Origin of the sequence: Saccharicrinis aurantiacus, assembly GCF_947489045.1 — a bacterium.
GTDB lineage: Bacteria > Bacteroidota > Bacteroidia > Bacteroidales > Marinilabiliaceae > Saccharicrinis > Saccharicrinis aurantiacus.
The window spans coordinates 1-115,343 of sequence record NZ_CANLCN010000008.1 but is presented as its reverse complement, the minus strand read 5'-3'; the positions used below and the strand labels follow the sequence as shown (position 1 = coordinate 115,343).

At 35.1% G+C, this 115,343-nt stretch carries 96 protein-coding genes and 2 tRNA genes (1 of these 98 running past the window's edge); 35 read left to right on the top strand and 63 right to left on the bottom strand.

Annotation, left to right across the window (positions count from 1 at the left end; translation table 11 throughout):
- From QMO11_RS11165 to QMO11_RS11155, 3 genes are all read left to right on the top strand, one after another.
- Nucleotides 1-1,410, top strand: the 3' portion of a protein-coding gene (locus QMO11_RS11165; RefSeq protein ID WP_282037371.1) for a hypothetical protein. 195 nt of this gene lie to the left of the window's left edge; 1,410 of the gene's 1,605 nt are visible here — the last part of the coding sequence; the start codon falls outside the window, past its left edge; it ends in the stop codon at nt 1,408-1,410.
- A gap of 7 nt (nt 1,411-1,417) precedes the next feature.
- A complete protein-coding gene (locus tag QMO11_RS11160; RefSeq protein WP_282037370.1) occupies nt 1,418-2,794 on the top strand; it encodes a DUF5723 family protein in 1,377 nt (458 codons plus the stop codon).
- 803 nt (nt 2,795-3,597) lie between these two features.
- On the top strand, nt 3,598-5,082 hold the full coding sequence (locus tag QMO11_RS11155) for an alpha-L-fucosidase (RefSeq protein WP_282037369.1): 1,485 nt from the start codon (nt 3,598-3,600) through the stop codon (nt 5,080-5,082).
- Between the two features lie 107 nt (nt 5,083-5,189).
- Here the strand turns inward: QMO11_RS11155 and QMO11_RS11150 are convergent, their stop codons facing one another.
- The 25 genes from QMO11_RS11150 to map all read right to left on the bottom strand — a co-directional run bounded on the left by QMO11_RS11150 (nt 5,190) and on the right by map (nt 38,734).
- A complete protein-coding gene (locus QMO11_RS11150; protein WP_282037368.1) occupies nt 5,190-5,831 on the bottom strand; it encodes a SanA/YdcF family protein in 642 nt (213 codons plus the stop codon).
- A 66-nt stretch (nt 5,832-5,897) separates the two neighbouring features.
- Nucleotides 5,898-7,133, bottom strand: a complete 1,236-nt coding sequence (locus QMO11_RS11145) for a GNAT family N-acetyltransferase (RefSeq protein WP_282037367.1) — start codon at nt 7,131-7,133, stop codon at nt 5,898-5,900.
- Nucleotides 7,133-7,672 carry a TetR/AcrR family transcriptional regulator gene (locus QMO11_RS11140; protein WP_282037366.1) on the bottom strand — a complete coding sequence of 180 codons (540 nt, stop codon included), beginning with the start codon at nt 7,670-7,672 and terminating at the stop codon, nt 7,133-7,135. Before QMO11_RS11140 ends, QMO11_RS11145 begins: the two co-directional genes overlap by 1 nt.
- Nucleotides 7,673-8,564: 892 nt before the next feature.
- Nucleotides 8,565-9,182: a hypothetical protein gene (locus QMO11_RS11135; protein ID WP_282037365.1), complete on the bottom strand. Its 618-nt coding sequence runs from the start codon at nt 9,180-9,182 to the stop codon at nt 8,565-8,567.
- 262 nt (nt 9,183-9,444) lie between these two features.
- Nucleotides 9,445-9,972 carry a hypothetical protein gene (locus QMO11_RS11130; protein ID WP_282037364.1) on the bottom strand — a complete coding sequence of 176 codons (528 nt, stop codon included), beginning with the start codon at nt 9,970-9,972 and terminating at the stop codon, nt 9,445-9,447.
- 194 nt (nt 9,973-10,166) lie between these two features.
- Nucleotides 10,167-11,048, bottom strand: coding sequence for a hypothetical protein (locus QMO11_RS11125; protein ID WP_282037363.1), 882 nt, complete (start codon nt 11,046-11,048; stop codon nt 10,167-10,169).
- Between the two features lie 494 nt (nt 11,049-11,542).
- On the bottom strand, nt 11,543-14,152 hold the full coding sequence (locus QMO11_RS11120; protein WP_282037362.1) for a glycoside hydrolase family 2 TIM barrel-domain containing protein: 2,610 nt from the start codon (nt 14,150-14,152) through the stop codon (nt 11,543-11,545).
- A 320-nt stretch (nt 14,153-14,472) separates the two neighbouring features.
- The gene (locus QMO11_RS11115; RefSeq protein WP_282037361.1) at nt 14,473-15,819 is read right to left on the bottom strand and encodes a GntP family permease; all 1,347 of its coding nucleotides are present in this window, start codon (nt 15,817-15,819) and stop codon (nt 14,473-14,475) included.
- Nucleotides 15,820-15,823: 4 nt separating this feature from the next.
- On the bottom strand, nt 15,824-16,303 hold the full coding sequence (locus tag QMO11_RS11110) for a gluconokinase (RefSeq protein ID WP_282037360.1): 480 nt from the start codon (nt 16,301-16,303) through the stop codon (nt 15,824-15,826).
- Nucleotides 16,304-16,404: 101 nt separating this feature from the next.
- Nucleotides 16,405-18,648 carry a beta-glucosidase BglX gene (bglX, locus tag QMO11_RS11105; protein ID WP_282037359.1) on the bottom strand — a complete coding sequence of 748 codons (2,244 nt, stop codon included), beginning with the start codon at nt 18,646-18,648 and terminating at the stop codon, nt 16,405-16,407.
- Between the two features lie 386 nt (nt 18,649-19,034).
- The gene (locus QMO11_RS11100; protein WP_282037357.1) at nt 19,035-19,955 is read right to left on the bottom strand and encodes a WG repeat-containing protein; all 921 of its coding nucleotides are present in this window, start codon (nt 19,953-19,955) and stop codon (nt 19,035-19,037) included.
- 290 nt (nt 19,956-20,245) lie between these two features.
- Complete coding sequence (locus QMO11_RS11095) at nt 20,246-22,174, bottom strand: OmpA family protein (protein WP_282037356.1); 1,929 nt, start codon at nt 22,172-22,174, stop codon at nt 20,246-20,248.
- Nucleotides 22,175-22,203: 29 nt separating this feature from the next.
- Nucleotides 22,204-23,142, bottom strand: a complete 939-nt coding sequence (locus tag QMO11_RS11090; protein ID WP_282037355.1) for a PorP/SprF family type IX secretion system membrane protein — start codon at nt 23,140-23,142, stop codon at nt 22,204-22,206.
- Nucleotides 23,143-23,205: 63 nt separating this feature from the next.
- On the bottom strand, nt 23,206-29,022 hold the full coding sequence (locus QMO11_RS11085) for a PKD domain-containing protein (RefSeq protein ID WP_282037353.1): 5,817 nt from the start codon (nt 29,020-29,022) through the stop codon (nt 23,206-23,208).
- 528 nt (nt 29,023-29,550) lie between these two features.
- Nucleotides 29,551-30,048: a flavodoxin gene (locus tag QMO11_RS11080; RefSeq protein ID WP_282037352.1), complete on the bottom strand. Its 498-nt coding sequence runs from the start codon at nt 30,046-30,048 to the stop codon at nt 29,551-29,553.
- Entirely contained in the window at nt 30,041-30,175 is a 135-nt protein-coding gene (locus QMO11_RS11075) for a hypothetical protein (RefSeq protein ID WP_262507012.1), read from the bottom strand. Before QMO11_RS11075 ends, QMO11_RS11080 begins: the two co-directional genes overlap by 8 nt.
- Nucleotides 30,176-30,180: 5 nt before the next feature.
- A complete protein-coding gene (locus QMO11_RS11070) occupies nt 30,181-30,567 on the bottom strand; it encodes a DUF6686 family protein (RefSeq protein WP_282037350.1) in 387 nt (128 codons plus the stop codon).
- A gap of 545 nt (nt 30,568-31,112) precedes the next feature.
- Nucleotides 31,113-31,550, bottom strand: a complete 438-nt coding sequence (locus tag QMO11_RS11065) for a hypothetical protein (RefSeq protein ID WP_139314973.1) — start codon at nt 31,548-31,550, stop codon at nt 31,113-31,115.
- 182 nt (nt 31,551-31,732) lie between these two features.
- Nucleotides 31,733-32,566, bottom strand: a complete 834-nt coding sequence (locus QMO11_RS11060; RefSeq protein ID WP_282037347.1) for a DUF2971 domain-containing protein — start codon at nt 32,564-32,566, stop codon at nt 31,733-31,735.
- A 208-nt stretch (nt 32,567-32,774) separates the two neighbouring features.
- The gene (gene amaB / locus QMO11_RS11055; RefSeq protein WP_282037346.1) at nt 32,775-34,304 is read right to left on the bottom strand and encodes an L-piperidine-6-carboxylate dehydrogenase; all 1,530 of its coding nucleotides are present in this window, start codon (nt 34,302-34,304) and stop codon (nt 32,775-32,777) included.
- Between the two features lie 126 nt (nt 34,305-34,430).
- A complete protein-coding gene (locus tag QMO11_RS11050; protein ID WP_282037344.1) occupies nt 34,431-35,324 on the bottom strand; it encodes a DUF1338 domain-containing protein in 894 nt (297 codons plus the stop codon).
- 2 nt (nt 35,325-35,326) lie between these two features.
- Nucleotides 35,327-36,391 (bottom strand): saccharopine dehydrogenase family protein, encoded by a 1,065-nt coding sequence (locus tag QMO11_RS11045; RefSeq protein ID WP_282037342.1) that lies wholly within the window; start codon nt 36,389-36,391, stop codon nt 35,327-35,329.
- Nucleotides 36,392-36,584: 193 nt separating this feature from the next.
- Complete coding sequence (locus QMO11_RS11040; RefSeq protein WP_282037340.1) at nt 36,585-37,289, bottom strand: hypothetical protein; 705 nt, start codon at nt 37,287-37,289, stop codon at nt 36,585-36,587.
- On the bottom strand, nt 37,213-37,857 hold the full coding sequence (locus QMO11_RS11035) for a patatin-like phospholipase family protein (protein ID WP_282037338.1): 645 nt from the start codon (nt 37,855-37,857) through the stop codon (nt 37,213-37,215). The genes QMO11_RS11040 and QMO11_RS11035 overlap by 77 nt, the downstream gene beginning before the upstream one ends.
- Nucleotides 37,858-37,954: 97 nt before the next feature.
- Nucleotides 37,955-38,734 carry a type I methionyl aminopeptidase gene (map, locus tag QMO11_RS11030; RefSeq protein ID WP_075603972.1) on the bottom strand — a complete coding sequence of 260 codons (780 nt, stop codon included), beginning with the start codon at nt 38,732-38,734 and terminating at the stop codon, nt 37,955-37,957.
- Nucleotides 38,735-38,998: 264 nt separating this feature from the next.
- Between map and QMO11_RS11025 the strand changes: the two genes are divergently transcribed.
- The gene (locus QMO11_RS11025) at nt 38,999-40,423 is read left to right on the top strand and encodes an MATE family efflux transporter (protein WP_075603971.1); all 1,425 of its coding nucleotides are present in this window, start codon (nt 38,999-39,001) and stop codon (nt 40,421-40,423) included.
- 479 nt (nt 40,424-40,902) lie between these two features.
- Here QMO11_RS11025 and QMO11_RS11020 read toward each other — a convergent pair whose 3' ends face one another.
- Genes QMO11_RS11020 through QMO11_RS11010 form a run of 3 tightly spaced genes read right to left on the bottom strand, consistent with a single transcriptional unit; the run spans nt 40,903 to nt 43,459 of the window.
- Nucleotides 40,903-41,529, bottom strand: a complete 627-nt coding sequence (locus QMO11_RS11020; RefSeq protein WP_075603969.1) for a CDP-alcohol phosphatidyltransferase family protein — start codon at nt 41,527-41,529, stop codon at nt 40,903-40,905.
- Nucleotides 41,522-42,661, bottom strand: coding sequence for a pyridoxal phosphate-dependent aminotransferase (locus QMO11_RS11015; protein WP_282037335.1), 1,140 nt, complete (start codon nt 42,659-42,661; stop codon nt 41,522-41,524). Before QMO11_RS11015 ends, QMO11_RS11020 begins: the two co-directional genes overlap by 8 nt.
- Entirely contained in the window at nt 42,662-43,459 is a 798-nt protein-coding gene (locus QMO11_RS11010; RefSeq protein WP_282037333.1) for a phosphocholine cytidylyltransferase family protein, read from the bottom strand.
- A 658-nt stretch (nt 43,460-44,117) separates the two neighbouring features.
- On the opposite strand from QMO11_RS11010, the gene QMO11_RS11005 reads away from it, so the two are divergent.
- From QMO11_RS11005 to QMO11_RS10995, 3 genes are all read left to right on the top strand, one after another.
- Nucleotides 44,118-44,651 carry a hypothetical protein gene (locus QMO11_RS11005; RefSeq protein WP_282037332.1) on the top strand — a complete coding sequence of 178 codons (534 nt, stop codon included), beginning with the start codon at nt 44,118-44,120 and terminating at the stop codon, nt 44,649-44,651.
- Between the two features lie 241 nt (nt 44,652-44,892).
- Nucleotides 44,893-45,321, top strand: coding sequence for a VOC family protein (locus QMO11_RS11000; RefSeq protein WP_282037330.1), 429 nt, complete (start codon nt 44,893-44,895; stop codon nt 45,319-45,321).
- The gene (locus QMO11_RS10995) at nt 45,321-45,653 is read left to right on the top strand and encodes a T9SS type A sorting domain-containing protein (RefSeq protein WP_282037328.1); all 333 of its coding nucleotides are present in this window, start codon (nt 45,321-45,323) and stop codon (nt 45,651-45,653) included. Before QMO11_RS11000 ends, QMO11_RS10995 begins: the two co-directional genes overlap by 1 nt.
- Nucleotides 45,654-45,750: 97 nt before the next feature.
- Here the strand turns inward: QMO11_RS10995 and QMO11_RS10990 are convergent, their stop codons facing one another.
- Nucleotides 45,751-46,905, bottom strand: coding sequence for a helix-turn-helix domain-containing protein (locus tag QMO11_RS10990; RefSeq protein ID WP_282037326.1), 1,155 nt, complete (start codon nt 46,903-46,905; stop codon nt 45,751-45,753).
- A 219-nt stretch (nt 46,906-47,124) separates the two neighbouring features.
- On the opposite strand from QMO11_RS10990, the gene QMO11_RS10985 reads away from it, so the two are divergent.
- From QMO11_RS10985 to QMO11_RS10965, 5 genes are all read left to right on the top strand, one after another.
- Entirely contained in the window at nt 47,125-50,739 is a 3,615-nt protein-coding gene (locus tag QMO11_RS10985) for a glycosyl hydrolase 115 family protein (protein ID WP_282037325.1), read from the top strand.
- 841 nt (nt 50,740-51,580) lie between these two features.
- Nucleotides 51,581-52,180 carry a hypothetical protein gene (locus tag QMO11_RS10980; protein WP_282037323.1) on the top strand — a complete coding sequence of 200 codons (600 nt, stop codon included), beginning with the start codon at nt 51,581-51,583 and terminating at the stop codon, nt 52,178-52,180.
- A 136-nt stretch (nt 52,181-52,316) separates the two neighbouring features.
- Nucleotides 52,317-53,093 (top strand): S1 family serine peptidase, encoded by a 777-nt coding sequence (locus QMO11_RS10975; protein ID WP_282037321.1) that lies wholly within the window; start codon nt 52,317-52,319, stop codon nt 53,091-53,093.
- Between the two features lie 295 nt (nt 53,094-53,388).
- Entirely contained in the window at nt 53,389-53,853 is a 465-nt protein-coding gene (locus QMO11_RS10970) for a hypothetical protein (RefSeq protein ID WP_282037319.1), read from the top strand.
- Between the two features lie 270 nt (nt 53,854-54,123).
- Complete coding sequence (locus QMO11_RS10965; protein WP_282037318.1) at nt 54,124-54,534, top strand: hypothetical protein; 411 nt, start codon at nt 54,124-54,126, stop codon at nt 54,532-54,534.
- A gap of 111 nt (nt 54,535-54,645) precedes the next feature.
- On the opposite strand, the gene QMO11_RS10960 is transcribed toward QMO11_RS10965, so the two are convergent.
- Nucleotides 54,646-55,368, bottom strand: coding sequence for a DUF6261 family protein (locus tag QMO11_RS10960; protein WP_282037316.1), 723 nt, complete (start codon nt 55,366-55,368; stop codon nt 54,646-54,648).
- A gap of 362 nt (nt 55,369-55,730) precedes the next feature.
- A complete protein-coding gene (locus tag QMO11_RS10955; RefSeq protein ID WP_282037315.1) occupies nt 55,731-56,789 on the bottom strand; it encodes a hypothetical protein in 1,059 nt (352 codons plus the stop codon).
- Between the two features lie 791 nt (nt 56,790-57,580).
- Here QMO11_RS10955 and QMO11_RS10950 point away from each other — a divergent pair.
- The 5 genes from QMO11_RS10950 (at nt 57,581) to QMO11_RS10930 (ending at nt 65,212) form a co-directional block, all read left to right on the top strand.
- A complete protein-coding gene (locus QMO11_RS10950; RefSeq protein ID WP_282037313.1) occupies nt 57,581-58,690 on the top strand; it encodes an efflux RND transporter periplasmic adaptor subunit in 1,110 nt (369 codons plus the stop codon).
- 78 nt (nt 58,691-58,768) lie between these two features.
- Nucleotides 58,769-61,933 (top strand): efflux RND transporter permease subunit, encoded by a 3,165-nt coding sequence (locus QMO11_RS10945; protein ID WP_282037311.1) that lies wholly within the window; start codon nt 58,769-58,771, stop codon nt 61,931-61,933.
- Between the two features lie 55 nt (nt 61,934-61,988).
- The gene (locus tag QMO11_RS10940; RefSeq protein WP_282037309.1) at nt 61,989-63,317 is read left to right on the top strand and encodes a TolC family protein; all 1,329 of its coding nucleotides are present in this window, start codon (nt 61,989-61,991) and stop codon (nt 63,315-63,317) included.
- Between the two features lie 88 nt (nt 63,318-63,405).
- Nucleotides 63,406-64,449, top strand: coding sequence for a sensor histidine kinase (locus QMO11_RS10935; protein WP_282037306.1), 1,044 nt, complete (start codon nt 63,406-63,408; stop codon nt 64,447-64,449).
- Nucleotides 64,442-65,212, top strand: a complete 771-nt coding sequence (locus QMO11_RS10930; protein ID WP_282037305.1) for a LytR/AlgR family response regulator transcription factor — start codon at nt 64,442-64,444, stop codon at nt 65,210-65,212. The genes QMO11_RS10935 and QMO11_RS10930 overlap by 8 nt, the downstream gene beginning before the upstream one ends.
- 11 nt (nt 65,213-65,223) lie before the next feature.
- Here QMO11_RS10930 and QMO11_RS10925 read toward each other — a convergent pair whose 3' ends face one another.
- Nucleotides 65,224-68,634, bottom strand: coding sequence for a sensor histidine kinase (locus QMO11_RS10925; protein ID WP_282037303.1), 3,411 nt, complete (start codon nt 68,632-68,634; stop codon nt 65,224-65,226).
- Nucleotides 68,635-69,139: 505 nt separating this feature from the next.
- Here QMO11_RS10925 and QMO11_RS10920 point away from each other — a divergent pair.
- Both QMO11_RS10920 and QMO11_RS10915 read left to right on the top strand, forming a co-directional pair.
- Nucleotides 69,140-69,619, top strand: coding sequence for a glutathione peroxidase (locus QMO11_RS10920; protein WP_075603614.1), 480 nt, complete (start codon nt 69,140-69,142; stop codon nt 69,617-69,619).
- A gap of 1 nt (nt 69,620) precedes the next feature.
- Nucleotides 69,621-70,061 carry a MarR family winged helix-turn-helix transcriptional regulator gene (locus QMO11_RS10915; RefSeq protein ID WP_282037299.1) on the top strand — a complete coding sequence of 147 codons (441 nt, stop codon included), beginning with the start codon at nt 69,621-69,623 and terminating at the stop codon, nt 70,059-70,061.
- A gap of 75 nt (nt 70,062-70,136) precedes the next feature.
- On the opposite strand, the gene QMO11_RS10910 is transcribed toward QMO11_RS10915, so the two are convergent.
- The 6 genes from QMO11_RS10910 to QMO11_RS10885 form a co-directional block, all read right to left on the bottom strand.
- The gene (locus tag QMO11_RS10910) at nt 70,137-70,997 is read right to left on the bottom strand and encodes a protoheme IX farnesyltransferase (RefSeq protein ID WP_282037297.1); all 861 of its coding nucleotides are present in this window, start codon (nt 70,995-70,997) and stop codon (nt 70,137-70,139) included.
- Nucleotides 70,998-71,122: 125 nt separating this feature from the next.
- Complete coding sequence (gene coxB, locus QMO11_RS10905; protein WP_282037295.1) at nt 71,123-72,052, bottom strand: cytochrome c oxidase subunit II; 930 nt, start codon at nt 72,050-72,052, stop codon at nt 71,123-71,125.
- A gap of 2 nt (nt 72,053-72,054) precedes the next feature.
- On the bottom strand, nt 72,055-72,342 hold the full coding sequence (locus QMO11_RS10900; RefSeq protein WP_282037293.1) for a cytochrome C oxidase subunit IV family protein: 288 nt from the start codon (nt 72,340-72,342) through the stop codon (nt 72,055-72,057).
- 6 nt (nt 72,343-72,348) lie between these two features.
- Complete coding sequence (locus tag QMO11_RS10895; RefSeq protein ID WP_282037291.1) at nt 72,349-72,969, bottom strand: cytochrome c oxidase subunit 3 family protein; 621 nt, start codon at nt 72,967-72,969, stop codon at nt 72,349-72,351.
- Nucleotides 72,970-72,979: 10 nt separating this feature from the next.
- On the bottom strand, nt 72,980-74,590 hold the full coding sequence (locus QMO11_RS10890; RefSeq protein ID WP_075603608.1) for a cytochrome c oxidase subunit I: 1,611 nt from the start codon (nt 74,588-74,590) through the stop codon (nt 72,980-72,982).
- 12 nt (nt 74,591-74,602) lie between these two features.
- Nucleotides 74,603-75,364 (bottom strand): SCO family protein, encoded by a 762-nt coding sequence (locus QMO11_RS10885; RefSeq protein ID WP_282037290.1) that lies wholly within the window; start codon nt 75,362-75,364, stop codon nt 74,603-74,605.
- Nucleotides 75,365-76,412: 1,048 nt separating this feature from the next.
- On the opposite strand from QMO11_RS10885, the gene QMO11_RS10880 reads away from it, so the two are divergent.
- The gene (locus QMO11_RS10880) at nt 76,413-77,426 is read left to right on the top strand and encodes a metallophosphoesterase family protein (protein ID WP_282037289.1); all 1,014 of its coding nucleotides are present in this window, start codon (nt 76,413-76,415) and stop codon (nt 77,424-77,426) included.
- A gap of 92 nt (nt 77,427-77,518) precedes the next feature.
- On the opposite strand, the gene QMO11_RS10875 is transcribed toward QMO11_RS10880, so the two are convergent.
- The 7 genes from QMO11_RS10875 to QMO11_RS10845 form a co-directional block, all read right to left on the bottom strand.
- Nucleotides 77,519-78,901: an alanine/glycine:cation symporter family protein gene (locus tag QMO11_RS10875; protein ID WP_282037287.1), complete on the bottom strand. Its 1,383-nt coding sequence runs from the start codon at nt 78,899-78,901 to the stop codon at nt 77,519-77,521.
- A gap of 56 nt (nt 78,902-78,957) precedes the next feature.
- On the bottom strand, nt 78,958-79,758 hold the full coding sequence (locus QMO11_RS10870) for a M48 family metallopeptidase (protein WP_282037285.1): 801 nt from the start codon (nt 79,756-79,758) through the stop codon (nt 78,958-78,960).
- Nucleotides 79,759-79,870: 112 nt separating this feature from the next.
- On the bottom strand, nt 79,871-80,569 hold the full coding sequence (locus QMO11_RS10865) for a rhomboid family intramembrane serine protease (RefSeq protein WP_282037283.1): 699 nt from the start codon (nt 80,567-80,569) through the stop codon (nt 79,871-79,873).
- Nucleotides 80,570-80,596: 27 nt separating this feature from the next.
- Nucleotides 80,597-80,806: a hypothetical protein gene (locus QMO11_RS10860; protein ID WP_282037282.1), complete on the bottom strand. Its 210-nt coding sequence runs from the start codon at nt 80,804-80,806 to the stop codon at nt 80,597-80,599.
- Between the two features lie 73 nt (nt 80,807-80,879).
- Entirely contained in the window at nt 80,880-81,890 is a 1,011-nt protein-coding gene (gene murB, locus QMO11_RS10855; protein WP_282037281.1) for a UDP-N-acetylmuramate dehydrogenase, read from the bottom strand.
- 24 nt (nt 81,891-81,914) lie between these two features.
- A complete protein-coding gene (locus tag QMO11_RS10850; protein WP_282037279.1) occupies nt 81,915-84,293 on the bottom strand; it encodes a GumC family protein in 2,379 nt (792 codons plus the stop codon).
- A 23-nt stretch (nt 84,294-84,316) separates the two neighbouring features.
- Complete coding sequence (locus tag QMO11_RS10845) at nt 84,317-84,841, bottom strand: DUF7935 family protein (RefSeq protein ID WP_282037278.1); 525 nt, start codon at nt 84,839-84,841, stop codon at nt 84,317-84,319.
- Nucleotides 84,842-85,027: 186 nt separating this feature from the next.
- Between QMO11_RS10845 and QMO11_RS10840 the strand changes: the two genes are divergently transcribed.
- On the top strand, nt 85,028-86,218 hold the full coding sequence (locus QMO11_RS10840; RefSeq protein WP_282037276.1) for a pyridoxal phosphate-dependent aminotransferase: 1,191 nt from the start codon (nt 85,028-85,030) through the stop codon (nt 86,216-86,218).
- Between the two features lie 69 nt (nt 86,219-86,287).
- Here QMO11_RS10840 and QMO11_RS10835 read toward each other — a convergent pair whose 3' ends face one another.
- The 5 genes from QMO11_RS10835 to mnmC2 all read right to left on the bottom strand — a co-directional run bounded on the left by QMO11_RS10835 (nt 86,288) and on the right by mnmC2 (nt 89,504).
- Entirely contained in the window at nt 86,288-86,662 is a 375-nt protein-coding gene (locus QMO11_RS10835) for a DUF3127 domain-containing protein (protein ID WP_282037275.1), read from the bottom strand.
- Nucleotides 86,663-86,670: 8 nt separating this feature from the next.
- Nucleotides 86,671-87,129 carry a peptidylprolyl isomerase gene (locus QMO11_RS10830; RefSeq protein ID WP_282037274.1) on the bottom strand — a complete coding sequence of 153 codons (459 nt, stop codon included), beginning with the start codon at nt 87,127-87,129 and terminating at the stop codon, nt 86,671-86,673.
- A gap of 170 nt (nt 87,130-87,299) precedes the next feature.
- Entirely contained in the window at nt 87,300-88,100 is an 801-nt protein-coding gene (bamJ, locus tag QMO11_RS10825; RefSeq protein ID WP_075603597.1) for a BamJ family beta-barrel-assembly machinery protein, read from the bottom strand.
- 28 nt (nt 88,101-88,128) lie between these two features.
- On the bottom strand, nt 88,129-88,713 hold the full coding sequence (gene bamJ, locus QMO11_RS10820; protein WP_075603596.1) for a BamJ family beta-barrel-assembly machinery protein: 585 nt from the start codon (nt 88,711-88,713) through the stop codon (nt 88,129-88,131).
- Nucleotides 88,714-88,844: 131 nt separating this feature from the next.
- Nucleotides 88,845-89,504, bottom strand: a complete 660-nt coding sequence (mnmC2, locus tag QMO11_RS10815) for a tRNA (5-methylaminomethyl-2-thiouridine)(34)-methyltransferase MnmC2 (protein ID WP_282037272.1) — start codon at nt 89,502-89,504, stop codon at nt 88,845-88,847.
- Between the two features lie 107 nt (nt 89,505-89,611).
- On the opposite strand from mnmC2, the gene dinB reads away from it, so the two are divergent.
- A complete protein-coding gene (dinB, locus tag QMO11_RS10810; RefSeq protein WP_282037271.1) occupies nt 89,612-90,688 on the top strand; it encodes a DNA polymerase IV in 1,077 nt (358 codons plus the stop codon).
- A gap of 373 nt (nt 90,689-91,061) precedes the next feature.
- Here the strand turns inward: dinB and rimO are convergent, their stop codons facing one another.
- From rimO to QMO11_RS10760, 10 genes are all read right to left on the bottom strand, one after another.
- Nucleotides 91,062-92,354: a 30S ribosomal protein S12 methylthiotransferase RimO gene (gene rimO, locus QMO11_RS10805; RefSeq protein ID WP_282037269.1), complete on the bottom strand. Its 1,293-nt coding sequence runs from the start codon at nt 92,352-92,354 to the stop codon at nt 91,062-91,064.
- Between the two features lie 116 nt (nt 92,355-92,470).
- A complete protein-coding gene (ftsY, locus tag QMO11_RS10800; RefSeq protein WP_075603592.1) occupies nt 92,471-93,421 on the bottom strand; it encodes a signal recognition particle-docking protein FtsY in 951 nt (316 codons plus the stop codon).
- A 222-nt stretch (nt 93,422-93,643) separates the two neighbouring features.
- Nucleotides 93,644-93,796 (bottom strand): DUF4295 domain-containing protein, encoded by a 153-nt coding sequence (locus QMO11_RS10795; protein ID WP_075603591.1) that lies wholly within the window; start codon nt 93,794-93,796, stop codon nt 93,644-93,646.
- Between the two features lie 10 nt (nt 93,797-93,806).
- A complete protein-coding gene (rpmG, locus tag QMO11_RS10790) occupies nt 93,807-93,995 on the bottom strand; it encodes a 50S ribosomal protein L33 (protein ID WP_075603590.1) in 189 nt (62 codons plus the stop codon).
- Nucleotides 93,996-94,009: 14 nt separating this feature from the next.
- Nucleotides 94,010-94,252, bottom strand: coding sequence for a 50S ribosomal protein L28 (rpmB, locus tag QMO11_RS10785; RefSeq protein WP_075603589.1), 243 nt, complete (start codon nt 94,250-94,252; stop codon nt 94,010-94,012).
- A gap of 159 nt (nt 94,253-94,411) precedes the next feature.
- Nucleotides 94,412-95,647: a CinA family nicotinamide mononucleotide deamidase-related protein gene (locus QMO11_RS10780; protein ID WP_282037265.1), complete on the bottom strand. Its 1,236-nt coding sequence runs from the start codon at nt 95,645-95,647 to the stop codon at nt 94,412-94,414.
- Between the two features lie 77 nt (nt 95,648-95,724).
- Complete coding sequence (locus QMO11_RS10775; protein ID WP_282037264.1) at nt 95,725-96,963, bottom strand: M48 family metallopeptidase; 1,239 nt, start codon at nt 96,961-96,963, stop codon at nt 95,725-95,727.
- Nucleotides 96,964-97,091: 128 nt separating this feature from the next.
- Entirely contained in the window at nt 97,092-97,889 is a 798-nt protein-coding gene (gene lgt / locus QMO11_RS10770) for a prolipoprotein diacylglyceryl transferase (protein ID WP_282037263.1), read from the bottom strand.
- Nucleotides 97,890-97,971: 82 nt separating this feature from the next.
- Nucleotides 97,972-101,274, bottom strand: a complete 3,303-nt coding sequence (secA, locus tag QMO11_RS10765) for a preprotein translocase subunit SecA (protein ID WP_282037262.1) — start codon at nt 101,272-101,274, stop codon at nt 97,972-97,974.
- Nucleotides 101,275-101,382: 108 nt separating this feature from the next.
- Nucleotides 101,383-101,784, bottom strand: a complete 402-nt coding sequence (locus QMO11_RS10760; protein WP_282037260.1) for a hypothetical protein — start codon at nt 101,782-101,784, stop codon at nt 101,383-101,385.
- Between the two features lie 370 nt (nt 101,785-102,154).
- On the opposite strand from QMO11_RS10760, the gene QMO11_RS10755 reads away from it, so the two are divergent.
- The 9 genes from QMO11_RS10755 (at nt 102,155) to QMO11_RS10715 (ending at nt 109,533) form a co-directional block, all read left to right on the top strand.
- Nucleotides 102,155-102,679 carry a flavodoxin domain-containing protein gene (locus tag QMO11_RS10755; protein ID WP_282037259.1) on the top strand — a complete coding sequence of 175 codons (525 nt, stop codon included), beginning with the start codon at nt 102,155-102,157 and terminating at the stop codon, nt 102,677-102,679.
- A 142-nt stretch (nt 102,680-102,821) separates the two neighbouring features.
- Entirely contained in the window at nt 102,822-104,147 is a 1,326-nt protein-coding gene (locus QMO11_RS10750; RefSeq protein ID WP_282037258.1) for a pyridoxal phosphate-dependent aminotransferase, read from the top strand.
- 169 nt (nt 104,148-104,316) lie between these two features.
- Nucleotides 104,317-104,541 carry a 4Fe-4S dicluster domain-containing protein gene (locus tag QMO11_RS10745; RefSeq protein WP_075603582.1) on the top strand — a complete coding sequence of 75 codons (225 nt, stop codon included), beginning with the start codon at nt 104,317-104,319 and terminating at the stop codon, nt 104,539-104,541.
- 88 nt (nt 104,542-104,629) lie between these two features.
- Entirely contained in the window at nt 104,630-105,715 is a 1,086-nt protein-coding gene (locus QMO11_RS10740) for a 3-methyl-2-oxobutanoate dehydrogenase subunit VorB (RefSeq protein ID WP_075603581.1), read from the top strand.
- 5 nt (nt 105,716-105,720) lie between these two features.
- Entirely contained in the window at nt 105,721-106,482 is a 762-nt protein-coding gene (locus QMO11_RS10735; RefSeq protein WP_075603580.1) for a thiamine pyrophosphate-dependent enzyme, read from the top strand.
- Nucleotides 106,483-106,574: 92 nt separating this feature from the next.
- Entirely contained in the window at nt 106,575-107,120 is a 546-nt protein-coding gene (locus tag QMO11_RS10730) for a 2-oxoacid:ferredoxin oxidoreductase subunit gamma family protein (RefSeq protein ID WP_075603579.1), read from the top strand.
- Between the two features lie 128 nt (nt 107,121-107,248).
- Nucleotides 107,249-108,025, top strand: a complete 777-nt coding sequence (locus tag QMO11_RS10725) for an N-acetyltransferase (protein WP_282037251.1) — start codon at nt 107,249-107,251, stop codon at nt 108,023-108,025.
- Between the two features lie 7 nt (nt 108,026-108,032).
- Nucleotides 108,033-108,554: a hypothetical protein gene (locus QMO11_RS10720; RefSeq protein ID WP_282037249.1), complete on the top strand. Its 522-nt coding sequence runs from the start codon at nt 108,033-108,035 to the stop codon at nt 108,552-108,554.
- Nucleotides 108,555-108,894: 340 nt separating this feature from the next.
- Nucleotides 108,895-109,533, top strand: coding sequence for a DsbA family oxidoreductase (locus tag QMO11_RS10715; RefSeq protein ID WP_282037247.1), 639 nt, complete (start codon nt 108,895-108,897; stop codon nt 109,531-109,533).
- 98 nt (nt 109,534-109,631) lie between these two features.
- Here the strand turns inward: QMO11_RS10715 and QMO11_RS10710 are convergent, their stop codons facing one another.
- Entirely contained in the window at nt 109,632-110,639 is a 1,008-nt protein-coding gene (locus tag QMO11_RS10710) for a zinc-binding alcohol dehydrogenase family protein (RefSeq protein WP_282037246.1), read from the bottom strand.
- 303 nt (nt 110,640-110,942) lie between these two features.
- Between QMO11_RS10710 and QMO11_RS10705 the strand changes: the two genes are divergently transcribed.
- The 4 genes from QMO11_RS10705 to QMO11_RS10690 all read left to right on the top strand — a co-directional run bounded on the left by QMO11_RS10705 (nt 110,943) and on the right by QMO11_RS10690 (nt 114,987).
- A complete protein-coding gene (locus QMO11_RS10705) occupies nt 110,943-111,704 on the top strand; it encodes a hypothetical protein (protein WP_282037244.1) in 762 nt (253 codons plus the stop codon).
- 17 nt (nt 111,705-111,721) lie between these two features.
- Nucleotides 111,722-112,795, top strand: coding sequence for a PCMD domain-containing protein (locus tag QMO11_RS10700; protein WP_282037242.1), 1,074 nt, complete (start codon nt 111,722-111,724; stop codon nt 112,793-112,795).
- Nucleotides 112,796-112,848: 53 nt separating this feature from the next.
- The gene (locus QMO11_RS10695; RefSeq protein WP_282037241.1) at nt 112,849-114,012 is read left to right on the top strand and encodes a BamA/TamA family outer membrane protein; all 1,164 of its coding nucleotides are present in this window, start codon (nt 112,849-112,851) and stop codon (nt 114,010-114,012) included.
- A gap of 174 nt (nt 114,013-114,186) precedes the next feature.
- Nucleotides 114,187-114,987, top strand: coding sequence for an RluA family pseudouridine synthase (locus tag QMO11_RS10690; RefSeq protein ID WP_282037239.1), 801 nt, complete (start codon nt 114,187-114,189; stop codon nt 114,985-114,987).
- A gap of 179 nt (nt 114,988-115,166) precedes the next feature.
- Here the strand turns inward: QMO11_RS10690 and QMO11_RS10685 are convergent.
- Both QMO11_RS10685 and QMO11_RS10680 read right to left on the bottom strand, forming a co-directional pair.
- A tRNA-Arg gene (locus QMO11_RS10685) sits at nt 115,167-115,240 on the bottom strand.
- A 27-nt stretch (nt 115,241-115,267) separates the two neighbouring features.
- Nucleotides 115,268-115,341, bottom strand: a tRNA-Arg gene (locus tag QMO11_RS10680).
- Nucleotides 115,342-115,343 lie beyond the last annotated feature (2 nt).

Genomic DNA, 115,343 nt, shown 5'->3' with positions numbered 1-115,343 from the left:
GAAGGCTTGTTCCGAATTTCTTATGTAGATGATAATATCTTTACTTTTCATGCTTTTGAGTTGGTTAGTATTCCTAACATTTTAACTCCAAATGATTTTGAGATAGGAATTAACGACCTAGTAGGAACTTCTCTTCCTGATGGCGGTTCGTATTTAGTAATTAAGGATGCCGATCCTTTTATTGAAGAAAAAGAACATACTGTTGATGTTGGCAACGAAGGAAATGATGAAGATATCTTTTTAACAGAAATGAGAATTGGCTCTTCAGATTTTATTGTTAAGCTTACTACAAGTATTAATTCGCCAATGACGGCCATAATAACACTGGATAATTGTTATAAAAATGGAGTCCCTGTCACGTGTACTTTAACAGATTCTGAACCAACAAAAACTATCAGCCTGGCTGGTTCAACTATAGATTTTACACAAAGCAACAAAGAAAATTTATTGCTTTATTCAACTAGTGTAAAACTTGAGGATAATGACAATGCTTATATCGAATCAACAGATTGGGTAAATATCAACCTTACTTTAACGGATATACACCCTGAATATATAGCAGGAGATTTCGGGCAAAAGATTATTGATATAGATCCTGAAGTTTTGGATTTTACAAGTGAAGTATTTGAATCATTAGGTGGTAATATCATTTTAGAGAATCCTATATTCAAGCTAAATATTTCAAACTCAATTGGAGTACCTAGTGCAGTTGACTTTCAACTTTCGGCAGACACGAAAGATGAAACTTCTGTTTTATTAAACCCCTCAAATATCAATATCGAAATTCCAAGTAAGGTGGGAGAAAATACGACTGTTGAAAATATTATCGATAGAACTAATTCTGATATTATTGAGTTTGTTTCATCTCTTCCTGCTGACTCTATAAAATATTTTGGAGATATAGAAATGAATAAGGAAGGTAGAGTAAATACGAACTTTGTTACCGACGAATCGATGATATCAATAGATCTTGAGATGGATCTTCCTCTAGAAATAACCGTTGAAAGTATGGGTATTCAAGATACTGTACCTATGGATGCGTTAGATATGGAAGTTTCACTCGACAATACCTCGTTATGGATTAATGCAAACAATTCTATTCCACTTGCCATTTCATCTGAAATTATATTTATAGATACCGACAACAACAAAATCCTATCTAGACGAATTAAGTTAACTGATTTTGCAGCTGCCAAAGCAGATAAAAATGGAAATACTATAGAATCCGTTAATTCAGAGATACAAATTGAATTAAGTGCTGACGACATGTTAAACATACTAGAAGCAAATTCTATGGTATTTGACGCTCGTTTTCAAAGCCCTGAGGAAGGAAAAAGTCCTGCAAGGTTAAAAGAAGAGTATCAGCTTGATATTGAAATGAAATTGGAAACCAGAGCAACACTAAACTAGAAAAATCATGAAACTTACATACATTTTAGCACTATTTCTCCTAATTGGAGGATCATATGCAAAATCGCAGTCGTCGGTATTATACCATATGAAAGGAATACCGCAAACCAAAGAGTTAAATCCGGCATTTTTTAATCAAACAGAAGCTGTTTATATTGGTGTACCTATGCTCTCAGGTATTGATATGGCAACTTCCACAAACGGCTGGGGATATAACGACCTTATTAGAAAAGGAACTGGCGTTCAGGCAGATTCTTTAGTAATGGACATTGATAATTTTTATAATAGCTTAGATGACAACAACTTTTTGAGAGAAGCTCTCAACGTAACCATTTTAGAATTTGGATTTCGGGCAGGCAAAAACTTTTTCGGATTATCGGTTGGAGAACGTCAATACATGAACACTAATTGGGATAGAAACCTAATTGCTCCTTTTACCACACATCCTGATGCTCCAAAATTAGGAGAAGATTACACCACCGGTAAGCTTGATGTTAGTGCTATGGGGTATCATGAAGTTACATTAAACTATGGTAGAGAAATTAATGATAAACTTACCATTGGTTTTGCAGCAAAAGGCCTAATTGCATACGCAGATATTCAGGCAGAGAACATTAGTGTAGATATGGTATCAAGCAATAATGGATATTCAATAGATATGGTTGGCAGAGGTAATGTAAACTTTACGGTTCCTGGTACTGTAGATTACGAAAACAATCAGATTAATGGTTTAGACATTACTAATGATGATTTTATAAACGCACTTACAGGCACTGATAACTTTGGTTTAGGCTTTGATTTTGGTGCCGATTATAAAATTAATGATAAGATACGCGTTTCTGCAAGTGTTATCGACTTAGGTAAAATTACTTTCAAAACCAACTCTCACAAACTAACTGAGAACGATGAAGGATACAGCTTCACTGGAATTGATATTACGAAAGATAATGATCAGGATATAGGTGAAGATCTATTAGATGCTATTAATTTTAATGGTGAGGAAGGTAAATATTCTGTCAACTTACCAGCAAAAGTATATTTGGGAGGAGTTTATTCTTTAAATAAAACCTTTGAATTGGGTGCATTAACCCGATTAAGATTTATTAATGGTAATACAAGCGGGACTTACTCTGCTTCCGCTAACGCTTATATTGGTAAATTCTTCTCATTAGCTACAAGTTATTCAATTATTGAAAATACATATAATAACTTAGGTTTAGGATTTGGAATAAGGGCTTCAGGGCTTCAGATTTATGCTGGTGCCGATGATGTTATTTCTTTGGCTAACCCAAGTCAATCAAATAATACTTCTTTCCGTTTTGGCATGAACATCCTATTAAATAGAAAATTTAAAGAGAAAAAAGCGGATTTAGAGCTAGAGTAGATTTAGCTTAATACGAGAAAAAAAAGGTTACCTCCATAAAATAGAGGCAACCTTTTTGTGTATAAAGAAATCGCTTTACAATTCAAACGAAAAGAACTAATGATGCACAAAGGTTAGTTCTGCTAATTTGGGTTTTCCATGAAACTTAGTAATAGAAGTTGTTTAAGGTTGTAGGGGAATTTCGAGAGTGATAATTTGATTATCAGTGGCAAAGCTCAATTTTTTATTGCATAGCCGTAGCTACGGAATAAAAATTAGCTGAAGCCAATGAAATCAAGGTGTTACTCGCAGATTTTCAATATAACTTTAAACAACTTCATAGTTAATCTAAACCTTTGAGCTTCCACTTCATCAAAACTTCTGTTATAATATAAAAGTCATTGGCGCATCACTTTCTGATAGTAAAATCCATTTTCTACTCACACATCAATCTATGATAAATACTGTATAACTAACAAAACCAAATACAAGTACCCTTTAATGATTCTTATTATTTTACCCCCTCCTATTCAATCATTAGCCTCTTAACAAATTGAAGATCCGATTAAAAATAAATGTATCTCTAAATAAATACCTATTGCGAACTTATTCTGATTATAAATAAATGATGCGGAATTGAATGATTAGAAAATTAAAAACGCCCTAATTTGAAGAAAGCAATAGTGGTATAAAAGGCACTAATTAAAGGGGGATTCTGTTATTCCCCTATAAACGAACATAATATTCGAAGCCAATATTAGATAATTCGCTATTTTCAAACTTCGATTAACTATTGAATACATTCAAAATTAAAACAAATAAAAATGAGGCATTTATTATCGCTTGGTTTAGTCTTATTAATGACGTCAGGCTTATTCGCACAAAAAGATGTTTACAAAGCAAACTGGGAATCTCTTTCGGCACATAACGAAGCGCCAGAATGGTTTTCTGATGCGAAGTTCGGTATCTACTTTCACTGGGGAGTATACTCTGTTCCGGCATACTATTCTGAGTGGTATCCGTACTTTATGTATAGAGATAACAAAGTAAAGGAACACCACATTAAAACATACGGAGAATTATCGGAATTTAATTACCACGATTTTGTTCCTATGTTTAAAGGGAAACAATTTGATGCTGAAGAATGGGCGCAGTTATTTAAGGATGCTGGTGCTAAGTTCGCAGGCCCTTGTTCGCAGCATCATGATGGTTTTGCGATGTGGGATAGTAAAGTGAACCCTTGGAACTCTAAAGACAAAGGACCTAAGAAAGATATTACGGGTCTTTTATCTAAGGCGGTTAAAGAGCGCGACATGAAGTTTATTGCAACATTCCATCATGCGCGTAACCTACAGCGTCACGAAGGTAACCCTGATAAATTTGCTACTTACCATAGTCACTTTGCACATGTTCCGGGAACTGCAACTGCTTCAACAGACAAAAAAATTGCCAAAATGTATGGTAACATTCCTGCTGATGAGTTTAACGAGTATTGGTTTGATCAACTGAAAGAAGTTATTGATCAGTATTCTCCTGACATCATTTGGTTTGACGTATGGTTGAGAATGATTCCTTTAGAGTACCGTCAGCAATTTGCTGCTTATTACTTAAATGAGGCCAAAAAGAAAGACCAGGAAGTAATTATTGCTTACAAACAAGCAGCTATACCTAACACAGTTGGTGTACTTGATATTGAACAAGGTGGTAAAAGAGACCAATCAGAATCGGTTTGGCTAACAGATATTACACTTAGTAACAAATCGTGGAGCTACATTGAAGGGCAAACTTACAAAACACCACAAATGGTTGTACGTAACATGATTGACGTGTGGAGTAAGAATGGTGTTGTACTTTTAAATGTATCGCCTACTGCAGATGGTGTTATTAACCAAGAACAAAGAGACATTTTAAAACGCATTGGTGAATGGATGAAGAAATATGACGAGGCTGTTTATGAAACTCGCCCATATAGCATCAATGGTTTTGGTAACGCTAAAGCTGAAGAAGGCGACCACGGTGGACAAACTGCTAAGGTTAAATACACTGCTAAAGATGCACGTTTCCTTAAATCGAAAGATGGAAAATACATCTACCTTTTCATTCTTGGAAAACCGGCACCAGGTACCGTAATTTCTACTAAAGAATTAGGTGTACACAAGTATTATCCTGAAGAAGGAATCAAGAAAATTACTCACATGGGTACTGATACAACTTGTGAGTGGGGCTTTGGAGACATCAACTTTGAGTTAACTGTTCCAGATGCTGAAATGGATGACATTGCCAACGTATTTAGAATGGAGTTGAACTAAGATTCAACCTCACATAAAAAAGAATCCCCAAGAGATATAAAATCTTTTGGGGATTTTTTTATGGCGTATTGTGCAAACAAATACCTATAGTCTGTGCTACGTATTCATCATCTAATTACAATTTGCTCTCCAAGGAATTTTGGCTCTTTACCAAACAGCAAATCAATAAGCATTTTTACTCTTGCAAACCTTTCTCTTAAGCTAGTTTTAAAACCATATTTTACATTAACATCTTCGGCATTAAAGCCAATAGCCTCTATGTCTTTATTCTTTGCAATATATATGGCTCTTTCATTATGGAATTGCTGAGAGATAATTGTAATACTAGTCTGTCCAAATATTTCCTTACAACGCACAACGGAATCTAAAGTACGGAATCCGGCATAATCAAGATAAATTTTGTTTGAAGGAATACCGTTTCTAATTAAGTCTTCTTTTATTGTTGAGGGCTCATCATAATTCTCCGTTGAATTATCTCCACTTACCAAAATACATTCAACCTTTCCTGATTGAAACAACTTTACTGCCGCCTCAATCCTATATTTATAATATAAATTTATACGTCCATTTGATAGTACTTTACCAGTACCTAAAAATAAACCTACTTTATTATACGGTATTTCTTTGGTGCTATTATAAACTCTACTTGAAGCAACATTTTCAACTAGTTTATCGGCAGCAAAAATAGCTACCAAAGATATAACTGCTATGAATAATCCAATGCTAAATATATTCTTAATCCTCTTCATTACTTTTTACGTATTGTTTGTAAATGCCCACTGCCGTAAATTACATAAATAATAGCACTTACCCTGTTAGTTATTATCCTCTTTAAAATTAATATCAAAGATGATATTTGAACAATAGAAACCTGCTTTTTCAATTGCTTTTCGTGAAGCAACATTATCCAATGTTGTTGAACAAATCGGCTTCCTTCCAGCTTTTAAAACTCTGTTTACTTGCATTTTCATTATTTGTGTGGCAAGTCCCTTACCCTGAAAATCACGATTCACTATAATTCCCAGATCTGCAATTTCGGGTTGAGAATCGCTCATTCTACATTCACTTGTTGCTATAATGGTTTCAGCTTCCTTAAGCATAAAAATCTCTTTTCTTGATACAAGGTTCTCTGTATACCCAAAAGTATCGTCTATACCAACTTGTTCTTTAAGAAATAGCTTTATTAAAGGAATATCGTTTGTTGTTACCAATTCGATATTTAGGTTTGTATCAACCTCTACTTCTTTATTCAGATGCTGAAAACAAAAGGTGTTTGTCTTTACTGATTTTGAATGAAACATACAAGCATTAAATGCCACAGGTTCATTTGAACTCAGACTTGCTGTTTGAATCAATCCGCTCTCAATTAACTCTTTAATTACCTTATCCATCAATGATAGATGTTTTTTAGATAGAAATATTTGAGTTAAACAACCTTCCTCGTTTATACAACAATATCCAATGATTTCTTTGTCTTTGTTTTCGATAAGATAATGCTGTGATGAACCTATATAAAGCTGTTCCCACATTGCGTCGATGGGAGCTTTTAATGAAAGGTATAACTGCGATCTTAAGTCATTAATTGTTTCTGTAATATCTGTTTTAATAAAATTCATTGTCTTACTTTTTTTCCATTCCATATGGTATTCTACTTCGTTTGTACTTTCCTCAATAGATTCCGAAAGAATACTGAATCCCTGATGTTTATAAAATTGAATACCCGTGGAATTATTTTTATACACTTTAAGTTGGATGGTTTCTCTTTTGCTTTTAATAAAGTCCAAAAGGTTCTTTCCTATGCCCGATCCCTGCATATTAGTCTGAACAAATATTGCCGCAAGGTAATTGTCAACCATAGCCACAAAGCCAACTATTTTTTCTTCTATAATTGCTAAATAACATTCTGAGCCCGGTAAGTATTGGCTTGCCATAGCTTCTTTATTCTTTTCCCAATAATCATTGGGTATAAAACTATGTGCTTGTATACTCACATTGTACCAAAGCTCAACTACTGCATCTATATCTTTATTTTTTAATTCTCTTATTTCCATTAGTTTCTATACTTTTCAAGTAAATGTTGTTTCATCTCCAACAAAGGAAAATCAATGTCTCCCGCTAAGTAATTTATTGCAATCCCATCTAACTCGGCAATAAACATATAGCTTAGAACATTCGCATTTGCTTTATCAAGTTTACTGAAAATACTTGTCACCGATTTTAAAATAAAAGTTGCCCTCTCACTTATTAAATCTTTGAGCACCTCTCTGGTTCGGGGCTGTAACATTGTATTTAAACTGAATTGAAAGAACATCCTATCAGATTCTAATTGACTAAAAAAAGATTCTAATAATTCTACCAGTTGCTCATTAGGAGTCTTATTCTGTTTGTCAACTGCGTTTATCTCAACAATCATTTCAGTTGTTTTTTGAAAGATCTCTCTTAATAAACCGTCTTTCGATTTAAAATGATGAGAAATAAGCCCTTTAGACACATTTGCTGTTTCACATACCACCGACAGAGGTGTATTTTCGTATCCCCTCTCAGAGAAGAGTTTTGTTGCTATATCTATTAATTGTTCTCTTTTATCCATAAAAATTAATCTATTCTCACTAAACTGACCGCTCGTGCAGTCGGTGCAAATGTAAGAACATATTTTTAATTGACAAGTGAATTGTACTACTTTGGGATTTTGTGAGTTGTTTTTAGTAAGTACAGTATTGAACTATAAGTGGAATAGCTAATTAGGACAGCAATACTCCACCCTATTAAATAGCGAAACAAAAAAAATGAAAGAATTATTTAGCGCAATAAACACCTAAAGTTATACACACGGTTCATGTCCTCATTTTATTGTTGGCAATAGGCTATGTCTAGTTTCTTTATTTCGCTTACCAATAAAATTTGAAGTTTCGGAATTTAAATCCTGCCATTGGGTAAGGGTTGAGACTGAGACGTACCAGCATTGGTACTTCATTGGTTGTTTATTGGTACTTCATTGGGTCTAAGGGCCCAAAGAAACACCGAACAAGATCCGACCATGCCCCGATGCCGTCCCGACCAAGACCCCAAAAAATCTGGAAAATCAGAATCTTAGCCAATTTGTAATTTTCAACGCTTTGGCTTCTTTTTTTCACGTTAGTACACTTTTGGTACCATAACCCTTATTTGCCTTTTCAGTTAAAAATCGACCAATAAACCCCCTGCGAAAATTGGACATAACATGTTTGGTTGATTAAAAGGTGGGATTTCTTCATTTCTGCATGAAAATAAGCCCATTTTAAAGCATTATGTATACTAATATTCTAGTACAGCTTTTAGCAGATTAAAATGGTAAGTTCTCAATTTGTCTAGTTATAACTACAAATAGTTCTTGATGGATCATACATAAAAACTTAAAAACCTATACCTATAGAAAATGAAGTATTACAATTTAAAATATTCCATGATATACCTTCTGGTAAATGCACACTGTCATCTAAAATTTATATGCATCGTAAAATTTGCTTCACTCCATATTCAGGGCTCGAAACAACTTCCTTTGTAAAATTGTGTAAGAAATTCTTAGCCCCTTCCATAGATGCTTGTGCTAAAAATATTACGTCGACTTGTTTCTCAATTGATTTGATTGCATTTGCGATTTGAGCCTCATACTCTGATTGATTTCCTTTAGTAAAATGCACCCAATGCTCAGAACAATCGCAACTGATAATTTCTATTTCTTTGTTCAACTGCTTTGATGTTTGAACTAACAGGTTTGTGCTAATCTCTCTAGTAGAACTAGCGGCATATACCAAGCCTATTCTATCGAATTTACTTACAATATACTGCACAATTGGCCTGTCAATTCTAAATACATTATCATACTTATCACTTTCTTCTCCGAATGTAGAACAAGTGCATATTATTAAGCTTGGATTGTCCTTCTTTATTAAATCAATCTGTTTTTTAAATGCTCCAGAATCCGTTTTACCATTAGTTATAGCTGATTCTAGTATTTCTTCATTTACAAAATGCTTAGTCGGTATATTGTTATCTATCGACTTAAGCAGTTCTTCAAATCGATTGATATGAATTTTAGAAGTATGTAAAAATGCGATCATTTCTATGTGTTTAATAGTGTAAGTGATATACTCTTGAAAAGCAATTACTAAAATCACTAAGCGTTAAATTTAATTTAGCCGATAATGATGAATACATTTCCTAAAGCTAACTGGATGAAAATGTAGGCGATTTAAAAAGCCAGAACAATTAAAACCCAATAGAGCCGAAACAAAAGCTTAGGCAAACTTATTTAAAGAGCAAAACTTCCAAACTCAGCCTGCCAGACCATACCCTTAATTTATTGCTACCACCAGTTATTTCTTACTCATTAATATATTTCGGCATTCCGTTCTTAAAAATGTGTCCTGTTATGGCAACCCATAAAACAATAACCGAAATAAATAACAGATTTCGAGCTCCAGATAAATGTAGTCCTTTAAAAATAACACTTGTCCAGAAAAATATGTACCATGCTATTTTCATTCTTTCAACAAATAAGTCTTTCTTTATAGTTTTCAGTCTGATTAATTGATCAACTAAAATCACAATTAACCCTACTGAAACTAAAGTATATCCTATTATAGTTGGAAGATGCAAAACAAGAATTCCTACTCCAACTAAAATCAATAAGTCTCCAAGTCTTACAAGTTTTCGTTTATGGTTTTCCTTAATTTTTGTAGTCAACATTAGGAATGCGATTCCTAACAATTGAAGAACAATATATAAGCCATTAAATAATTTATGAATAACTACACTGTCTGAACCAACTGTCCTTATGTATATTCCTATTCCAGCGTAAATAACTAAAACAAATAATGATATGTAACCTAATATTCTATTTGAACTCATATTTATTGTGTTATTTAATTGGTGGTAAAGGCTTTAACAAAAGGCGTTGGCTGCTTTGATGAACCAAATCTTTTATTTGTTTTTATCTTTCAATTTCAAAAGCCAAATCAAAGATTTGGCGGTGGTCGATTACCCAACCTAACTACCAAGTGCTCATAAATGCCATGCACTCTATACTGGCATGTTAGCCCCAGTTATTTTAGTCTTTTTATAATAAGGTTAATGATTCGTCTTGTATTCTTGTATATAGATGCATAACTATCAAATTGACCTTTGTAAAGATTTATAATATTTTCTAAATTCATGTAGTATATTTCTGCATTCAAAAGCTGTGTCTTTAAGGTCCTTAAATTAGCTGTAATTTGAATATATCTTTGTTCTTTAAATAATGCAAGCAGAGGAATAACTAATTCATTTTGTACAGTATAAATACTGTTTCTATTTTTAGTCTGCTGCCATTTGAATATTGTTTGATCTAATTTATCTACAAACTCTCTTTCAAGTTCATTTCTAACAGTATTATTAATTCTTACTTGATCAAGAATCTCATCATAGTTCTGGCGAATAAGTTCTAAAGACTTATTCCATTTCGCTTCATAATTACCAAACTTATTATACAAGTTGTTTAAATCTCCAGGATAGCTATCTTCAATTTTTTTGATTCTCTCTATTATTGTATATGATTTTGTAAAAGCATTTAATTTATAACTACTACAAAGGTTTTCAATACCATTAATGAATGAGGATCTTAATAGTTCAAACTCCAATTTCTCAAATGTGCTTAAATAAGTAATAGACACTTGGGATAAAGTAAAATTGCCTGAAAATTTAATGTCTAATTTCTTTGAAAACTTCTCAAAGAAAAGACCTTGCCTATATATTGATTGAGAAGTAACATTCAATAAATAGATAAAAGTATTTCGTTGCCTTTTTCTTAAAATAATATTTTTGATCATCACGAATATTCCTTGAAAGAATAGCCCCATAAGGAAAACAAAAACGGTAATTAATATTGTTGCCGTAGTGTTATTATCAATCGAGAAAATACATTTTATCCATTCAATAAACTCATTCATAGAAAGTCACTATTTTTTATAATTGGGGTTAAGCAACTTATATCCTCACCATATGCGTATATCATTCTAACGTATATTCCATATACTCTCCTTAAAAGTAATATTTACACAAGTGGGAATACTTAATTGGATAGTAAAAATAGATAATTTTATTTTATGTTCAGCTACATATGTTAATTTAGGAATGAAAATGCACTGCCCACAGTAAAATTTGATGTCCTTATAGCATAAACAAGCCTCCTATAGCTGCAAAGCCTGCGCCTAGGGTAAAATAGGTACTGCCCAAAGTGAAAGAGTGACTCTTTGTCAGAAAAAGGCTGTTCCCATAGGCGAAAAGGCAATTCCCAATCGTAAAAAGGCATTTCCCTACGATTAAAAGTGACTCCTTGTCATGAAAAGGCTAGGTATGATCATAAAAAGAGGGTGCCAAACCCAATTGACACCCTCTATTATATGTTTTACATCAGCTTAGTATAAGAAGATGCGTTGTTACTCTAATTTACTTTTAGAGTGAGTGTTTCTGATTGTATATTACCAGCATTAACCCTAATACTTACAGTACCACTTTCTGAACCAGACTGAATAATGCCAAGTGCTTTACCATTGTGAGTAATCAAGTGATTGGCTTTGTGACTTTGCACATTATATTCCCATCCATTATCTACAGCTAACAAGTTTGCGGCTCCGCTTACTTCAAATGCTATTTCAACATCCTTGTTAGGGATAATAATGCCATTTTTATCTAAGAGGTTTACTTCTAAATGAGCCACATCGTAGTGATTTGCTCTCAGCTCGTTCACATCAGAACTAATGGATATACTAGATAATGCTCCTGCTGTTTTTAAGCTATATTCATCGGCCACAACACCATTATTGTAACCCACTATTTTTAACTCTCCCTTGGTAAAAGGCACAAGCCATTTAATTACATGATCCTCATTATCATTTACCCTTTGCTTACCAAAACTCTGGCCATTTAAAAACAATTCAGCTTCTTGACAATTGGTGTATCCCTGAACTACAACAGCCTCATCATTGGCATAATTCCAAGTATCATCAATATCATACCACGTCCATCGGCGTAGCCAATCGGTTCGCATTTCTATCGAAAATCCTTTGTTTTTATCGTAAGTGTATTCTGATTGCGATAATGCTGCCGTACCAATATAAACCTTCGGATCATCTTTCCATAGGCACTCATAAAAGTGACCTCGTGGGGTTTTAAAACAGGCATAATCGAAGAATGATAAGTTTAGGCCTTTACGGGGATATGGGCCTGCTTCGCCCATGTAGGCAATACCTGTCCATGTGAAGATACCAGCCACAAAATCTCTATCGGCCACAGCCTGCCACTCTTCCCAAGTTCCGTTGTTTTCAGAACCAAGAATTTTAAGATCGGGATATTGCTTGTGCGCACCATCATACTCCACAGCACGATAATTAAACCCTAACACATCAACAGATTGCCCTAAGCCACTAGCTAGGCCCACCACGGGCAATACACTTCCGATGGTAACCGGACGTGTTGTATCCATTTCTTTGGTCCATGATACCAGTTGCTTAGCAATAATTACTAAAGAATCTGCTTCAGGACTGTATTTGTCAAATGCTTTTCGGTTGGTGATAGAATCATAATTGGGGATATACTCGTAATATTTCACCTTACCATTTACCCCATTGTAGGTTTGCGAATAGTAGGGGAAAGTCCATTCTATTTCGTTACCAATACTCCACATAATTATAGATGGATGATTGAAATCGCGGCGGATACAATCTTTCAAATCCTTTTCGCCCCACTCATTAAAATACGATGAATAACCATCGGTAAACGACTCTGGAGCATCATTGGCACCTAAACGTGTAGTGTGTTTTTCTTTATCTTGGCTCCATTCATCATAAAACTCTGCATCTACCAATATCCCTAACTCATCACAAAGGTCGAGAAACTCAGGTGCGTAAGGATTGTGTGCAGTACGAATGGCATTACAACCAATGCTTTTTAATTGCAGAATTCTACGGCGCCAAACATCTACGGGTACAGCTGTTCCAACGGCACCTGCATCGTGATGTAAATTCACTCCTTTAATTTTTACTGATTTTCCGTTTAAGAAGAAACCTTTATCCGCTGTAAATTCAGCTGTTCTAATTCCGAACTTCTCAACAAGATCATCCATTAAAACAGAGGCTTTAAACACCTTTACATGTGCCGTGTATAAATGAGGATCTTCAGGTTCCCATAAGCGCGGATTATCAATACTTACTTTACTAATTACTTTGGCTTCTTTATCCAAGCTAATAACACTTTCGGCACCTGTAACAATATTTCCTTCCCCATCCTTAATATCTACAACAAGCTTAATATCTGATGCTACTCCTTCTATATTTTTCAGTTCAGTACTAATCTGTACATCTGCTTTGTTAGCACTTATATTAGGCGTAGTAATTTGAACACCCCAAGTTGGAATATTAATATTTGATTTTTTAACCAAACGTACGTTTCTGTAAATTCCTGATCCGGTATACCAACGAGAATCAACGTAGTTTGTATGATCAACTTTAACGGCAATTACATTATCGCCTCCAAAATTAAGGTAAGGCGTTAAATCGTAATCGAAACTGATATATCCATTGGGTCTATATCCCAATAGATGTCCGTTAATCCAAACTGTTGATCGGGTATAAATACCATCAAATTCAATAGAAATATTTTTATTCTCGTCGCCTTTATTCAGACGAAATGTTTTACGATACCAAGCTATTCCTCCTTGAACAAAACCGGTACTACTTGCCGTTTTGCGATACTCGTTGGCTTGTTCGGCTGTAATGTTTGATGGTAAATTATTGTTATTGGCCGATTTTTTCACTTCGCCCTTTTGGGTAATGGCAAGCGGCTCTTCATACCCCATTTCTATACTCCAATCGTGTGGTAAACGAAGCTCGCGCCAAGCTTGATCATTAAAATCTTTTTCTAAGGCTTTCTCTTCATCTCCGAGAAAAAATTTCCAATGACCATTAAAGTCAATGGTCTCGCGAGACTGATTTTCATTTTGCTTACACGAGAAAATAAGGAATGATAAAATTCCTACAAACAATAACTGTTTCATGTATACTGTATATTTGATTTATTTGTTTGTGGAAAATTATACTATTTAAATTTAATATACCTGTAGAATATATGTGTATTTAGGTGGTCTTTTTCGTTGTGTATGCTTCATTTTACCTCAATATGCCCCTTTTTATGTTTTAACTATAAAAATAGTGCATACGAGGATTTTTTGGTGATAATTATAGAAACAAACATTCAATAGAAGCGATACTCTATAATTCTGCATAAAATCAGCCAACAAACCCTACAGTACTTTGAGCTCCTCATCATCTTTTGTAGGTAAAAAGGACTGAACTATACTTCTAAGAAATCGGTAAATTAATCTATAATAAAAATAGAAAGGATACCTACCATACTTATCCCCATAAAAGCGAGAATGGTTGTCATAACCGTCCAGCTTTTAAAGGCCTGTTTTTCATTCATGCCTAAATATTTGCTCACCAACCAAAAACCACTATCATTTACATGAGACATTATAGATGCACCCGCGGCAATGGCTATAACCAATAAGGCTTTATACATCTCGCCCATGGGTTCTATTAACAAAGAAGAGGTAATACCTGCTGCCGTAATCATGGCAACGGTAGAAGAACCTTGAAGTATACGAACCAATGCTGCGGCCACAAAGGCAAACATGAGTGAACTTAGTCCGATACTGGCGAAGTATTGGGCTAACATTTCACCTGTACCAGTATAAATCAGCATTTGTTTAAACACACCGCCGGCCCCGGTTAATAAAATAATGATACCTGCCGGTCCTAAAGATGCCTGTGTAATTTTAGATAATTCTGACTTGGAGAAACCCCGCCTTAAGCCCAAGAAATACCATGCCAATATATTTGCATTAATCAAGGCTGAAAATGGATGACCAATAAAGCTGATCCATAACTTGGCATTTGCACTTATTCCTAAACCATCCGACAATGAACTATTGAGCATGGTATTAAGTACTATTAATACTATGGGCGATGCAATTATTAAAAGAATTAATCCGATGGGTGGAAAATCTTTGCGTTCTTCTGAAGCGCTTTCACTTGGAGCTTCAATATATATTTTTGAGGCAATGTATTTACCAAAAATAGGGCCACATACCATGGCCGTGGGAATACCAACTATGAAGCCAAACAATATTACCCAACCCAAATCAGCATCTAAAATATCTGCCACAGCAATAGGACCTGGCGTAGGTGGAATAAAGGCATGCGTTATTGCTAAACCGGCTAATAATGGAATAGCATATAGTAGTAGCGACTTTTTTGTTTTGCGCTGAAGCGAATACACTAAAGGAACTAAAATGATAAAAGCTACATCGAAAAATACGGGTATAGCAATAAAGAAACCCGTTAGTACAAGTGCCCAATCGGCTCTCTTTTCGCCAAATTTACTTAAAAGAAAACCCGCCAAGGCTTCTGCCCCGCCTGAGTATTCGAGTATTGCGCCAAACATGCTACCTAAACCTACTACAACAGCCACAAAGCCCAGTGTAGAACCCATCCCTTCTTTTATGGTAGCTATTATTTGCATTGGCGCTACCCCGGCAATAATACCCACTATAATACTTGAAATTAATAAGGCCATAAAGGGCTGTATTTTAAAATACAGAATCATTAATAGCAATGCCCCCACTCCGGTAAGTACAGATATTAGTAAAATATAATCGATCATTAAATTAGGCTTTTAGTTTACTGATAATATATTGCACAATGGACTCAACACTTTGATTTATGGAAACGTGAATGCCATAATCAGGTATTTCAAGGGTATCGAGCTGCGACTGCAATAACTTTGGTTCAAAAAAGTGTCCCTTCCTCTCGTTTAATCGACTGCTCAGTTGCTCATAATCTCCGTTTAAAACAACCCACTTAATATCCTTATTTCCTTTTTCAAGGATAGAACGATAGCTCTCCTTTAAAGCGGAACAGGCTAGAATTGCCTGCCCGTTGTTAGACCAGTGCATAATATGCTCGTTTAATTTTTGTAGCCAAGGCAATCGATCTAAATCATTTAAGGGATTTCCATTCGCCATCTTATCTTTATTTGATTGTGGATGAAAATCATCAGCATCGTAAAATGGACAATTCAATATTTTGGAAAGTTGTTGGGCTATGGTTGTTTTTCCACTTCCACTTACCCCCATTATTATTACCATAAATGCTTGTTTTAAGTTGTATTAAAAAACACGGCTCACCATCATGATTGCAATCTGTATGATGTGGCTAAATTATTACGCACGAAAGTTTAAGTCATTTACTATTCAATAAGTTCAAAACTGGCCTTTATCCCCTCTGCAGAATTAGGGGCAATCCATACATTAAAATCACCATCCTCAACAACATAATTCATCGAAGAATCTACGTATTCTAAATCCTTGGTAGAAATGGTAAACTCTGCACTTACACTTTCCCCTTTGGCAATTCGTATTTTCTTAAAGCCTTTTAGTTCTTTTACAGGCCTTACAATATCTCCAACAACATCTTGTATATACAATTGTACCGTTTCAGTGATAGGGTAATTTCCTTTATTATGGAGGGTACAGCTTACTTGTATGGTTTCATTTCTGCGCAATTTACCGGATGATACAATGGTTTTTTCATATTCTATTTCACCATAGTTTAAGCCATATCCAAAAGGAAACTGAGGTTCAAAACCCAAATCGAGATAATGGGAGTTATTACCCAAAGAACTTTGCCAAGCTCCAACAGGAATATCATTAATGCCCACGAAACTATCCGCACTAGCTGGTCGGCCAGTATTAGGATGGTTGTAATAAATAGGACATTGTGCACCTTGTTTGGGCCAAGTTACAGGCAGTCGGCCTTCGGGCTGAGCCTTTCCGTTTAATATATCATAAAGCGCAGGTCCGGCCATAGTTCCCGGATGCCACGCCATAACAATAGCATCTACCTTATCCATAATATTACCCAAGGCAATAGGTCGCCCTGCCATAATAACTAATACCAAAGGCTTCCCGGTTTTGTGTAATGCATCAATTAATTGCTCCTGTGCTCCCGGCAAGCTAATATCTGCACGCGAATGAGCTTCGCCAGATAAAATGGCTTCCTCTCCTCCGATAAACACAATTACATCAGATTTTTCTGCGGCAGCAATGGCCTTTTTGAAACCTGCTGAACTTTTATCTCTGCTATACTTTAACCCTTCAGCAAAAACGAACTTATATTTGTTTTCTGCAAAGGCCTGCTTGGGTGTAACGGAGTAATTACCATCCCCATCGAAAGTCCAGGTACCCAATTGATCAACAGGTGCATCTGCCAATGGACCTATTAGTGCAATCCGTTGGTTTTTATTTAAAGGCAATGTTTTATTATTTTTAAGGAGAACAGTAGACTTAACAGCGGCTTCTTTAGCAGCCTCTAAATGACTTTGTGCATACCACCTTGATGCATCTACCTTTTCTCGATAGGGATTTTCGAATAATCCCATACGAAACTTTACACGCAGAATATTACGAACAAAATCATTCAATTGCTCCTCGGTTACTTTCCCCTCATCCATCAACGCTAATAGGTAATCTTCATAGGAAGTACTCGTCATCTCCATATCCAAACCCGCTGTAATGGCCCGCTCTGCAGCATGTTTATCATCCTTTGCATAACCATGTGGGATCATCTCGGTTACCGAGTTCCAATCGCTTACCACAAAACCATCAAAGTTATATTCATCGCGCAATATCTTTTTCAGGATAAACTTGTTGCCACTTGCCGGAACTCCATTGATATCGTTAAACGAGCTCATCACGGTTTGTGCACCCGCATCAAAAGCAGCCTTAAATGGAGGGAGGTATACATTACGCAATAACTCCTCATTTACTATGGTTGTATTGTAATCGCGTCCGCCTTCAGCAGCACCATAGGCCAAAAAATGCTTGGCACAGGCAATCATACTATTTTCTGAATTCAAACTATCGCCCTGATACCCTTTTATAAATGCCGTAGCTAAAACCGAAGCCAAATAAGGATCTTCGCCCGGGGACTCGGCAATTCTGCCCCAACGTGCATCGCGGGCTATATCTAACATTGGCGAAAAGGTCCAACGAATGCCACTTTCCGCTGCCTCTATTGCTGAAACCCTTGCGGAAGTTTCTGCTACCTCAGCATTCCAAGATGCCGCCATACCCAGAGGAATTGGGAAAATAGTTTTATAGCCATGTATAATATCACGTGCAAAAATAAGTGGAATTCCATTGGGGCTCTCTTCTACAGCAATTCTTTGCAACTCATCCACATATTTGGGATTCATTACATTTAAAAAGGCGCCAATTTCTCCGTTTCTAACTGCGTTCTTTAAGTCTTCTGATAGGTCTCCTTTTACTCTGGATGAAGTACCCCGCAAACTTGTTTGTCCTACCTTTTCTTGTAAAGACATTTTGGATAGAATCTCTTCTACCCTTTGTTCGATATAATCTGATTTACTGGATTTTTCTTGGCACGAAACAAAAGCCAATGCGATAATTAAAAGCCTGATAAGTTGATTCATTACAGATAAAATTAGTTAACCACAAAAAATGGAAATGTAGATTTGATCTGTAAAATACAAATTATATGTTAGTTATTGCATTGACTAAAAGATTGTTTAGACTTTATGCTGTTTGGCGCAATAGTGACCTGAAGCCATTTTTGTGTGACCTTGAATGATTCCTGAGTGACCGGAAATGATTTCCTCGTGACCTGAAATGATTCCTGAGCGACCGGGAGGCATTCCTATATGACCTGGAATCATTCTAACATGACTTAAAATCATTTCTGAGTGCCCCAGAGCTTTTACTAAATGACCTTGTGTAATTCCCTAAAGACCTTGAGAGATTTGCTGATGACCTTATGCCATTTATTAATGCCTCTGAACGAATTACGGATGACCTTGAATTACCTATAATTTACTGGGACAGTAAAACTTACTCGCATTTTTCTGTTATTGGTTATTCCAGGTGCCCACTGTGGCATTGTTTTTATTACTCGCATTGATTCCTTCAATAATATTGGATGTGATATATCTCCTGGCATCACATCTGTAACATTCCCCTTCTCATCAATTACAAATTTCACAAAACACTTTCCTGAAATTCCATATGCTTTAGCAGAAGGAGGGTAACGAACATTTCTGTTTATAAATGCACCCATGGCAGAATCACCACCATAAAAATGCGGCATAATAGTTTCACCTTTTCCATTAGTATATACTTTCAATTTTTCAAATACAAATTCACCATCTTGAGATAGAACAAAAATAGAATCGTTTACAACACCATTAATCACTCCATGTTCTTTGAAGGTAATCGACTCAAAATATTTGTCAGAAATTAGTGTTCCGCTTGTGTTAATGATTCCTTCTAGCCAACGAACTAAGCCATACTTCTCAAAGTCACTATTCCTATTAACTACACGCGCATATTTACCATTAAAATCACATGCCAAATCAAAGTTTGGATCAATAACGAATTCTCCTTTATAGTTGATATATCCATATTTATCTTCAAGCGAAGCATAAGCCAAACCTCCATTAAATGAACCTGCATCGTAAAACAAACAATCAATAACTTTACTACCTGTTGTATCTATATATCCAAATAATAAACTTTCAGAAACCAAGGCCAAGCCTTCGCTAAAAGAATCGGCGTATGTAAACGGCTCTATTTTTTCGTTTACTTTACCGCTCCTATTTGTTAAGTAATAATATTCGTTTTGATATAAAAAAGAATGTGATGTTAGGCTATTCTGCGCATTCAAAATATGGATTGTAATAAAAAAGAAGAATCCTACGGTAAAAATTAGTTTAGTATTTGACATGTATTTATGTAAAGTTTAGGAAGCCCAAAGATAGTAAATTACAATGTATAAACAGCAAAAAATGGAGTAGCTACCTTTGTGTAACTACTCCATAACTTACGAAATACTTAGAGAGTTAAGCCTTCCTTCAAAGAGCTCTCTGATTGATATAGCATTCTTTAGTGAACCACCTCGGGGCAAGCCTCGGGGAATTAAACCCCTGTCAGATTAAACCTACCCAAATGCTCTATCAACTAATTACATCCTCATCAAAAAACAATTGTATTTATAAATAATAAAAAACACATGATTTAATAACTAGTAATCAATGCCTCTACCCTCCTATTCTCTTTATGGAGCTCTTCAGAACAAGATACTCCATCACTGCAATGATTTAGTAGTTTTTTTTCGCCATAACCATGGGCTGTTAATCGATAAATACTTATACCCTTTTTTAAAACATACTTTAAAACGGCATCGGCACGAGCTTGCGATAAAACCATATTATAATCATCGTTCCCCCTACTATCTGTGTGCGAACTTAACTCAACTGTCATGGTGGTGTTCTTCCTCATCATATTCGCCAGTTTATCAAGTTCAAGCGCTGCTTCATCATTGATCTCCCATGAGTTATAATCGAAATTAATATTGTAGAGTCTTAATTTCACTTCCTTAAACTGAGATTTATTTATTTCACTTCCCGTTCGTTTTGATTCTAAAAGGATATTGGATAAGCTTTCAAGGGTTAAATCCTCTTCAGGAATTGGATTTGTTTGTGCGGCCGTTGCTGAAACAATTGGTAATGGTGCAGCAGCACTATTAACAGCAATAAGCTCCGTATTATCAACTTCTACAGAGTCTTCTGTCAATTTTACTACATCTTCATCTTTAGGCTCTTCGTGATTCTCTTCTATTTGTTTATTTTGCTTTTTAAGCATACTTACCGCATAAATATCATCATCTCCCATTCCTCCTTCTCTATTTGAGGCAAAATACCCAAAAGGTTCTCCTTCCTTAAAAACAATCGAAAAATCGTCTCGAGAGCTATTTACAGGAACTCCTAAATTAATTGCTTCTCCGAATTCATCATCATTAATATCTGAACTAAATATATCTAAACCGCCCAATCCAAGATGCCCATCAGAAGAGAAATACAATTTACCCTCATCAGATACAAATGGATACATTTCGTCGCCTTCGGTATTAACAGAAGCTCCACAATTAATTGGTTCACTTGTACCCTCTAAATATACCTCAACGTAATAAATATCGCTTCCTCCAAAGCCTCCTGGTCGGTTTGATGAAAAATACAATCTATCTTCAGATGCCGAAAAATAAGGATGTGCCGAAGAAAAATTGCCATTTGATATATTCTTTAATGGTTTAGGTTTTTGCCAAGTACCTTTTGTATATTTGGAAGTATAGATACCCAAATTAACTTCATCATTGGCATCTTTTATTGTACTAAAAGCCGATGCATTATTAATTGTAAAAAAAGCCAGTCCTCTATTATACACATATTGAAACGAGCTGATATGATATCGTGAATCGATGGGACTAAATGGTTTTGCGTTTTTTAAACTACCATTATCAGAAACTATTGCCTTATACAAACTCAAATAGGGCTGTCCGTTCCACTCATACTCTTTTTTAGTAGTGTCTCGTGCTGTAGAAAATATGACATCATTCTTATAAAAACAGGGTCTATGATCGGCATAAGCTGTATTAATATTTGTAGTACTTACCTTAAATTTGGGATCGGCGTTCTTAAGCGTATCCACAAAACTACGCTGATAGGAGCTTAGTAATAATTGATAGGTACTGATTATGCTATCAGCCTTGTTATAGTTATTATTATATACTAATAAGCGCGCATACGACTCCATGCTTGCACTATCGTTTTCAATCATAAGAATATTATAAAGCTCTTCGGCCTTAGAGTAGTTGCCACTGTTTTTATAGGATTGGGCCAAGTGCCTTAATACATGAACATCGGAACTATCTTTACTTAAAGCTTTCTCATAACTTTTAATGGCTTTTACGTATGCCATATGATTAAAATAATTATCTCCTAACTTCTTATTTATATTTTGGGCATTTAGTTTTAATCCAGCAAATAAAAGAAGCAACAGTACTATACCATATTTACAGCTGCCTTTATTACTAGTTGTTTCAATGATACTATTACCTTGGATGGGCGAAGTAATTTTAGCATACAAACTACTTAAAACTGCCTTCATATTCTGATATTTTAAAGCTTGCATAATTATTAGAAAAATCTTGGAGAATGAATTTTAGTAGCATCACGATATAAGTTTAAACCCAAAATAATCTCGTGAGAACCGTTTGAAAAATTACTTAGCTGCGATTTTGAGAAATCATAAGCATACCCCACTTTAACATTTTTTCCTGCTGCTATTTGCAGAAAAGCAAAAAACGTATCCGGGTTTCGTATTCCTCCGCCTATCGAAAAGGTATTGTAGAGCATGGTTGCCAAACTTATATCAATAGTAGGATCTACATTCTGTACTTTCTTCAGACACACCGAGGGTTTTAATTTTACATTTTCTCCACTAAATGAAAAAACGTATCCACTTATTAAGTAAAGGTGATTTCGTTCTTTTAAATTAAAAACATCATCATCAACTCCATTGCCACTAAACGAAAAACTATTAGTTACTAGTTTTGGAACCGATACACCTATATACCATTTTGAAGAATATAGAAAAAGACCTGCCCCAACAGTAAAAGATGAATGTTGCACTGTACCTTGCTGCAAAACACCATCGTTACTATCGTTTGTTTGCAACTTATCTAAATTAGCAGAATACAAATTTGCACCTCCTCTTAAGCCCATGGCTAAGCGTAATTTACTACTTACATTTATAGTATACGAATACCCCAAAGTAAGCATAGTATTGCTTAAAGGTCCAACTTTATCCTGCATTGCTGTAATTCCTACAGCTGAAGAAAAATACTTAAACGGATAAGCAACTGTGATGGCATTAGATTTTGGTGCACCCGGAAATCCAAGCCATTGGTTTCTATTAGAAAGCTGCAAATTAGTATAATCAATACTTCCCATGTAGGCCGGATTTATGAGCCCCTGATTAAATGTATATTGAGTAAATTGAGTTTCTTGTTGCCCCCATATTGAAGTTAATGGCTGTAAACAAATGAGCAACAATAGTATTCTTATATATTTCATAGTATTAAATTCAAATTAAAGATTGAACAACATTCAGCTTTACCAAACTATTTTCACTTTTATCTACCTTGATATGTATATAAAACCTTTTATAGGTTCATCCTCATCAAACAAATACAATAGGTAATAATAGGTTCCATCAGGCAGGGCCTTACCATTTGTTGTTCCATCCCAACTGTTATCATAAGCTTTTGCGCTATACACTTCAGTTTCCCATCTGTTATAAACCAACAATCGGTTACTAGGAAATTTATTAATATCCTTAATCACAAAAAGATCGTTTTTACCATCTCCGTTTGGCGTAATTGCCTGCGGAATGAATATGCTTTCTTTATATGGTTTTACTACAATATGCAATGTTCCTTGGGAGCAGTTATTGTGCAAATCGCATACTTCGTAAATCAAAGAATCAGAACCAATAAAAGTAGAATTTGCTGCGTAATCGCACTTAATTTGCCCATCTCCTAAAACAGTTACATCAGGATACGAGGCAGGATGAATGAGTACAGAAAGCGATTCCTTATCAATATCATCTTCTAAGTCTGTATCATTAGCTAAAACATTTATTGTATCGCTTAAGCCCTGAATTAACCATATTGTATCAGCTTTGGTTACAGGTGCATCGTCAAAGGACTCTGCAAGCGTAATATAAATATTGGCTCGAGAGCAAAGCTTTGCTGAATCACATATTTCGTAGCGAAGTACATCAGAACCTATATAATCTTTAGCAGGATAATAACTAAGAATTCCTGTTTCAATATTAAACGAAACGTTATCTGAAACTTCGCTACTTATTAGCTTAAAGCTGGAAGGATCAATGTTATTATCTGGGTCTACATCATTACTTAATATATCTATATCGAGCGGTACATCTTCAAATCCATAAGCATAATCATCGTTTGCTATGGGCGGATCATTCACCTGTTTAACATACACAATAATTTCACCAGTGGCAGTTAAGAAGGTATAATCACTAATGCTATAATACAGGAGTGTCATTCCATAAAAATCTTTTTCAGGAGTAAATACCCATTGATTATTTATACTAGAAATACTACCATTCAATACCGGTTCAAGAATTTGTATAGAGCTAACATCAATATTGTTCTCTCTATCGGTATCATTATCGGCTAAACCTGAAAGGACAACAGGCACTTCCTCATCTGTATAAAATACATCTGTATTAGCTATTGGAGCTTGATCTCTATGTAAAACATTGAATACAATCCATGAAGAATCTGCTTGTGGTGGTACTGCATTATCTATAATAAAGTATTGGATAGAATCTTTACCTACAAAATTATTGTGAGGAGTATAAGTAAAAGTACCATCATTACTTAAAACAACATTACCGTTTATTGAAGCCATTGATGCATTACTAAACTGTACACTTAAGCCCATGCCTTCGTTATCAATATCGTTTAATAAAACACTACTTCCCTTGAAGGTTTCATTTTCGTACACATCAAATCTATCAACCACAGCAACAGGAGGTAAATCCACTACCGACAATACTTCTATAATTACTTTTGCGGATGCACACATTACAGGGTTTCCATTATCACAAACTGTATACTCTAAGCTATCGGCACCATAATAATTGGCGTTAGGTGTATAGATAATCTGACCATTGGCGGCAATGATAACCTCACCATTACTAGGAGCCACACTTGCTTGCGAATTATAAATTAGAGATTGTCCATCAGGCTCGTAATCATTATCTGAAAGATTGGCATAGGCCACATTATCTTCTTGAACAATAATGGTATCATTTAATGCAACAGGAGAATGATTAATAGCGTACACCGTATCTGTTTTAGTTGATGTACAGTTATTAGAATCGCTAACAGTAAGCGATACCTGATATTCTGACCCCACTTGGTTACCGATAAATGTATGTTTTGGGTGCTGCTCAATAGAACTTGTATTATCGCCAAAATTCCAGTCCCAGTTTTGTATTTGACCATCCGATAAGGATTGATCGGTAAACTGAACATTGAGCGGATTAGATCCTGACTTTGGAGCTAAGGTAAAAGCAGCCTCAATATTTTTAATATCAGTTTGCTTAAACGTACTATCAATGCAGCCCTGCTCATCAACAACGGTTAATTTTGCTTGTACTACACCAGCTTCTTTATAAGCATAAGTAACAGGTGAAATTCGAGCAAAATCTTCTTTATTAAAATCCCAATACTCCTCGTTAATCGAATAGTCGGATTTACTATTATTGGTGAATAGTATACTCTCGCCTAAACATGCATTTTGTTTAGATGAGATGATATCTGCCTGAAGCGTTGATTTAAAAACCGTAACAAAATTCTCTTTCTTTAATTTAGCGCTACATCCTATCGAGGTTTTTATATATAGCTCAACATCGTAAGTTCCGGGCGATTGATAAACATGACTTGGTGATTCGGTATTATTACTATAAGCATTGTCGCCAAAATTCCAAACTATTTCATTTACCTGAGATAACTGCGAGGAGTTTAAGTTAATCTCGCCCTGAAATGAAAGTGCTGTTCCTTCACACACCTCTTCACTCTCACTAGTAAATGATAAATCAGGATAATTATCTACCACAATAGGGTCTCCTTCATACTCCATTGTACAACCATCCTTATCAGTAAGAATAATTGAAGGAAAGAAACTGCGCGCTTCATTGTAGGCATGACTAAAGCTATACTGGTTGTTATAATCATTTGTGCCATCTCCAACATCCCACGAAATTTCGTTTTCACTATCAGTAGTTGTAGAGTAATTAACAATAAGGGGCACACAGCCCGAGGAAACATCAGTTATAATAGACCCCACTGGACCGGTTAAATGTATAAAGTCTTCTTTTTTAACTTCGATGGTACATCCTCCTTTACTAGTAGCCATTAAGGTAACATCAAAATACCCCGGCTGATTGTATAAGTATTGAGGATTTTGATATGGCGATGATGCTCCTTCGCCATCGCCAAAATCCCACTCCCACATATAAATATCGTCAGAAGAGCGATCGTAGAACACTGCTGGTAATGCATTACGGGCGCATCCTAATTCTGTTTTATAAGCATCAAAATCAACTTTTGGTGTAATTACTTCTACACTTTGATGCGAGGTGCTTGTACATCCGTTCTCATTGGTAACAGTTAAGCTTACATCATAAATACCATCGGTATTATAAATATGTTGAGGTTCCAAGGCAGTAGACCTACCTCCATCTCCAAAATCCCATGCATAGCTGAGCTTGTTACCCAATGATATGTTTTGAATTTGTAATTCAGAATTGGTACAAGCATAATCATCGAGAATAAATATTGACTCCGAAACTAAAACGGTTAAAGTTAATGTATCAGAGTAACTACATCCTTTTTCATCTGTTACGCTTAATATTACCTCTTGTTCTCCTGGGAAACTAAAGGCATGTTGAACTATCTCTTCTTTTTTAGTTACACCATCAGCAAAAAACCAAGTACGGTCGATTATATTGGAAGTGGAGGTAGAAATATCTCTAAGCTCAAATATTTCATCAACACAAACTTCATCCTTTACAAAGCTTATTTTGGGTTGCGATGTATTTACCTTTACAGCATTTTCCTTTACAATAACTTCTCTACATCCGTAGTATTCCTTTACGGTTAATTTCACATCAAACTCTCCTGCTGAAGTATAAACATGGCTTGTTTCTCCAACATATGTGGTATCAATATGCCCATCTCCATAATTCCAATACCATCTGGATATTGTACCTGTTGTACTTGTTTTATCAATAAAAGAAACTTCAAATGGCAAACAGCCTTCATTAGCTCCTTCCACAGCAAAATCAGGATCAGTTATGGATACATGAATGGCTTGCATCATATAATCGCTGCAGCCTGTGGTGTAATTCTCAACTGTTTGGTAGGCATAATAGTTACCTACATTTTGGTATATGTGGCTTAGAGGCGTGGTTTGAGTTTGTGTACCATCACCAAAATTCCAGTTAATGGCATCATATTGGTTTGCATAATTGCTGATATAACTTTGCGCAGGAGCCTCACACAAAGGATTATCCATAAAGAAAAAGGCTACTGGAGGTTTAATGTAAATATCATCCTCCTTTTTTTGTGAAGCTTTACAACCGTAATTATCTAACTTTAGTTCAACCGATTTATATCCTGATGAAATAAATTGCAAATGATAATCTCCGGCAGAATTTATAATATAAGAATCTCCAATATTCCATTCTTCTAGTTGATAATTTGATGAATTATTTACCAACTCAATAGACGATTGGTTACAGCTATCTGTTTGATTCACCTCAAAATCAACAATGGGTTTTTCGCCTCCAGATATTACAACTTCAGAACTTACAGAGCATCCCTTATCGTTTGTATAGTTTAAAGTGGCCTTGTAAACTCCCTCATCAGTAAATGTATGAATCGGAGATTGTAAAGTAGACACTTGACCATCACCAAAATCCCAAGTTAAATTATCAATATTTTCTTCTTTACTAAACTGAACTTCAAGTGGTACACATCCCTCATTACGGCTTACTTGAATAGGGATAGTTTCGGGCGGGTACAACTTAATATTTTTAAGCACAGTATCCGTTTTTGCACCATCATAAGCAATTAACTTTACAAAGTATTCCCCAGTGCTATTATAAGTATGATTTACTGTAACAGATGATTCGGAGCTAGTTCCATCTCCAAAATCCCAAATAACTTTATCTGTCATTTTAGAAGTGTTTGTAAATTCTACTAAATAAGGAGGATTACAAAAACTCTTTCTCTTATAACTAAAGTTAGCCAATGGAGCAGGAAACACCACTAATTGACTGGTTCGATACAGATTACACCCATTGCCTAAAATTGCATTTATGCTTACCTCGTACCTACCAGTATCGGCATAGCAATAATTGAACTCTTTTTTATTGCTTACATTCCCATCACCTAACTCCCACTCAACATAAGCAACACTTGAATTATTAATCCTAAAATGTATACTATCCTTAACACCTGTACCACTTTTCATAATTGAATAATCTAATGAATCAACACTTAGGTTAATTGCATTTTCCACTCTTATGGAATCGGTACATGCACCCATTTGGGCCGCTAAGGAAATAGTATAGTCACCATTGGTATCAAAAACATAATTCAACTCCTGCTCTTCAGAAACAAGTTCGTCATTTATTTTCCACTTCCAATTGTTTATATAAACAAACGGTTCATCAACTCCATCAATAGTAGTAGTGTTTTTAAATGATGGATGATAGGGAAGCTCACAGGGTTTACTTCCTCTTATATTGAAGTCTACATTTGGTAACTTACCTACTGATATAAATTTTGATTTTGAGGTATTGCCATAACAACCATGCTCATCAATAGCCATTAAGGTAACCTTATAACTACCTGCCCTATTAAATGTAAAAGTTGGGTTTTCTTCTGATAAAGAAGCCCCATCTATAAGCCACACCCAGCTTTCAATTGCTCCATCAGATGTTGTGGATCTATCTGAAAACTGCACCTCTAAAGGAACACATCCTGAACTAATATCTGAGGTAAAATCAGGTGCTGGATTATTATACACCTTTATATAATTATTCTTTTCGGCAGAAACGGTTCCATTAATAGTTAATTTAACGGTGTATTCACCTGGCTGTATATAATTTACCAATGGGTTTTGTAAAGTAGATATGTTTCCATTACCTAAATCCCACCTCCACGAAGTAGCACCTTCTGAATCATCGGTAAATTGAACATTTAAAGAGTTACACCCCTCTGTAATATTAGCATAGAAATTTGCCTTTTGAGAAAATAGTTGACTAAAACTAATAAATGGCAAAAGAATAAAGGCAAGTATACTAAACCGACAACGCGATTGAGTTCCTGCTCCGAAAAATAAGATCATAGGTCCTGAAGAATAGGTATATTTTCAGGTTACGAAGTTAACATTTCAGTTTATTATAAAAAATAAATTATGTTATATGTAATAATTCTATATTATTATTCAATAATACTTATGAAATCTACTTCTGATTAGAATCAGTTAAATTAATAACCTTATGCCATTTATTAATGCCTCTGAACGATTTACGGATGACCTTGTATGATATTACAAGCACCAAATACGTGCTTCTCATAAAAGGATTTCTTACTACTATACCTGTTAAACATTGAATTTACAAGGCAAAAGAAATGGAGTAACTAACTCTGTGTAACTACTCCATAACTTACAAAATACTTAGAGAGTTAAGCCTTCCTTCAAAGCGCTCTCTGATTGATATAGCATTCTTTATTAATAGAATTGAAATGAATAAGTTTCTGTTATCGTTGTAAAATTAAAGGTGGGACTGGATATCTTTTATCTAGTCAATAGTAAATATCGAAGTACATGTCGTATAAACTTTTGTCCCACCTTTTATATAACCAGAGTAAATTATTGTAATTCTGTTTTAAGCTGCTCTGCCCATTGTATTAACCTTTGCGGACTTAAGTCGGACTGATTATCATCATCAAGGGGTAAGCCAATAAACATACCGTCTATTTCAGCTAACGATTCATCGTACTCATAACCATCAGTGCTTACTTTGCCAATAAATTGGCAAGCTTGCTCCTTTAAGGCATTGTGTATTATACCTATGGCATCAACAAAAGTATCGGCATATGATTCTCCATCACCTAAGCCAAATAATGCTACTTTTTTACCCTCTAATTTTAGGCATTGTAGCTTTGGTAAAAAGTCTTCCCAATCGTCTTGTAATTCGCCCACTCCCCATGTTGAAGAGCCTAGAATTATAGTTTCGTAATTGTTTAATTCATCAACAGATGCTTTGTAAACATTATGTACATCGGCATCTAATAACTTTGCCAACTCTTTGGCTGCATCCTGAGTATTACCCCCTGTTGAGCCGTAAAAAATTCCTATATTACTCATTATCTTTACTGTTTTTAGATTTCTTCTTCGTTTTCTCTTTCATCCAATCTTCATCGTGTAACGAAAAGCCTCCTATCATAAAAACACGGGTACTCTGATTGTCGATTTTAGTTTTTAAAGTTGTCATGGTTGTTAGTTTAAATAAGTTGCGACTAATAATTCTTCGCGTATTGTTTTCAATATTTTTAAGCATTCGTTGCAGCCAAAAAGATATTTTAATTCATTAAGTTCTTCTTTATTCAATAAAATTCGAATATAAGAATCACTTGTTGGAATTATTATTTTACGACTAAATGCTGCCTTCGTATTTTGCGTTTCCCACATTGCCCCATCAAGCGTAGCTAAATAATCTGCGTACTGTTGAAATTGCGATTTACTCAGGTTGATATTTATATTTTTATACTCAACATGTATCAAATTACATTTTGAGCATTTAAAAACTTTTCCGTTAAGTGTTTCTTTATATGTGACCATAAAAGCATCATTTGTTTTAAACTGACCATACAAATTAATCGACATTTTTATTCAAATGAAATCCCCAATAGTAGGGTTTTATGAGCCTGATTATACCTAATAGTAGTGATTGAATTAGGCTATTTACAGAATGTTTAAAGGTGAGATTGGATATTGTATTTAAGAGAATAGAAGACAAATTAATATATTCATCGAAGTTAAATTCTGAGATATTACATACATCCTTAGGCCAGGTAAACTTTTTATTGCCGTTTTGATATAAACGAACTAAAATAGCTGGACTATACTCACAGCCTATGACTTTTTTTAGTCGGCATCGTATCTCAATAAAATTGCATTTTTTCATGCCAAATTGGCTAAATCCCCAATCGAATTCAATAAATCCCTGACAATTTGGCTAAATCCCCACTAAAGTTCAATGAATCCCTGACAATTTGGCTAAATCCCCACTAAAGTTCAATGAATCCCCATCAAAATAGACTTTTCCCCATTGGTTTTGAGTAAATCCCCAATAGGATTGTGTAAATGGAGCATGGATGGCTAATTTAAAGAGCTAAACTACCCAAATTTATGCTGACAGACTATGGCCTTTATTTGTTAGGCATTAACATTTCTATCATCAATATGATACTTGCTTTATGAGATATAGCTACTTTTAATTTATCCCCTATTTTGAAATTTTCAAATTCTTCCTTTGAACAATTATATTTAAAGGCTCCAAATTTCAAATAGTGCCTGTTAGAAGACCCTGAGGCAAAATAATTACCAGTCGAATAAGTACCATATTTTTCAGTTCCTTTTGACTCAACAACAAATTCCTCAATTCTTTTAGTTCCAGATTTTAGGTCTACATTTATAGTTCTTACTTTTAATTTATACCATAAATACGCAATAGTCGTAAATACGACAGGAAAAGTCCATTGTATTTGCAACATCCTAAAAAGAAAACTCTCCTCATAAATATCAATAAAGAATACCCCAGCTATTAACAAAGACAATATTCCAATCATTGTAACGCTTATTGTCATAGAATCACGATAAGGTTTTTTAAAGTCATTCAATGTTTGTATGTCTATTTCTGTTAGTTGTTCTATATACATTTTATATAAAAACTATGTTCCTGAATTCTATATGTAGTTAAGTCTGTCTGTTATTGTTTTTAATTACCAGACTTAAGTTCCAAGCGACCACAAACGCCATATGCTTTATACTAGCGTATTAAGAGCTTTTCTTTTGCGCCTAACTTATACTCAGTGTCATTTAATGAAATTTTGAATTGTTGACATTTTATGTTTTTCGAATTTATTTGTTCTACTATAGTTTGCTCTTCTTTTGGATCCATATTATAACCAAAATATAATTCCTCTATTGCATCTAAATTAAAAGAAACAAGGCCTGTATTTGATTTATATTCATTAAAAGGTCCGAATGCAAACCTAATTTCGTCTTCATATTTCCAGTCAATTGATTTTGTTCTAAGCCACTCTACAACCGCCTTGAATGAATCTTCAAAAAAACAATTTGATTTAAGTACTTTAGAATACTTAACAAACAATGGTATTACCTCATTAAATTCATTTTGCGACTTTAGGCTCCTATATAATTTTTCAAAATTAAAGCCGACACATAAACCTTTGTGACTGTCAGCATACATTGACCACATTAATATGTCCAGTTTCTTTTTAGAAAAGCATGTAACCCCTTTAAGGTACCGCTCTCGAAGGGCAAAATCGTTTTTAAATAAATCAATTAATGGCTCTTTGGAATTGCGAATCGCCTCTAATTGTTTTTTTCTTCTTTCTTGTCTACTTAGGTTCGGGAATTGTTTATTAATTAAGTCTTTCAAGTATTGTTCTGGCAGATTATCATAGCAAATTAGTTTTGGATGACAATCATAGGGATCATTAAAATAGGCTGGATTCTTTATTAATAAGGTGCCGTTTGAAATAATCTCTTGCGCACCTTTAAAATCAACGTATTTGTAAATAATAGGGAAATTATCTATTAATTCTTTGTATTCTTGTTTTAACTTGTCTTTATACATAGTTATTATGCATTGGAGTTAAATTGCTGTTAACTATTCTGTATCCCATCTTTTATGTCAATACATCCATATGGTTACTATCTTTTCAGCAATGAAAGTAGAAAAAAATATGGCTTATGATAATTATTAGAGTACCTTTTTGATGTTTCTACAGTTCTTTTTTTTTTGATACTCTGAATTTTTTACCTCTTAAAAATACCGTATTACATTAAACCTCAAACTGAATACCCTGCGAAAGCGGCAAGTCGGCAGAATAGTTTATGGTTACCGTTTGTCTACGCATATAATTTTTCCAGGCATCGCTTCCGCTTTCTCTGCCTCCTCCTGTTTCTTTTTCGCCTCCAAAAGCACCTCCTATCTCAGCACCCGAAGTACCAATATTTACATTAGCAATACCACAATCGCTGCCACAATGCGATAGGAAATATTCCGCTTCACGCATATTAGTTGTCATAATAGTAGACGAAAGACCCTGGGGAACATTATTTTGTATTTCAATAGCTTCCTTTAACTCATTGTATGCAATGATGTATAATAAAGGTGCAAATAACTCATCTTGAACAATTGTCATATCAGAATTAACCAAAGCAATACTAGGTGATACATACGAGCCTTTTTCGAAACCAGGGACTTGAAGTATGCCTCCTTCTACTATAAATTGGCCTCCTTGCTTTTTACAAGCTTCAATACCTTCCATATAATTCTGTACCGCCTCATTATCAATTAGTGGCCCCATATGATTATTTGCATCTAACGGATTTCCGATTTTAACCTGAGCATAAGCACTCTTCAATTTATCGACTACGGAATCTAAAACCGATTGATGCACAATTAAACGTCTGGTTGATGTGCATCGCTGTCCGCTTGTGCCAATTGCGCCAAAATATGTGGCCGGAATAGCAATACCTAAGTCTGCATTTGGAGTAATAATCATGGCATTATTCCCTCCCAATTCTAATAAGGATTTCCCAAACCTTTGTGCCACGTTAAGCTTTACTGCTTTCCCCATTCGGCTAGAACCGGTTGCGGATACTAGGGCTATATCTTTATCTAAACTCTGCCACTCTCCTACTTCTTTTCCGCCTGTAATGAGGCAACTAATCGCCTGAGGCAAACCCCTTTCTTGAAGAATAGAGGCTATTAATTTCTGACAGACTAAGGCTGTTAAAGGTGTTTTTTCTGATCCTTTCCAGATACAAATATTACCACACACCCAAGCAATGGTGCTATTCCAACTCCATACGGCTGTGGGAAAATTGAAAGCTGATATAATGCCAATTACACCCAAGGGGTGCCACTGTTCATACATACGATGCATGGGGCGTTCGCTGTGCATGGTTAGGCCGTATAACTGTCGTGATAAACCTACAGCAAAATCGCAGATGTCAATCATTTCTTGCACTTCTCCATAAGCCTCTTGGATGCTTTTACCCATTTCATAAGATATCAGCTTACCTAAGTGATTCTTCTCCTTCCTCAACTTTTCACCGAAAAGACGAACTATTTCACCTCGCTTAGGGGCTGGAATATTGCGCCACACTTCGCTCGCCTTTTTCGATTCTTCAACAATAGTTTGATAGGCTTTTTTATCGGTAGTCTTTATTGATGCCATTTGAGAACCATCAACCGGAGAATACACCTCAATTAACGAAGCCCTTGATTGCACTGAATCTGAACCAATCCATGACCCTTCGTTTAGTTCTTCTATCTGAAAATGATCTAAAACATCTTGTAACATAACGAGTAGTTTAATGATTAATACTTAAATACATTCACAATATTATAAGCCAAATTTTAATCTAAAACAGTAACTTAAAGCCTTGCCCAAAACCAAGCTAATATATTCCGAGGCACGGTATTTCTTTTACTTCTTGCCTGTTTGGTTTGAGTAGGTACTTTCAAATATTTTATCGGCATTGGCTGTTTCAAAACCTTCTCTTCTTTGTGCTCGCGTAATTTGGTTTATAGGTAAATCCGCGAATTGAGGCAAAACCTTTCGTTCTGCAAACTCAACATAACTTCCGGGTATTTTATGAATGTCCTCTTCGGCAAAAGTGGCTTCAATCAGCTCTGAAACTGATGAGCTTTGCAATAAAAGTCCATCTTTACTTACTTTTATTATTCCACCAGCATCGTTCAACTTAATTCCTATCGAAACCAATAATTGATTAAATTTTTCCAATGTATTATAAGGACTCGCTAAATTATGCACACTAATGGTAAAATGATTTAGATAGTATTTGTTATAGATAGTCCACGATGCATATTCACTTTCGTTAGCTAAAATTTTATAGTTTTCCCAAGTGGGTGTTCTCCATAATTGCGAATGAAGAAAATTATCGACCATCGCGGCATCATCTAAATTTATTGTATCCACAGGATCGGATTTCACTTCATCAGTAAACGATTTTATCAAAGTTTGAATCTCATCAGAGAAATCATTTACTCGTAATTCACTTATAAATATTCGAGGTAAATTAGTTTTTGGAGGCGCATACCAGCGGGCATTTATCTTCTTATTCTCAAAATAATATGCATCGCGAGCTTCATATCCATGATGCAGAAAAATTTTCTCTAAAGATTTAATGCCTAATTGAGGCACTCCAATGGTTCTGAAAGCAATATGATCGTTTTCAATATCAGATAAATCTTTAATTAATCCTTTATCAACAAGCGTTTGAGTAATTCTATTTACATCAGGAACGCGCTGTTGATACCGAGTCATTAAGCCAGACAAAATTTGGTGAAGCGTTTCCATAATTACATTTGATTTTTATAGTATTGACCATATGTGGTGGATAAAAAATCATCCAAACTAATATCCTCTTGTTTTAAGTATCCTTTTGGAGCTGTAATGCCTTTGTGCACCAACTCTATAACACTACAAACGCTTGAGGCTGTAGTCCATGATATCGCTCTGTACTCCTTGCCATCAATCTGCTGAGGCAGATAAGTATGAAAAAACTCTTCGCGAAAAAGCTTATCTCCTTTCCAACCCTCAACGGCTGCATATACATGCACCATATCTTCTTTAACAGGAGGCTTAGCAATGGTTAATATCTCCTCAATGAGCTCTTTTTTATCCTTTAAGATTAACTCCGATAATAAGAATCGCATTAATCTGGCATGACCAGGATAACGTATTGTTTTATAGTTTAAAGTATCAACCTTGCCTTCTAGAGTTTTACATAACGTACCCAAACCGCCACTTGTGTAAAAAGCTTCGTATTCGCGACCTTCGATATTAATGGTTTCTAAACCCAGTAGAGAGCTTACATACTTTCTTTTGCCATTTGCTATTACCTCTGCATCTTCAATATACTCGTTAATAACACCTGCCGGCGACCAGTTAAATGAATAACCCAATAAACCATTAGGATACCTAGGCAAGGCTCCTACACGCAACTCAACATCTCTAAGACGGCTAAACTTATTTATTAAACTGCATCCCACAATGGCAATATAACCGGGAGCTAAACCACATTGCGGTGCCATAACTCCTTTGGATGTTTCGGAAAGTTTCTTTATCTCAACTGAGGTTTTAATATCCTCTGTTAAATCGAAATAATGAATGCCTAAAGTGTGCGCTATTTTAGCAATAATAATATTGTACTTGTAAGGTAAGCACGATACCACAGCATCAACTTCCCCAAGTTGTTTTAATGTTGTTTGTTGATTTGAAATATCAACCACAGAAGTCTTAAAAGGAAAAGATTCTGTAACAGGTTCTGAATCGAAACCATGTACTTTAAATGATTTACTTAATAAAATGGCAACTAGCGATCCAACTTTGCCAAGTCCTACAACTGCAACATTTTTTATCATACTCACCATATTTAGAATTACCACTCTCAACCATAAGTTAAGAAAGTTTTTGATGGTATGTAGTAGTTTGGTAGTAAGATTTATTCTTAAGAAGGAATAAGGTAAACGATCAGAGTTAACCTACAGATTAACCCTAACTTATTTCAATAATTAAAAGAAACTATGATAGAACTGTGCATGCGACAAAGCATTATTATTTTATAATATTAGGACAATACAAGCGCACTTGTAATTCTGTTAAAGATTCGGCAACTGCCATTAAAGCTTCTATTTGCTCATAACTCAAAGCCGTTAAGTTAGTACCTACTCCTAAAGCTACTTTTAGAACATTATTGTTTGGAAACGACTTCTGTAATTCACCGTAATTTATTCGCTGTTCCATATATGCTGTAATTTCCTGTTTAGTCATCTTTGCTATTTCTTCCTCACTTAATCCATGTGCTTCAATAATAGTAGAAGTTAACTGTCCGCCTTTGGCATAGTTCGCAAAATAGGATAAACACGTCTTCGGATCGTAAGCTAAGGACAAATAGGCAATCGATTTTTTACCCAAATACTTATTTAAAATTACATTATTTATAAACTGAATATTCTTAATTCTATTCATAAATAATTCACTAGTCTGTATTAAAAGCATCAAAGTATTATTCATCTGGGTAAGAGGTTTAAACCCTGTACCGGCATCGCTTACAATAATGTTTTCACACTCATAAACGGAACCATGATGCGTTAATTTGTGAATTCCCTGATTATCGTATACTCCCCCATCAATTAATGTAGGATTTATAAGTTTATAGTCCTGAGAATTTTGATAATAAGACTTAGCTATTTTTATAGGTAAAGGCAAAAGGCACACATGATGATGCCATAACAGCCCTACTAATAGGAAAATTATCATTTCTGAATTTTATTGATTTTCTTCCATTTTGTGAATACTCATAAAACGAATCATTCATCTTCTCTTTAGAAAAAGTAAATGGTCTGCCCGATTCAATATTGGTAGAATTAATAGCTAAAACAGGACTATGTGGTAAATCCTTTAGTGTTTTATTCTGATAAAAAACCTGAGAATAACGCTTTTCAATCATCTTACTAAATGGAAGTAAATTAAATTGAAATTTGAGGAATAAAGCAATTACCGGTAAATACAGAAACAGTAAATACCAAGCAAAATATGCTAAAACAAATGGCAATATAAGTACGAAAAGTCCTACAATGGCTAATATCACATACGAGGTTTTAAGCATATTTCTTTGTAGGCCTTCCTTAAATTCTTTTTCAAAACTCTCGAAATTATCTTTATTTAAAGTGTAGGCAGCACCAACTATTGAACCTCCTGAAACGGTTGAAATTACATCTACTTTATCTAATATGCCCATTTGATTTAACTTACGTAAAGTTCCTAAATGGAAAGCTGCTGCTCTAAAACCTCCACCCGATAGGGCTATTCCAATTTTTTGCTTCATAGTTATTATTAATGTTTAGGTTTTCGTTAATATAGTAAAAAGAAACCCTCCATAACAAAAGCAATGGAGGGTTTCTTTATAAGGTTTAATATAGCTCTTATTTGAATATATCGTACTCTCCCACATCCGTTAATATCTCCGATCCGGTTTCTGTAATCAATACTGTATGTTCAAACTGTGCCGATAGTTTACCATCGATGGTACGGGCAGTCCAACCATCATTTTTATCAATATTAGCTTTGGGCTTGCCTAAGTTAATCATTGGTTCAATGGTAAAAATCATACCTGGTTTCATTAAAGCACCCGATCCTCTTGGAGCACTATGCTCTACCTGAGGCTCCTCGTGAAACTCTAATCCAATACCATGACCACAAAACTCATACACTACACTGTATTTATTCTTCTTGGCAAACTGATCAATCGCATAACCAATATTCCCAAACTTATTATTAGGTCTTACCTCATCAATACCCAAATAAAGCGCTTCTTCTGTATCCTCAACCAATTTAGCAGCTTCCTCAGAAATATTTCCAATGGTAAACATGGTGCTTGTATCGCCATAATAACCATCTAAAATTGTGGTAACATCAATGTTTAAGATATCCCCTTCTTTAAGAATAGTTTTATCGTTAGGAATACCATGACAGATTACATCGTTTAAAGAAATACAACACGATTTTGGATAACCATGATACCCAAGAGTAGCAGGTATTGCACCATTATCGCGCATATATTCTTCAATTAATTTATCTAATTTATTGGTATTAACCCCTTCTTTTACAAAGTCACTAATATACTTGAGTGTATTACCAGCCAACTGAGAGCTTTTACGTATCCCCGCAATTTGCTCCGCATTTTTTATTATTATCTCTTCCATTTAAATCTCCTTCTAAATATAATATGCCAAGGATACTGTAATAATATCTTTTAGCTTTATAGAAACGCAAAGATAGTTATATAGTTTTGTGTTGACATATGTTTTAAGTCAGATTGTACTTATTTTGGTATTGGTAAACAGCCTGAAGCTATTAAAACCAATATAATACAAACACATTCTGATGCACAAAGAATAAAATTAGGTAGGCTTTACTCCTGTTTAAACTCATAAATACCAAGCTATTTTTTTGTAATTTTGCGGCTTATGAATAAAGCAATCGATTTAACTAAAGGGCCGATATTTAAGCAACTGTTCAGCCTTGCAATTCCTATTATTGGCACTTCGCTAATGCAAATGGCGTACAACTTAACTGATATGATTTGGTTAGGTCAGCTAGGTAGCGATGCGGTTGCTTCTGTTGGTTCTGCAGGTTTTTACGTTTGGCTTGGTATGTCAATTCTGCTTATTACGCGCATTGGTGCCGAAATAGGCGTATCGCAATCTTTAGGTAAACAGGATAAAGAAAAAGCGGGTAAATTTGCCAGGCATTCCTTGTTTTGGGCACTAGTATTATCAACCGCCATAATGCTGATTGCTTTAATATTTACCCCCGAGCTCATTAGTGTATTTCGCTTATCTGAAGGTGTTGTTGAAAACGGTTCTATCAGTTATTTACGCATTGTTTCGTTGGGATTTATTTTCACCTTTATCAATCCTACATTTCAGGGTATTTATAATGGCGTTGGCAATAGCAGACTTCCATTTTACTATCTATTGGTGGGTTTAGGACTAAATATGATATTAGACCCTTTACTGATTTTTGGCTTTGGCTTTATTCCGGAACTGGGAATAGAAGGTGCAGCCACAGCTACCGTTATTGCTCAATTGGTGGTTTTTATCATTTTTATGATCCGCTTTGTTTGGAAGAAAGAGATTATGGATCCACAACTGAAACACTTTAAGTTGTGCCGAGATATTACCAAATCTATATTTAAGTTAGGATCTCCGATTGCTGCCGAGAGTAGTCTGTTTGCTATTTTTGCATTAATCCTAGCGCGTATGATTACCCAATGGGGCGATACGCCCATTGCAGTGCAGAGTGTAGGTGCTCAAATAGAAGCACTTTCGTGGATGACATCATCGGGCTTTGCTACGGCATTGGGAAGTTTTACGGGACAGAATTACGGAGCTGGTAATTGGGACAGAATAAAGAAAGGATACCTTACCACAATTGGTATTGGCGTGGTTTTAGGTGGGATAATAACGCTTGCTTTCTTATTTTTAGGAGAGCCTATTTTCTCCCTCTTCTTAAAAGAAACCACTGCTTTGGCAATGGGTGTTCATTATCTTAAAATACTTGCTATATCACAAATATTCATGATTCTTGAAATAATAACGCGTGGCGCCTTTAATGGTATTGGAAAAACCGTGCCCCCATCGCTTGTTGGTATCATATTTACAGGCGCCCGAGTACCTGCTGCGCTTATTCTTTCATCGGAAAAACTATTGGGTATGTTTGGTATCTGGTGGGCCATTAGTTTATCAAGCATAATTAAAGGTCTGGTATTAATGACTTGGTATTTAATTGTACTGAAGAAACATAATTCGGGCTCATCGGGCTTAAAAAGTAAACTGATTAGTTGTATTCCGAATAGGTTACGACAACAAATTAGAATTGAACAGGAGTAGTAAATAATGTTAAACCAAACCCTGACTTTAAAGCGTATCGTGATAATGAAGTTACTATGGCTTATTATTACAAAGATATGAACGGTGAATGTGTCAAAAAGATTTCTATCTCAGCTGACCAATATATGGATTAAGAATAAAGAAAAGTTCTAATCAAGTATCTACCAGCGAACTATTATTCTGCTGCCCCCCCTTTCCCACTGGCCAAGGAACCCGCCTGAGCTATGCGCCTCTCTATAGTTTGGGCGCACATACTTTTATTTACTAAGCACAGTATAGAGGACGGTGTTTATTGGTTGGCACTAAACTTCGGCTAGCAATGCCAAACCACCGATTTGGCTTTAGAAATAAAACACTAAAACAAATCAGTGATTTGGCTTCATGAAAGTTTGAAAGGTCTGATTTGTGAAATCGCCATACACTTCATTTGGCTAACCTTTGGCTTTCATACAGAACATACTTCAAATCAATAATTGAAACTATAAAAGCCAAATATATATACAAGTAAGCGCCAAAACATATATGTCCAAAACATAAACCCACTTACCTCCTAATTTTACCGTTGGGATTGAGGATAAATTTAGTGCCGATAGAAACATCATAAGTGCATATATTATTAAAGAAAAGGTGCTTGTTTTAAAGAAGCCCTCAAATAAGAATACAAATGCCAAAATAAGCACATTATTATCAAGAGGGAAACCTTTATAGGTTTTGCTATCGATAAGCCCATATACATTAAAGTAGCTTAGCCGAATAGCACTAGATGCAACAATTATAAATGCACCAGGTATAAACCAAACATTGTAATTTCCGTAACTTAAAAGTAGGATAGCAGGCAAAATACCAAAACTTACAATATCAATCATAGAATCAAGCTGAGCGCCAAATTCACCCTGTACCTTCGTTCGTCCTTTCAGTTTACGTGCAATAATACCATCATACCAATCGAACAGCACAGCCCACAAAACCGCTACTATTGCAGCTGAAAAATTTTCTTGTATGGCAAAATAAATTCCTATTACGGCACTTAATAAACCTAATAGAGAACAAATATTTGGCAAATCGATGATAAAGCTGAATACACTTTTTTGTTTGATACTATTCATACATCACCTCCTTTAGTGCAGCAATTAGTTTATTATTTTCTTCCTGAGTTCTACTGGCAATACGTATATACCGGTGGGCATCGGGTTGGGTTTTTCCAACACTATCTTTGATGTAAATATTGTGCTTAATAAATAAACGCTTTACCACTTCAGGGCCACTTATAGCCGCATCTGGCAAACGGCAATAAATGTAGTTAGCATCGGGGTTAAAAACGTTCATTCCTTCAATGGAACACAACTGGTCGTAAAAAATATCTCTATCTACTTTTACTTTATTGCAACTCGCCTTAAACTCCTGTTTATATTGGGGTAATATCCTTAAAAATTCTTCGGCAAAACCATTGATGTTCCAAATGTGTATGCCACCTCTAACCTTTTTTGCAAAATCGGCATTTGCTGTTAACATGTAACCAATTCTCAATCCACAAATACCATAGGCTTTACTCATACTTTTTAGAATTGCCATATTAGGATATTTGTCAATATCTTTCTCTAGACTTATCTGTTCATTATTATCGGCAAAATCCAGAAAAGATTCATCAATAATAAGCATGCAATTGCTTGGTTCTAGCTTTTTAGCTAATCTAATTAAATCGTTTTTTGGAACTAACATCGATGTAGGATTATTGGGCGTAACCACAACAGCCATATCGGCACCAACTTTTATTGCTTCATCGGCAAATTTATCTACATCAAGTTGTAAGGATGGAAATTCAAGGGGGAATTCAACAGCCTTGCCTTCAGGGGCTGCATTCACATATTCATTAAATGAGGGAACAGGAACTATAATTTTCTTTGCTAAACTTCCTGAAAGTATTTTTATAATTTCGGCAGCGCCATTTCCTACTATAATTCTTTCTGATTGTTGGTTAATAATGCAGCCAATTAGTTCGGCAAGTGCATCTTGCGCCATTGGATAATTCAGAACAAGGTTGTGAATATTATCTTTTAAATGACTAAAAATTTCCTTGGGTGGGAAATATAAGTTATACAAATAAGCATGATCGGTAAAGTGGTGCCTATAATAGCCACCATGCTGCTTTGATATGTATTCGTATTTTTCTTCTTGCGTATTGTATTTATTCTCCATTGTATTTTTATGCTTCATTACTTCTTCTGTTCCTTCTTTCAATTATACTATTGAATTTTCGTGCCTAACAACCTTTTGCTCTGGCACAGGAAATAACAATTCAGCTTTTGCCAAATCTTCAATAGTGTCGATTTCGTACCACGGTTTGTGGTCGAAGGAAACCGAGTTAAGAGAGAGGCTTTTACTATCAACCATTTCAGAAAAAACGGTTTCGTAATAACAGTTCACATCACCTGCTTCTATATATTGGTTTAAACGCTTAACAATAGCCTGCCACGATTGAAGCGAAAAGCTATATATATTAACGGTTTTATACCTAATATCAGAATAGGAATCGCTAGTTCCTTGTTGAAATTGTGTAACCATATTTGTTTGGTCGATAGACACTGTGGTGCCGTTTAACCAAGGTTGCATTAAAGCAACAGCCATCCTATCAGGATAAACCATATCATCAAGTAAGGTAGAACTCAATACCAAATCGCTTTCAAATAAAACAAAGGGCTCATTGATAATATTTTTAGCCATCCAAAGCGAATAAATATTATTGGTTGTTTTATATAAAGGACTGTGAATATATTCAATATTCAAGTCTCCCGATTTATCTCCAAGATAATCAACAATGCATTTTTGTTCGTGGCCTGTTACAATTACCAATCGTTTAAACCCTTGCTTTTTTAGGTTGGTAACCAGTCGGGCGAGAATAGATTTTTCATTAACAAGAGTAAGGCATTTTGGAGAGCTTTTAGTTAGAGGAAAAAGGCGACTTCCAGTACCAGCAGCAAGAAGCAATGCCGTGGTAATACGTTTTGTACCACAACAATTGTTTATATCAGTATTCATGTAAAGATGTATTGATATCATCGAAATAAACTAAACACCCTTAAGGCATTCAGCGCACTAAGTATTAGTACTCCAATGTTGGGACCATTACTGATAATTCAACTATAAGTATGAAGTCTGCTGATGTAGTATTTTCTGCTTCCTAAGCTTATCAACAAAAATGATAGTGAATGATTGATACTAAAAGATTAGTAATCCGTTTGTAAAGGTACTCTATTAAATAGCAGTAACTAATGTTCGAACTTTTTTATTTTATCATGCTGTTATAAAGCAACGTAACATACGTTGCTCCCAACTCGAGCTCATGGCCATGCTCTAATAAGTCTACACCTCTGCCACTACTCATTGAGTGCCGCTTATGGTAGCACCCACCTATACATAATTTAGCATTATTATAAATTAAGGCACCAACTTTAACTAGCAATGATAAACTGCTAGCAATAAGCTTATTTTTTCTATTTTCGACAAGCATAGAAAACAATATCTAAAATCCTAACCATGATTATACTGCACAGTGGCTAAAATAACAAACGAAATTTCATAACATTAGTAGTTAGGTTGCTATAAAGATTTATACCCTTAAATGATGGGATACAGATAAGTTGGACGCAATAATGTAGATTGCCGAATCTACGTGATAATTAGGAGATTATTTAATATGGCATATTCAAGATTTACGAACATAACACTTACACTTTTATTAAGCATCTCTACATTAACTAGCTGTAAAAGAATAGACATAAAGTCAGTCTTGAGTGCCAATCAAGAAACTTTACAGACAATATGCAATGATTTTCTTCGACAAGGAACTATAACATATATCAATATAACTTCACATTATGACAAAGGAACTTGTGACGGAGTCAATTATTGGAGTTTGTGTTTTCAGAAATGGGAGAAATATAACAAACAAACAGAGAAAAGAATATATTTAAATAGTTTGGAAGAGGTGCTTAAATATGAAAAGATTGATATAGGTGATTACATGGCATTAGTAAATACCTTGAAAAAGTATCACCTAAAATCTATAAGTAAAGTATACAATTGTTCATCATGTGTAGACTTGGAATTTGACCTCGAAGGTTTAAGATATTCACAAGACAGCACGTATAGACTGAAAAAAGATTTTGAATATTTACAAGTAGAACAAATTAATACAAATTGGGCTTATTATCAGCGCGATTGGAATTAGAAATTACAGCGTCCAACAAATTGGAATAAACAATGTGGGGTGGCAGTGATTTGGAAGTGAATTATGGCGAAACAAGTTCCGCCAACGCTCTTCATTCCGTTTGGAATGAACGCTACAAACAAAATAACAAGATTTGGCTCAGCAGGATTTCAGAAGGTTGGTTTCGTTCAATCGCCAATCGCTTCATCCAGTCAACATTAGCTTTTATGTCAAACCGAAAATAAACCTTATTTAATTATATATGAAACCCATAATTGACCATATTCAGATCACCGTAAAGGACATAAATGTAGCTGAAAAATTCTACGACCAATTTCTACAAATTTTAGGATTCAATATTAAGAATAAAGTTAAAGCATTTATTGAAGAAAATGACTTTCATGTAATTGAATATACTCATGAATTGTTGGCATTTGCGATAACCTCGCCTCGAGAAGCTTTTAAGAATGATTCTATAAACAGACGAAAACCTGGAGCATTACATCATTTAGCATTTAAAGCAAGTTCACGGACAGAAGTGGATAATGCATACCTTAAATTGCGTGAAATAGGTGCTGAAATAGTTTCTAGACCTCAAATTCATAAGGAATACAGTGAAAATTATTATGCCTTATATTTTAAAGACACTGAAAATATAAAATATGAGATTGTTTGTACAAACAAAGAATAGTGAATAGCGGTACCGCCAAAGTAAACATTGACCTTACCGGGATTACCCCAACATCGGAATTAGAAAATGGAGAGTTCTACTTTCTGTTTCCAAGATTTACATCAAGCAATGGTGAAAGTTACTCTATAATTGGCTTGTCAAAAATAAAGATAGAGGATGGTGATACAGGAATTGAGCCTAATGGTGAAGCTAATATTAAGGTATTTCCGAACCCTGCAGAAACCGAATTACACGTATACTTTGGAAACCATGCAAACTACAACGTTTCAATTTATAATTTACAGGGAGTACTACTAATTAACAAAAACGAATTATACCAAATGCATTATTAAATAATTGATGAATAAATTGAATTATATTGGGTTTTTACGATGAAGTTAAAACTTAACAGAAGTAATTTACATCAATCATTTGATGATGTTTTTGGTATTACTTCTTATCCAGCAATAAAAATTCCATTTCATAAGATTTTCTTTGCCATCCTGAGACCTTAAAAAGAGCTATAAAATCATCATGTTTCTCTAAATCATGTCGTTTGTAGAATGCAGCTACAGAATCGTTTTGAGTAAAATAGTTAAGTGCGCTAATAGCTCCGCAATCTTGGTCAGAAAGGAAAAAACGCATTTCATTTCCTGTAGGCATCGAAATTTTTGCGACTACCGTATAATCAATAATTTTATCATTATAGTTAACAATATCTCCATACGATATGATTGTATTAGTATTTGGGTCTTTACGCTCAACTATTTGACTTCTAAAAGAGTACTGAGGAAAGTTTTCTGATATAATATTCTTGAGCATTCCCATTGATTTTGATTGACCAAAGTATACCAAATTTTCCTTCGCAAGTTGAGCCACGCTCCATTCCGATATCTGTGTAATATCAAATGGATAATTATATTCAACCCAAAATTCCGTAATATTTCTACTGCAATACGGAGCCATCCAGTTAAAATAATGATGTCGGCTTGGGTGCATTTTGCCCTCCAATTCAGGATTGATTTTCAGAAATTCATGTAATTCTTGTTCTGAATTAATCTCATAATCACGTGTTATTCCTTTGCTGCTTGTAGTGGTAGGTCCTTCAATAGTAAAATAATCTCCAAATATTACAGTAGTCGGAAAGTTGTTTTTCATTAAGTTCTCCCAAAAACCATTGACAGGTTTTTTATATAATAATATTCCAATAACAGTAGTAAGAATAGTTACTGCAACAAGAGAAACAATATGGAGTGAAACTTTCTTATAGGTAGATGTTTTTTGAAACTTATCAAACTGAACATTATACTGTCCTTTAGCTATTCGAAAAACAATATCACCCGGCTTGGCATTCTGCGCATAATATTCATCAAGCTTTTTGCGCAAATGATAAATATATACTCTAACATTATTGTCCGATTTTACAGGGTCGTAATGCGAACCAAAGAATTCAGTTCCAATAGTACTTTCCTTTACATCAATATTGTTTAACGTTGACTCAACCAAGAATCGAAGTAAACGAACATTTGTTTTTGACCTTGAAAATTTTTTATCAGATATAATTTTCTGTAGATGTGCTAATATTTTGTCTTTTTCTAATTTCATAATTGTTGTAAATGTACCAAAATTACGGAATATATATTCTGCGTTAAAAGATGTTCAAAATGCTAACAGACTTAATGATATAATTAAAAAGAACTGACAAGCAACATCTTACAAGAAGTTTTTAACAGTTAAAAAACGTGAATTGCTGAATGTTAGCAATCCAAATTATTCGAGGTGCATATTTTTACCGAAAGGTTATTCATAAAAACTCTCATATAAATGAAAAGGCAATATTTATTACTCTTAATTTTAGTATTTATAATTACACTTGTTAGTTGTTCTAAACAAAATCACACCAACAGTTTCACACTTTTTAATAATGGAGAAGTATCTAACATTTACGTATCAGAAACCGAAGAACCGCAAATTCTTAGAGCTGTATCAGATTTACAAAATGATATTGCGATGGTTACAGGAACAAAACCAAATATTGTACACTCATTAAGTGAAGTCGGAAACAATGCAATAATTATCGGTTCTGTTAAAAATTCAACCGTTCAATACCTAAAGTCGATAGACTTAATAAACGAAGCCGACAGTTTAGAAAGCATGCACGAAGCATTTCTGTTAAAGGCTGTTGAAAACCCTTCCAATAATATAAACAAAGCACTTGTTATTACAGGTAGTGATGCCAATGGAACGGTTTACGGTATTTACGAAATATCTGAACGAATTGGAATATCGCCAATGTACTGGTGGTGCGATGTTGTTCCTGAGCGAAAAAGTAAGGTTGTTTTAAAAGATTGTCTGGTCTTACCCTTCGAGCCATCGGTACGCTTCCGAGGGATATTCATTAACGACGAAGAAGCCTTGATTCAATGGAGCGAAAAAACTACGTCTGATGAATATAATACACACATCAGTCCAGGTGCATACAAACGTATATTCGAACTTTTACTTCGTCTAAAGGCAAATTCAATTTGGCCTGGAATGATGCAAGCCGGTAGTTATTTCTTTGAGGCAAAAGATGAAAACGGAGTGCCTGTAAATCCTAAAAATGCTAAGGAGTATGGTATCTACGTTGGCTCGTCGCATTGCGAAAATATGGCGCGTAACAATTTTGCCGAGTGGTACGATTGGGCCAAAGAACACAAAGATATGTACGATGCCAAAGGGGTTCCGGTATGGGATTACACGGTAAATCCTAAAACTATTGAAGCTTACTGGCAACAACGTTTAGATGAGTCAAAGGATTTTAATATGATTTACACCTTAGGTATTCGCGGTGTACACGATTCGCCATTCGAATATGCGAATCTTAAAAATCCAACCTTAGAAAATAAGGTAAAGCTATTGCAAAAAGTTATCGACCGCCAGCGTGAAATGATTAAAGAAACGTTTGGCTCAGAAGATGCCGTAACACAAATATTTGTGCCTTACGAAGAAACCGGAGAAATATACAATGGCGAAAGCAAGGATGGCAAAGAGCAGTGCGAGGGTTTAAAATTACCTGAGGATGTGATTATGGTATGGACCGAAGATAACTTTGGTTATGCGCGTCAGTTACCAAATTCTAATGAACAAGCACGTGCAGGAGGAAATGGTCTTTATTATCACTTAGCATATCAGGGCGGTGCAACTTACGATTGGCTTTATACTACGCCGCTACCTTTAATTCAGGAGGAATTACGAAAAGTATATGACCAAAATGTGCGCAACTTCTGGATTGTGAATGTAGGCGACATTAAACCTGCCGAGTTGGGACTTCAATTCTATATGTCTTTAGCATATAATATCGATTCGTACACCAAGAATAAAACCAAAGACTTTTTGCAAAAAAGTGCGAAACAGCAGTTTAGTGTTAACGAGGCTGATGCGACAGAAATTGCTGATTTAATTAATGATTTCCATAACCTTTGTCGCCCTAAAAAACCGGAGCATCTATTCCCATTTTGGGACTGGAAATATGAAAATAACTTTAGGTATCGTTTCTATAGTATGTTCGATTTTGGTGATGAAACACAACGGCAAATTCAAACGGCAAATGAATTAGAACAAAAAGCAAAAGCTATCTATAACAAACTTGAAGAATCTTATAAAATTCCTTTCTGGCACCTAGCTTATTATCCAATTCGCTCTACAAGGTTAATGCTCGAAAAAACGCAGTATTATCGTAAAAATGTAGCTTATGCAAAGCAAGGACGTTTTGCCAGTGTAAATGCATATAAAACTTTATCGGAAAAAGCAGAAGCGGCCATACAAGCCGATTTAGAGGAATACAGAACCATTAAAGACGGCAAGTGGAATGGCATTATGGATCCATATGCTTTGTATAATTTTAAGGAGCGCATATTCGATGTGGCAAATATTCCGAACAATCAGGTATACGACGAAAAATACAACGAAGAAGCCGTAAAAGGAATAGGTTCGGTTTGCGAAGGTCAGGCCATAGGAAATGAAAATGTCGAATTACGCTTTTCTTCTTTCGAAGATAAAATACGTTTTATCGATGTTTTTAATAAAGATATTGAAGCAAGCGATTGGAATATTGAAGCGGATGCAGAGTGGGTTAAGTTCTCAAAAACAGGTGGAAGTGTAAGCATCGAAGAACGTTTGTTCGTCAATATCGATTGGGGTAAGGCTTCTACAGGCGATAACAAAGCAATTATTACCGTTAAGGATAAGCACGGATTTTCAAAACTGTATCCTGTTAAAGCAACTAAGTTCGATATCGACCTTAAAGAAAAATCGTATGTTGAGGGTAATGGCATTGTAGCAATTGAGGCAGAAAACTATACCCTCAAACAAGATGGAAAAGATGCCAAATGGCATAAGTATGATAACTTTGGTTATTATGGTTCGTCTATGTTTATTAAAGGTGGAAGTAAAGTTAAGGACGATATCAAATCTAATGCAGCCCGATTAGAGTATTCAGTATATTTTGCAAGTACAGGAACTTACTACGGTCAGTTATACCGCATACCAACGCTGAACGAAGGAAAAGGAAACACATGTGAAATAGCTGTTGGTTTAAATAATGATGAACCTCTGGTTTTATCGGGTGTCAGACAAAAAGGACAACGGAAATCGGCGAAATTACCAAGTGGCGCAAAAGAAAACTGGAGCTGGGAAATGAATATCCTAACGCAAATGGAGAAAATGCCTTTCGAAATTACTGTTGAAGAGCCGGGTTATCATACTATTAAAATTTATCAGATAAATACCGAAATTGGAATCGACAGATTGGTATTATGTGCTGATGACCAAGCAAAGGCTACACAAAAGCGAGGACTGATTGGAGCACCCGAAAGCTACAATAACTTTGCAAGTTATTCTCCGTCTAAAATAGCTTTAGCACCTGTATTAACCGAAGAAATGGCAAAAGTAAATGCTTTGCCAAAACCAGCACCTTTAACAGGAGCAAAACTGAATTTTGCTTTATATTCTATGATCGAAGCATTAGGCTTTACGCCGGTTAATCAGCGTCATGTGTTCGATCCAAATAAAAACCAATTTGGATGGAGGGCCCAGGATGTAAACAACATTTGGCACCACCATAACGAAGCTTCGGAGCGTGTAATATTTTGGCAGCGTGACGGACTCACCGGTAAGAAAGAAGCTAAGTTTTTTGTGAAACTTAAAAAGGGTACCTACAAAGTAAAATATTACATGGGCGATGCCCGCACTAAGGCCGAGATGATTTATTTCAAGGGGGCAACTTTCGATATGTCGTTTGCCATTAACGGAAAACAGCTAATGAAAAACGAAAAAGTGTATTCTGGCAAACAAAAGATTGAAACCGTTGAGGTGGAGATCGGTGATGATGAATTACTTGAATTAACTCTTAATGGTACATGGATCATCAATGCATTAGAGATAGAGAAAAATGATTAACATCTAAATATTCCAAAAAAAAATGATGGACTAAGGCTTATTTATGATACCCACTCTCCCACCCTTTTGTAAAACAATTAACATTATAGCTCAACTTATTATTCATTTGCTCACAGAAACTATACACACTTGTATTTAGTATTGATATAAATTAATGCTTAACTCTAAATTTATATTGTTAAACGAATCCTATTCGAGGTATTTTTTCTATTTTCGAAACGAAGAAAACATGTACCAAACCTCAAACTATGAAAATACTCCACAGTGGCTAAAGCCATACACTCCATCAAATTCAATATTGGTATACTGCTCTATTACCTTACAAATACCGAAAACACATAATAAAAATGATATAGATGTATTTTCGTTGTGGGCGAATGCATATTAGTTGCCAACAAAAAAAGTAATATCTAAAAGTTTATACTCAACAATTATGAAGTTAAGAACTTGCCCTTACTGTAATTATAAATATTCAAAATCGGCCTATATAAAGAACCTCCTTTTTAAAGTAATAATGTCAAAATGGGACTGTTTAAATTGCCAACGGAAAATTACATTTGATAATAAAAGAAGGTTTTATATTGGATTACTTATTGGAATATGGGTCGTTGTAACTAATGGAATTATAAGTATAGTACGTTATAAATTAACAATGAACATTTGGATATGGATGGCAATAATTTTTATTGGTATTTTAGGTGCAATTTTCATATCGACACTTGACACCTTTAAGGGATTAGAGGAGAATGATTAATAAAATTAACCAGTTCGCCTATATCATTTATTAGAGCCATTGGGACGCATTTAACATCTCTAAAAAAACAAATATAAAATAACAAGTATGTCACTAGACCTAGAACTAATTAAAAAGAACTACGAAAAATTTGAAGATTATAAATTAGAACATCTTGCAAAAAATGAAGCTGGAAGCCTAGAACCTGAAGTCATTCCAATTCTAATGGCAGAAATTAAAAAGCGCGGACTAGACCCAAACCTTGAAAAAGGAATTGAAGCACAAACCAAAGAAATTACAGAATCTGAAATTATTGAGATACTCGATAAAGTTTCAGGGCTTAAGTGTCCTGAATGTGGGGGAAAAAGCAACCCGCTAAAAGGTTCACTAATCAGAAGTGTAAAGAGCTTTATTATTTTTACAAACTATAAAAAGACTCCAATAATTTCATGTCAAGAATGCGCTAACAAGAAAAGAAAAAGTGCTTTAACATCTACTATCATTCTTGGTTGGTGGGGAATTCCATGGGGAATAATTAGGACTCCTCAGACCATAATCAACTATTTCGTAGATAAAAATAAGCTAAAAGAAATTAGTGAAAGTATTTTGACAGGTTTTGTAATTGAGAATATTGGCGAAATTAGAACCAATTGGGAAAGTGAAGATGAATTGGTAGAATTTATCGACCATCAAAACAAACTAAATTAGAAACAACGAGTCTAAATATTAGCACATAGCACTATTACCATCCCAATAACACAAAATAAAAATGATATAGATGTATTCAATTTAGGATGGGATACATTTTAGTTACTTGCCATATTAAATTAAGAAGATTGCAGTTATGAAATATTACATTTTAATGATGATAATCTCAGTTGGTATAAAGTATTATAAGTTAGAAAATGAGTTAAATCATCTAAAACCAACAAAGTGGACATCAGTAGTACTAAGGAATGAAGCGAAGTTTAAGAATAGAGATGATATAAATTATGGCTCCTCGTTTTTGGTAAAACTAGACACTGGAGTTATTGCATGTACAGCCCGTGATTTTACAGGAACTCACTATACTCATGGTGAAATGCTTTCAGTTAAGGATTTTTCCAATGAACTGTTGTCTTGGAAGATGTATACTGTACCTAATAAATTAAATTTTATATCTGTAAAATCTCTAGCCCTAAAAGAAAGAATAGAAAGTTTTTATAATCCTAGAACATTTCTTGCATTTAATGTTAACCTTCAGGAAGGTTCAATAGATGCTCTAGAACCAGATGTTAGTTTAATTAAAAATAAAGAAAGGGTTTATATAGTAGGTTATGGCTCTGATGATAAATTAAGAATTATTGAAGGGGTTGTTGAAACATCTGATAATGCTAAAGTTGCTCGTTTAGATCTAAGAATCAGAACGAAAGAATTTTTGAGTCATTGGAATTATGTAGGGAGTCCAATAATAAATAAAGAAGGTAAAGTTATTGGGGTTTTTAATCGAGCTTATCGTTTAAAGTATAATAACAAGGGAAGAATAGTATCTGAAAAAAAAGACATTGATGATTCTAGTTATAAATATTTTGTAAACGGGACTCAAATGCGATTAATTCTTGGAAAAAAATACGGCAAGTAATCGAATAGCCTACCCCTAGGCACTTAGCCTAGCGGAGCCCCTCTCACAACAGGTAGCTTCGCTTGTCCTTTTTGTATACAGCGCTATTACCTTACAAATACCAATAACACAAAATAAAAATGATATGGATGTATTCAATTTAGGATGGGATACATTATAGTTGGGGCTAAATTAGGAATATGGTATGAATAGAATAATTATAATATTTACAGTCTTGCTTTTAACAAGCTGTTCCAATATAGGGAAATCGAAACAATCAAATTCTTTTACAAAGAAAGATAGTAGTGCTGTATCTATGACCGAACCACTTATAGAAATTTCAAATGACCAAGAGGAAGTATTTTCAAGATTTATTAATATTCTTATAACTGACAATTATGAAATAAAGGAGGCTAGTGAGATTGATACTCTAAGGTTTGGTAAATATAAAGACCTAAAACAGATTGAAAAGTTAGAAATATATCCTTCACAATATAAGTCATTTATAGCACAGAATAGAATACCAATTATACAATCGGATAAGAAATGGTTTCCTAAATTTTACGTTTTTGAAATAGAATTAGAGAATAATTTAAAGGCAATCAAACTTGAAGATAAATTAAACGGGTTTATTCATCATGACGACATTTTCAACGAAAAAGATTATGATTATATATTGCGTAATCAGGACAGACTAATTTACGTCCTTTGTAGAACAAAAATGTTTGAGGAATATGCATTAAACTATAAAAGTAGGCTTCAAGAAATAATAAGAAACTAGCTACAACACGCTATTATAAAGCATATTCCGTTTGTAAACTTTGGAAGTTGAGTGAGATGTTTGAACACCACCATTTTTTTAATTTGGCTTTATAAATGGAAAGATAAAAACAAACAACGTTCGGCACTTTGGTAGTTTTAACGCTTCAAATCCGCCTCTGTTATTAATATGTCTATAACAGTTCGATAGTTAAAGGGCCGAAATATTGATAGAACAACAAAAAGCAATATTGAATAATCTATTTTGGTTTTTTACCGTAAAAAAATTCCAATGAAAACAAATGAAGAAATAGCTATCAAGTTTGGACAAACTCTTGATAAAGACCAATTCGAGTTGACAAAGAAACTCATCAGTGATGATTGTAAATACTATATTGAAGATGATCTAATAATTGGTCCTGAGAAAATTTGTAACTCTTACAAACAGAATATGATCGAAGGAAGACGAAAGCTTGATGTTCTGGAATGGGGAGAAAGTAAGGTGCAAGTTATTGATGATAAAAAATTTGTTGTACATTTTACAGATTACCTTACTCATAAAAACAAAAATCATGTTCATAAATGTGCACAAATATTGACTTTCAATAATGAAGGATTAATTAATCGTATTGAACACGAAAATAACGAGGTGGAAAAGAAAAAGTTGAATGAATTTTATAAAAAAGTGGGATTGGTTGATTAAAAAAACTGCTCACATTAAATAGGCTCCCAGTACCCAAACCTATAACGCACCCCTTTTACCCCACAAAAAAATCCCGCAGCTACGCTACGGGATTTCTTATTGGGGCATCGCTTAAGCGACTACTTCATCCTTCTTTTTACTTCTGCTCTGCACTGCTGCATTCACCTCGCTAAAACGCTGATGAATAAATTGAGCAATGCCACCATACATGGCGGTATTGGCTTTTTGCTGATACCTTAGGCAATCAATCAAATCGCCATTAATAATGGCAATCAAGTTCTTTTTAAGGCTCGAAGCCGACTCTTCGGTTTTACGGGCATCGTTATACAAAATATTAGAGCGCTGTTTCTCTAAAAAATTGTTTACGGCTATTTCTAAATTATCAAAACTATCTTTACAGCCCGATAAACTAGCAATGCTAGCCTTATATTTCTCCGATTTACCATCGCTTATTAAGGAGCCATATAAAGAATAGGACACATCGTAGCCTTTCGATTTAATTTCTAATCCATATTTATCAACCAATTTAAAAACCTCCTTTGCAGGCTTACTAATCGCTTCATCAGGATGGTTGGCCAGACCCATACTTAAAAAGTACAAACTGGTAAAAGCATTATCGGCCACCTCATCAAAGCTATCTAATTCCGATTGGTTGGTATCGCGCTCAATGGCTAGGGTTAGCGCATCGTTGGTGCTAATTATGGTATCCATAATACCCGTAAAATAGGCCTCACCCGTAAAGTCGTGGGTATTGTACTCACTAATAATTTTTTTTACCACTGAGTTTGCTTCTGTAGTTCGGCAAGAGCTCGATAGTTTAAGGATTTTCTCCATTTCATTAAATTTTGTGTTGCACATTTGCGCAACGGGTTAATATTGATGAATAGTTGTGAAATAATTTCACGACTGGTTTTTAATTTAGTGCCGTGAAATTTCTTCACGACTGGTATTTTTTTTGGTGTCGTGAAATTTTTTCACGACCTACTTTAATTTTCACCTCGTGAAATTTCTTTAAAGCTTCACTAAAGGCTTGGGCAAGCTTTAAAGAAATTTCATTGCGCCAAAAATTGCTTTTTCTTCCAATGAGGAAATTTCATTGCGTGTTTTATGCTTTGGTGAAGCTTTAAAGAAATTTTAAAGCATGAAAAAGCAACAAGGGAAGCTTTAAAGAAATTTCACGCCTCCACTTCTCAATTTTATGAGCTGAGCATTAGTGAGTAATCTACATTGGCCAGCTCTTCTTCGCTCAAAATATCGCGCTCGTTATACTTGTTCAAACATTGGCTTAATGAATTCCAGTTAAACGCCGATTTATTATCACTGCTTTCAAAAGCTAAAGCATTGTTTAAGCGAAACAGATCTAATAAATTACTTTGCTCAAAATAAGTATACATGGGGTTATCGCAGGGCATATCGTTATCAATAAAAGTACGGATGTTGGCAATATTCCAAAAGCTCATGTCGTATTTTGAGAATCCGGTAAGCTCCTGAAACATACTCCCCTCGGGTGCAGAGGCATGCGTAATTAAAATAAAGGTTTTTACAACCACCTTTTCATCAATTATTTCGGCCACCAAGTAACCTATCTTTAAGGTTCTTATGGTAAAATCTAAAAGTAACTTACCGCCAACAAACTGAATATTATTGTCTTGAAGAATAAACGATGAAAGCGCCACCCGCAACTCTATCCAGTTAATGGGATGAATACGTTCTTGCAAGCGTTGTAAGGCATGGCCTTGTATATAAATGGGTAATTGCTCTTTACTTCCGCTATAATGATGGCCCAAGCTTTTGGTATACACTCTGGCCTTGTAATGCGTTTCTCCAAAGAATTGAGGTAAAAACAACTGGTATACTGGCCTACGCTGTCCGTTTATACACACATATTCTTTTATAGGTCGAAATACCCCCATCTTAAAAACGATACTTCCTATATTGTGCCTTCCAAAATTGCCCAATGCATCAGGATCTACAAAATAATTACGCAATGATTTATCTGGCCACGCAGTAAGCATACTAGCAAACCTACAAATGTTAATGATAGATTCTACCCATTCTATATCTTCGCCATAAAATCTATTCAATTGCTGCATCCAAGCTTCAGTAGTGCTGGCAGGTAAATTATGCTCAAAACCAATTATGTATTCCTTCAAGGCTTTTATGTAGCATAGGTCTTCCAAGCTCACCTTTTCTTTAGAGTCCTTTATTATTCTGTACTCCTGTTTAGCCATAAACTTAGGCAGTATCTTATACATGGTGCGGCATTTGGTATTCTCATATTCGCTCTCTATGCGTTTTACAGTACTAACCTTGTAAAAAAAGATATATATATTGGCCCAATCCGACCGTGTATTTAATACCTCTAGCACATTGCAATCAACCATATTGCACAAGTATTGCAATCTATTTTTAAAAGCCCTTATTGTTATATTATGATTATGAATAGGCGCAGCCTTTTTCTTCCTTCTTTGTCGCGATTTTGCCATTAGGTATTCGTTTGATTAATAATTTAGGAGATTTAAAGTAATAATTTTGTATTTATTTCACAATAACACATACAAATTAACACCTTAAAACTGAATTCACTTGCGGTTTTACACTTCCTGAATCTCAATAAAATTGGGCAAAATACAATTCTGAAGCATTGCTAGTTTAGCATAATTATAAATTAGACATCCTCACTATAAAACATAAAAATTACTTATGATCCCTCCTGTTTTTTTCTATTTTATATTGTGATTCAATAGCTTTTTAAACCATTATGGGGTTAATCACGCAGAAACATACTATTTTTATCATTAAAGCCTTATTTTCTTTGTGAACTTTGAGTCTTAGTGGTGAATAAACAACATGTTCTTACCACAAAGGGTATTCATCTCAAAAAGAACTATAAATCACCTATCATTTATAATTAACCATTAATATCTAGTTTTCACTCCCTAATAAACCCTATTCATCTTTTTTTTGTTTCTTATATATAAGAGCTGACTACATTTGCACTCTCACAAAATTGAATTATTAAAACACTTACATAAACTCATTAAAAATGAAGAGAAGAATTATTGCTATTGGTTTATCTATTGCTATAATAATAGCGGCAATATTAATCGTAAAAGCTCTTTCATCGGGCAAGAAAAAAGTCGGTGATAATAACGAAAAAGTAAAAGCTACCTTAATTCAGGTGGTTAAGCCCGCAATTGAAGATGTATCTTATGAACTTGAAGCTACAGGTAAACTAATTGCTTCAGAACGTTTGCAAATTTTTTCGCAGGTAGAAGGACAGTTGTTAAACTCAGCTAACTTATTCCGACCGGGTAAAACCTATCGCAAGGGAGAAACCATGCTTCAGGTTGATGTTGAAGAATTTAGAATGACGCTTTTGGCACAAAAAAGTGATTTCATTACTTCAATAACTTCTATCCTTCCCGATTTAAAATCAGATTATCCAAACAGTTATAATGCTTGGAAAGAGTATGTATTAAATCTTGATTTACAGAAACCCTTGGCTGCTTTACCAAAGTCAGAAACCACACAGGAGAAATTCTTTTTGGCTGGTAAGGGTATCTTAACCAGTTACTATTCAATTCAATCAGCACAAGAGAAGCTAAACAAGTATACAATTACTGCTCCGTATGGTGGTATAGTAACAGAATCAACAGCTGAGGCCGGAAAAGCAGTGCGTTCGGGTACTGAGTTAGGGGTATTCATTAATCCGAATAAATTTGAATTAGAGATTACGCTTCCGCTTAGCTCAATGGACGAAGTAAAAGTGGGCACTGTAGCCACAATACATTCTTCTGAGATTAAAGGAAACTGGCAAGGTAAAGTAATCAGAATTGGTGGTGATATCGATGCGCAATCGCAAAGCGTAATTGTGTACATAGGCGTTTCGGGCGAGCATTTAAAAGAAGGTATGTTTTTAACAGCATCTATTAGTATGTCGCCATTTGAAAATGCCATGAGTGTGCAACGTAAAATGCTGAGCGATGACAATAAGATATTTGTGATGGAAAATGGTGTATTACGCCACAAACAAGTTGAAGTGCTCATGAAACAGGGCGATAAAGCCATTATTAAAGGCCTAAGTGCTGATGCACAGATTATGAAAACAGTAATTAAAAGTGCTTACGAAGGTATGCCAGTTCGTATTAACTAAATTTATTAATAGCACAATTGCTAACTCACCCGCAAACTAGGTTAGTTAGCACTGGTGTTGTAATAATAATTTGAACAGATGAAAAAACTTATAGAATACTTTATAAAATTCCCTCTGGCAGTTAATCTAATAATGGGCTTCATTGTCATATTTGGAATTATTGCCTTATTAGGGATTCAAAAAAACTTTTTCCCTAACGTACCAACCCGAAATATATATGTTGATATTTTATTTCCTGGTGCTTCACCCGAGGAGGTGGAAGAAGGTGCCATACTTAAGATTGAGGAAAATGTAAAAGGCCTTGAAGGAATGGATAGAATTACATCCGTTTCGCGAGAAAACACCGGTACCGTAACCATTGAAATGCTGAAAGGTACGGATATGGATGAAGCCTTGGTTGATGTAAAAAATGCGGTGGATCGTATTGCATCTTTCCCTGCTGCTATTGAGTCGGTGGTTACTTACAAACACGATGATGTAAACAGAGCCATGTCGTTTGTAATTACCCCTAAAGAAGGCCAAGATGTTACCTTACATCAATTGAAGGATGTATCGCGACAAATTGAGCACGATATGCTTAAAATGAAGGGTGTATCTAAAATTGAAATAGGCGGTTACCCCGATGAAGAAGTAGCCATTTTATTAAACGAAGAAAAATTAGAATCGTACCAACTTACTTTCACTGAAATTGCGCGTGCAGTAGCAAGTGCCAACCTTATTATGACTGGAGGAAGTGTAAAAGATGGACAAGAAGAGTTTTTTATACGTGTGCGTAATAAAGAATACCATAGCGATGGCATTGAGAATATTGTAATAAAAAGCTCGCCCAACAATGGTATTATTCGCCTAAAAGATGTGGCTACCATTAAAGATCAATGGGCCGATACCCCTTCGCAGGTACTATTTAACGGCAAAAAAGCCGTTGTATTTGAGATTAGCAATACTTTTGAAGAAGATATTATAATATCAACAGATCAAATAAAAGAGTACCTCGAAGAATTCAATCAATCACAACATCACCTCAAAGGTGTTATCAACAACGATATGAGTGTTACGCTAAATCAGCGTATCGACCTATTAAATAAAAACGGAATCACCGGAATCATATTGGTAGTCATTTTTCTATCACTTTTCTTAAATCCGCGTATTGCATTCTGGGTAGCACTGGGTATACCTATTTCAATATTTGGTATGTTTATTCTGCTTCCCGCCACCACCGCTACCATAAATATGTTATCCCTATTCGGTTTAATATTGGTGCTCGGTATTTTGGTTGATGATGCCATTGTGGTTGCTGAAAATGTTTTCCGACACTGGCAGATGGGTAAAAAGCCTATAAAAGCGGCTATTGATGGTACGCTTGAGGTAACACCTGCTGTGGTTTCTGGTGTTATTACAACAATGATGGCCTTCTCTACTTTTATCTTCTTAGATGGTAGAATGGGTGATATGTTTAAAGAGATATCCATTATTGTAATATTTATTCTATTTGTTTCGCTTATCGAAGGCTTAATTATATTGCCTTCTCACCTTGCCCACTCAAAGGCAATGCAAAATCATTCAGAAACCAAGTGGAATAAATACATGGGTTGGGCCGAACGTGGTATTGTGCATTTTGCCAACCACCAATTTAAAGCCATATTAAAATGGACCATTAAACACCGAACTATTACAATGGCCATATTTACAGCCCTAATGATTTTATCGGTAGGTATGGTAAGTTCAAGAACCGTGGCTACCACTTTCTTCCCTGATGTTGAAGGAGATAATTTCACCGTTACACTGGGCCTACCTGCAGGTACTGAAGATGCCGTTACGCAAGCTGAGCTCGATAGAATATTTAACGCAGTTTGGCAAGTTAACGATGAGTTACAACAAGATGGTACTGAAAATATTTCTATCATTAAACAAGTATTTCAACGCTTCATGGGAGCCGGAAATAGTGCTATTGTGCAAGTTCAATTGCAGGATGCCGAGTTACGTACCTCAACTACTGATGAAGTAATCAACCGAATTAGAAACATTGTAGGTGATATCCCTGGTGCCGAAACTTTACAATACTCAGGCTTTAATCCATTTGGTAAGGCCATTGTAATTTCATTGGTTGGCGATGATAATAAAGAACTTCAACTTGCTAAGGAGAAAATTAAATTGGCCATGAAAAGTCGCCCTGAGGTAACCGATATTTCAGATAATACGCCTATTGGTAACCGCGAAATAGAGATTACTTTAAAAGAGAAAGCCCACCTATTAGGTGTAAGCGTTCAAGATGTAATCGGACAAGTACGTGAGGCTTTCTGGGGTAATGAGGCACAGCGTTTACAACGTGGTAAAGATGAAGTTAAAGTTTGGGTGAAGTACGATATCGAAAACCGTCGTTCTATCGGCCAGCTAGAAAATATGAAAGTTCGCTTAAGCGATGGTAAAGCGTATCCCCTTTCAGAACTAGCTACGCTTAAAACAGTAAATGGTATTTCAAGTATCCGCCACCTCGATTTTGATAAAGAAGTTCAGATTGAAGCAAACATGACCAATGCGAGAGCTTCCTTACCTGATATCATTGCCGGACTACAAAAGGATGTTTTTGAACCTATATTCCTTGAGCATCCAAGTGTAAGTGCAGTTTACGATGGTCAGAAACGTGAAACGGACAAAGTGGCCAACTCTGCAAAAACAACAATACCTGTTGTATTATTACTGATGTTTGGTATCGTATTGCTTACACTACGTTCAGTAAGTCAGAGTATATTGGTTTATGGTATGATTCCGCTAAGTTTTGTGGGTGTAGTATTTGGGCACTGGATACACGGAATGAGCATTAGTTTAATGTCGTTTATGGGTATTATTGCCTTGGTAGGAGTTATGATTAACGATGCTCTGGTACTCATTAATGCCCTCAATATTAACCTTAAGGATGGTATGAAATATCAAGATGCCTTGATTAATGCAGGAGTGTCGCGTTTACGCCCTATTATATTAACCACCTTAACAACAGTAGTGGGTATGATGCCAATGTTGCTTGAAACAAGTATGCAAGCACGTTTCTTAATTCCGGTAGCCATATCGCTTGCTTATGGTATGATGATGGCAACAACTACAACCCTTATTCTTCTTCCGGTTATGCTTACTATAGTGAACAATAGCAAGGTAAGTTACTACTCCTTAATTAAAGGCAGAAAAGTAACAAACGAAGAGATTGAAAGTGCTATTAAGGAATTGGACTTTGAAAAAGAAAACGAATAGTTAGTTTTTAGTATGGAGGAGGCCTATGCTTCCTCCTACATAAATTATATATATCATGATAAAAATTAAATATATAGCAATTATTGCTACCCTGTTTGTTACTTCGCTTAAGGCGCAAGAACCTGCAGATAGCACAGTTACGCTAGACAAGGCAATTAGTATTGCACTAATTAATAATTTCGATCTTAAAATTGCCTCTAACGAGCTAAAGCAAGCACAAAACAGCAATAGCATTGGTAATGCCAATTTATTACCATCAGTTACATTAAATGGAGGTGCTGAGTATTCGAAAAACGATACCGAACTAGAGTTTACAGGTAATCCGAACCGAGAAATAATTGATGATGCTACGTCTTCATCTTATAATGCCAATGTTAGGGTTGATTATACTTTATTTGATGGTTTAGGGAATGTGTACACCTTAAAAAAGTTACGTAGCAGCGATGAGTTGCAACAAACCATTTACAAGCAACAGATGGAACTCACCATGCTTGAGGTTATTGAAAACTATTATGAAGTATGTAGAGCACAGGAAAACCTAAATTTGGCTCATGAAACCATGAAAATTTCACGAGACAGATATAACCGTGTATTGGATCAAAAAAGCTACGGTCAGGCTAGCCAATTAGATGTACTGAATGCTGAGGTCGATTTAAATAACGATAGCACAACCATTCTTAATGTTGAACAGAGCTTCTTAATGTCGTTAAAAAACCTCAATGTAAGTCTGGGTTTACCCGTTCAACAAGAGTACAGTGTTGACGAATCTTTTAATCTGGATTATGATAAAAATGCGGATTATGTAATTTCATCGGCCATGATGAACAACAGCAACCTTATTTCTCAGCAACAACAGGTTAATATTAAAGATTTGGATGTTAAAATCACCAAAGCTCAAAAATACCCTACCCTACAAGCTTATGGGCAATATGCCTATAGCCAACAGAATAATGATGCCGGACTAATGAAATTTAGTCAAACTGATGGTATGACTGGTGGTGTTACGCTTAAATTCAATGTTTTTAATGGTCGCCAACAACATACAAACGAGCAAAATGCCACACTTAATTTGTTAAGCGAGCAAGAAAGAAGCAATCAAATAAGAGCTCAAATAGAACGCGATGCATCTAATGCGTATACCGACTATATTTACAAAGTACGTATAGTTGAACTGCAACAAAGTAGCATGGGACAGGCTAAATTAAACTTTGAGCAAACCAAAGAAATGTTTCAGATAGGGCGTGTTAATTCTATTGAATTTAGAGCAGCACAACAAAACCTACTAAATGTAGCTTATCAGTATAACGATGCTCGCTTTAATGCAAAAGTGGCCGAGTTTTATTTACTTAGAATTACCGGTGATTTAATTAAAGATGAAAACTAGCTAAATATAATTTTACTTTTCCATTAACTAAGAAAGGTTTATGAGTAAATCACCACTCTAAACCTTTCTTTTAAAGATACATTGAAGTATGAAATCAAAAATAAGCTTTAGAATTCTCATGATCCCATTAATGGTGTTATTAATGATATCATCATCATTTGGGTTTATGCTATTCTTTGGGTTTAAAGATTTATCCGACGTACAGCAAGTAATGCCATTACGTAAGATATCCCTTATCATACTTCAGGTAATTGTAACCATTACCGTATATTACTTTTGGATAAAAAAACTCAATAAGATATTACCTTGGAACAAGATATGGATAGCTCGCTTTGCAGTTGATGCCAGTACTGCTGTTTTAATGGCATTTGGTATCATCAGCTTAATTAAAATTCTAGAGCAGGTGGGCTTCTTTCCGCCAAATGTAAAACATTTTGAAAGCGAGAGCATCTTTATTATGCCATTAATGATTCATACCCTGTATATATCGTTAATAGAACTTAGCTTGGCATACGAAGAGAAAAACGACCTAAAACACCAATTAAACCATCTTGAAAAACTCCATATTAGCGCACAATATAAAGCACTTAAAGATCAGCTCGATCACCACTTTTTATTTAATAACTTAAGTGTTTTATCTTCTATAATTTATGAAGATGTGGATAAAGCCGATGTGTTTATTCAGCGCTTATCTTCAGTATATAGATACGTTCTTAGCATCAATAAAAAAGATTTAGTTACTGTTGATGAAGAAATTAAGTTTATAGAAAGCTACCTTCAACTGTATAAATTCCGCTTTGAAGTGGGTTTTAATTACGATATTAATGTACCGGCTGAATACCGTAATATGATGATACCTCCCTTAACTTTACAGGTACTTGCTGAAAACTCGATAAAGCACAATGTTGCCTCTCGTTCACATCCCCTAGAGATAAAAATCTACACAAAATGTAATACCTTAGTAGTTGAAAATAATTTGCAACTGCGCGAAGGAGCGGTGGATTCTACTCATACAGGAATGCAGAACTTAAACGACAAATACCAATTACTTGGGATGAAGAAACCTCAAGTAACCAATAATGATAAAGTGTATCAAGTGGCTATTAATTTAATACAATCCTCAAATGACTAAAGTACTTATTGTTGAAGATGAAATGCCATCAGCACGTAAGCTGAAGAATTTTATATTAGAAATTGAACCAAATTTCGAAATAGTTGATATACTTGATTCTGTAAGTACAACAGTTTCTTTTTTAGAAAACAATACTGTTGACCTAATCTTCTTGGATATTCATTTATCAGATGGCAATAGCTTTGATATTTTTAAAAAGACAGATGTTGAAGTTCCCATTATATTCACTACCGCTTTTAATCAATATGCCATTGATGCATTTAAACAAATTAGTGTAGATTACCTTCTTAAACCTTTGGATAAAGAACTATTAAGAAGTGCCATAAATAAATTCAATAAGATATACCACTCAGCAAATAAAGCGGCCTCTTTTAATTATGAGAAACTAAAAGAATTATTAACTCAATCGAAAGAAAACAAAGAGTATCAGGAGCGTTTCTTAGTGCACTACAGAGATAAAATTAAATCAATTAATACTTCTGAAATTGCCGCCTTTTATGCTGATAACAAATACATTTTCATAAAAACATTTGACAATCAAAACTTTGACACCAATTTTACCTTAGAACAGCTAGAACACAAACTAGATCCTAAACATTTTTTTAGAGCAAATAGAAAATGCCTAATCCATATTAATAGTATTAAGGATGCTGTGGTATATTCGAAAAGTAAATTAAAGCTGAATATTAATCCTGAACTACCATTTGAGATCATTATTTCAACAGAAAAATCGCCGAAGTTTAAACAGTGGTTAAGTCAATAATTTTAAATCTCCTACTCTTCAGTATACTCAAGATAAATTGTAAAAGTAGTACCCTTATTGAGTTCTGATTCCACAATAATATCCCCATTTAATATTGAGAGTAGGTTCTTTACTATACTCAGGCCAAGGCCCATTCCTTGATAAAACTTATAACCATTATAGCCTTTTCTAAAGGGTTCAAATATAATAGCCAATTCTTCTTCTGATATACCAATTCCTGTATCAATTACTTTTAGTAATAAGGCTTTATTATCAACTCCCTCACCCTTATAATCAAATCCTAAAGCGCTAAGTTCATTTGAACTTATAGTTTCAACCTTTAATTTTACATAGCCATTTTTCGTAAACTTAAAACCATTTCTCAGTAGGTTAGACAAAATTTGTTTTATACGATTTGGGTCTGTGTAAATAATTTCTTCTTTCTGTAACAAATCTATCGATTGACGATAAATAATTTCTTCACTCTTCTCTTCAAATATGAGTTCGTTAGATACATCTGTAATAATATCTCTAATTGAGACATAACTTTTAACCAACTGTATATTACCGGTTTCAATTCGTGAAATATCAATAATATCATTAATAAGAGCCAGCAGTGATTCACTACTTTGTTGGATAATATTTAAAAAATTGGTATCATGATTATCCTTATAATCATCAGTTTGTAATAAACTAGAAAACCCAATTATTGCATTCATTGGCGTTCTAATCTCATGAGATAAGTTTGCTAAAAAAGCTGTTTTCAATTTGTCAGACTCCTCTGCTTTTAGTTTAGCCGCTTCTAAATCCTTAGTTCTATCTTTTACTAACTCTTCTAGATAATTCCTATGAATCTCTAACTCTGCCTTTTGAGTAAAAACCTTTTCTCGTGAAGCCTCTAACTCTTCATTAGCATCCGTTAATTCTTTAGTCTTAGCCTTTACTTTCTGTGTTAATAAAATCTCTTGTTTGCGATACCATGCAAACCTGAAGCGTATAATTAATAGTACTAACAATATACACAGAATAACAAATATTGCTTTAAAATACAGCGTTTGCGTAAAAGGTGCTATTACCTTAATATCTAAACGAGCTGTATTTTCACTCTCATATCCATCGGAGTTAATACCTTTTACTTCCAAGGTATATTTACCAGCATCCAAATTATGATATATAATTGTCTCATTGGTATACCCTTGTTTCCAGTAATCATCAAAGCCCTTTAGTCGCCATTTAATAATATTCCTATTAGAATTTGAATAATCGAGAACACAAGCATAAACCCTTAATGCATTATTGGTTTGTTCAAATTCAACCTCATCTTTGGAATTATAACACACTTTTTCATATAAACCTCCACCGAAAGAAGTCACCTGATCATCAACTTGCCAAGAACTAATCTCCACAGGTGCATTGTAAGTATTTCTTTCTATTTCGTTTGGATTAAAACAGATAAATCGCCCACCTCCACCAAACAATATTTCATTATTTTTGAACTTATAAAAAGCATTAGAGTTAAACTCTTCGCAAAAAGTTCCATCATTAGCATAAAAATATTGAGCTTCTAAATTATAAGGATCTATCTTGGCTATTCCCATATTTGCACTAAGCCATAATTGATTTGCATTATCTTTCAAAACAGAATATACATGACTCTCAAGAATATCTACAGCCATATCATCAGTGAGCTCCTTTGTTGCAAAATCATAAAACAAGAGGCCGCTTCCATAGGTAGCAATCCATAGTCTACCGGTTACATCAAATTGAATATCTAAAATTGTATTAAAACCATTAACTCCCTCTTCAAGAGTAATTACATTCGAAAATTGATTCGCTTCAATATCATACTTGAAAATACGCCCTCTTCTTGAGGCAAACCATATGCTTTTTTTATCGTTAGATAGAGTAATTGATGAAAAATAATAAGTTATATTACCAAACAAATCTTCAGTAAAAGGGAAAAAATCATAATCTGAAGTAGCTGAATTATATTTTATCAAGCCCTTGTGACTAACCAACCAACTAATACTATCTTCTGCCACTATAAGATCATTGATATAACTTGACTCTTTTTCGGAGAGCCCAATACATTTGAATGTCTTTAATTCTGTATGATCATTATCCAGATCATGAACCAACAAGCCTTTATCTGTACCAATAAGAAAGTTACCAATGGAATCTTCTGCGAAAGCATAAAACCTCTTATCCCCTTGCTCAGCATATCTTACAAATATTTCGCTAGATTTTTTTTTGTAATAACAATCTCTATTATTCCCTATCCAAAATCCACCTTTAGTATCTTTTGCCAACAAATAGATATTAGCATTGGGCACACCCAACTTATCTATATCATATTGTTTAAACTTAGAAGCTTTATAATTGTATTTTGATAATCCCTTTGATGTCCCTATCCAAGTAATTTCTTGATCATCTAGGTGACATATTGCAGATACATTATTATCTACTAAAGAATTGTGATTATTAGGAATCTCTACGTGATGCACTAATGATTGTTCTAATAAATCGAGATATAAAACTCCATTATTTGAGGTTGTAATCCAAAAATTATTTTTATGATCTGTTAGTATGTCCTCACAAATAATTGAAATAGTTGATTCAAAAACCACCTCTAATTCCTGTTTACTATAATCATAATAATATAAAAAGCCATTTACAAAAAAAGCAAATACATCTTCCTTTACTTTTGTTACACTCTTAATTAGAAACTCGCCCATATTACTATAAAATGTTGGATAAGCATCTTCCGAAAAAACGTCTTGGTTTATAATAGATCCATTTAGCGACAACTGTAACAAGCCAAAAGAGGTTGTGATCCACAGATATTTATCATCATTATACAAATGGTATACACTGTTACCAAGAGGACCTTTAGTTTTATCCTTAAACTCGGCTACACGGATAGGCTTAAACTCATTTTTTGATGGACAAAACAAGTATAACCCTTCTACTTGTGTGGCTACAATAAGTGAGTCAGGCCCTATTTGCTCAAAATCCGATATTGGAACCATTCCTTCCTTATTACTTCCAGAAGGGGCTAAATAGTAATTTTCATACCTATCCTCATCAATATAAAACCTACTAATATGACCAGTTACTGACCCTAACCAAAATGAATAAGAGTACTTATCTTCTTTTATTACAGATATATTATTACTTGCCAGGGTATGTTCTTTTCCCTTTTCTCTCCTGAAAACATCAAAGAAAGCACCATCGTAACGCATCAATCCATCAGTTGAGCCAACCCATAAGAATCCCTTAGAATCTTTGTGCAAAGATTTAATATTAACATGATACATATTATCTGCTAACCCATATGATGAAAAACCACCATAATCAGATTGAGCCATTATATCCATAAATGAAAATAGAATGACGAAGATAATTATTACTCCACGTAAAGTTAGTTTGTTTGAGATACTCAAAGGATTTGTTTTATGTTCTATTATACGATATTATCATTTATAAGTAGATTTTCTTTCAATGAATGCGTTAATATATTCAATATAAATTAGACAAAAAACTTTTTTACTCAAACAAATAATAGGTATCCATATACTTCTTTTTTTTCAAATACAGATTGAAATAACCACCTAATGACTAATTCCGGTATAAAATAGCACATAAATATTTTGCTATTATCTGGTAATAAAAGATATATAAGCGCAACTTAATGTGACCATAGTAAATTTAACCACGAATTAAAAGACTTAATTAACCTATTGCTAAGGAGTCACCATGGTTAACATACACTATTAATATATTGCGAATTACATCCCTAAAATAACATCATAGCTTATCAAATTTTAGCAATACAATTTTTATTACCCTCAGTTTTATAAATTACATCGCTTGCGACTTAAATTATTTACACTATATTTGTATCGCTCACGATAAATAAGTGTGCGATATAATTTAAGCAAAGTAATAATGGATAGCATATTTTATAACTTCTCAGCGACAAGCCTACAGGGCAAAGAAATAAGCATGGATACATTTAAAGGTAAAACCATTCTTATAGTAAATACAGCTAGTAAATGCGGTTTAACTCCACAATTTGAAGGCTTAGAAACATTATTCCAAAAGTATAAGGATAAAGACCTTGTAATTTTAGGTTTCCCTTGTAATCAATTTGCCAACCAAGAACCAGGAGATGAGAAATCTATCTCTGAAGGATGTATGATCAACTATGGCGTTAGCTTCCCAATGTTTGCAAAAATTGATGTAAATGGTGACAATACACATCCAATATACAAGTACTTAAAATCTGAACTGGGTAGTTTATTGGGCAGCAAAATTAAGTGGAACTTTACCAAATTTTTAATAGATGCCAATGGCAAGCCTATTAAGCGTTTTGCACCGATTACTAAACCAGTGAAAATAGACAAATACTTGGCAAAAATATTATAGTATGAGTGAAGACAGACTAAAGTTAAGTAATCAACTTTGTTTCCCTATTTATGCGGTTTCTAGATTGATAATTCGTGAGTACCAGCCACAGCTTGATAGATTAGGCATTACTTATCCGCAATACCTAGTGATGCTTGTATTATGGGAAAAGGATAATTTAAGTGTGAATGATATTGCTAAAAAACTAATATTAAACACCAACACACTTACGCCATTACTTAAAAGAATGCAAACGCAAAAACTGTTAGAACGCAAACGCTCTGAACAAGATGAACGCAAAGTGATAATTAGTCTTACCGAGAAAGGCATTGCTATGAAAGAGGATGCTAAATCGATACCTGCCTCTCTCATCGAAAAGCTTAATGAGGGCAGTCTAAGCCTGGAGCAATTAATTGAAATGCGCAGTAATCTTAATGCTTTAATTGATTTATTAAATGGGTAATACGCTCTATTAATAGAAACTAAAAAGGCTTATCCTTAACGGTAAGCCTTTTTAATGCAATGTATACAGTAAAAATTAAAGTTGATCAATATATAGCAATATCATAACCCATAAGTAAAACGAATTGAAATAGATAAACATTTTACGCAATTGTGGCGAATGCTCTTCTTTACTAGCCAATATAGTAGCTCTAAGACTCCATCCCATCATAAAAATACTTGAGAAGGCTAATGACCAAACAATCCATTGCTGATCAATTACATTAAATACAGGTAAAAATAAAGCTGAAATAAAAGTGGCAATAAACCATATTAGGTTGATGCGAATCACTTGCTTCTTAGTAAGTACATCTGTAATAATTGGAAAGCCAGCTTTTTTATATTGGTCTTTATATTTTAGGACCAAAAGCCAAAAGTGTGGCATCTGACCTAAAAAGAAAAAGAAGGCTAAAAAATGAATACGAACATCTAGTAAAGAACCTCCTGCAGCAACCCAACCAGCCACAGGTGGTATAGCGCCAACAATAGCTCCCGGAAAAACAGAAAAAGCACTGCGGGTTTTCATGGGGGTATAAATAAGGTTGTACCACGCCAAGCCAATCCAGCCCCATAATACAGCATGCCAACCGAAGGGATATAAACACAAAGTGCCTGCTACTAAAAAAACACTAATAATAGACCAACCCATTGCCTGACTCATATTACCCGAGGGTAAAGGGCGATCAACTGTTCGAGGCATTAGGGCATCTAATTTAATTTCTTGCATTTGATTAATGGCCGATGCCCCTGCCGATAAAAAGAAGATTCCTATGGCGGCTAATAAACCAAACCACGAAAGCTGTTCGGCAAATAAAACATAACCTGCATAGGCCGTTAAGGCTATGGGCACTGAAATAGAAAATTTCCCAAATGTTTTTATTGCTTTATACGAAATCATAGTCTTAGTCATTAAGTGTTTAGTGCATTACCACACGTGAGGAAACGTGCGGTAGTAAAGTCATCAAGCTTAAAATAAAGGCGCCTTGTAAATCATCATCAAAAATTGATATTTAAACCAACCCATTATTCCAAGGTTTTAAAATACTCTATTAGCTGATCTACTTCTTCATCTTTAATCATTGCTTTATACGATACCATCATACCTGGCACAAAATCTTTAACCACATCAGCATTGGGCTCATAAATAGATCGCTTAATATATTCGGCATCGGCAACTAGCTCAATCTCTTCGCCATCTTTAATAACCATTCGCTTATTATTAAAAATCCCTTTTAAGGATGGCCCTACCAGTTTACTTCCATCAATTGAATGACAAGCAAAACAACCAAACTTTTGAAACAAGGCCTTACCCTCTGCCCCAGCTCCTTCTGCAGTTTGTGATGATCCCTTATACCAAGCATCATAATCTTCTTGCGAAAGGACTTTAACGGCAGTTTTCATAAGCGAATGTCGCAGGCCACAGTACTCGGCACAAAATATCTCGTACTCTCCTATTTTTCCTGATTCAAACCAAATAAAATCAGGCTTACCAGGCACCATATCTTGCTTTATTCTGAAAGCAGGAATGTAAATACTATGTAGTACATCAACAGCCACCAAATCTAAGTTGATGGGTTGGTGAATGGGAACATATAAAGTATCTGTAGTTACCCCATTTTCGTACTCAAAACCAAAACTCCACATACGTGCTATCGATTTTATAGTCATGGCATCCTCGGGTACCTCGCGTTGCGATTTCCATCCGGCCCAGCCGTAATAAAACATTATAACAACCAATATTGTGGGTATTACTGTCCAAATAATTTCGAGCTTATGATTGCCTTCAATGTGTGTTGCTTTGGGGTTTTTACTTTTTCTGTAGCGAAATACGTAATACACCATTACAATAGTAATTGCGAACAGAAAAAATAGAGATATCCCAAATATAAAAACAAAGGCACTATCTACTTCTGATACGAAATTTGAGGCATTATTTGTAGTTTCTTCTATCATATCTATCTGTAATTGTAATCGAGAAAAACAATAATTATAACAAGGGCAACAAGTATGAATATGGCCGGCACCATTATTTGCAATATTTTATTATCAAACTTGAGGTGCATAAAGTAAATGAGAACCAAAGTTGCCTTTACCGACGCCAATACAAGCGCCACAAGAACTGAAAACTCTCCGAATTCGATTTCGGTAACAGCCACCGAAATAAGTGTTAGCATTATTAAGCCGCCCAAAATGTATAAATACATTTTATAGGGTACGATATGTGCATCTGTATGATTTTCCATAATTATTTAGGCTATTAAGTAAAATAAAGGAAACAGGAATATCCAAATTAAATCGACTAAGTGCCAGTATAAACCCGCATTATCGAGTAGCACCGGATTTTCATCCGACAAGGTATTTTTATTAACTCTTATCACCACAATGGTAATAAGTATAACCCCTACAATAATATGTAAGGCATGTAAACCCGTCATAAAAAAGTATAGGCCATAAAACAATACCTTACCCTGTTCCATATTCATTAAGGTATCTGTTCCGGGCAAATATCCGTGTTCAATCTTCCCTGTCCACTCAAAATATTTATTTACCATAAAAATAAGAGCCATCAACAAGGTAACTACCAATAAACGTAAGGTTAGTTTCTTGTTTTTAAATCGAATGGCAGAACTAGCCATGGCAATGGTGGCACTACTAATTAATAATATAACCGTATTAATAGTTCCAATGGGCACACTCAGCTCTTTACCTGCCGAGTGAAACGCTTCTTGGTTTTCATATCTATAAACTCCGTATACTATAAATAAACCAGCAAAAAGGAGTAACTCGGTAAATATAAACAGCCACATGCCCAACTTCGACGCTTCATCGTCTCTGTGTTCATCGTGTGTTATTGTTGTACTTGTATCCATATCTTTCAATTTATCTATAATCGTAAGGTCCTTTTGTTACTTCTGGTATATCCTCAAAATTCTCTAGTGTAGGCGGCGAATCTACAGTCCACTCAAGGGTTTTACCACCCCAAGGGTTTTTAACTGCGGGCTCACCTTTTTTAGCCGAACGCACCAAATTGTAAATAATAACCACCAGTCCTATTAATAATACCCACGAGCCAATGGTTGAAACAATGTTTGGTCCATGAAAACGTTCTACATAATCATAATAACGGCGCGGCATACCCGAAATACCTAAAAAGAACATAGGTAAGTAAAGCGTATTAAAACCTATAAAAAATAATACCCAACCGGTAATTGCTCGTTTCTTATTATACATACGCCCCCACATTTTCGGAAACCAATAATGTATGGCTCCTAAAAAGGCAAAACCTACACCACCAAATACAATGTAATGAAAGTGTGCTACCACAAAAGCCGTATCGTGCAAGTGCACATTGGTTGCCAAAGCACCTAACGCCAAGCCCGATAAACCACCGATCATAAATACAAACACAAACGAAACAGCCCAAAAGAAGGGTGCTTCTAATTGAATAGATGCTTTATGAAGCGTACTAACCCAGTTAAATACTTTAATAGCACTTGGTATGGCAACTAAAAAGGTTAAAAGCGAAAAGGTATACAAGGCCGTACCACTCATACCCGAAGTAAACATGTGATGTCCCCATACAAAATAGCCCACAAAAGCAATGGCCAAGGTAGAAATAACAATAGCCTTGTAGCCAAAAATGGTTTTATTGGCGAAGGTTGGAATAATCTCGGAAATGGCGCCCATGGCAGGCAGTATCATAATATAAACGGCAGGATGCGAGTAAATCCAAAACAGATGTTGGTATAAAATGGGATCGCCCCCTAAGGCAGGATCAAAAAAGCCAATGCTAAAAAGCCTTTCGCCAACAATCATCAGTAAAGTAATACCAACAATTGGAGTTGCTAAAATCTGAATCCAACCCGTGCCGTATAGCGTCCACGGAAATAATGGCATTTTAAACCAGCCCATACCTGGCGCACGTAAACGGTGTATGGTAACAATAAAGTTGATGCCGGTAAGTATCGATGAAAATCCTAAAATAAAGGCCCCTATTACGGCAGGCAACACATTGGTGTTGGTTTTAAAACTATAAGGTGCGTAGAATGTCCATCCCGTATCCGGTGGCCCATCTGCCATAAATAACGACGATAATGCTACCAATGCACCTAGCACATATAACCACCACGACATTAAGTTTAGTTTCGGAAAAGCCACATCCTTTGCCCCTATCATAATAGGCAGAAAAAAGTTTCCGAAAATAGCGGGTAAGCCGGGTACCACAACTAAAAATATCATTATAACACCATGCAAAGTAAATATGGCGTTATACGTTTCGGGGTCCATAACATCGCGCCCCGGTGCCATTAATTCTAATTTCATGGCAATACCTAGGGCAACTCCTGTTAAGAAAAACGTTACAATGGAGTACAAATAAAGTAATCCAATTCTTTTGTGATCTGTTGAAAATACCCATGCAAACAATCCTTTAAAACGCGTTTCAACGTCTCTAAAGCTTACATGGGTCTGATTCGATTCGTTTTGTGTCATAAATTAGAAGATTTAAACGTGCTGTTTTTTAGGTTTAACGGTTAATACTAAAAGTACTAAACCGGCTATTACAAGAATTAAAATACCTGCTATTTTGGTAACATTAAGAACATAAGCTTGCCCTACCGGATCGTAACTATAGCAGAATTGAAGTATGCGATTAACTGTTGGCCCGGGTATTCCCTTCGATGACTCTACAACGGCCAATTTAAACTCAAAAGGTAAAAAGTAAGTACCATTTAAATAGCGCGTTATTTTTCCCTCAGGACTTACCAATATTAAGCCCGCGGTATGTATAAAATCGTTGCCCGTTCGTTTGTATGAAAATCCGGCAGCCTTGGTTAACTTACTAATATTGGCACTATCCGAAGTAAAAAACAACCACCCCTCTTCAAAGCCCTCCTTTTCAACAATCATTGAGTAGTTATTGCGTTTTTTCTTGGCCAAGGTATAATCCTCATTAAAATCAAAACTCACCGTTACAACCTGGTAATCTTTACCTAAAGCTAGCTCTGAGGCATTTACCACCTCAGTAATTCCATCCATTAAAGGCGTACAAACACCAGGACAGCGGAAATACACAAAATTCAATATCGTTGGCTTATCCCTCACTATTGAACTAAACAAAACAGTATCACCCTCAATATTCACCACCTCAATGTCCGTAGGTAAATACTCGTCGAGATGCTCGGTTACACCAATTTTCTCAACTTCATCTGCATAGCTGAGCGTTGCAGCCAACAGAAAAACACATAATGCAAGTAGGTTCTTCATACAATTTTTTTACAAGGTTTAACAGTTTATTTACAAATCTCAAACACACTTAAAAACACTATACTTATGATAATAAGCTCGGTAAGAGAAAAAGACCAATTTATCTGAATCACTAATAAAAACAATGAAGTTGAAATAATGTTTAGCCTTGTTAATTATTGTGTAAAAATAGCCTGTGCTTTTTTTGGGCAGTTTAACGGGCTATCCACTATAGCAAGCTCTTTAAATTGCTCCTTTTTATATGGTTGGTACGTGGGCTCCTAAGGTCGCCTACACCCTCCCAATAAAAGGGCAATTCAAAAAGCTTACTGCCGCTACTATCCCTACTGTGTTTAATATAAGCAGCCATTTTTATAAGTATTTATTAAACCCTAAATATGCAAACCATTAGCATGCACTTAGAAACGCCCATTCATCCTACCCCGAGCGTTTCTATTTAGATACGAGGCCTTTGGTGCCAAAATGACGCATTTCTAAATAGAAATTGCACCATCTGAATCCAAAACGTAAAATATCTAAATACATACGAGCCATTCTTTGCCAGTTTGGCACATTTCTATTTAGAAAAAGCACAAACTGAACTCCGGACTAGCTTTATGCAAATAGAAACACGCCATTTTGAATAAAGCGGTGCTTATACCAAAAACATCATCAAATGATTGACATAAATTGTTTCTATAAAGCTTCTACTACTTCATAAAATATCAATGTAACTATGGCTATATCTCTATTTTATTCATTATAGAATCTTTAAATAATTCAATTTCTTATCAATCATTCAATAATGCATTTGGTATTATTCATTTACATACACAGTGATATTTTAAAAATTCATAACTTATCGCTTAACAATTACAGCTTCAATGCGTTTTTATTAAAGTTGTATTGAAAATCTGCGAGTAACACCTTGATTTCATTGGCTTCAGCTAATTTTTATTCCGTAGCTACAGCTATGCAATAAAAAATCGAGCTTTGCCACTGATAATCAAATTGTCACTCTCGAAATTCCCCTACAACCTTAAACAACTTCTATTTAAAACCCATAACAATGAAATCTAATTTTAAAAGCCGTAAAAAAGCCTTCGTCGTAATTTCAACACTAATTGTTGTATTTACATTTTTATCGTGCCAACACACTGTGTTTACTAATGATATTAGCACAAGTAAAAAACCATGGACGCATTTAAATTTTAATAGCCACGATAGTAAATTCAGCTTTGCCATTTTTGCCGACCTCACAGGTGGCGAGCGACCTGAAATATTTAAAGTAGCGGTGGCACAACTAAACCTACTACAGCCCGATTTAATTGTAAATGTTGGCGACCTAATTGAAGGTGCTAACAGCGATACGTCTGTTTGGCACCAGCAATGGGATAATTTTGATAAGAGGGCCAACAGAGCCATTGCTCCCATTTTTTATGCGGGCGGCAACCATGATTTAACCGGGCAGATTGCCAGAGATGTGTGGAGTAATCGTTATGGGCCTCACTATTATCATTTCAGATACAAAGACGTATTGTTTCTGATTTTTAATACCGAAGATTATAGTTCGCAACGAATGCACGAAATTAATGAGATACGAAAGGAAGGGGCTGAGATATTTGAAAAAGAAGGCGTAGAAGCTTTTAAAAAGAGTGCTTACGCTCATTTACCCGAAAGAGTAACGGGCAACATTGGAGCTGAACAAGTGCGCTATTTTAAAAAGGTAATTGCAAATAATACTGATGCCCGGCACACTTTTATAATGATACATAAACCGGTTTGGCAAAAAGAAAACGAACAGCAATTTAGCCAAATTGAAAGTGCTCTGCACCAAATGCCCTATACCGTTTTTTATGGGCACACGCACATGTATAACTACGAGGAACGCAATGGCCGAGATTACATTAATTTGTCCACAACAGGCGGGTTTCAATTTTCAGAACCAGGTAAATCTTTTGATCATATTATGTGGGTTACCGTGAATAAAAGCGAAGCGAGTTTGGCCAATATAAAGCTTGAAGGCATACTTGATAAAACTGGCCGTATTCCCCTGGGTGGTGATACCTTAAAATTTGAATAATACCAAAAACATCAACAAATAATTGATATAACAAAAAAGAGTTAAGCACTACACTTAACTCTTTTAATTAATATATTAAAGCTACTTAAAGCTTATTTCCAACATTCTGACTCATCTTCGATACCAACTGATTTTGCTTTAAAAACAGGATCTTTGCCTTCTTTTTTCTGCTTCATATAATCTTTTAAAATCAGCTTTAGCTTGGGCGTTAATCTAAATATTGCATACAAGTTTAGTAGCGCCATCAAAATCATAAAAATATCGGCCAAGCCCCATACAACATGCGATTTAGCTAATGCCCCAAATAATACCATGGCCAATACGGCACCACGGTACATATTTAAATATTTATGCTTTGTTGAGATAAACTTGATGTTTGATTCGCCATAATAATAGTTACCAATAATGGAACTAAAGGCAAATAAAAAGATACATACCGAAAGATATATTCCTCCCCATGGGCCAACCATGGCAACCATTGAGTTTTGGGTTAAACGAATACCATCCACTCCTGTTACTGTATATTCACCCGATAATAGAAGTAATAGCGCCGTTGAGGTACAAATTATTAGGGTATCGGTAAATACACCCAAGGCTTGTATAAATCCCTGCTTTACAGGATGTGTAACATCGGCTGCAGCCGCTGCATTAGGCGCTGAACCCATACCTGCTTCATTCGAAAATAATCCTCGCTTAATACCCTGTACTAAAGCTGCTCCCATTGCTCCTGCTGCTGCTTCGCGCATTCCGAAAGCACTCTCAAGAATAAGTTTTATAGTTTCTGGTATTAAACTAAAATGACTAAACAGTACATATAGTACAACCAAAATATAAGAAATAGCCATTACCGGAACCACCGCATTGGTGAAATGGGCAATACGTCTAACGCCTCCAAAAATAATTAGGCCCGTAAGCACCACAAGAATTCCGCCCATTATGGCAGGATCAAAATCGAAGGATTGTGCAAATGCTGCTGAAATGGTGTCGCTCTGTACTGAGTTAAACGCAAAACCATAACAAAGCGTAATCAAAATTGCGAAAGCAATACCTAAATTTCTGCTTTTAAGTGCGTATTGCATATAGTAAGCAGGTCCTCCTTTAAAGGTTCCCCCCTCATCATCTACCTTATAAGCTTGGGCTAAGGTACTCTCAACAAAGGCAGATGCGGCGCCTAAAAGGGCAATTAACCACATCCAGAAAACAGCTCCGGGTCCTCCCGCTACAATAGCTAAAGCTACCCCTGCAAGGTTTCCGGTTCCTACCCTACTTCCCAAGCTAATGGTAAATGCCTGAAATGAGGTTACTCCTGAGGTTTTATGCGTAGACCCCTCAGTAAGCAATTTGAACATATGACCTATATATCGGAATTGTAAAAACCCTGTTTTATAAGTAAAAAATAATCCTGCAAATAACAGTATTGGTATTAATAAATATACCGACATAAAGTTGTTTACAGTTCCAATTAGCTCTATCATATGCTCTTATTTAAATATTTTATAGTTTATTCTTCTAATATTTCAACACATCCCTATTAGGGAAGGTATTTTCTGGCTTCGGGTAAATAAGCCTGTATGTCTTTAATGCGGGTTTGATCCGCAGGGTGCGTACTCATAAACTCAGGTGGTTTTTGCCCTCCACTTTGCGACATTCTTGTCCAAAAATCAACAGCTTCTCCAGGATCGTATCCTGCCATAGCCATAAATACCAAACCCATTTTATCTGCCTCTGTTTCGTGCGAACGAGAAAAGGGTAACATCACCCCATATTGAGAACCCAAGCCAAATGCTGTGGTATAAATTTGTTTGGTTTCATCTGGTTTTTCAGCCAAATATACATCGAGGCCTGTTGCTACGGCTTGCATACCCATTTGATGGCTCATACGCTCATTACCATGACGTGCAACCGCATGCGCAATTTCATGACCCATAACCACTGCTAAACCAGCTTCTGTTTTGGTATAAGGTAAAATACCTGTGTAAAAAACTACCTTTCCACCGGGCATACACCATGCATTAGGTGTTGCATCATCCACCAAATTAAACTCCCAATTAAAATTTTCAATGTAAGAACTATGTCCATTGGCTGTAAGGTAGCTTTCAACGGCCTTCGCAATTTTATCCCCCACTCTTTTTACCATTTCGGTTTGTTCCTTATTGTCTGATAGCTTCGACTGGCTTAAAAATTCGTCATACTGACTCAAACTCATGGATACCATTTGAGATTCAGGAAACATATTTACTTGTTTTCGGCCGGTAATTGGCACAGTAGAACAGGCTACTATAAGAACACTTAAGAGTGCTTCTGCAAGCACAATCTTCCACATTATTTTCATATTATTTTAGTTTAAGTTACAATTGAGTAATTGAAGTTATTTCATTCCTTGCTACTATCATCTTATTAAACAAATGGGCAGGCCTTTGGTTTATCGGCAAAATTGCACCATACTATCTATCTTCATTTTTATCCTGATCAACTCCTTGCATCCAATAGGGTTCTTCTCCATCATAATCCTCCACATCTATTTCCTCTTCAAAAGGTGATTTGGGTTTATGAGGTCCTTCCCTTCGGTATACCAATGCTAGTATACTACCCGTAACAGCACCCCATAAATGCCCTTCCCACGAATAGGGTAAATCTACTTTGAGAGGAAAAGCGCCCCAAATTAAACCTCCGTAAAAAAGGATAACCAATAAAGAAATTGCAATTAAAGGAATATGTTTGCGGATAATTCCACTTATTATTAAAAACATTGCCAAACCGTAAATAACACCGCTAGCACCTATGTGCCACGATTCTCGGGCTGCTAACCAAGTTCCTACCCCACTGAGTAGATATATAAAAACAAAAATTTTAGCTGCTATTTTATTATAGAAATAAAACAATGTTGTTGCCAGAACAAGCATTGATACAGAATTAGAATACAAGTGTTTCCAATCGCCATGTATTAAAGGGGTAAACAAGATACCCCATAAACCTTCGGCTTGCATTGGATAAACCCCTAGTTTTGTAAATTTAATTTGTTCTATGTGCTGAATTAAATGAACAGTAAATGCTATTAATAAGAATACTATCGGAAGTACTAAACTATAAATAAACCTTCTTTTTTCGATCGGAGTATCCGAATTGAGTCGTTTTATTTTCATTCAATCATTTTCTATTGGAGAGTTCCATCAAGCTATTTGCTGGATTAACCATATAATGGCAATAAAAGCAAGGATGAGCATATAGGAAAAGAAATTGCCAAAATTTAATGTATACCCTAACGATGGATCTAACTTTTTTACAAAAATACGTGGGTCGTTTCTATTAAAATAAAACGGACCCCTCCAGTAGGAAAGGTCTTTACGCATGGTTTCCAAAAACTCAGTATTCTTATTCATAGCTCTTTGTTTTTTGCCGAACTATAAATCTACTTAAAAAACCTATAGAATTCAAGAGAAGTAAATATTGGCTCTATAATACATTCACTTCCTTCTCCATTGAAATTCCGAATTTCTTTTCTACGTCGGAAACAATGGCACCTGCTAATTCCAAAATTTCAGTACCTGTTGCCTGTCCGTTAGAATTGATTAACACCAAAGCCTGATTTTTATGAACTGCAGCATTACCAATGCTTTTGCCTTTCCAACCCGCTTGTTCAATTAACCAAGCGGCAGGTATTTTAACTAAGCTTTCCGATACTTCATACGAAGGCGCACTTGGGTATTTTTTAAAGATATCTTTTGCTATAGCGATATCGATAATCGGATTTTTAAAGAAACTACCTACATTACCAAACTCTTTAGGATCGGGAAGTTTACTATTTCTAACTGCGATAATGGCTTTACGGGCATTAAGTAGCGAACGCTCACCCAAAGCTTCAACATCTTTTTGGATGCTTCCGTACTTTAAATTGAGCTCACCCTTTTTTTGTAGCTCAAAGCAAACTGATGTAATCAAGGTTTTATTTTTAAGTTCTTGCTTAAAAACACTGTTTCTATAATCGAATTTACAGGCTGTATTTGATAATGAAAATGATTCTAAGGAATCTAAGTAAATTCCCTGAACACTTGTAATCACATCCTTCACCTCTACTCCGTATGCGCCAATATTCTGAACCGGACAAGCGCCTATATTACCCGGAATCAAGGATAAGTTTTCTATTCCGTATAGATTACGATTAACGGCCCACTCAACAAAGCTATCCCATTCTACACCTGCACCAACCTTAACCTTTATTGTATCTTCATTCTCTTCCAATATATTTATATCAGATATACATGGATGAATAACCAATCCATCAAAATCAGATTTAAACAAAATATTACTTCCTCCGCCTAAAATAAAAATAGAATTATTTCTAGCCGTATCAGATTTTAAAACAGCAATGGTTTCCTGGCTTGTTTTAGGTTGGGCAAAATAAGTGGTTTTTACACTAATATTAAGTGTGTTATATTCTTTAAGCGAAATATTATTAGTTATCATATAGATGCAATCCCTTATTCTAAATTACTTATTATCGGCGTAATACTTTTCTGAATAATGACCATAGCCAGCGGTTTTCTTATTAATATCATTCAGTATAAATCCTAGGCAAGGCAATTCATCACCCAATAAATTATTCATAGTAGCCTTAAAGTGCTCTTTATCCGTTCTATCCGATCTAACAACATATAGTGCACAATCAACATGATTCAGTAGTATTCGGGCATCTGTTACAATACCAATTGGTGGAGAATCTACAATTACACAATCGAAATCCTGCTTTAATTTTTCAAAAAACAGTTCGGTTTCTTTTGCAGCAATTAACTCAGAAGGATTTGGAGGTATAGTACCTGCCTGCACTACTGATAAGTTCTTCATCCCACCATCATGAATAATTTCATCGTAACTTGCTTCGTTAATCAAGTGGTCTGAAATACCCTTACTGTTATCGTGGTTAAATATCCCTGTTAATCTGGGTTTCCTTAAATCAAAACCCAGCAAAACTGTTTTCTTTCCAGATATGGCATAGGCCGAGGCCAAATTTAAAGCGCAATACGTTTTTCCTTCGCCTGTGTTAGTTGAAGTTAGAGCAATAACTTTAGTTGAATTGTTAGCCCCTACAAAATTTAATTTGGTTCGGAGACCTCTAAAAGCTTCGGATATGTTTGAGATAGGCTCACTTTTAATAATATTCTCATGCATCGATTTCGACTGAGGAATAAAACCAAATATGGGTACATCAGGTGCAATACTATTAATCTCTCCTTTATCCCTAACTTTATTATTAAAATATTCCTTCAAAGCAATTATAGCAATCGGAATCAAAAAAGCTAACATCAGGGCTTTTTTCCTATCTGCCGCCTCATTTGGAGCCACTATACCATCTACAACTGCCTTATCTATAATTTCGTTATCTGGAGCATTTGATGCCTTGGTGATATTGGTTTCTGATTGCTTTTGCAATAAAAAGGTATAGATTGCATCGTTTAACTTATACTGACGTTCTATATCTAAGTACTTTTTCTCCGCTTCTGGAAGTTTACTCATTTTACTATTTAAATCAGCAATATTCTGATACAGGCGCTCTTCCTGAATTTCGACGTTCTTAATTACTTTAGTAAGTGCAGTGATCAAGTTATCAGTACCCACTTTAATTTTTGTATCCAAATCCTTTAAGTAAGGGTTGTTTACTGAACTCTGTGACTCAACCAACTTATACTCGTTTGTTAAGGTAAGCAACTCCATTATTAAAGTAGATATAACGCCATTTACATTATCAGCAAAGGCAGGCAATAAATAGTCTTCACTTAGTGGATTCGTTCGAAGTTGATCGACTAGTTGACCAAAATACTTTTTTTGCAAATTTACAATTTGAAGTTCCTTTTCATATTCAAAATACTGATCAGCTAATATAGTTGACATATCATCTGGAGTAGTAAAAATATTATTCTGTCTGAATGCCATTAAGCGCTCTAATGTACTATCTAAAGTGTCAGAAACTTGCACCAACTGTTTATCAATAAAACTTAAGGTTTTTACAGCAATTAGGTTCTTACGCTCCAGGTTATCCTCTAAATAAACCTCACAAAGCGCATCTAAAAAGGAAGTTAGTTTTTGTCTGTTTTCCCCGGTTATAGATACATTAATAATAGAGCTTCCTTCACTAATCGGTGTAATACTGATCTTACTTCTATAATTATTAGTTAACCAATCAATTGATCTGAAATAAAAGTAGTAATCATGTTTCGGCTTTATCTCTGTATCTGACACCTTATGAACTTTAAACCTACAATAAGGTGTATTCACATAATCACCATAACTTACAATTTCAGAGAATTCAACAAATCCTGTTCCCCCTTTATTTGCTGAATTAGAATAGTCGTGTAACCACGAATTTTCAGCTGATATTCTAATTTCAATTTTATTATTTCCTTTGGGAATAAGATGAATTGGGGTGTTTAAAATTTGAACATGACCGGAATCCATTTCAATTTTGAAAGGAGAATTATGATACAAATCAAAATCCATTAAGTAACCATCGCTATAGATATCTATCTCAAAATCTAATTTCTTTAAGGCCGAACTTACTACCTTTTTTGAACGCAAGATAATTGATTGACTCTCGAGGCTATTGGTTTCAGGAGAAAGTCCAAAACCTTCAATTAAGTCGGTACGAGTCATAGCTCTATTATCCTCTGCTTTTAACATTATTGTTACAGAAGAATTGTAAATTACCTTACTATAGCGATGATAAACATAGGTTCCTACCAACACTAAAGGCACTATTATAACAAAAAGATACCAATTACTTTTTGCTAAAAACAGTATTTTTTTAATATCAATCAGCCCATCATTTCTATTGGGCTGATTTGCATATGAGTTCTGAGATTGTGTATTATTCACATTTCGGAGTTTAGATTATTTTGTTAACTATAAAAAGTTTGAACATCGGCTTTTAAGCCATCTAGAGCCTTTTTAAAATGATAAGATGTAGCATTAGGAAACTGCTCTAATATAGTTTTTGCCAAGCCCATTGATGAATGCTCGGGCTCTACCATAGTTGCCGAAATATTAATAGTTCTAATCATTTCTTCTTTTGCATTCTTTACCAAATGCCAAGTATCGGGTGAAATATGAACCTGCATAGCCATATTATGCTCGTATTCAGTTCTAATTGAACTTAACAAGACACTTTGAAAATCTTTACTTGTTACTGCTTTGGGTTGCTCACGCATAACAATAGATTCAGCACTTATACGCTCAAGAAACAAAGTAACACGTTCATATGCACTCATTTTTATGGGTAATAAATCTTTATTTCGCATTAATAAAAACTCTTGCTTTCTGCGCTGAGTTTCTGCTTTCAAAAACCATCGTACCAATACTAAAGTCACAAATAGTACTATTAATGAAGGTAAAAGCCAATTAATGATGTCTAAAAATGTTTCCATAAAAATATATAATATTAATTTTGTCGAAGGAATTAAAATTTTGGTGAAATTAATAGTATTTACGGTCATTTGCAACAATAGGTTATAGTACAAAGACCCAATTATAGTAAATAAAATTGCGCCTTAAAGCATAGACATATTTGATACCGTTAAATGAGAACGGTATTTTAATAAAAATGAATAGAAATGATAGTATCTGAAAGATTGGCAAACGTAAACGAGTCGGCTACTTTAGCCATGTCTCAAAAAAGTAGAGAATTACAAGCACTAGGCAACGATGTGATTAACCTAAGTATTGGTCAGCCCGATTTTAATACACCCGACCATATTAAAGCTGCAGCAATTGATGCTATCCATAATAATATCTCGAAATACACTCCTGTTCCGGGTTTACCTGTTTTGAGAGAAGCCGTTTGTGAGAAGTTCAAAAGAGATAATAACCTTTCTTTTTCTCCTTCTCAAATTGTTGCCAGTAATGGAGCCAAACAATCCATCGCGAATATTATTTTAAGTTTAGTTGGTCCTGGTGATGAGGTTATTATTCCTGCACCTTATTGGGTAAGTTATATTGAAATAGTGAATTTATCACAAGCTACTAATGTGTTTATTAAGGCTGGTATTGAGCAAGATTTTAAGATAACACCGGAACAACTTGAAAATGCGATTACTCCAAAAACAAAAATATTTTTATTCAGCTCACCATCTAACCCAACGGGTAATTTGTATACAAAAGATGAATTAAAAGCTTTAGCTGATGTTTTTGCAAAACACCCACATGTAACTATTATTTCTGATGAAATTTATGAATTAATCACCTTTGAAGGGAAGCATGAAAGCATTGCTCAATTTGAAAATGTAAAAGATAGAGTGGTTATTGTAAATGGGGTTTCTAAGGGATATGCCATGACTGGATGGAGAATTGGATATATTGCTGCTCCGCAATGGATTGCTGATGCCTGTAATAAATTACAAGGACAATACACATCTGGAGCTTGTTCCATATCTCAAATGGCATCGGCTGCTGCACTTACGGGAACACAAGAGCCATCAGCAGCTATGAAAGAAGTATTTTTACGCCGCCGCAATTTGGTTGTGAAAATGGCTAAGGAAATTAAGGGTATGAAAGTAAATGTACCTCAAGGAGCCTTTTATTTATTCCCAGATGTAAGTTCATACTTTGGTAAGAGTTACGAAAATTACACAATTAACAATTCTTCTGACCTAGCACTGTACTTATTAGAAACCATGTATGTTGCTACCGTATCAGGTGATGCGTTTGGTAGTCCAGAATGCTTACGTTTTTCTTATGCTACTAGCGACGATGCATTAGTAGAAGCAATGACTAGAATTAAAACGGGTTTAGATAGATTAGCATAAAGCAAGCTTTAATAAAATAACAAAGGCTGTTGCAATGCAACAGCCTTTTTATTTTATATTATTTAACCACTAAAATGGTAAATCTTCATTTGGACCAGCTGGTGGAACCTCAGACTCAGTAAAAGCTGGAGGTGGCATATCAGGAGCTGTATTAGGCTGTACTTTTTCTAAACGCCATGCCTCTAAGTTTGAGAAATAGTTTACTTTACCATCTTTCTCCCACTTACGACCACGAATATTAAAAGACACCTTTACTGGCTCTCCTACGTTAAAACCATCCACTTGGCTGCAACGATCTTGAGTTAATTGAAATTTAATAAAATCATTCCAATCAGAATTTCTCTCGTTTACTACTTCGATAACAAACTCACGCTTTTTAAAAGAAGCACTAATTTGTTGCTCGTTTTCTACTACTACTATATTTCCTATTAAATTAAAATCCATACTGATTTTTATTCTTCGATTATTACTACTTTTTCAATTCCATCACCTTCTCTAATGTCATCAATAACATCAAAGCCTTCGTAAACTTTACCAAAGCATGTATGAGCACCATCTAGGTGAGCAGTATTGTTACGGCTATGACAAACAAAAAATTGAGATCCACCAGTATTTTTACCGGCATGTGCCATTGAAAGAACACCTCTATCGTGATATTGCTTATCAGCTGAAGTTTCACAATCAATGCTATATCCAGGACCACCTGTTCCTACTCTAGAGTTACCACCGCCACGAGAATGAGGGCAACCACCTTGAATAACGAAATCAGGTAAAACACGGTGAAATGCTAGTCCATCGTAAAATCCTTCTTTTGCAAGTTTTACAAAATTTTCTACAGTTTTAGGAGTCTCGTCAGCATATAAGTCTAACTTCATTACCCCTTTTTCGGTATGTATTTCAGCTTTAAGCATAATAAATAATTGATTATATTTTTGCGGAAACAAAGATATGATTATTTACGCAAGAATGGAGATTATAGGATAAGAATTTACTATGCTTTGATGAGAGATAATAGTTGGCATATATAAACAAAAAAAGAGGAACCAAAGTTCCTCTTTATTCTATATAGGAGTAATATAAATTACTTCACAATACTTACTAACTCTACTTCGAAAATTAACATTTCCATTGGTCCAATTTGACCTGAACCTCTTGACCCGTATGCTAATTCAGCAGGAATAAATAATTTGTATTTAGAACCTTCTGGCATTAATTGTAATGCTTCAGTCCATCCTTTAATTACTTGTGTAACACCGAAAGTAGCTGTTTGACCACGGTCTACTGAGCTATCGAAAACAGTACCATCTAATAAAGTACCATGGTAATGAACTTCAACTTGGTCAGCAGTAGTTGGCTTAGCTCCTGTAGCAGGAACCATTACTTCATACTGTAATCCACTAGGTAAAGAAACTACACCCTCTTTTTTTGCGTTTTCAGCTAAAAAAGCATCTGCTTTTTCTTTATTTGCTTTAGCCTCGTCGTTACCTTCTAAAGCTTTTTTATCTTGTACTTTTTGGTAAGCAGTTTGTAAAAACATGTTTGCTTGCTCCTCAGTAAAATATGACTTATCATATCCTAATTGATTTACGAAAGCCGAACGAAATACTTCGTAGTTGATAGTTTCGAAACTTTGCTCGTAACCCTCTTTCATTTGATCAGAAAGTTGAGAATTAGCATAAGCTTTAGCCATTGTTTTAAAGTCAACAGTATCAAAAGGACCTGATAATTGTTGTCTCATGTTAGCAGCAATAATATAACCCAATGCATAAGAAACACTATCCGTTTCATTATTCATTTTAACCTCTCCTGCACCAGGAACTTGATTACATGAAGTTGCAAGAACTCCAACAACACATAATCCTAAAAATAACTTTTTAAGCATAATTTGATTATTTATTATGTTTGAATGATTAAACGATTTCTAATAACTCAACTTCGAATACTAATGTAGTATGAGGTCCAATTTGTTGCCCTGCACCTTGCTCACCATAAGCTAGGTTAGATGGAATAGTTAATTTCCATTTAGAACCAATTGGCATCAATTGTAAAGCTTCAACCCATCCTGCAATAACACCATTAACTGGGAATGTAGCTGGCTCGCCACGCTCTACTGAGCTATCGAATACTGTACCATCAATTAAAGTACCGTGGTAATGACATTTTACTTGGTTAGTAGCAGTTGGTTTTTCACCAGTTCCTTCAGTAATAACCTCATACTGTAAACCACTTTCAAGAACAGTAACACCTTCTTTTTTAGCATTCTCAGCTAAAAATGCTTCACCGGCTTTAATATTTGCTTCAAACTGTTTTGCTTGCACACCTGCAAAAAACTCGTTTATTAATGTAGTAGCTTCGTCTTGAGTAATTTCTGGTTTAACGCCTTCAACTAGGTGCTTTACTCCGTTTGAGAAAGATTCAACATCAATTGTGTCAACACCTGAACTTTTCAGGTTACCTGCGATGCTAAGACCTAGCGCGTAACTTAACTTATCCATTTATTTATATTTTCTTATTAAAATCGAAGTGCGAATATAATATTTAAATTCATCATCACTAGCATGCAGACCACATAATTCGCAACATTTTAACTTGTCTTTAACTACTTTAAACAAGCTCAAAACATTAATTACTTTGTAGCTCTAAGCATCTCTCTTTTTCCAGGAGGTCCAGGTAAGCGCTCCACACTAAATCCTACTTCTTGCATAGTTCGCCTTACTACGCCTTTAGCACAATAAGTTGTTAGCATTCCACCCGGAAGTAAAGCTTCATAGGCTTTCTTAAAAATATCTTTTGTCCATAACATTGGCTGAACATCTGGTGCAAAGGCATCAAAATAGATCAGATTATATTTCTGTTCCAATAAAACAGTCTTAAAATCACACTGCTGCTTATAGAGATGAAAACCTTCTTTTATTTCTGCTTCTTCGCCCCAATTAGCTTGATGCAAATTATTATAGTGAACTTGATGCCTCCCCTCTTCTATTTGCCCATAATTTAATAATGCAATTTTATCAGTATTCAATGGATACTTTTCCATTGAGTGATAATGAACATCAGCCTTGGCATTTATAAGGGTTAAGAAAGCATTGAGGCCAGTACCAAAACCAAACTCCAAGATGGAAACCTGCTCCCCTTCGAACTTATTAAAAGCAGAATTAATAAAAACGTGCATCGATTCTTGAACTGCACCATTTGTGGAGTGGTAGTGCTCGTTTAAGTGCGGAACATATAGTGTACTTGAACCATCTTTTGAAACGACGTGCTCAACTTTATCTTGATCAGACATATATGATATAACTAATTATTTATACAGATTTATCAGAATTTAATTGCTTGCGAATGTGCGAAGTTAAAGCCATTTTTGTGCCCTGCAAATATCCTTGATTATTATTAATGACACGGAAAATTATACATATCGATATGGATGCTTTTTTTGCATCGGTTGAACAGCGCGATTTTCCGCATCTAAAAGGAAAACCAGTTGCCGTTGGCAGTCCCTCTAAACGAGGTGTAATTGCCGCGGCGAGTTACGAAGCACGTAGGTTTGGTGTATATTCTGCCATGTCATCAAAACAAGCTTTAAAGAAATGCCCCAATTTAATATTTCAATCGCACCGATTTGAAATATACAAAAGCGTATCGGCACAGATAATGGCCATTATGCACAAGTACACTGACTTGGTTGAGCCCTTGAGTATAGACGAGGCTTTTTTAGATGTTACCACCAATAAACAGAACTTAAAGTCGGCAACTTTAATAGCTAAAGAAATCAAAAAACGGATTTTTGAAGAAACAGGTCTTTACGCTTCAGCAGGTATAAGCGTAAATAAGTTTATGGCCAAAATTGCATCCGACCAAGATAAACCCAACGGACTATTTTTGATTAAACCTGAAGTGGTTATTCCTTTTATTGAAACCCTTCCGGTTAAGAAGTTTTTTGGTGTGGGTGCTAAAACTGGAGAAAAAATGACACGCCTAGGAATTTACACAGGTAAAGACATGAAAGCTTGGAGTTTGAATGGCTTAGTTGACCACTTTGGAAAATCGGGTTACTTCTTTTATAACATTTGCAGGGGCATTGATGATAGACCTGTTATCACCAATAGAGTTAGGAAATCAATTGGTATTGAAAATACTTTTCGTGAAGATATTTCTACTGAAGAAGAACGAGAAATTGAAATGAACCTATTAATAGAGGGCTTATGGAAGCGTATTAAACGCAACAAACGCTATGGAAAAACACTTACGCTAAAAACTAAGTATAACGACTTTACTCAGAATACAAGAAGTAAAACTTATGAAACGAGCATTAGTAAGAAGTCTGCTTTAACAGCTCTGAGTTATGAGTTAATGAGTCAGGTAGATTATGCTCAACCAGTTCGTTTAATGGGTTTAAGTGTTAGTAATTTATCAGAAGAAATAGAATTACCCGCCAAGAAAATGGTTCAACTCACATTAAGCTTTGATTAATAGTATAGCGATCTGCCTAATACTCGTATAGCACTGTCACTTTATAGCTATAACAAAGTACACTTGTATTTTACGAGAGCTAAGAGATTGGATTCTAATATAGAAAGCATCAGAGTGATTTATTTTTGATTAAACCAGTTTGTTTATGCATGCGCTTCTGCAGTGCGGATAGAAGTGGCAGTAAGTGCTTTGGTTTACCTTTCTTTTAAGGAGAGCGGAGGCGACCGCAGGAAGCCCACGCACCGACTATAAAAGAATGTAAAGCAGAGTGCTTGCTATAACGGATAGCCGCTTAACTGCCCTAATACTAAAAATGCCCTCAAACCAAACTACGATGAGAAAGGTTTGAAGGCAAATATTTATTTTGTGTTTGCTACTTACTTAGCTTTGCGAATAAATCGAAGGACTCTGCTCCGGTAATTTCGGCTTGGATGAAAGTACCTACTTTAATAGCTGCGTCTTTTTCGATAAGCACCTCAGGATCGACCTCAGGAGAATCAAACTCAGTACGACCAATGAAATAATCTTCCTCTTCGCGATCGACAATTACTTGCATTGTTTTACCAATTTTCTCTTGATTTATTTCCCAACTAATTTGCTCTTGCACCTGCATAATAGCATCAGCACGCTCTTGCTTTACTTCTTGCGGTACATCATCTTCGTAGTTACGGTAAGCGTGTGTATCTTCCTCGTGTGAATAAGGGAAAACGCCTAAACGCTCAAAACGCATTTCTTTTACAAAATCTAGCATCTCTTGGAAATCTTGCTCCGTTTCGCCAGGATGACCCGTAATCATTGTGGTACGAATATGAATACCCGGAACTTCTTTTCTGATGCGCTCAATAAGTTTATAAGTCTCTTCTTTAGTAACATGTCGACGCATGGCCTTAAGCATTGGGTCGGAGATATGTTGCAGTGCTAAATCGAGATAATTACAAACATTTGGATGCGCATTCATCACCTTTAACAGGTTGTAAGGGAAGCCCGCAGGATAAGCATAATGCAATCGAACCCACCCAATACCTTCTACATCGGCAATTTGATTGGTGAGCTCTGCCAAACGAGGCTGCTTGTACATATCGAGTCCGTAAAAAGATAAATCTTGTGCAATTACTTGCAATTCTTTTACGCCTTGAGCAGAAAGTTTCTCGGCTTCATCGACCAACTGCTCCATTGGTTTTGACTGATGTTTACCCGTAATTAATGGGATGGCGCAATACGAACATGAACGATTACAGCCTTCTGATATTTTGAAGTATGCATAATGCCCCGGCGTTGTTAAACTACGCTCGTTAATTAAATCAGCACGGTAGGTTTGCCCTAAGTCTTCCACTATTTGTTTCCAATCGAACTTACCATATATGGCATCCACCTCGGGTAATTCTTCTTTTAATTGTGCTGAGTAACGCTCAGATAAGCATCCCATAACAATTAACTTTTTAAGATTTCCGCGCTTTTTAGCTTCGGCAAAATCTAATATTGTTTCGATAGATTCTTCTTTGGCATCGCCAATAAAACCGCAGGTATTAATAATGGCAATATCTCCTTCGGGCTTATCAGCATCGTGAGCTACTGTAAATCCACCGGCTTTAAACTGGCGAATTAATGCTTCAGAATCCACCAAGTTCTTAGAACACCCTAAGGTGACTACATCAATCTTCTTCATATCGTTTTTATAAGTAAAAGACAATTGCTTTTCGCGATGTCTAACTTCAAATATTATTCCATAAAAAATGGCTACCCAATAAACAGGTAGCCAAGTATATTGTTTTTGTAGAAGTGCTAATTAAAAAGCGAATCTACAAATTCATTTTTATCAAAAACTTGTAAATCATCAATTCCCTCGCCAATACCAATGTATTTCACCGGAATTTGAAACTGATCTGAAACTCCGATTACAACACCACCTTTAGCGGTTCCATCGAGTTTGGTTATTACCAAAGCATTTACTTCGGTAGCTTTAGTAAATTCTTTAGCTTGCTCAAAGGCGTTTTGCCCGGTTGAGCCATCTAATACTAAAATAATTTCGTGCGGTGCATCAGGCACCACTTTTTTCATCACACTTTTTACTTTAGTTAACTCATTCATTAAGTTAACCTTATTGTGTAAACGTCCGGCTGTATCAACAATTACCACATCGGCATTTTGCGATTTAGCTGAAGATAATGTATCGAAAGCAACCGAAGCAGGATCAGAACCCATGGTTTGCTTTACTAATGGTACATCTACCCTATCGGCCCACACTTGTAATTGCTCAATAGCTGCTGCTCTAAAAGTATCGGCAGCACCTAAAACTACAGACTTACCTGCTGCTTTAAACTTATGAGAGAGTTTACCAATGGTTGTTGTTTTACCAACACCATTAACACCTACAACCATAATTACATATGGATCTTTACTCTCAGGTAATTGAAAATCGCCAACAGATTGCGCTTCATTCTCTGAAAGCAACTTGGCAATTTCTTCTTTTAATAGTGAATTTAGCTCAGAGGTACTTAAGAACTTATCTTCTGCAACGCGCTTCTCAATACGTTCAATAATTTTAATAGTAGTATCCACACCAACATCAGAGGTGATTAAAACCTCTTCAAGTTCATCGAGAACACTATCATCAACCTTTGACTTACCGGCAACAGCACGTGTTAATTTTTTAAAGACGCTTTCTTTGGTTTTTGCTAAACCCTTATCTAAGCTCTCTTTTTTTTCTTTTGTAAACCTTCCGAATAAACCCATATTCTATTTAATAATTAATCTCTACCTCTAATATTAATTCTTAAAGGAATTATTAGATGACAAATAAAAGTGCAAAACATTAATACTAAATTGTTTTACACAGCTACCTATTTCAATAATTTGAGGTTTAAAGATAGACAAAAATATTATGTTAGCACATAACAAAAAAGCTTCCTTTTAAATAAAGGAAGCCTTTTTGATAATATCTAATGTTATATCAAATTATTTTTTGAAATAACCTTTTACTTCTTCGTTGGTAACTATTTCTTCTTTAAAAGAATATGCTCCACTTTTTGGTGATTTTACCATTTTGATCACTTTTGTGTGACCTTTACCACCACCTGATTGTAACGTTGCTACTGATTTCTTAGCCATAATACAAGATTTACTTGATTTCTCTATGTACAGTATAACGCTTCAAAATAGGGTTATACTTTTTAAGTTCCATTCTATCGGGAGTGTTTTTTCTGTTCTTAACAGTTATGTAACGGCTTGTTCCAGCCATACCACTCTCTTTGTGCTCTGTGCATTCAAGAATTACTTGAACTGCATTTCCTTTTGATTTTTTAGCCATCTCTCTAGTCCTCCTTAAAATTTAGTTATAAAACCTTTTTCCTTAGCGGATTTCAAAGCAGCTAATAAACCAACTTTGTTAATCATTCTAAGACCTGATGCTGACACACGAAGGTCAACCCAACGCTCCTCTTCCATTAAGAAGAAACGCTTCTTAAATAGATTCACATCAAATCTTCTTTTGGTTCTTCTCTTAGAGTGAGAAACATTGTTCCCAGTTAAGAACCTTTTTCCAGTTATTTGACAAACTCTTGACATTTTTTCAACCGTTTTTTCGGATACATTTTCAAACAGAGCGCAAAATAAGCGTTTTTAATTATAAATAGCAAACAAACAGCTTATTATTTTCATAAAATTATATAGAAAAAACGGTTTGCTTTGGTGATAATTCTATTAATACAAAATTTAACATAAAACTTAACCCACCAACTCTTTTAACATTACTAGAGCCATATCACTCGCTCTTTCAATATTCCTTTCACGTATTGTGCCAAAATTAAAGCATCTACTTATTGTTTTATTCGAGTCACATACAGCAATCCAAACCGTTCCAACAGGTTTTTCATCACTACCTCCATCAGGCCCAGCAATACCTGAAGTTGCTACAGCATAATCGGCTCCTAAGCTTAAACGGACTCCTTGTGCCATTTGCTCAACAACAGGTTCACTAACAGCGCCATAATTATTTATATCAAGGAAATTAACTCCTAATACATTTTGTTTTACAGCATTACTATAAGCTACAACACTACCGACAAAGAAAGCTGAACTTCCGGGAATTGATGTAATTTGATGGGCAATATTACCCCCAGTACAACTTTCAGCCGTAGCCAAAGACAACTTTTTATCAGTAAATAATTTTGCTAGAATTGAGGCTACTGATTCATCAGAGAAAGCCAAAATAGAATCTCCAATTATTGGGATTAATTTATCAATTTGCTCTTGTATACTATTTTGTAAAACACCTTCATCCTCTCCCCTTGCACTTAGTCGCAAACGAATACGACCGGGAGCAGGTAAATAAGCCAAACTTATAGAACTAGGCAAAGCACACTCCCAATCTTCTAACATTTCTGCTAAAACAGCCTCAGGAATACTATGAACTAAAATGGTTTTATGCACAATTGCAGCTCCTCCAAACTTAGTTTTTAAACGAGGAATAATTGAATTATTCATTACATGCTTCATCTCTGATGGAACACCGGGCATCGATACATAAATAGTGTTTTTATAATCAAACCACATTATTGGAGCGGTACCAACTGCATTTCTAATAACCTCACAGTTTTCGGGCACTAAAGCTTGTTGCTTATTAAAGTCGTTTAAACTAGCAACTCGGCCTTTTAAGAAACGTTTTACATCATGAAAAACATCCGCATTATGCACTAATTTAGTATCAAAATATTTACATAAAGTAGTTTTAGTAATATCATCTTTAGTTGGCCCCAGACCTCCTGTTATTAATACCACATCACACCGGTTGCTACTTTCTGCAAGCACATTTAATATTTCTTCTTCGGAATCACTTATTGAATTAATTCGTGAAACTTCGAAGCCAGCTTCATTTAAATGCTGTCCTATCCAAGCTGAGTTGGTATCGATAACCTGACCAATTAACAATTCATCTCCGATAGTTACAATTTCTATTTTCATATTTACCAATATTTTCAGGAAGCAATCAATAGACTTTATCTATTTTATTATAAATACACATTCAGTATTATTCCGAATTATTTTTCAAACTTTCTCAGAGCTTCAATTCGCTGCAATAAAGGCGGATGCGAATAATGAAAGAACACATACAATGGATGTGGTGTTAGGTTACTCAACGCCTTAACTGAGATTATTTTTAACGCACTAATAAGTGATTTGGCATTATGGTATTTCGCAGCGAAAGCATCTGCTTCGTATTCGTTTTTACGGCTAAATATAGATGAAAACATGCCGCTTATTCCAGATATAGGACTGTACAAAATTCCGAAGGCAATTAATGCAATATGAAATACAGGTTCGTTTACCCCTAGGGCAGCTGACAAATCTACCGACCCAACAAATAATGAGAATATAAATAACATTACGCCAGTTTGCAAAATGCCAATTATCATCCCCCACAAAGTATGTTTCTTTTTATAATGGCCTATTTCGTGAGCCAAAACACCAACTACTTCTTCAACAGACAAATCGTTAACTAAAGTATCATATAATACAATTCGCTTTTTCGAACCCAAACCACTAAAAAAAGCATTGGCTTTTGTACTACGTTTTGATCCATCCATAATAAAAATATTATCTAGTTTAAAGCCTACTTTATCACTAAATAACTGAATGGCTGTTTTTAATTCACCATCTTCTAAAGGAGTTTGCTTATTAAAAAGCGGTAGCAATAATGAAGTATAGAACGTAGTTATAAAAAGCATGAATACCGTAACTAATGCCCATGCATACAACCAAAAATAAATGCCCGTAGCGGTATAGAACCAAATAATTAAAGCCAATATACCACCGCCAAGGATTGCCCCAATCAGAAGAGACTTAAGCATATCCAGCACAAAGGTTTTCGCATCCGTTTTATTGAAGCCAAACTTTTCTTCAATTACAAAAGTACTGTATAAAGAGAATGGAATATTTAATAATGTAGATGCAAAACCTATTACTCCGAAGAAAATAAGCGCGCGTAAAATAGGACTATCTGAGATGCTTAAAGCCCAATTATCTACAAAAGCAAAACCATCAAAAATAATCATTAAAACGATCAACAATAAAGAGTAAACCCCGGTAACCCAACCAAACTTATAATTTACTTTTGAGTAACTTTGTTGTTTTGCGTATTCTTCATCATTATAAATACTTGATAATTCGCTCGGAACTTTAGAATTCCATTTTGTGGTATTTAGATAGAGTAAGAATCTATCCCAAAAGAATTCAACTATTATTAGGGTAAGGATGATATAAAAAATTGTCTGCGACATATGTATCAAATTATTCGATGAACTACTTTATGATTTACAACAAAGCCCGTTGAAAGTTCAACAGGCTTATGAATATTTTTAAAATGAAACAGGTGCAAAAATTATTACACATGAACATTTACTTAATTTTATTTTTTGTCAATTAATTTTGGTGCCTTTGCTACTAAATAGATACCCGCTAAAACAAATGGTATACTCAACCACTGTCCCATATTAAGCATCATATCAGCTTCAAAAGCTTTTTGATCTTCCTTAACAAACTCTATGAAGAATCGAGCGGCAAAGCATCCTATTAAGAAAGTTCCAAAAATAAGACCTGTTCTTTCTTTAGCTCTGGTTTTCCAATACATCCATAATGTGAGACCAAATAAAGTTAAATACGCCAATGCTTCATAAATCTGAGTAGGATGCTTAGGCATATCTTCGCCATTATTGGCAAAAATAATCCCCCATGGCAATTCTGTTACATGTCCATAAATTTCGGAATTCATTAGGTTACCCATTCTAATAAAAAATGAAGCCAATGCTATGGGCACAATTAAGCGATCGAGCGTCCACAATGGCGACTTCTTAGTAACCTTCTTAGAATAGATAATTATGGCTAATATGATACCAATTGCTCCACCATGACTAGCTAAACCACCGTGCCAAACCATAAGAATTTCCCCAATATTTTGGGAGTAATAAGCCCAATCGTAAAAAAACACATGTCCTAAACGAGCGCCTACTATGGTAGCAATTACCACGTACATAAATAGTTTTTCTAACCATGGTAAAGGAATTTTTTCTGACTTAAACATACGCTCAAGCAAATTATACCCTAACATGAACGAGATAGCAAAAAACAATCCGTAGTACCTAACAGATATTGGACCGAAAGAAAAAATTTCAGGGTCTACAGTCCAAGTAATAAAGTTTAGCAACATAATTATACTTTTTTAGCCTGAGGCAATCATTTACATTGCCTACAGGCTAATTAAAAATCACTTTTATATTTTCAGGTAAGAACTACGCTATGCCCTTACCGTGACATTGTTTGTATTTTTTACCACTTCCACACGGACAAGGCTCATTACGACCCACCTTTTTCTCGGCTCTAATAGGCTCTGATTTTGGCTTTTGACGCTCGCGCTCTTCTCCTGCTCTAGGGTATTCATCTTTGGTTGTTTTAAGCTGGCTCATATCCTGACGCTTACGAACTTGTTCCTCTTGAATTTCTTGTGGATCACGCACTGGAATATTTGCTTTTACTAAAGTAGCTACAACATCCTTATTAACTTGTTCCATCATCTTTTTAAAGAGACCGAAAGATTCAAACTTATAAATCAACAATGGATCTTTTTGCTCGTAAGATGCATTCTGAACCGAAGTTTTCAAGTCATCTAACTCACGCAAGTGTTCCTTCCAAGCATTATCAATTGTCATTAAAATAATGGCTTTTTCGAATGATTTTACCAAATCTTTACCCTCAGTATTGTAGGCTTTTTCAAGATTGGTAGTAATCTGCATTATTTTTTGACCATCCGTAAACGGTACAACAATGTTTTTGTATTGCTGAGCTTTTGTTTCATACACATCCTTAATTACAGGATAAGCCTGAGTTGCAATGGCTTCAATTTTACGTTGGTAAGTTCCCCAAACCTCAGTATTTAATTGCTCTACCATTTCTGCTGGATTTCCTTTTAGGAAGTCTGCTTCAGCAAACGGTGATTTCATTGAGAATACACGAATTAAATCCATCTCAAAATTAGCGTAATCACCATTCTCTTGATGCTCATTTACCAAACTCTCACAAGTATCGTAAATCATATTCGATAAATCAAGTTGGATACGCTCACCATGCAAGGCATGACGACGCTTTTTGTAAATCACCTCACGTTGCGAGTTCATTACATCATCATACTCAAGCAAACGCTTACGAATACCAAAGTTATTCTCTTCAACTTTCTTTTGTGCACGCTCAATAGACTTAGTAATCATTGAATGCTGAATTACTTCACCATCTTCAACGCCTAATTTATCCATATATTTTACAATACGCTCTGAACCAAACAAACGCATTAAATTATCCTCAAGCGAAACAAAGAATTGCGAGCTACCCACATCTCCTTGACGACCTGCACGACCACGTAACTGGCGATCGACACGACGAGACTCATGACGCTCTGTACCTACAATTGCTAAACCTCCAGCTGCTTTAACTTCGTCGGATAATTTAATATCAGTACCACGACCAGCCATATTGGTAGCAATAGTAACCACACCGCCAGCACCAGCTTCGGCAACAATATCGGCCTCACGTTGGTGTAACTTCGCATTTAATATATTATGCTGAATACCTTGTATTTTAAGCATTCGGCTTAACAATTCTGAAATCTCTACAGAAGTTGTACCCACAAGTACTGGACGTCCTTTTTTTACAAGCTGTACAATTTCTTCACTTACTGCATTGTATTTTTCGCGATTGGTTTTATAAACCTTATCCTCCATATCAGCCCTAGTAATTGGCCTATTGGTAGGTATAACAACCACGTCTAATTTATAGATATCCCATAACTCACCAGCTTCCGTTTGGGCAGTACCCGTCATACCCGAAAGCTTTTTATACATTCTAAAGTAGTTCTGTAAAGTAACTGTAGCATATGTTTGGGTTGCCGCCTCTACTTTAACACGCTCCTTAGCCTCAATAGCTTGATGTAAACCATCAGAATAACGACGGCCCTCCATAATTCGGCCAGTTTGCTCATCAACAATCTTAACCTTGTTGTCCATCACCACATACTCCGTATCCTTTTCGAATAAAGTATATGCCTTCAATAATTGGTTAATGGTATGTACACGCTCCGATTTTACCGAATAATTCTGAAGCATCTCATCCTTCTTAGCCACTTTAGCCTCCTCATCAATTGAAGACTTTTCAAGCTCTGCAATCTCAGAACCAATATCTGGTAATATAAAGAAGTTTGGATCTTCTGTAGATCCTGTAATCAGATCAATACCCTTTTCTGTTAACTCAATTGAGTTGTGTTTTTCATCAATAACAAAAAATAACTCATCAGTAACAATGTGCATATTTTTATTATTCTCTTGCATATAAAAGTTCTCTGACTTAATCATGGCCGACTTCATCCCTGGCTCACTTAAGAACTTAATCAATGGCTTAGTACGCGGTAAACCTTTGTATACTCTTAATAACAATAAAGCACCTTCTTCTGCAACTTTAGAATCTGATGATTTCATTTTCTTTTTAGCCTCAACTAAAATACCTGACACCAACTGTCGTTGTACTTCAACTAACTTTTCAATTTTCGGCTTTAAATCTTCAAATAATTGATCATCGCCTTTAGGTACAGGACCTGAAATAATTAATGGTGTACGAGCATCATCAATTAATACGGAGTCAACCTCATCCACAATTGCATAATTATGTTTTGGCTGTACTAAATCATCTGGTGAAGTAGCCATATTATCTCTTAGGTAATCAAAACCAAATTCATTGTTGGTTCCAAAAGTAATATCACTACGGTATGCCTTACGACGCTCAGGAGAATTAGGACGGTGCTTATCAATACAATCAACTGACAAACCGTGGAACTGATAAATTGGTCCCATCCATTCACTATCACGTTTTGCTAAGTAATCATTTACTGTTACAACATGCACTCCTCTGCCTGAAAGGGCATTTAAGAATACTGGCAAGGTAGCCACTAAAGTTTTACCTTCACCCGTTGCCATCTCAGCAATTTTACCTTGATGAAGTGCTACACCACCAAACAACTGTACATCATAGTGAATCATTTCCCAAGTTACCTCAGTACCACCAGCATCCCACGAGTTGAACCAAATAGCTTTATCATCCTCAATCTCAACAAAATCGTTGCTTGGTGCAAGGTCTCTATCGAAATCTGAAGCTGTAACCTCAATGTTTTCGTTATTTGTAAACCTACGAGCCGTATCTTTAAGAATTGCAAATGCTTCAGGTAAAGCATCCGTTAAAGCTGTTTCAAGCTTTTCATCAATTGTTTTTTCAAGCGCATCTATTTCATCATAAATTTTCTCTCGTTCCGAGATATCTACTGAAATATCTTCAGTTTTAGCTTTGAGCTCTGTAATTCTATCAGACTCTGTTTTATACGAGTCTCTTATTTTATTTTTAAGATCCTGAGTTCTTTGACGCAATTCGTCGTGAGTAAGTTTCTCTAATTCAGGACTTACTTTTTTTACTAAATCAACAATAGGATTTAACTCTTTTAAATCTCTATCATACTTACTACCAAACATTTTGGTAAGTAAATTTCCAAATACTGCCATGCTTTTAATATAAACGGTTTAGAGTAAAATTTACTCTGAATGTTATTATAAGATAAATTGATAAGAATTTCACTCCACGCATAAGCGATCGAGCAAAATGAGAAGAACCTAAGAAAGGACAGGACCAGCCCGAGAGGGACATCCTAATAAAATATGTGGTTCTTTTAAATAGTTTTGATGTCTTAATGTTATTGAATTGAGCAAAGGCAATTCAAACAATTGAGCACTAAGCTGAATAGCAACAGGTGAATGATTAAATGGGAGCTTTTTAACTACCTCATTTTCTCTGCCAGACTTAATCAGATTCTGAATTCTAGATTGACGATTCGCAATACTCTTATTAGATTTTTTTGCTACATCAGCTTTATTATTTAAAGCCAACTCCAAATCAAAACCTAGACTACTTAACTGTTTTTGAGAAATATCAGCAGACGGAGATACACACGATACTGTCATCAGTATAGTGATACTCAATAATTTTAATGCAGATATGTCTTTTTCAGCTTTCATAATTCTGAACAAATGTAACAAATTATAAGTGCGAAAATGCAATGCAAACTTATTTTTTTAGATGGAGTAAACTGTTGCAATATCTTTATATATAAAATACAACACTATTATTACATTACACACATTCACTATTTGAAAATTCAACCAATCTATTAACACGCTATTTTAATTGCAATCTATTCATACTCCTAAAATCGACCACAAAAAAGATAAAGGTACACACTGCAAAAATTTGATTATATATTCTCTAATCAAAATCACAAAGAAAATAGCAAGGAGCGACTTCCTTATGAGTTTTGTTATTGTTTAATTTCAGGATAAACAAGATATTTAAGCAAGGATTGCTTTATAACTTTTTAATACACCAATTATGCAGAAAACTGGTATTTTTTATGGCCCTGAAAAAGGTAGTGTGAGTAAAGTAGCAAAAATTATTGCTACAGAATTAGGTGAAGGTAATAGTGAATTAATGCCCATAAAAGAAGCAAGCCCTGCTGAAATTGAAAAGTTCGAACATATTATCTTTGGAATATCAACTTTAGGAAGAACCAATTGGGACTCGGATCACGATGATAACGATTGGGATCAATTCTTCACCCAATTATCTAAGATAAACTGGGAAGGTAAGAAGGTTGCCATTTATGGCTTGGGAGATCACATCAATTACCCCGATCATTTTGTAGATGCAATAGGGTGGCTAAATGAAAAACTAAAACCCTACAATGTTGAAGTAGTTGGTAAGTGCGAAGCCGAAGAATATCAATTTAATGATTCCGAGGCTTTGGAAGGATTATTTTTTGCAGGCTTACCGATAGATGAAGACAACGAAGCTGAAAAAACATTAGCTAGAGTTAGAAATTGGTTAAAAAAACTAAGTCAAGAACATACTTTTTAAATGTTAGTAGGCTAATTGTATACCCAACAATATAAATATTATGTACTAAAAAACAACTGAATAGTAATAATTTACACAACTCATTAATGAAATAAATACTAGACGAAGTGTGGTTAAAGATTTAAACTAAATCAATTGCATTATGCAAACTCCTATTTCAAATAATATTATCAATGAAGCATTGCAAAAGTTTCCCATTCAGGATATGGAGAAAGCCACCATAAGGGAAATTGTAACATTAGTAAATTATATTGAAAATAAAACCAAGCAACGCTTTATTAGAATGGAAATGGGAGTTCCTGGACTTCCTCCTTCTCGGGTTGGCATCAAAGCTGAAATTGATGCACTAAAAAAAGGAGTTGCATCAAAATACCCCATGCTAGAGGGTATTGAGGAATATAAATATCAAGCATCTCGGTTTGTAAAAGCATTTATGAATATTGACCTTGACCCGCAAGGTTGCATTCCAACCGTTGGCACAATGCAAGGAGCCTATGCATGCTTTATGGCTATAGGCCACATTAACCCTAAAAAAGACACCTTCCTATTTATCGATCCAGGATTCCCTGTGCAGAAACAACAGTTGAATGTACAAGGCTTCAAACATTGCTCATTTGATATTTATGAGTACAGAGGTCCTAAACTTGAGGCCAAACTTAAAAACATTCTTAGCAAAGGAAATATAAACTCAATTATATATTCTAATCCTAACAATCCAACTTGGATGTGTTTGCACGATGACGAACTTGAAATCATAGGAAAGCTGGCTACCAAATACGATGTAATAGTTATTGAAGACTTGGCATATTTTGGGATGGATAACAGAATTGATATCTCTACACCCTACCAAGAACCTTATCAAGCTACCGTTGCTAAATACACCAATAATTACCTTCTACTGATCTCCAGCTCTAAGGTTTTTAGTTATGCAGGACAGCGGATTGGGACACTTTGCATCTCTAATACATTATACAATCGTTATTTTGAATCATTAAAATTAAGCTTTGGAATAGGAAATTTTGGCCGTGTAATTATTGGAAGAATATTATATTCATTATCTTCGGGCGCCAGTCATTCGGCACAGTATGCCATTGCAGCTATTTATAAAGCAGCTTGTAATGGAACATACAACTTTTTAGAAGAGGTAAAAGAGTATAGCAAAAGAGCAATTTTAATGAAACAAATATTTATAGACAATGGATTTACCATTGTTTATGATTACGATGTTGAGGAAAAAATTGCAGATGGATTTTATTTTACAATAGCATACCCTGGATTTACAGGCGGAGCATTACTTAAGGAATTATTACACTTTGGTGTAAGCGCAATTACATTAGGTAATACCGGGAGCTGTAAACAAGGACTCAGGGCATGTGTTTCTCAAACCCAATTGAGTAGATTAAATGTTCTATCGGATAGACTAGAACAATTCAATCGTTACTGCACTAGCAAAATAATCAGAAAGTAGTATTGTTAAAACGGAATAGTATTTCGTTGTTTAGTATCTTTTTAAATAAGGATGGTAAGATATTTGATAATAGCCAGATAGCACAAGCTATGGTTGTGCTATGATCGCTATCATAAATAAGACTTATAGAATTGCATAAATTTGCACAAAATATAATACAAACTAAGATATGGCAAAAGCTAAAGGAGCAATAGTGGTTGATACAGTAAAATGTAAAGGTTGCGAATTGTGTATGGTTGCTTGTCCGACCAATGTAATTGTTATGGCAAAAGAAGTTAACGGTAAAGGATATCATTATTCTACACCAGGTAACCCTGATGCTTGCATAGGATGCACAAACTGTGCTGTAGTATGCCCAGATAGTTGCATAACTGTTTACAGAGCAAAAGCATAAATTAAATTACCTAATCAATCTCAAATTATTGTTTAAACAAGTAGTGAATTTTCAGTAATTCACACTTTAAATAAGAAATTACTTTCAGATGAAGGAATTAAAGCTAATGAAGGGTAATGAAGCCATTGCCCACGCAGCAATACGTTGCGGTGTTGATGGATATTTTGGATATCCGATCACACCTCAAAGTGAAATAATGGAAACCTTAATGGAAGAACAACCGTGGTTAGATACAGGCATGGTTGTATTACAAGCCGAAAGCGAAACAGCATCTATAAACATGGTTTATGGTGGTGCAGGCTGTGGTAAAAAAGTGATGACTTCTTCATCAAGCCCCGGCGTGAGTTTGATGCAAGAAGGATTAAGTTATATGGCAGGAGCCGAATTACCATGTGTTGTTGTTAATGTTGTACGAGGAGGTCCTGGTTTAGGAACTATTCAACCTGCTCAATCCGATTACTTTCAATCGGTAAAAGGTGGTGGACATGGCGATTATAAGCTAATTACATTAGCTCCTGCATCTGTGCAAGAAATGGCCGACTTTGTTGATTTAGCTTTTGAATTATCATTTAAATACCGTAACCCAGCTATGATTCTTAGTGATGGTGTTATTGGCCAGATGATGGAGAAGGTAGAACTTCAACCATTTAAGCCAAGAATGACTGAAGAAGAAATTGTTGCCAAATATGGCGATTGGGCAACTACAGGAAGAACTAGCAATAGAAAACGCAATGTAATCACCTCGGTATCTTTAGATTCTGAATATATGGAGGAGCACAATCATAAACTTCAGGCTAAATACAAAGCTTGCGAGGAGGATGAAGTACGCTACGAAGAAATCATGTGCGAAGATGCCGATTATATTTTAGTCGCTTACGGATCTAGTGCTCGTATTTGTCAAAAAGCAGTGGAAATTGCGCGTGAGCAAGGTATCAAAGCCGGATTATTACGTCCAATCACATTATTCCCTTTCCCAACTAAACAATTGCAAAAATTAGCTCAATCGGCTAAAGCCATGTTAAGTGTTGAGATGAGTGCCGGACAAATGGTAGAAGATGTTAAACTATCGGTAAACGGAGCTATCCCGGTTGAGCATTACGGAAGAATTGGTGGTATTATTCCATCACCAGGCGAAGTGGTTGATGCATTGAAGTCTAACTTTATACAAGGGTAATTACTATGGATATTAAGGATATAATTAAAGACGAGAACGTTATATATAAAAAGAGTGCAGTTCTTACTGATAACGAAATGCACTACTGTCCGGGTTGTACACACGGGGTTGTTCATAAGCTTATTGCCGAAGTTATTGAAGAGTTAGGCATTCAAGATACTACCATTGGTATTGCGCCTGTTGGTTGTGCTGTTTTTGCGTACGACTATTTAGAAATTGATTGGCAAGAAGCGGCTCACGGTCGTGCCCCAGCATTGGCCACAGCTGTTAAGCGTTTAATGCCCGAGAAAATGGTATTCTCGTACCAAGGCGATGGCGATTTAGCTGCCATTGGTACTGCCGAAACTATCCACGCTTGTAACCGCGGTGAGAATATTGTAATGGTATTCATCAACAATGGTATTTATGGTATGACAGGTGGACAAATGGCTCCAACCACCTTACAAGGTATGAAAGCTTCTACTTGTCCGTTTGGTAGAGAACCACAACAAGATGGTTTCCCATTAAAAATAACAGAAATATTAGCTACACTGCCTGGTACTTCATTTGTAACACGTCAATCGTGTCACACAGCAGCATCGGTACGTAAAACTAAAAAAGCATTAATTAAGGCTTTTAAGAACCAACAAGCTGGCAAAGGTACTTCATTAGTTGAGGTGGTTGCAACTTGTAGTTCGGGATGGAAACAATCTCCAACTAAATCGAATGATTGGATGGTTGAAAATATGTTCCCATTCTATCCTCTTGGAGATTTAAAAGATGAGTAATTAAATGTGGTAGATGAGATATAAACTCCTCTGCCCTATTTTTTATCTAAGGTTTGATGATACATTTCTCAGACCGATGAAAATTAATTAAAATGAAGGAAGAAATAATTATAGCTGGTTTTGGTGGTCAAGGTGTACTTTCGATGGGTAAAATTTTAGCTTACTCAGGCGTAATGCAAGATATGGAAGTATCATGGATGCCATCATACGGTCCAGAGATGCGTGGTGGTACAGCTAATGTAACCGTAATTTTATCTGACGATCGTATTAGCTCGCCAATATTACACGAGTACGATACTGCCATTATTCTAAATCAGCAATCTTTAAATAAGTTTGAAAAAGAAATAAAGCCAGGTGGTATTCTTTTGTACGATGGAAATGGAATTCAAAACCATCCTACACGTAAAGATATTAGAATATACAGAATTGATGCTGCGGCTGAAGCTGCCAAAATGCAGTCGGCCAAAACATTTAACATGATTGTTTTAGGTGCTTACCTTAAAGTGCAACCTATTGTAAAAATGGAAAACGTGCTTAAAGGATTAAAAAGCTCTTTACCCGAAAGACATCATCATTTAATTCCACTTAACGAAAAAGCCATTAACCGTGGCGAAGAAATCGTTTACGAAGTAAAGTAAACATTCAAAACACAATTTTTAAAAACCACCATTAGGTGGTTTTTTTGTTTGTATATATTCTCATTTATTTCCGATCTTTATAACTTAGATTTGATGAATAAACCCTAACAGAATACAAACGCTCCTCTATGAAAGAAATTATTGAGTTAAATGCCGATAACATTAAATCAGAGCATATCTGCTGTGCTATTTCTGATAAAAAATGTACCGATAGTTATGAGCTAAAAAAGCAATGGCTAACTAATGAATTTAGGCATGGATACAAATTTCTAAGACTTAATGAACGCGCCAAAGTTTTTATTGAATACTGCAATGCTGAAAAAGCTTGGGTCCCAATTGATGCCCCTAATTATACGTTTATAGGATGCATGTGGGTTTCTGGCAAATACAAACAGAATGGTTATGGAAAAGCACTTCTCCAGAAAGCCGAAAACGAAGCTAAGGCCCTTCAGAAAGATGGACTAGTCACCATAGTTGGCACAAAGAAATTTCATTTTATGAACGATACCAAGTGGCTATTAAAACAAGGCTTTGAGGAAGTTGAAAAATTGCCTTATGGATTTAGTCTCTTGACAAAAACCCTTCGAAAAACAGCACCAAAACCCAAGTTTAAAGCATGTACAGAACTAGGAGAAACTCCTAATAAAAATGGGATAACAGTTTATTTCACAAACCGCTGTCCTTTTTCTGAATATCATGTGATGAACTCTTTAAAAGAAGTTGCAACAACCAGAAATTTAAACCTTGAACTTATTAAACTTTCTACTTTAGAAGAGGCACAAAGTGCTCCTACTCCGGCAACTATTTTCAGCCTATTTTATAATGGTAAATTTATAACTACCGACATAAGCGTTTGTATGGAAAGTAGATTTGATAAAACAATTGAGAAATTTTTAAAGAATTAGCATACTGATGACTGAGGATAATTTAATAGATGAACTGTTACATATTTCAGGCAAAAAAGCGGTTTTAAAAATAATTGAAGAATTACAATATAACACCGAAGCAATAGACCAAATATATACTTTAACCAAACACTCTAATATCAAAGTAAAATGGCGTGCTGCTTGGGTTTTCGAGCATTTGTATTTTCTAAAGAAAGACGACTTACAACACTATTTACCCGATATAATTGAAAGATTACCCAATGAAGTTTCTGATGGTAACAAACGGCATTTCTCTAAAATTATTTCGTTTAGTGATGTAAATAATATGATTAATGGTGATTTTATTAATACCTGCTTTAATTGGCTTATGTCGGAAAATATACCAGTTGCAGTTAAAGCTCATTGCATGCAAATACTTTATAATGTTTGCAAAGAATACCCGGATTTAAAAGGTGAGTTAATTGAAGTTATAGAGTCGCAAATAGATAATAACTCAGTAGGTTTTAAAAGTAGAGGTCGTAAAATAATAAATGCATTGAATAAATAAATTACTCTATTAATTAAGGAATAATATCACACCCTTCTTAGCTTTCATAAGCTTCAAAAACAATATTTGTAGCCAATCTTAAACATGCCAATGTTAATTTTAAGAGGAACTTATTCTCGCCATTGATTGCTTATAGCATTTGGCAATAAACCATTTTATTAATTTGGAGTTGTATAGTAGGCTGTATTAAGGGGCTTATTTTTACTTGGCTTGAACCCAACCGGCTTAGGGATAGAAACGGCATCCTTTGTGAGCCCATTATGGCGAAACAAAGATATAGTGAATAGCCCGCCCTGCAAGGGAAGCCCCTAATTAATAAAAATTTTAATAAACTTTGAAAATGAGTGAAAAGATAAAAATAGATATTGTTTCAGACGTAGTTTGTCCTTGGTGTATTGTGGGGTATAAAAGATTACAAAGAGCGATTACCGAGTTACAAATTGAAGATAGAGTGGAGATTGAATGGCATCCGTTTGAATTGAACCCAAATATGCCTGCTGAGGGACAGGAGATTGTTGCTCATCTTAATGAGAAGTATGGTTCGACTCCTGAACAGATTGAAGGTTCGTTGCAACATTTAACAAACTTGGGTGCCGAACTGGATTTTGAGTTTGACTATTTTAAGGGCATGAGAATGCTGAATACCAGAGAGGCACATTTGCTGCTTGATTTTGCAAAAGAAAATGGGAAACAAACTGAATTAAACCTTCGCTTGGTTAGTGATTTTTTTACCAACAGAAAAGATATTTCGGATAGGGCAGTTTTACTTGAGGCAATTAAAGATGTTGGATTAGATGCTGATAAAGCTCTGGCAATTTTAAATGACAAGAATAAACTTAAGGATATTATTGAGAAGGAAGAAGCATGGAGACGATCGGGCGTTAATAGTGTACCAACTATTATTGTGGCTGATAAGGAACCCGTTATTGGAGCACAAGCAATTAGTGTATTTAAAGATACTTTGAATAGGTATTTGTAATCATGTACAATTGCTGACTTTAGATTACACTTCTTTTTAAAATATTGCTGCAAAATAAGAGCGTTCCTGAAATAATTTTGGAACGCTCAATATGATAATCACTCGAATCCACCCAAAACATTTTTACCTATTACGGTTCCTGTTTCTTGAATTCGGTGTGCTTCTTTAAGGTTTTCGACAGATAGATTGCCCAAATTATTAGTAACTGTAGATACCAAAGTACCATCATCAATCAACTCTGAAACACGATTTAGCAAGTGATACTGAGCGTTTATATCATCGGTATTAAACATTGAACGCGCAAACATAAACTCCCAACTAAAACTTAAAGCCTTTGGTTTAATGATATTAATATTTAGATTGGCAGGATCATCAATTAAGGCGATATGACCTCTTGGTTTTATGAGGTCAACTATAGTATTGAAATGCTGATCGGTTGCATTTAGTGATGCTACATATTTTGGTTGGAGACCCAATTCTTTTACTTGTTCGGATAAAGAATTACGGTGATTTACCACATAATCGGCACCCATTTTCTTAACCCATTCAATACTATCTGGTCTGGATGCAGATGCAATTACGGTAAGCTGAGTTAACTTTTTAGCAAGCTGAATTAAAATAGATCCTACTCCACCAGCTCCGCCAACTATTAGAATACTTTCGCCGGCTCCGCCACCTTCTGAAATTTTTAAAGAATCAAATAAAATCTCCCAAGCTGTTATTGAGGTTAAGGGTAAACCTGCTGCCTCTGGAAAATTAAGACTTTTGGGCTTGCGACCTACAATTCTCTCATCAACCACATGATACTCTGCATTGGTTCCCTGGCGGGTAATATCGCCTGCATAAAATACCTCATCACCAATTTTATATTGTGTCACAGCACTGCCTACTTCCGCTACAATACCTGATGCATCGTAACCAATTATCTTAGCACCTGATTCTGGACCCATTGAAGCCCTTACTTTCACATCAACCGGATTAACTGAAATCCCTTTTACCTGAACTAAAATATCATGCACTTTTAATTTTGGTTTTTCTACATCCAATAAAATGAATGAATCCAGGGCGTTAATAGCCCCTGCTTGCTTATATCCAATTGCTTTCATTTTTATAATTGTATTAGTACTTAAACAAAACTTATAATTAGTGCTAATGTTTAATACCAATTAATTCTTTTGCAGCAGGAGTAAAAGAATACTAAGCCTAATTGCAAATCAACCTTTTAAGGTATAATACCTGCTTCAAAATTACTATTGAAGATTAAGAAAGAATAGTTTAACTTAAGAACAAGTTATTGAACTTTTTGTTATGTTCATAATCCATAGTTAGATTACACTTGTATACCTAAACATCCATAATAAAAAGATATAGACTAATTAAAATCCCAACTCTATAAAAATCCTAATACAATGAAACTCAGAAAAACTATAAGTATTTCCATCATCCTATTTCTGGTATTTAATTGCTCCATTATTTATAGTCAGAATGATAGAAAAAGTAGTGATTACTCTCCATACGAATTATTATCAAGTTACTACAATAACGACTTTACCCCTTTTAAAAAGGGCAGCTGGTATGTAGGTATGGGATTTGATTTTAGTGATCAGCAGAGTTTAAATACAAAGGGATTATTTCAAAACATAATAGATGGAAATGATGTGAATTACAGCATAAAATTTAAAGGAGGTTATTATACTGGAAACTATGGTATGATTGGTCTTAATTTTGAGATGTACGAAAATGAGTTTAATGGCATTGTATTCAGAGATCCTGACACATTGCAAACCAACTCAATTACCCGCGGATACAGCATACAACCTAATGTAAGATCATCAGTACCTTTAACAAAGAATGAACGCCTGAGCTTTTTTACAGTTATTGGATTGGGTTACGGTATTGAGAATACTAATAATAGAGACATTGCCAATGTAGACGAAATAACAACAACATTTTCAACAACTCATAACATTGGTATCGGACTTAGTCCGGGTATTACCTTCTTTGCCATGGAAAATTTCGCATTTGAAATACAACTAAATGTATTGGGTTATAATGTAGAAATTACTGACACAACAATTGATGGACATGAAAAATCAAAAGATGTTCGCCATAATGTTAACTTCAATATTGACATATTAACCCTCGACCTAGGCTTGGCCTATTATTTTTAATCCAAAATTGCATTAACATGAATAAGCTATATATAATTACACTAGTTTTAATGCTTGTTATATCAGCTTGCATTAAAGAAGATCATTTCGGATTATCGAAATATGGTAACATTAAAATGATAGAAATTAGCAATCAGGCTAGTCAGGCTGTAATAAATTCAGATAGCCTTACTGCTACTATCGAAATTCCACCTGGGGTTGAAACTACAGCTTTGGAAGTAAAAACGCTAAAACTATCTTCATTTGCGAGATCAGATATTAATATTGGTGATGTTATTAACCTTTCCAATAATGTAGATATCAATATAACAGCTGAGGATGGAACTATTTATAACTGGCAAATCATTCCGTTTATCGCCTCAGAAAATCCTCCTCTGCCAAATGGTGATTTTAATATCTGGTATCAAACTCCAGAAGGTTATTACGAACCTGGCGAATCTGCTGAAACAACGATTTGGGGAACGGGTAATCCGGGCACACAAATATTAGGTTTAACTGCAACTACACCCTTTGAAATTGAAGATGAAAATTATGCCGCTAAAATGGAAACGCTTGATAATGGTAGTTTAGCCGGAGCTTTTGGAACACCCATTTCAGCAGGCTCTATATTTATAGGTAAATTTGATAAAAATGCCATTGACCCTTCTAACCCAGAAGCCGCTATTGATTTTGGATCTCCGTTTGCTAGTCGCCCTAAAAGCTTAAAATTTAAATATAAATATACTCCAGGCCCAGAAAACAAAGATAAAAATGGCAATATACTCCCTGAGGGTGATCTGTTAGATATCTATGCCTTACTAGAGGTAAGAACAGATAAAACCCGACGTTTGGCTACCGTATGGTTTAGAAATGGTGAAATACAAAATGAGTTAACTGAAAAATTAATAGAGTTTACCTATGGAGAACTTCCTAGCGATGCGCCAAACTACATGAAACCTACAGACGGTGAATATGTACCAGAGGATGCCGTAGACTATATTTTACCTACTCACATAACCTTTGTAGCATCATCAAGTTTCGATGGAGCTAACTTTGCTGGAGCCATTGGTAGTACCTTAATAATAGATGATGTAGAGCTAATTTATGAATAATTGATGCTTTAAAACGATAATACCATACTCATACACTTCTTAGAACTCTCAAAATGAATAACATAAAAACACTTTCACTCCTGATAATTATATTAGTAACTTCAGGCATCCAAGCTCAGAATGATAGCATTACATCTCCTTCAAAAAAAAAGGGAAAGATATCAATGCGAGATCCTGTTGATAATTCATTCGATTTAAGCTCCTTTTTATTAGAGCACCGTGGTCTCCTTCCCGTTCCTATGATAATTACAGAACCTGCTGTAGGCTATGGCGGTGGTGGTGCATTACTCTATTTTCATACGCGTAAAAAGGAATACAAAACTTATGTTCCACCTAATGTATCGGGTATAGCTGGGTTTGGAACCGAGAATAAAACTTGGGGTGCAGGTGCTTTTCATTCCCATATCTTTGGCGAGAATAGAGTTCGCACAATTACTGCAGTTTTTAAACCCGATGTTTGGATTAACTATTACGGAAACAACAATCCTATTCTTAGTAAGAATCCTATTAATTTAAATATGGACGCTTGGCTTATTTATCAAAGCGTACAATATAGATTATCAACCAGTAAGTTTTACATAGGAGCTTCTTATTTATATTTCAATAACCAAATGAGAATAGATACCATCCCGGGAAAACCATTGGTGAATGAAATTATTAAACGATTAGAAAAAAAGTCAGTTATTAGTACATTAAAACCAATGATTGAGTACGATAGCAGAGATAATGTATTTACTCCTACAAAAGGAATTGATGCCATACTTGCTTACAATTATTCAGCTAAATGGCTTGGTGCCGATGAAGATTATGGAGTTATCGATACTGATATTAAAGGCTTTGTTCCTTTTGGTGATAAAACCTATTCAACATGGAAATTCACTGGTAGTTACTTAGTTGGTGATGCCCCCTTTTATGCCTATCCTTTTATACAAATGCGTGGAATACCTGCCATGCGATATCAAAGCGATAATGTTATGGTGGCTGAAACGGAATGGAGATATAATGTATATAAACGATGGTCGTTAGTTGGCTTTACAGGAGCTGGTAAGGCTTTTCAATCATTTGATGCTTTTGAAGAAATTGATTGGGCCTATACAATAGGAACTGGCTTTAGGTATGAAATCGCTCGTATGTTAGGTGTTCATATGGGTACTGATTTTGCATGGGGAAATGGTGAAGATTTTGCCTTTTATATTGTTTTTGGGAGTTCTTTTTAATCTAAATTCCATTTATATTCTCTTCAGGTATGCCTGTTTATTCTTGAAAAGAATATTAGCTTTTCCGGATTTATTACTTTGATATAATGCCTGCACCTAATCTATAATCACCAATCTAAACCAATAAAAAATAACTACTTTCGTGGTTTATTTGAATAACGGAAACAAATTATTGTGAGCGAAAAGAAAACTATAGATAAGAAAACCAAAGCAAAACCTAAACACCAGCCATATGGTTTAACTATACTGCATGAGGATAGAGATATTATTGTTGTAGATAAAATAAATGGCCTTTTAACTGTTGGAACTGGTAAAGGAAATCTAAAAACAGCACATTCATTACTGAACAACTACGTTCAAAAAGGCAATAGTCGCTCTAAGAGTAAAGCTTTTATTGTCAATCCCATTGATAAAGAAACTTCGGGTATTGTAATATTTGCAAAAAGCGAGAAGGCCAAAAAGTATTTACAAACAGAATGGAACACATTTAATAAAAAATATCTTGCCGTAATTACAGGTACAATGCCTGAGATGAACGGATCAATCACTTCCTTTTTACAGGTTAATAAAGGGATACGAGTTTATTCTGTAGAGGACAAGGATAGTGGAAAGCCATCTAAGACAACCTATAAAACATTACAGGCAAACAAAAGATATAGCTTACTTGAGTTAGAATTACATACTGATTTTAAACACCAAATACTAGTTCATCTATCTGAAAATGATAGACCTGTATTAGGGGATAATATGTATGGAGAATATGATAAAGGAGCTAAAAGGTTAGCACTACACTCCTGCTCTCTTACAATAAAACACCCATTTAGCAAAAAGAAAATGACTTTTGAAACTGAAATACCGGACTTTTTTAAAGCTTTGGTAAAAATACCAACTAAGAAGTTAAAAAAGGATGCTGGAGAAAAGAAAATCTCGAAAAAACAAAAAGCAAAAAACAAACTTGCTAAAGGACACCAATAAGTGTTGGTATATTAATAAACTTTCACGTACTCTATCCTACAGATATTAAAAGAGAAATAAAGATAGTTTAAGTGATCCTACGAAATCAATTCACGTTGAACTAGACTAAACTATAAAAACAAAAAAGTCCGTAAATCATATGATTTACGGACTTTTGCTATAAAAGATATAGTACTAAGTGATCCCGTTAGGATTCGAACCTAAGACCCTCTCCTTAGAAGGGAGATGCTCTATCCAGCTGAGCTACGGGACCATCCTTTTTATTACATTCATTAATATGTGATCCCGTTAGGATTCGAACCTAAGACCCTCTCCTTAGAAGGGAGATGCTCTATCCAGCTGAGCTACGGGACCAT

Coding starts and splice junctions, on each gene's coding strand:
- QMO11_RS10795 (WP_075603591.1), bottom strand. CDS start 93,796: ATGGCTAAGAAATCAGTAGCAACGTTACAATCAGGTGGTGGTAAAGGT.
- QMO11_RS11100 (WP_282037357.1), bottom strand. CDS start 19,955: ATGTCAAATACTAAACTAATTTTTACCGTAGGATTCTTCTTTTTTATT.
- QMO11_RS10910 (WP_282037297.1), bottom strand. CDS start 70,997: ATGATTTCGTATAAAGCAATAAAAACATTTGGGAAATTTTCTATTTCA.
- QMO11_RS10955 (WP_282037315.1), bottom strand. CDS start 56,789: ATGTATAAGATACTGCCTAAGTTTATGGCTAAACAGGAGTACAGAATA.
- QMO11_RS10870 (WP_282037285.1), bottom strand. CDS start 79,758: ATGAAAATAATGTGGAAGATTGTGCTTGCAGAAGCACTCTTAAGTGTT.
- rpmG (WP_075603590.1), bottom strand. CDS start 93,995: ATGGCTAAAAAATCAAAAGGAAATGCAGTTCAAGTAATTCTTGAATGC.
- rpmB (WP_075603589.1), bottom strand. CDS start 94,252: ATGTCAAGAGTTTGTCAAATAACTGGAAAAAGGTTCTTAACTGGGAAC.
- QMO11_RS10775 (WP_282037264.1), bottom strand. CDS start 96,963: ATGTCGCAGACAATTTTTTATATCATCCTTACCCTAATAATAGTTGAA.
- QMO11_RS11045 (WP_282037342.1), bottom strand. CDS start 36,391: ATGATAAAAAATGTTGCAGTTGTAGGACTTGGCAAAGTTGGATCGCTA.
- QMO11_RS10990 (WP_282037326.1), bottom strand. CDS start 46,905: ATGAAATTAGAAAAAGACAAAATATTAGCACATCTACAGAAAATTATA.
- QMO11_RS10835 (WP_282037275.1), bottom strand. CDS start 86,662: ATGGATTTTAATTTAATAGGAAATATAGTAGTAGTAGAAAACGAGCAA.
- QMO11_RS11000 (WP_282037330.1), top strand. CDS start 44,893: ATGAAACCCATAATTGACCATATTCAGATCACCGTAAAGGACATAAAT.
- QMO11_RS10745 (WP_075603582.1), top strand. CDS start 104,317: ATGGCAAAAGCTAAAGGAGCAATAGTGGTTGATACAGTAAAATGTAAA.
- QMO11_RS10940 (WP_282037309.1), top strand. CDS start 61,989: ATGATAAAAATTAAATATATAGCAATTATTGCTACCCTGTTTGTTACT.
- QMO11_RS10755 (WP_282037259.1), top strand. CDS start 102,155: ATGCAGAAAACTGGTATTTTTTATGGCCCTGAAAAAGGTAGTGTGAGT.
- QMO11_RS10985 (WP_282037325.1), top strand. CDS start 47,125: ATGAAAAGGCAATATTTATTACTCTTAATTTTAGTATTTATAATTACA.
- QMO11_RS11155 (WP_282037369.1), top strand. CDS start 3,598: ATGAGGCATTTATTATCGCTTGGTTTAGTCTTATTAATGACGTCAGGC.
- murB (WP_282037281.1), bottom strand. CDS start 81,890: ATGATAACTAATAATATTTCGCTTAAAGAATATAACACACTTAATATT.
- QMO11_RS11005 (WP_282037332.1), top strand. CDS start 44,118: ATGGCATATTCAAGATTTACGAACATAACACTTACACTTTTATTAAGC.
- QMO11_RS11160 (WP_282037370.1), top strand. CDS start 1,418: ATGAAACTTACATACATTTTAGCACTATTTCTCCTAATTGGAGGATCA.
- QMO11_RS10945 (WP_282037311.1), top strand. CDS start 58,769: ATGAAAAAACTTATAGAATACTTTATAAAATTCCCTCTGGCAGTTAAT.
- QMO11_RS10980 (WP_282037323.1), top strand. CDS start 51,581: ATGTCACTAGACCTAGAACTAATTAAAAAGAACTACGAAAAATTTGAA.
- QMO11_RS10885 (WP_282037290.1), bottom strand. CDS start 75,364: ATGAAGAACCTACTTGCATTATGTGTTTTTCTGTTGGCTGCAACGCTC.
- QMO11_RS10860 (WP_282037282.1), bottom strand. CDS start 80,806: ATGAATAAGAATACTGAGTTTTTGGAAACCATGCGTAAAGACCTTTCC.
- QMO11_RS10700 (WP_282037242.1), top strand. CDS start 111,722: ATGAATAAGCTATATATAATTACACTAGTTTTAATGCTTGTTATATCA.
- QMO11_RS11075 (WP_262507012.1), bottom strand. CDS start 30,175: ATGACAACTTTAAAAACTAAAATCGACAATCAGAGTACCCGTGTTTTT.
- QMO11_RS11010 (WP_282037333.1), bottom strand. CDS start 43,459: ATGAATACTGATATAAACAATTGTTGTGGTACAAAACGTATTACCACG.
- QMO11_RS10695 (WP_282037241.1), top strand. CDS start 112,849: ATGAATAACATAAAAACACTTTCACTCCTGATAATTATATTAGTAACT.
- QMO11_RS10970 (WP_282037319.1), top strand. CDS start 53,389: ATGACCGAACCACTTATAGAAATTTCAAATGACCAAGAGGAAGTATTT.
- QMO11_RS10780 (WP_282037265.1), bottom strand. CDS start 95,647: ATGAAAATAGAAATTGTAACTATCGGAGATGAATTGTTAATTGGTCAG.
- QMO11_RS10915 (WP_282037299.1), top strand. CDS start 69,621: ATGAGTGAAGACAGACTAAAGTTAAGTAATCAACTTTGTTTCCCTATT.
- lgt (WP_282037263.1), bottom strand. CDS start 97,889: ATGTTGCTAAACTTTATTACTTGGACTGTAGACCCTGAAATTTTTTCT.
- QMO11_RS11065 (WP_139314973.1), bottom strand. CDS start 31,550: ATGACAATAAGCGTTACAATGATTGGAATATTGTCTTTGTTAATAGCT.
- QMO11_RS10725 (WP_282037251.1), top strand. CDS start 107,249: ATGAAAGAAATTATTGAGTTAAATGCCGATAACATTAAATCAGAGCAT.
- QMO11_RS10715 (WP_282037247.1), top strand. CDS start 108,895: ATGAGTGAAAAGATAAAAATAGATATTGTTTCAGACGTAGTTTGTCCT.
- QMO11_RS11085 (WP_282037353.1), bottom strand. CDS start 29,022: ATGATCTTATTTTTCGGAGCAGGAACTCAATCGCGTTGTCGGTTTAGT.
- QMO11_RS10950 (WP_282037313.1), top strand. CDS start 57,581: ATGAAGAGAAGAATTATTGCTATTGGTTTATCTATTGCTATAATAATA.
- QMO11_RS11095 (WP_282037356.1), bottom strand. CDS start 22,174: ATGAAGGCAGTTTTAAGTAGTTTGTATGCTAAAATTACTTCGCCCATC.
- QMO11_RS10735 (WP_075603580.1), top strand. CDS start 105,721: ATGGATATTAAGGATATAATTAAAGACGAGAACGTTATATATAAAAAG.
- QMO11_RS11040 (WP_282037340.1), bottom strand. CDS start 37,289: ATGATAATTTTCCTATTAGTAGGGCTGTTATGGCATCATCATGTGTGC.
- QMO11_RS10900 (WP_282037293.1), bottom strand. CDS start 72,342: ATGGAAAATCATACAGATGCACATATCGTACCCTATAAAATGTATTTA.
- QMO11_RS10865 (WP_282037283.1), bottom strand. CDS start 80,569: ATGAAAATAAAACGACTCAATTCGGATACTCCGATCGAAAAAAGAAGG.
- QMO11_RS10920 (WP_075603614.1), top strand. CDS start 69,140: ATGGATAGCATATTTTATAACTTCTCAGCGACAAGCCTACAGGGCAAA.
- QMO11_RS10845 (WP_282037278.1), bottom strand. CDS start 84,841: ATGGAAACATTTTTAGACATCATTAATTGGCTTTTACCTTCATTAATA.
- QMO11_RS10705 (WP_282037244.1), top strand. CDS start 110,943: ATGAAACTCAGAAAAACTATAAGTATTTCCATCATCCTATTTCTGGTA.
- QMO11_RS10935 (WP_282037306.1), top strand. CDS start 63,406: ATGAAATCAAAAATAAGCTTTAGAATTCTCATGATCCCATTAATGGTG.
- QMO11_RS11115 (WP_282037361.1), bottom strand. CDS start 15,819: ATGATCGATTATATTTTACTAATATCTGTACTTACCGGAGTGGGGGCA.
- QMO11_RS11060 (WP_282037347.1), bottom strand. CDS start 32,566: ATGTATAAAGACAAGTTAAAACAAGAATACAAAGAATTAATAGATAAT.
- dinB (WP_282037271.1), top strand. CDS start 89,612: ATGACACGGAAAATTATACATATCGATATGGATGCTTTTTTTGCATCG.
- QMO11_RS11080 (WP_282037352.1), bottom strand. CDS start 30,048: ATGAGTAATATAGGAATTTTTTACGGCTCAACAGGGGGTAATACTCAG.
- QMO11_RS10710 (WP_282037246.1), bottom strand. CDS start 110,639: ATGAAAGCAATTGGATATAAGCAAGCAGGGGCTATTAACGCCCTGGAT.
- QMO11_RS11125 (WP_282037363.1), bottom strand. CDS start 11,048: ATGAATGAGTTTATTGAATGGATAAAATGTATTTTCTCGATTGATAAT.
- QMO11_RS10930 (WP_282037305.1), top strand. CDS start 64,442: ATGACTAAAGTACTTATTGTTGAAGATGAAATGCCATCAGCACGTAAG.
- QMO11_RS11140 (WP_282037366.1), bottom strand. CDS start 7,672: ATGGATAAAAGAGAACAATTAATAGATATAGCAACAAAACTCTTCTCT.
- QMO11_RS10875 (WP_282037287.1), bottom strand. CDS start 78,901: ATGATAGAGCTAATTGGAACTGTAAACAACTTTATGTCGGTATATTTA.
- QMO11_RS11020 (WP_075603969.1), bottom strand. CDS start 41,529: ATGAATAGTATCAAACAAAAAAGTGTATTCAGCTTTATCATCGATTTG.
- QMO11_RS10740 (WP_075603581.1), top strand. CDS start 104,630: ATGAAGGAATTAAAGCTAATGAAGGGTAATGAAGCCATTGCCCACGCA.
- secA (WP_282037262.1), bottom strand. CDS start 101,274: ATGGCAGTATTTGGAAATTTACTTACCAAAATGTTTGGTAGTAAGTAT.
- QMO11_RS10880 (WP_282037289.1), top strand. CDS start 76,413: ATGAAATCTAATTTTAAAAGCCGTAAAAAAGCCTTCGTCGTAATTTCA.
- QMO11_RS11025 (WP_075603971.1), top strand. CDS start 38,999: ATGAATAAAGCAATCGATTTAACTAAAGGGCCGATATTTAAGCAACTG.
- bamJ (WP_075603596.1), bottom strand. CDS start 88,713: ATGGATAAGTTAAGTTACGCGCTAGGTCTTAGCATCGCAGGTAACCTG.
- QMO11_RS10960 (WP_282037316.1), bottom strand. CDS start 55,368: ATGGAGAAAATCCTTAAACTATCGAGCTCTTGCCGAACTACAGAAGCA.
- QMO11_RS10895 (WP_282037291.1), bottom strand. CDS start 72,969: ATGGATACAAGTACAACAATAACACACGATGAACACAGAGACGATGAA.
- QMO11_RS11135 (WP_282037365.1), bottom strand. CDS start 9,182: ATGATCGCATTTTTACATACTTCTAAAATTCATATCAATCGATTTGAA.
- rimO (WP_282037269.1), bottom strand. CDS start 92,354: ATGAAGAAGATTGATGTAGTCACCTTAGGGTGTTCTAAGAACTTGGTG.
- bglX (WP_282037359.1), bottom strand. CDS start 18,648: ATGAATCAACTTATCAGGCTTTTAATTATCGCATTGGCTTTTGTTTCG.
- QMO11_RS11050 (WP_282037344.1), bottom strand. CDS start 35,324: ATGGAAACGCTTCACCAAATTTTGTCTGGCTTAATGACTCGGTATCAA.
- QMO11_RS10840 (WP_282037276.1), top strand. CDS start 85,028: ATGATAGTATCTGAAAGATTGGCAAACGTAAACGAGTCGGCTACTTTA.
- QMO11_RS10975 (WP_282037321.1), top strand. CDS start 52,317: ATGAAATATTACATTTTAATGATGATAATCTCAGTTGGTATAAAGTAT.
- QMO11_RS10890 (WP_075603608.1), bottom strand. CDS start 74,590: ATGACACAAAACGAATCGAATCAGACCCATGTAAGCTTTAGAGACGTT.
- QMO11_RS11145 (WP_282037367.1), bottom strand. CDS start 7,133: ATGGAAATAAGAGAATTAAAAAATAAAGATATAGATGCAGTAGTTGAG.
- QMO11_RS11035 (WP_282037338.1), bottom strand. CDS start 37,857: ATGAAGCAAAAAATTGGAATAGCCCTATCGGGTGGAGGTTTTAGAGCA.
- coxB (WP_282037295.1), bottom strand. CDS start 72,052: ATGATAGAAGAAACTACAAATAATGCCTCAAATTTCGTATCAGAAGTA.
- QMO11_RS11110 (WP_282037360.1), bottom strand. CDS start 16,303: ATGGTAATAATAATGGGGGTAAGTGGAAGTGGAAAAACAACCATAGCC.
- QMO11_RS10760 (WP_282037260.1), bottom strand. CDS start 101,784: ATGAAAGCTGAAAAAGACATATCTGCATTAAAATTATTGAGTATCACT.
- bamJ (WP_075603597.1), bottom strand. CDS start 88,100: ATGCTTAAAAAGTTATTTTTAGGATTATGTGTTGTTGGAGTTCTTGCA.
- QMO11_RS11120 (WP_282037362.1), bottom strand. CDS start 14,152: ATGAAACAGTTATTGTTTGTAGGAATTTTATCATTCCTTATTTTCTCG.
- QMO11_RS10730 (WP_075603579.1), top strand. CDS start 106,575: ATGAAGGAAGAAATAATTATAGCTGGTTTTGGTGGTCAAGGTGTACTT.
- QMO11_RS10750 (WP_282037258.1), top strand. CDS start 102,822: ATGCAAACTCCTATTTCAAATAATATTATCAATGAAGCATTGCAAAAG.
- amaB (WP_282037346.1), bottom strand. CDS start 34,304: ATGTTACAAGATGTTTTAGATCATTTTCAGATAGAAGAACTAAACGAA.
- ftsY (WP_075603592.1), bottom strand. CDS start 93,421: ATGGGTTTATTCGGAAGGTTTACAAAAGAAAAAAAAGAGAGCTTAGAT.
- QMO11_RS11090 (WP_282037355.1), bottom strand. CDS start 23,142: ATGAAATATATAAGAATACTATTGTTGCTCATTTGTTTACAGCCATTA.
- QMO11_RS10830 (WP_282037274.1), bottom strand. CDS start 87,129: ATGCTTAAAGCTGAAATACATACCGAAAAAGGGGTAATGAAGTTAGAC.
- map (WP_075603972.1), bottom strand. CDS start 38,734: ATGGAAGAGATAATAATAAAAAATGCGGAGCAAATTGCGGGGATACGT.
- QMO11_RS11150 (WP_282037368.1), bottom strand. CDS start 5,831: ATGAAGAGGATTAAGAATATATTTAGCATTGGATTATTCATAGCAGTT.
- QMO11_RS10720 (WP_282037249.1), top strand. CDS start 108,033: ATGACTGAGGATAATTTAATAGATGAACTGTTACATATTTCAGGCAAA.
- mnmC2 (WP_282037272.1), bottom strand. CDS start 89,504: ATGTCTGATCAAGATAAAGTTGAGCACGTCGTTTCAAAAGATGGTTCA.
- QMO11_RS11070 (WP_282037350.1), bottom strand. CDS start 30,567: ATGTCGATTAATTTGTATGGTCAGTTTAAAACAAATGATGCTTTTATG.
- QMO11_RS11130 (WP_282037364.1), bottom strand. CDS start 9,972: ATGAGTTCAAATAGAATATTAGGTTACATATCATTATTTGTTTTAGTT.
- QMO11_RS10965 (WP_282037318.1), top strand. CDS start 54,124: ATGAAAACAAATGAAGAAATAGCTATCAAGTTTGGACAAACTCTTGAT.